This is a genomic window from Pseudomonadaceae bacterium SI-3, from assembly GCA_004010935.1.
Taxonomy (GTDB): Bacteria; Pseudomonadota; Gammaproteobacteria; order Pseudomonadales; family Pseudomonadaceae; genus Stutzerimonas.
Genome location: CP026511.1, coordinates 2,702,674 through 2,818,016, shown reverse-complemented (window position 1 = coordinate 2,818,016; position 115,343 = coordinate 2,702,674). Strand labels below are relative to the sequence as shown.

At 61.0% G+C, this 115,343-nt stretch carries 103 protein-coding genes, 1 pseudogene and 2 riboswitches (1 of these 106 running past the window's edge); of the genes and pseudogenes, 49 read left to right on the top strand and 55 right to left on the bottom strand.

Annotated elements, in window-relative coordinates; all coding sequences use genetic code 11:
* Entirely contained in the window at positions 1-273 is a 273-nt protein-coding gene (locus C1896_13125; GenBank protein AZZ45752.1) for a DUF1652 domain-containing protein, read from the top strand.
* Positions 274-414: 141 nt separating this feature from the next.
* On the opposite strand, the gene C1896_13120 is transcribed toward C1896_13125, so the two are convergent.
* From C1896_13120 to C1896_13095, 6 genes are all read right to left on the bottom strand, one after another.
* On the bottom strand, positions 415-1,428 hold the full coding sequence (locus tag C1896_13120; GenBank protein AZZ45751.1) for an ABC transporter ATP-binding protein: 1,014 nt from the start codon (positions 1,426-1,428) through the stop codon (positions 415-417).
* On the bottom strand, positions 1,418-2,446 hold the full coding sequence (gene dppD, locus C1896_13115; protein ID AZZ45750.1) for a dipeptide ABC transporter ATP-binding protein DppD: 1,029 nt from the start codon (positions 2,444-2,446) through the stop codon (positions 1,418-1,420). Before dppD ends, C1896_13120 begins: the two co-directional genes overlap by 11 nt.
* 52 nt (positions 2,447-2,498) lie before the next feature.
* Complete coding sequence (locus C1896_13110) at positions 2,499-3,410, bottom strand: dipeptide ABC transporter permease DppC (protein AZZ45749.1); 912 nt, start codon at positions 3,408-3,410, stop codon at positions 2,499-2,501.
* A 12-nt stretch (positions 3,411-3,422) separates the two neighbouring features.
* A complete protein-coding gene (locus C1896_13105) occupies positions 3,423-4,433 on the bottom strand; it encodes a peptide ABC transporter permease (protein ID AZZ45748.1) in 1,011 nt (336 codons plus the stop codon).
* 171 nt (positions 4,434-4,604) lie between these two features.
* Positions 4,605-6,206 carry an ABC transporter substrate-binding protein gene (locus C1896_13100; GenBank protein ID AZZ45747.1) on the bottom strand — a complete coding sequence of 534 codons (1,602 nt, stop codon included), beginning with the start codon at positions 6,204-6,206 and terminating at the stop codon, positions 4,605-4,607.
* A 250-nt stretch (positions 6,207-6,456) separates the two neighbouring features.
* On the bottom strand, positions 6,457-7,020 hold the full coding sequence (locus tag C1896_13095; protein AZZ45746.1) for a cupin domain-containing protein: 564 nt from the start codon (positions 7,018-7,020) through the stop codon (positions 6,457-6,459).
* A 161-nt stretch (positions 7,021-7,181) separates the two neighbouring features.
* Between C1896_13095 and C1896_13090 the strand changes: the two genes are divergently transcribed.
* The 3 genes from C1896_13090 (at position 7,182) to C1896_13080 (ending at position 10,799) form a co-directional block, all read left to right on the top strand.
* On the top strand, positions 7,182-8,414 hold the full coding sequence (locus C1896_13090) for an X-Pro dipeptidase (GenBank protein AZZ45745.1): 1,233 nt from the start codon (positions 7,182-7,184) through the stop codon (positions 8,412-8,414).
* A 114-nt stretch (positions 8,415-8,528) separates the two neighbouring features.
* Positions 8,529-9,434: a drug/metabolite exporter YedA gene (locus C1896_13085; protein ID AZZ45744.1), complete on the top strand. Its 906-nt coding sequence runs from the start codon at positions 8,529-8,531 to the stop codon at positions 9,432-9,434.
* Positions 9,435-9,614: 180 nt separating this feature from the next.
* Positions 9,615-10,799, top strand: coding sequence for an MFS transporter (locus tag C1896_13080; GenBank protein ID AZZ45743.1), 1,185 nt, complete (start codon positions 9,615-9,617; stop codon positions 10,797-10,799).
* 31 nt (positions 10,800-10,830) lie between these two features.
* Here C1896_13080 and C1896_13075 read toward each other — a convergent pair whose 3' ends face one another.
* Genes C1896_13075 through C1896_13055 form a run of 5 tightly spaced genes read right to left on the bottom strand, consistent with a single transcriptional unit; the run spans position 10,831 to position 15,817 of the window.
* Positions 10,831-11,328: a MarR family transcriptional regulator gene (locus tag C1896_13075; protein ID AZZ45742.1), complete on the bottom strand. Its 498-nt coding sequence runs from the start codon at positions 11,326-11,328 to the stop codon at positions 10,831-10,833.
* 26 nt (positions 11,329-11,354) lie between these two features.
* Entirely contained in the window at positions 11,355-12,494 is a 1,140-nt protein-coding gene (gene aliB, locus C1896_13070) for a cyclohexanecarboxyl-CoA dehydrogenase (protein AZZ45741.1), read from the bottom strand.
* A gap of 58 nt (positions 12,495-12,552) precedes the next feature.
* A complete protein-coding gene (locus C1896_13065) occupies positions 12,553-13,335 on the bottom strand; it encodes a 1,4-dihydroxy-2-naphthoyl-CoA synthase (GenBank protein AZZ45740.1) in 783 nt (260 codons plus the stop codon).
* 13 nt (positions 13,336-13,348) lie between these two features.
* On the bottom strand, positions 13,349-14,116 hold the full coding sequence (locus C1896_13060; GenBank protein AZZ45739.1) for a 2-hydroxycyclohexanecarboxyl-CoA dehydrogenase: 768 nt from the start codon (positions 14,114-14,116) through the stop codon (positions 13,349-13,351).
* A 33-nt stretch (positions 14,117-14,149) separates the two neighbouring features.
* The gene (locus C1896_13055) at positions 14,150-15,817 is read right to left on the bottom strand and encodes a cyclohexanecarboxylate-CoA ligase (protein AZZ45738.1); all 1,668 of its coding nucleotides are present in this window, start codon (positions 15,815-15,817) and stop codon (positions 14,150-14,152) included.
* 1,116 nt (positions 15,818-16,933) lie between these two features.
* Between C1896_13055 and C1896_13050 the strand changes: the two genes are divergently transcribed.
* Positions 16,934-17,245 (top strand): stress-induced acidophilic repeat motif-containing protein, encoded by a 312-nt coding sequence (locus tag C1896_13050; GenBank protein ID AZZ45737.1) that lies wholly within the window; start codon positions 16,934-16,936, stop codon positions 17,243-17,245.
* A gap of 282 nt (positions 17,246-17,527) precedes the next feature.
* The gene (locus C1896_13045) at positions 17,528-18,133 is read left to right on the top strand and encodes a hypothetical protein (GenBank protein AZZ45736.1); all 606 of its coding nucleotides are present in this window, start codon (positions 17,528-17,530) and stop codon (positions 18,131-18,133) included.
* A gap of 51 nt (positions 18,134-18,184) precedes the next feature.
* Here C1896_13045 and C1896_13040 read toward each other — a convergent pair whose 3' ends face one another.
* Both C1896_13040 and C1896_13035 read right to left on the bottom strand, forming a co-directional pair.
* A complete protein-coding gene (locus C1896_13040) occupies positions 18,185-19,438 on the bottom strand; it encodes a sodium:proton exchanger (protein AZZ45735.1) in 1,254 nt (417 codons plus the stop codon).
* Between the two features lie 59 nt (positions 19,439-19,497).
* A complete protein-coding gene (locus tag C1896_13035; GenBank protein ID AZZ47666.1) occupies positions 19,498-20,553 on the bottom strand; it encodes a DUF1615 domain-containing protein in 1,056 nt (351 codons plus the stop codon).
* Positions 20,554-20,839: 286 nt separating this feature from the next.
* On the opposite strand from C1896_13035, the gene C1896_13030 reads away from it, so the two are divergent.
* A complete protein-coding gene (locus C1896_13030; protein AZZ45734.1) occupies positions 20,840-21,802 on the top strand; it encodes a hypothetical protein in 963 nt (320 codons plus the stop codon).
* A gap of 118 nt (positions 21,803-21,920) precedes the next feature.
* Entirely contained in the window at positions 21,921-22,799 is an 879-nt protein-coding gene (locus C1896_13025; protein AZZ45733.1) for an AraC family transcriptional regulator, read from the top strand.
* On the opposite strand, the gene C1896_13020 is transcribed toward C1896_13025, so the two are convergent.
* The 3 genes from C1896_13020 to C1896_13010 all read right to left on the bottom strand — a co-directional run bounded on the left by C1896_13020 (position 22,781) and on the right by C1896_13010 (position 24,660).
* A complete protein-coding gene (locus C1896_13020) occupies positions 22,781-23,368 on the bottom strand; it encodes a LysE family translocator (protein ID AZZ45732.1) in 588 nt (195 codons plus the stop codon). The two genes, C1896_13025 and C1896_13020, sit on opposite strands and share 19 nt — an antisense overlap.
* Before the next feature lie 87 nt (positions 23,369-23,455).
* Positions 23,456-24,097: an anti-sigma F factor gene (locus C1896_13015; protein AZZ45731.1), complete on the bottom strand. Its 642-nt coding sequence runs from the start codon at positions 24,095-24,097 to the stop codon at positions 23,456-23,458.
* A complete protein-coding gene (locus tag C1896_13010; protein ID AZZ45730.1) occupies positions 24,094-24,660 on the bottom strand; it encodes an RNA polymerase subunit sigma in 567 nt (188 codons plus the stop codon). The genes C1896_13015 and C1896_13010 overlap by 4 nt, the downstream gene beginning before the upstream one ends.
* Positions 24,661-24,878: 218 nt before the next feature.
* Between C1896_13010 and C1896_13005 the strand changes: the two genes are divergently transcribed.
* The 10 genes from C1896_13005 (at position 24,879) to C1896_12960 (ending at position 36,798) form a co-directional block, all read left to right on the top strand.
* Positions 24,879-25,151: a DUF2282 domain-containing protein gene (locus C1896_13005; GenBank protein AZZ45729.1), complete on the top strand. Its 273-nt coding sequence runs from the start codon at positions 24,879-24,881 to the stop codon at positions 25,149-25,151.
* Positions 25,152-25,164: 13 nt separating this feature from the next.
* Positions 25,165-26,001 carry a DUF692 domain-containing protein gene (locus C1896_13000; GenBank protein ID AZZ45728.1) on the top strand — a complete coding sequence of 279 codons (837 nt, stop codon included), beginning with the start codon at positions 25,165-25,167 and terminating at the stop codon, positions 25,999-26,001.
* The gene (locus tag C1896_12995; GenBank protein AZZ45727.1) at positions 25,998-26,777 is read left to right on the top strand and encodes a DUF2063 domain-containing protein; all 780 of its coding nucleotides are present in this window, start codon (positions 25,998-26,000) and stop codon (positions 26,775-26,777) included. The genes C1896_13000 and C1896_12995 overlap by 4 nt, the downstream gene beginning before the upstream one ends.
* A gap of 21 nt (positions 26,778-26,798) precedes the next feature.
* A complete protein-coding gene (locus tag C1896_12990; protein AZZ45726.1) occupies positions 26,799-27,272 on the top strand; it encodes a DoxX family protein in 474 nt (157 codons plus the stop codon).
* A 124-nt stretch (positions 27,273-27,396) separates the two neighbouring features.
* Positions 27,397-28,065 carry an HAD family hydrolase gene (locus tag C1896_12985; GenBank protein AZZ45725.1) on the top strand — a complete coding sequence of 223 codons (669 nt, stop codon included), beginning with the start codon at positions 27,397-27,399 and terminating at the stop codon, positions 28,063-28,065.
* A 95-nt stretch (positions 28,066-28,160) separates the two neighbouring features.
* Positions 28,161-29,435: a DUF2254 domain-containing protein gene (locus C1896_12980; GenBank protein ID AZZ45724.1), complete on the top strand. Its 1,275-nt coding sequence runs from the start codon at positions 28,161-28,163 to the stop codon at positions 29,433-29,435.
* Positions 29,436-29,709: 274 nt separating this feature from the next.
* Positions 29,710-31,119, top strand: coding sequence for a DegQ family serine endoprotease (locus C1896_12975; GenBank protein ID AZZ45723.1), 1,410 nt, complete (start codon positions 29,710-29,712; stop codon positions 31,117-31,119).
* A 158-nt stretch (positions 31,120-31,277) separates the two neighbouring features.
* Complete coding sequence (locus tag C1896_12970) at positions 31,278-31,628, top strand: hypothetical protein (GenBank protein AZZ45722.1); 351 nt, start codon at positions 31,278-31,280, stop codon at positions 31,626-31,628.
* 208 nt (positions 31,629-31,836) lie between these two features.
* Positions 31,837-35,064: a hybrid sensor histidine kinase/response regulator gene (locus C1896_12965; GenBank protein AZZ45721.1), complete on the top strand. Its 3,228-nt coding sequence runs from the start codon at positions 31,837-31,839 to the stop codon at positions 35,062-35,064.
* Between the two features lie 214 nt (positions 35,065-35,278).
* Positions 35,279-35,376: riboswitch (glycine riboswitch) on the top strand.
* Between the two features lie 4 nt (positions 35,377-35,380).
* Positions 35,381-35,468: riboswitch (glycine riboswitch) on the top strand.
* Between the two features lie 61 nt (positions 35,469-35,529).
* Positions 35,530-36,798 (top strand): D-amino acid dehydrogenase, encoded by a 1,269-nt coding sequence (locus tag C1896_12960; GenBank protein AZZ45720.1) that lies wholly within the window; start codon positions 35,530-35,532, stop codon positions 36,796-36,798.
* A gap of 149 nt (positions 36,799-36,947) precedes the next feature.
* On the opposite strand, the gene C1896_12955 is transcribed toward C1896_12960, so the two are convergent.
* From C1896_12955 to C1896_12940, 4 genes are all read right to left on the bottom strand, one after another.
* The gene (locus tag C1896_12955; GenBank protein ID AZZ45719.1) at positions 36,948-37,289 is read right to left on the bottom strand and encodes a peptidylprolyl isomerase; all 342 of its coding nucleotides are present in this window, start codon (positions 37,287-37,289) and stop codon (positions 36,948-36,950) included.
* 34 nt (positions 37,290-37,323) lie between these two features.
* A complete protein-coding gene (locus tag C1896_12950; GenBank protein AZZ45718.1) occupies positions 37,324-37,677 on the bottom strand; it encodes a YkgJ family cysteine cluster protein in 354 nt (117 codons plus the stop codon).
* 71 nt (positions 37,678-37,748) lie between these two features.
* Positions 37,749-38,042, bottom strand: coding sequence for an N-acetyltransferase (locus tag C1896_12945; protein ID AZZ45717.1), 294 nt, complete (start codon positions 38,040-38,042; stop codon positions 37,749-37,751).
* 80 nt (positions 38,043-38,122) lie between these two features.
* A complete protein-coding gene (locus C1896_12940) occupies positions 38,123-38,434 on the bottom strand; it encodes a hypothetical protein (protein ID AZZ45716.1) in 312 nt (103 codons plus the stop codon).
* Between the two features lie 227 nt (positions 38,435-38,661).
* Between C1896_12940 and C1896_12935 the strand changes: the two genes are divergently transcribed.
* The 3 genes from C1896_12935 (at position 38,662) to C1896_12925 (ending at position 43,215) form a co-directional block, all read left to right on the top strand.
* Positions 38,662-40,782, top strand: a complete 2,121-nt coding sequence (locus C1896_12935) for a ferredoxin (protein AZZ45715.1) — start codon at positions 38,662-38,664, stop codon at positions 40,780-40,782.
* A 211-nt stretch (positions 40,783-40,993) separates the two neighbouring features.
* On the top strand, positions 40,994-42,181 hold the full coding sequence (locus tag C1896_12930) for an acetyl-CoA C-acyltransferase (GenBank protein AZZ45714.1): 1,188 nt from the start codon (positions 40,994-40,996) through the stop codon (positions 42,179-42,181).
* A gap of 125 nt (positions 42,182-42,306) precedes the next feature.
* Positions 42,307-43,215, top strand: a complete 909-nt coding sequence (locus C1896_12925; protein AZZ45713.1) for a chemotaxis protein CheV — start codon at positions 42,307-42,309, stop codon at positions 43,213-43,215.
* Between the two features lie 137 nt (positions 43,216-43,352).
* On the opposite strand, the gene C1896_12920 is transcribed toward C1896_12925, so the two are convergent.
* Positions 43,353-44,462, bottom strand: a complete 1,110-nt coding sequence (locus C1896_12920) for a gluconolactonase (GenBank protein ID AZZ45712.1) — start codon at positions 44,460-44,462, stop codon at positions 43,353-43,355.
* 383 nt (positions 44,463-44,845) lie between these two features.
* On the opposite strand from C1896_12920, the gene C1896_12915 reads away from it, so the two are divergent.
* A complete protein-coding gene (locus C1896_12915) occupies positions 44,846-47,209 on the top strand; it encodes a DNA polymerase II (GenBank protein ID AZZ47665.1) in 2,364 nt (787 codons plus the stop codon).
* A gap of 6 nt (positions 47,210-47,215) precedes the next feature.
* Here the strand turns inward: C1896_12915 and C1896_12910 are convergent, their stop codons facing one another.
* Complete coding sequence (locus C1896_12910; GenBank protein AZZ45711.1) at positions 47,216-48,241, bottom strand: cation transporter; 1,026 nt, start codon at positions 48,239-48,241, stop codon at positions 47,216-47,218.
* Positions 48,242-48,499: 258 nt separating this feature from the next.
* On the opposite strand from C1896_12910, the gene C1896_12905 reads away from it, so the two are divergent.
* Complete coding sequence (locus C1896_12905; protein ID AZZ45710.1) at positions 48,500-48,706, top strand: DUF3079 domain-containing protein; 207 nt, start codon at positions 48,500-48,502, stop codon at positions 48,704-48,706.
* A gap of 22 nt (positions 48,707-48,728) precedes the next feature.
* Here the strand turns inward: C1896_12905 and C1896_12900 are convergent, their stop codons facing one another.
* Genes C1896_12900 through C1896_12875 form a run of 6 tightly spaced genes read right to left on the bottom strand, consistent with a single transcriptional unit; the run spans position 48,729 to position 54,142 of the window.
* A complete protein-coding gene (locus C1896_12900; protein AZZ45709.1) occupies positions 48,729-50,687 on the bottom strand; it encodes a hybrid sensor histidine kinase/response regulator in 1,959 nt (652 codons plus the stop codon).
* Complete coding sequence (locus C1896_12895) at positions 50,677-51,534, bottom strand: histidine kinase (GenBank protein ID AZZ45708.1); 858 nt, start codon at positions 51,532-51,534, stop codon at positions 50,677-50,679. Before C1896_12895 ends, C1896_12900 begins: the two co-directional genes overlap by 11 nt.
* The gene (locus tag C1896_12890; protein ID AZZ47664.1) at positions 51,527-52,531 is read right to left on the bottom strand and encodes a transcriptional regulator; all 1,005 of its coding nucleotides are present in this window, start codon (positions 52,529-52,531) and stop codon (positions 51,527-51,529) included. Before C1896_12890 ends, C1896_12895 begins: the two co-directional genes overlap by 8 nt.
* Entirely contained in the window at positions 52,528-52,932 is a 405-nt protein-coding gene (locus tag C1896_12885) for an anti-sigma regulatory factor (GenBank protein ID AZZ45707.1), read from the bottom strand. Before C1896_12885 ends, C1896_12890 begins: the two co-directional genes overlap by 4 nt.
* Positions 52,929-53,291: an STAS domain-containing protein gene (locus C1896_12880; protein AZZ47663.1), complete on the bottom strand. Its 363-nt coding sequence runs from the start codon at positions 53,289-53,291 to the stop codon at positions 52,929-52,931. The genes C1896_12885 and C1896_12880 overlap by 4 nt, the downstream gene beginning before the upstream one ends.
* Positions 53,291-54,142: a polyvinylalcohol dehydrogenase gene (locus C1896_12875; protein AZZ45706.1), complete on the bottom strand. Its 852-nt coding sequence runs from the start codon at positions 54,140-54,142 to the stop codon at positions 53,291-53,293. The genes C1896_12880 and C1896_12875 overlap by 1 nt, the downstream gene beginning before the upstream one ends.
* A 501-nt stretch (positions 54,143-54,643) precedes the next feature.
* On the opposite strand from C1896_12875, the gene C1896_12870 reads away from it, so the two are divergent.
* Positions 54,644-56,758, top strand: a complete 2,115-nt coding sequence (locus C1896_12870; GenBank protein ID AZZ45705.1) for a hypothetical protein — start codon at positions 54,644-54,646, stop codon at positions 56,756-56,758.
* A gap of 18 nt (positions 56,759-56,776) precedes the next feature.
* Here the strand turns inward: C1896_12870 and C1896_12865 are convergent, their stop codons facing one another.
* Both C1896_12865 and C1896_12860 read right to left on the bottom strand, forming a co-directional pair.
* A complete protein-coding gene (locus C1896_12865; GenBank protein AZZ45704.1) occupies positions 56,777-57,454 on the bottom strand; it encodes a TIGR04211 family SH3 domain-containing protein in 678 nt (225 codons plus the stop codon).
* 353 nt (positions 57,455-57,807) lie between these two features.
* On the bottom strand, positions 57,808-58,116 hold the full coding sequence (locus tag C1896_12860; protein ID AZZ45703.1) for a hypothetical protein: 309 nt from the start codon (positions 58,114-58,116) through the stop codon (positions 57,808-57,810).
* Positions 58,117-58,258: 142 nt separating this feature from the next.
* Between C1896_12860 and C1896_12855 the strand changes: the two genes are divergently transcribed.
* Positions 58,259-58,900: an acetoacetate decarboxylase gene (locus tag C1896_12855; GenBank protein ID AZZ45702.1), complete on the top strand. Its 642-nt coding sequence runs from the start codon at positions 58,259-58,261 to the stop codon at positions 58,898-58,900.
* Here the strand turns inward: C1896_12855 and C1896_12850 are convergent.
* On the bottom strand, positions 58,897-60,597 hold the full coding sequence (locus C1896_12850) for an amine oxidase (GenBank protein ID AZZ45701.1): 1,701 nt from the start codon (positions 60,595-60,597) through the stop codon (positions 58,897-58,899). The two genes, C1896_12855 and C1896_12850, sit on opposite strands and share 4 nt — an antisense overlap.
* Here C1896_12850 and C1896_12845 point away from each other — a divergent pair.
* Positions 60,584-60,910 carry a hypothetical protein gene (locus tag C1896_12845; protein ID AZZ45700.1) on the top strand — a complete coding sequence of 109 codons (327 nt, stop codon included), beginning with the start codon at positions 60,584-60,586 and terminating at the stop codon, positions 60,908-60,910. The two genes, C1896_12850 and C1896_12845, sit on opposite strands and share 14 nt — an antisense overlap.
* Before the next feature lie 9 nt (positions 60,911-60,919).
* Here C1896_12845 and C1896_12840 read toward each other — a convergent pair whose 3' ends face one another.
* From C1896_12840 to C1896_12825, 4 genes are all read right to left on the bottom strand, one after another.
* Positions 60,920-62,641 carry a protein kinase gene (locus C1896_12840; GenBank protein ID AZZ45699.1) on the bottom strand — a complete coding sequence of 574 codons (1,722 nt, stop codon included), beginning with the start codon at positions 62,639-62,641 and terminating at the stop codon, positions 60,920-60,922.
* A gap of 40 nt (positions 62,642-62,681) precedes the next feature.
* Positions 62,682-63,497: a formate/nitrite transporter family protein gene (locus C1896_12835; GenBank protein AZZ45698.1), complete on the bottom strand. Its 816-nt coding sequence runs from the start codon at positions 63,495-63,497 to the stop codon at positions 62,682-62,684.
* Positions 63,498-63,577: 80 nt separating this feature from the next.
* Positions 63,578-63,955 carry a nitrite reductase (NAD(P)H) small subunit gene (gene nirD, locus C1896_12830; protein ID AZZ45697.1) on the bottom strand — a complete coding sequence of 126 codons (378 nt, stop codon included), beginning with the start codon at positions 63,953-63,955 and terminating at the stop codon, positions 63,578-63,580.
* Positions 63,955-66,513 carry a nitrite reductase (NAD(P)H) gene (locus C1896_12825; protein ID AZZ45696.1) on the bottom strand — a complete coding sequence of 853 codons (2,559 nt, stop codon included), beginning with the start codon at positions 66,511-66,513 and terminating at the stop codon, positions 63,955-63,957. Before C1896_12825 ends, nirD begins: the two co-directional genes overlap by 1 nt.
* A gap of 557 nt (positions 66,514-67,070) precedes the next feature.
* Here C1896_12825 and C1896_12820 point away from each other — a divergent pair.
* Together C1896_12820 and C1896_12815 are read left to right on the top strand one after the other, a co-directional pair.
* Complete coding sequence (locus tag C1896_12820) at positions 67,071-67,895, top strand: aldo/keto reductase (protein ID AZZ47662.1); 825 nt, start codon at positions 67,071-67,073, stop codon at positions 67,893-67,895.
* Between the two features lie 171 nt (positions 67,896-68,066).
* A complete protein-coding gene (locus C1896_12815) occupies positions 68,067-69,413 on the top strand; it encodes a PEP-CTERM sorting domain-containing protein (GenBank protein AZZ45695.1) in 1,347 nt (448 codons plus the stop codon).
* 256 nt (positions 69,414-69,669) lie between these two features.
* Here the strand turns inward: C1896_12815 and C1896_12810 are convergent, their stop codons facing one another.
* The 5 genes from C1896_12810 to C1896_12790 form a co-directional block, all read right to left on the bottom strand.
* Positions 69,670-70,704 (bottom strand): NADP-dependent oxidoreductase, encoded by a 1,035-nt coding sequence (locus C1896_12810; GenBank protein ID AZZ45694.1) that lies wholly within the window; start codon positions 70,702-70,704, stop codon positions 69,670-69,672.
* Positions 70,705-70,879: 175 nt separating this feature from the next.
* The gene (locus tag C1896_12805; GenBank protein AZZ45693.1) at positions 70,880-71,212 is read right to left on the bottom strand and encodes a hypothetical protein; all 333 of its coding nucleotides are present in this window, start codon (positions 71,210-71,212) and stop codon (positions 70,880-70,882) included.
* 132 nt (positions 71,213-71,344) lie between these two features.
* Positions 71,345-72,610 (bottom strand): hypothetical protein, encoded by a 1,266-nt coding sequence (locus tag C1896_12800; GenBank protein ID AZZ45692.1) that lies wholly within the window; start codon positions 72,608-72,610, stop codon positions 71,345-71,347.
* 130 nt (positions 72,611-72,740) lie between these two features.
* Positions 72,741-73,061 carry a hypothetical protein gene (locus C1896_12795; protein ID AZZ45691.1) on the bottom strand — a complete coding sequence of 107 codons (321 nt, stop codon included), beginning with the start codon at positions 73,059-73,061 and terminating at the stop codon, positions 72,741-72,743.
* Positions 73,062-73,140: 79 nt separating this feature from the next.
* A complete protein-coding gene (locus C1896_12790; protein ID AZZ45690.1) occupies positions 73,141-73,494 on the bottom strand; it encodes a hypothetical protein in 354 nt (117 codons plus the stop codon).
* 393 nt (positions 73,495-73,887) lie between these two features.
* Here C1896_12790 and rfbD point away from each other — a divergent pair, with 393 nt between their 5' ends.
* The 3 genes from rfbD to C1896_12775 all read left to right on the top strand — a co-directional run bounded on the left by rfbD (position 73,888) and on the right by C1896_12775 (position 77,425).
* Complete coding sequence (gene rfbD, locus C1896_12785) at positions 73,888-75,951, top strand: dTDP-4-dehydrorhamnose reductase (protein AZZ45689.1); 2,064 nt, start codon at positions 73,888-73,890, stop codon at positions 75,949-75,951.
* A gap of 119 nt (positions 75,952-76,070) precedes the next feature.
* Positions 76,071-77,234 carry an NAD(P)-dependent oxidoreductase gene (locus C1896_12780; protein AZZ45688.1) on the top strand — a complete coding sequence of 388 codons (1,164 nt, stop codon included), beginning with the start codon at positions 76,071-76,073 and terminating at the stop codon, positions 77,232-77,234.
* Positions 77,231-77,425, top strand: coding sequence for a hypothetical protein (locus C1896_12775; GenBank protein AZZ45687.1), 195 nt, complete (start codon positions 77,231-77,233; stop codon positions 77,423-77,425). The genes C1896_12780 and C1896_12775 overlap by 4 nt, the downstream gene beginning before the upstream one ends.
* Before the next feature lie 17 nt (positions 77,426-77,442).
* Here the strand turns inward: C1896_12775 and C1896_12770 are convergent, their stop codons facing one another.
* Together C1896_12770 and C1896_12765 are read right to left on the bottom strand one after the other, a co-directional pair.
* Positions 77,443-77,721 (bottom strand): hypothetical protein, encoded by a 279-nt coding sequence (locus C1896_12770; GenBank protein ID AZZ45686.1) that lies wholly within the window; start codon positions 77,719-77,721, stop codon positions 77,443-77,445.
* A gap of 148 nt (positions 77,722-77,869) precedes the next feature.
* Positions 77,870-78,235 carry a hypothetical protein gene (locus C1896_12765; GenBank protein ID AZZ45685.1) on the bottom strand — a complete coding sequence of 122 codons (366 nt, stop codon included), beginning with the start codon at positions 78,233-78,235 and terminating at the stop codon, positions 77,870-77,872.
* Between the two features lie 310 nt (positions 78,236-78,545).
* On the opposite strand from C1896_12765, the gene C1896_12760 reads away from it, so the two are divergent.
* The 7 genes from C1896_12760 to C1896_12730 all read left to right on the top strand — a co-directional run bounded on the left by C1896_12760 (position 78,546) and on the right by C1896_12730 (position 86,932).
* Positions 78,546-78,737, top strand: a complete 192-nt coding sequence (locus C1896_12760; protein AZZ45684.1) for a hypothetical protein — start codon at positions 78,546-78,548, stop codon at positions 78,735-78,737.
* A 137-nt stretch (positions 78,738-78,874) separates the two neighbouring features.
* Positions 78,875-79,954: a 4-hydroxyphenylpyruvate dioxygenase gene (hppD, locus tag C1896_12755; GenBank protein AZZ45683.1), complete on the top strand. Its 1,080-nt coding sequence runs from the start codon at positions 78,875-78,877 to the stop codon at positions 79,952-79,954.
* Between the two features lie 323 nt (positions 79,955-80,277).
* Complete coding sequence (locus tag C1896_12750; GenBank protein AZZ45682.1) at positions 80,278-80,625, top strand: hypothetical protein; 348 nt, start codon at positions 80,278-80,280, stop codon at positions 80,623-80,625.
* Between the two features lie 94 nt (positions 80,626-80,719).
* Positions 80,720-81,973 (top strand): hypothetical protein, encoded by a 1,254-nt coding sequence (locus C1896_12745; protein ID AZZ45681.1) that lies wholly within the window; start codon positions 80,720-80,722, stop codon positions 81,971-81,973.
* Positions 81,970-83,415, top strand: a complete 1,446-nt coding sequence (locus C1896_12740) for an efflux RND transporter periplasmic adaptor subunit (GenBank protein AZZ45680.1) — start codon at positions 81,970-81,972, stop codon at positions 83,413-83,415. The genes C1896_12745 and C1896_12740 overlap by 4 nt, the downstream gene beginning before the upstream one ends.
* The gene (locus C1896_12735; protein ID AZZ45679.1) at positions 83,412-86,576 is read left to right on the top strand and encodes a CusA/CzcA family heavy metal efflux RND transporter; all 3,165 of its coding nucleotides are present in this window, start codon (positions 83,412-83,414) and stop codon (positions 86,574-86,576) included. Before C1896_12740 ends, C1896_12735 begins: the two co-directional genes overlap by 4 nt.
* Positions 86,573-86,932: a hypothetical protein gene (locus tag C1896_12730; protein AZZ45678.1), complete on the top strand. Its 360-nt coding sequence runs from the start codon at positions 86,573-86,575 to the stop codon at positions 86,930-86,932. Before C1896_12735 ends, C1896_12730 begins: the two co-directional genes overlap by 4 nt.
* Before the next feature lie 104 nt (positions 86,933-87,036).
* Here C1896_12730 and C1896_12725 read toward each other — a convergent pair whose 3' ends face one another.
* Positions 87,037-87,441, bottom strand: coding sequence for a GFA family protein (locus C1896_12725; protein ID AZZ45677.1), 405 nt, complete (start codon positions 87,439-87,441; stop codon positions 87,037-87,039).
* Between the two features lie 318 nt (positions 87,442-87,759).
* Here C1896_12725 and C1896_12720 point away from each other — a divergent pair, with 318 nt between their 5' ends.
* A complete protein-coding gene (locus C1896_12720) occupies positions 87,760-88,632 on the top strand; it encodes an EamA family transporter (protein ID AZZ47661.1) in 873 nt (290 codons plus the stop codon).
* Here the strand turns inward: C1896_12720 and C1896_12715 are convergent.
* Positions 88,618-89,442, bottom strand: a complete 825-nt coding sequence (locus C1896_12715) for an alpha/beta hydrolase (protein AZZ45676.1) — start codon at positions 89,440-89,442, stop codon at positions 88,618-88,620. The two genes, C1896_12720 and C1896_12715, sit on opposite strands and share 15 nt — an antisense overlap.
* A 175-nt stretch (positions 89,443-89,617) precedes the next feature.
* Positions 89,618-91,252, bottom strand: coding sequence for an AMP-binding protein (locus C1896_12710; GenBank protein AZZ45675.1), 1,635 nt, complete (start codon positions 91,250-91,252; stop codon positions 89,618-89,620).
* An 857-nt stretch (positions 91,253-92,109) separates the two neighbouring features.
* On the opposite strand from C1896_12710, the gene C1896_12705 reads away from it, so the two are divergent.
* The 3 genes and pseudogenes from C1896_12705 to C1896_12695 all read left to right on the top strand — a co-directional run bounded on the left by C1896_12705 (position 92,110) and on the right by C1896_12695 (position 95,542).
* Positions 92,110-93,312, top strand: coding sequence for a histidine kinase (locus tag C1896_12705; GenBank protein AZZ45674.1), 1,203 nt, complete (start codon positions 92,110-92,112; stop codon positions 93,310-93,312).
* A 403-nt stretch (positions 93,313-93,715) separates the two neighbouring features.
* Entirely contained in the window at positions 93,716-95,131 is a 1,416-nt protein-coding gene (locus C1896_12700; protein AZZ47660.1) for a sensor domain-containing diguanylate cyclase, read from the top strand.
* Positions 95,125-95,542, top strand: a pseudogene (locus tag C1896_12695) (TonB-dependent receptor). Before C1896_12700 ends, C1896_12695 begins: the two are co-directional and overlap by 7 nt.
* Positions 95,543-95,616: 74 nt before the next feature.
* On the opposite strand, the gene C1896_12690 reads toward C1896_12695, so the two are convergent.
* Positions 95,617-95,811: a hypothetical protein gene (locus C1896_12690; GenBank protein AZZ45673.1), complete on the bottom strand. Its 195-nt coding sequence runs from the start codon at positions 95,809-95,811 to the stop codon at positions 95,617-95,619.
* Positions 95,812-95,922: 111 nt separating this feature from the next.
* Entirely contained in the window at positions 95,923-96,696 is a 774-nt protein-coding gene (locus tag C1896_12685) for an IclR family transcriptional regulator (protein AZZ45672.1), read from the bottom strand.
* Between the two features lie 116 nt (positions 96,697-96,812).
* On the opposite strand from C1896_12685, the gene C1896_12680 reads away from it, so the two are divergent.
* Positions 96,813-98,117, top strand: coding sequence for a homogentisate 1,2-dioxygenase (locus tag C1896_12680; protein ID AZZ45671.1), 1,305 nt, complete (start codon positions 96,813-96,815; stop codon positions 98,115-98,117).
* Position 98,118: 1 nt separating this feature from the next.
* A complete protein-coding gene (gene fahA, locus C1896_12675; protein ID AZZ45670.1) occupies positions 98,119-99,420 on the top strand; it encodes a fumarylacetoacetase in 1,302 nt (433 codons plus the stop codon).
* A gap of 71 nt (positions 99,421-99,491) precedes the next feature.
* Here fahA and C1896_12670 read toward each other — a convergent pair whose 3' ends face one another.
* The 4 genes from C1896_12670 to C1896_12655 form a co-directional block, all read right to left on the bottom strand.
* Complete coding sequence (locus C1896_12670; GenBank protein ID AZZ47659.1) at positions 99,492-100,490, bottom strand: hypothetical protein; 999 nt, start codon at positions 100,488-100,490, stop codon at positions 99,492-99,494.
* A gap of 72 nt (positions 100,491-100,562) precedes the next feature.
* Positions 100,563-100,811, bottom strand: a complete 249-nt coding sequence (locus tag C1896_12665) for an acyl carrier protein (protein ID AZZ45669.1) — start codon at positions 100,809-100,811, stop codon at positions 100,563-100,565.
* A complete protein-coding gene (locus C1896_12660) occupies positions 100,808-102,727 on the bottom strand; it encodes a methoxymalonyl-ACP biosynthesis protein (protein AZZ45668.1) in 1,920 nt (639 codons plus the stop codon). Before C1896_12660 ends, C1896_12665 begins: the two co-directional genes overlap by 4 nt.
* A 30-nt stretch (positions 102,728-102,757) precedes the next feature.
* A complete protein-coding gene (locus tag C1896_12655; GenBank protein AZZ45667.1) occupies positions 102,758-104,296 on the bottom strand; it encodes an MBOAT family protein in 1,539 nt (512 codons plus the stop codon).
* A 550-nt stretch (positions 104,297-104,846) separates the two neighbouring features.
* On the opposite strand from C1896_12655, the gene C1896_12650 reads away from it, so the two are divergent.
* On the top strand, positions 104,847-106,529 hold the full coding sequence (locus C1896_12650) for a chemotaxis protein (protein ID AZZ45666.1): 1,683 nt from the start codon (positions 104,847-104,849) through the stop codon (positions 106,527-106,529).
* 428 nt (positions 106,530-106,957) lie between these two features.
* On the opposite strand, the gene C1896_12645 is transcribed toward C1896_12650, so the two are convergent.
* From C1896_12645 to C1896_12630, 4 genes are all read right to left on the bottom strand, one after another.
* Positions 106,958-108,298 (bottom strand): short-chain fatty acid transporter, encoded by a 1,341-nt coding sequence (locus C1896_12645; protein ID AZZ45665.1) that lies wholly within the window; start codon positions 108,296-108,298, stop codon positions 106,958-106,960.
* A gap of 132 nt (positions 108,299-108,430) precedes the next feature.
* The gene (locus tag C1896_12640) at positions 108,431-109,612 is read right to left on the bottom strand and encodes an acetyl-CoA C-acyltransferase (protein AZZ45664.1); all 1,182 of its coding nucleotides are present in this window, start codon (positions 109,610-109,612) and stop codon (positions 108,431-108,433) included.
* 191 nt (positions 109,613-109,803) lie between these two features.
* Positions 109,804-110,460, bottom strand: a complete 657-nt coding sequence (locus C1896_12635) for a CoA transferase subunit B (protein ID AZZ45663.1) — start codon at positions 110,458-110,460, stop codon at positions 109,804-109,806.
* A gap of 24 nt (positions 110,461-110,484) precedes the next feature.
* Positions 110,485-111,183, bottom strand: coding sequence for a CoA transferase subunit A (locus C1896_12630; protein ID AZZ45662.1), 699 nt, complete (start codon positions 111,181-111,183; stop codon positions 110,485-110,487).
* 148 nt (positions 111,184-111,331) lie between these two features.
* Between C1896_12630 and C1896_12625 the strand changes: the two genes are divergently transcribed.
* From C1896_12625 to C1896_12610, 4 genes are all read left to right on the top strand, one after another.
* Positions 111,332-112,261, top strand: coding sequence for a LysR family transcriptional regulator (locus C1896_12625; GenBank protein AZZ45661.1), 930 nt, complete (start codon positions 111,332-111,334; stop codon positions 112,259-112,261).
* 156 nt (positions 112,262-112,417) lie between these two features.
* Positions 112,418-114,052, top strand: a complete 1,635-nt coding sequence (locus C1896_12620; protein ID AZZ45660.1) for a methyl-accepting chemotaxis protein — start codon at positions 112,418-112,420, stop codon at positions 114,050-114,052.
* Positions 114,053-114,313: 261 nt separating this feature from the next.
* Positions 114,314-115,156, top strand: coding sequence for an IclR family transcriptional regulator (locus tag C1896_12615; GenBank protein ID AZZ45659.1), 843 nt, complete (start codon positions 114,314-114,316; stop codon positions 115,154-115,156).
* 159 nt (positions 115,157-115,315) lie between these two features.
* A protein-coding gene (locus C1896_12610; protein AZZ45658.1) for a 3-oxoadipate--succinyl-CoA transferase subunit A crosses the window boundary here: on the top strand, positions 115,316-115,343 show its start. It continues 830 nt past the right edge of the window; 28 of the gene's 858 nt are visible here — the first part of the coding sequence; its start codon is at positions 115,316-115,318; its stop codon lies off the right edge, out of view.

Below are 115,343 nucleotides of genomic sequence, written 5' to 3'. Positions count from 1 at the left end.
ATGATCCGGATTAGGCTGCCCGAGGCTTTGGCGCTCGTGCAGGAACACTTCAGGCCGCTGTTGTTCACGGCCTCAATGGATTCTCCTCAGACCATCCAGGCGATGCTGCTGGATGAGTTGACAGGGGAGTCGTTGGTCTTGACCGGGCTCCCGTGTGGCGTATCGGTTACGCGAGCGCAATTAGCAGGGTTGATTAGCGTGATCGAACTCGACGTCATTGCACTACGGCCGGCTCTGCTCGAGCGCTTGAGAGAACGACAAATCGCCATTTAGCTGAACGTTTGTCTAAGGCGTCATCCAAGATAGGCGGCGGCGTCGAATCGCACTGACCCTGCCACTCTCAAGTAAAAAGGCCCCATGTTCTGGGGCCTTTTTCGTTTGAGTCCATGAAGCAACTCGCGGGCCTGACTCGCCTCAGGCTACCGAAGCGGTTTGGGGTACCGAGCCCACCTCCTCGGCGTAGTGGCAGGCCACCAGCCTGTCGTCCAAAGGGCGGAATGCCGGGACTTCTGAACTGCAGCGTTCGGTAGCGTGAGGGCAGCGGGTGTGGAAAACGCAGCCGGTAGGTGGGTCGAGCGGGTTGGGCAGTTCGCCGCTGACCTTGATTTTTGGCTTCGTCAAGTCAGGCCGAATGCTAGGCGTCGCGGCCAGCAGCACCTGAGTGTAGGGGTGTAGCGGGCGGGTGTAGATCAGCTCGGCTGGCCCCATTTCCATCGGGCTGCCGAAATACATCACCAGTACCTTATCGGCCACATGACGGACAACAGCCAAGTCATGGGAGATGAAGACATAGCCGGCGTTGAACTGCTCCTGCAGATCCATGAAGAGGTTCAGCACCTGCGCTTGAATCGACACATCCAGCGCCGAAGTCGGCTCGTCGGCAATCAGCACCTTCGGATTGAGCATCATGGCCCGCGCAAGGGCGATGCGCTGGCGCTGGCCGCCGGAGAACATATGCGGATAGCGCTGGTAGTGCTCGGGACGCAGCCCGACCTGCTGCATCATCGCCTGCACGCGCTCCCGGCGTTCGCTGCGTGACAGCCCGGTATTGATAACAAGCGGTTCAGCCAACTGGTCGCCGATCTTCTGCCTTGGGTTCAACGAGGCGTAGGGATTCTGGAACACCATCTGCACGTCGCGGCGTAGCTGTTTGCGTTGAGCCTTGTCTGCGCCTGCCACTTCCTGCCCGGCAATCTGCAGCGATCCGGACGTCGGCTCCTCGATGAGTGTCAAAGCCCGTGCAAGCGTGGACTTGCCGCAGCCGGATTCGCCCACCACCGCAAGCGTTTCGCCGGACGCCAGTTCGAAGGACACGCCGTTGAGCGCGCGTACGGTGGCGTGTGGTTTGAACAGCCCACGTGAGATTTGGTAGTGGCGGGTCAGCTCGCGTGCGGACAGCACGCTGCCTGTCGACGGCTCAGTAGGCATGGTGTTCTCCGGGTGGCTGAATAGGTCGTTGCGACTCCGGCAGCACTTCAGGTGCTTCGCCAGGTGTCATGTTGCGCGGGTAAAAGCAGCGCACCTCGCCGCGGTCGTAGGGTTCCAGTGCCGGTCGTTCTCCGCAGCGTGGTTGAGCGTAAGGGCAACGTGGCGAGAGCAGGCAGCCCGCCGGGCGGTCGTATCGACCTGGGACGATGCCCGGCAAGGTCGCAAGACGCCGGCTATTCGAATGTTCTGGTATGGAGGCGAGCAACGCTTCGGTGTACGGATGAGCGGGTGCGTCAAACAGCTCTGGTACGCGCCCGGTCTCGACCGCTTGGCCCGCATACATCACACAGACGCGTTGAGCGGTTTCGGCTACCACGGCCAGGTCGTGAGTGATTAGGATGAGTGCCATATTCTGGTCGCGCTGCAAGCTCAGCAGCAGATCCATGATCTGTGCCTGGATGGTCACGTCGAGTGCTGTGGTCGGCTCGTCGGCGATCAACAGCTGTGGCTCGCCTGCGATAGCCATGGCGATAGCCACCCGCTGGCTCATGCCGCCGGACAGCTGATGTGGGTAGGCGTCCAGACGACTGGCGGCGCCGGGGATCTCAACCCGCTCGAGCAGCTCGAGTGCTCGCTGCCGAGCGGCTTTGCCCTTGAGGCCCAGATGCTGTCGCAGCACCTCTTCAATCTGGAAACCCACGGTGTAGCTTGGATTGAGCGCGGTCATCGGGTCCTGAAAGACCATGGCCAAGTCCTTGCCGATCACTCGACGGCGCTGGCGCCCCTTGAGAGTCAACAAGTCCTGGCCAGCGAATTGGAGACGATCAGCCGCCACTTTGCCCGGCGCATCGACCAGTCCCATCAAGGCCATCATCGTGACTGACTTTCCAGAGCCGGATTCACCGACGATGGCCAGCACTTCACCTTTGTCGACGCTGAGGTCTAGCCCGCCCACCACAGGTGGCGCGCCGTCTTCTCCAAAGCGCACCGACAGATTTTGAATCTCGAGGAGGCTCATGGGCGGTTGTCCCTTGTGTCCGTAAGTTCTAAACGAAGCATCTATGGACTCCTCACGCGGCGTTCTTGAGCTTGGGATCAAGCGCATCGCGCAGCCCGTCACCGAAGAGGTTGATGGCCAGAACGCTGAGCAGGATCGCCAAGCCAGGGAGGGATACGACCCACCAGGCACGCTCGATGTAATCGCGCGCCGAGGCCAGCATGGTTCCCCATTCGGGCGTCGGCGGCTGCACGCCAAGGCCGAGAAAGCCCAGTGCAGCGGCATCGAGGATCGCCGAGGAAAAACTCAGCGTGGCCTGGACGATCAGCGGCGCCATGCAGTTCGGCAACACGCTGATAAACATCAAGCGCAAGGTGCCGGCGCCGGCCAGTTTCGAGGCTGTCACGTAGTCGCGGTTGAGTTCTGTCATCACCGCCGCCCGGGTCAGCCGCACGTAGGATGGCAGGGAGACGATGGCGATGGCGAAGATGGTATTGATCAAACCTGGGCCAAGGATCGCCACGATCGCTACCGCCAACAGCAGCGAGGGCAGGGCTAGCATGATGTCCATCAAGCGCATGATGAACGGCCCCAGCCGCGTTGGGGAAAAGCCTGCCAGCAGGCCGAGCAGGATGCCGGGCAGCAGCGAAAAGACGACCGAAGCGAGGCCGATCAGCAGCGACAGCCGCGCCCCGTGGATCAGCCGCGAAAGCATGTCCCGCCCGAGCTCGTCGGTGCCAAGTATGAATTGCGCCGTCCCGCCTTCCTGCCATGCCGGCGGGGTGAGCAAAAAGTCGCGAAATTGTTCGCTGGGGTTGTATGGCGCCAAAGCCGGTGCGAACAGGGCGCAGGCAACCAGCAACACCATATAGATCAGGCCACCCAGTGCACCCTTGTTGCGGCGAAAGGCACTCCAGAACTCCCGAAGGGGTGACGGGTAATAAGCAGTCGGTTCGGCGGCCGGCAGGGTTTCGATGCTGTTCATGCTTCGGCCTCCTTAGCGCTGGTGGCGAATACGGGGGTTGGCCAGGCCGTAGAGGATGTCCACGGTGAAATTGACCAGGATGACGAGGCAGGCGACCAGCAAGATGCCGTTCTGCACTACTGGGTAGTCGCGGGCGCCGATGGATTCGATCAGCCACTTGCCAATGCCCGGCCAGGAGAAGATGGTCTCGGTCAGTACGGCTCCGGCCAGCAGGGTGCCGATCTGCAAGCCGAACACGGTCAGGACGGGGATCAGCGCGTTGCGCAGCCCATGAACGAACACCACTCGGTTCGGCGATAAACCTTTCGCCCGAGCCGTGCGGACATAATCTTCGCGTAGCACTTCGAGCATCGCCGAGCGCGTCATCCGTGCGATGACCGCCAGGGGAATCGTTGCCAGCACCACAGCCGGAAGAATCATGTGGTGAAGAGCGTCCAGAAATGCGCCTTCTTCTTCGCTGAGCAGGGTGTCGATCAGCATGAAGCCGGTGACGGGCGGTACGTCGTAGAGCAGGTCGATTCGCCCCGAAACAGGCGTCCAGCCAAGGCCTACAGAGAAAAACATGATGAGAATCAGCCCCCACCAGAAGATAGGCATCGAGTAACCCACCAGCGAAACGCCCATGACGCCGTGGTCGAACAGCGAGCCGCGTTTAAGTGCTGCGACCACGCCAGCCAGCAGGCCCAGGGTGCCGGCGATGATCAGCGCCGCGAAGGCAAGCTCGAGGGTGGCGGGAAACAGGGTAGTGAACTCTTTCCAGACGCTGGTGCGCGTACGCAGCGACTCGCCGAGATCGCCTTGCGCCAGATTGCCGATGTAATCGAAATACTGCAGGTAAAGCGGCTTGTTCAGACCCAGCCGCTCCATCGCCTGGGCATGCATCTCCGGATCGACTTTTCGCTCTCCCATCATCACTTCCACCGGGTCCCCGGGGATCATGCGAATCAGGGCAAAGGTGAGTAGCGTGATCCCGAAAAAGGTGGGTATCAGCAGACCCACGCGGCGGGCTATGAAGCTGAACATTGCAGAACTCCTGGTAAAACTATGGCTACGCAACAGCACAGCCTCGATCGCCGTACTCAAGTTCGCGACTATCGTTGGGCTGATGACGCTTGGCTGTGCGGACCGGCAGTCAAAAAACGTGCAAAGGAGGTCAGCCAGGCAAGCCCGAGAGCAGGCCTGGCTTCGCTACTATCAACGCTTGTTTTCTACGCCATAGAAGGAGTTGCGCCCGAAGGGGCTGATCTCGAAGCCCTCCACGCTGTTGCGCATCGGTTGGTAGACGGTGGAGTGGGCGATAGGCGTGATGGGCACCTGCTCCTGAATGATCTGCTGCGCCTGTTCATACAGCTTTGTGCGTTCAGCCTGATCTGTAATGCGCTTGGCATCCTTGACCACTTTGTCGTATGTCGCGTCGCACCATCTGGACCAGTTGTTGCCATTTACCGCATCACAGCCGTACAGAGTGTTCATCCAGTTGTCTGGGTCACCATTGTCCCCAGTCCAGCCTATCAGCATGGCGTCATGTTCCCCCGCATGGCCGCGCTTGATGTATTCGCCCCATTCGTAGCTCACGATGCGTGCCTTGATCCCGATCTTGGCCCAGTCAGCCTGGATCATTTGCGCCATCAGCTTGGCGTTGGGGTTGTAGGGGCGCTGCACGGGCATTGCCCACAGGGTGATTTCGGTGCCTTCCTTGACGCCTGCCTGTTTAAGCAATTCGCGCGCTTTTTCCGGGTTGTATTCGGTGCCCTTGATGCTCTCGTCGTAAGACCACTGGGTGGGCGGAAGGGCGTTCACTGCTAATTGGCCGGCCCCCTGATAGACGGCCTCGATGATCGATTTCTTGTCGACGGCCATGTCCAACGCCTTGCGCACCTCAAGCTTGCCGAGTGGCTCGTGCTCAACGTTGTAGGCGATGTAACCGAGGTTAAAGCCGGGTTGGCTCGGCACCTCGATGTTGGGATCTTTCTGCAACGCTTCGATGTCCGCCGGGCGAGGGTTGAGCGTGACTTGGCATTCCCCGGCACGAAGCTTCTGCGCGCGGACCGAGGCGTCGGTCGTGATCGCGAAAATCAAGTTATCGATCTTCACTTCTTCGGGTTTCCAGTATTCCTTGTTGCCCTTGAAGCGGATCTGAGCGTCTTTCTGGTAGCGGCTGAACACGAACGGCCCAGTGCCAATCGGCTTCTGGTTGATCTGTTCACTGTTGCCGGCTTGGAGCAACTGATCGGCATATTCAGCTGAATGGATCGCGGCAAAGTTCATTGCGAGGTTCTGTATGAAGGCGGCATCTACTTTGTCGAGGGTAAAGCGGACCGTCATGTCGTCGAGCTTCTCGACCTTGGTGATGTTCTTGTCCATGCCCATGTCGACGAAATAGGGAAACTCGCTGGCGTACGCCTTGCGGAACGGATGCTCCTTGTCGAGCATGCGCTGGAAAGTGAAGAGGACGTCGTCGGCATTGAACTCGCGGCTGGGCTTGAAGTAGTCAGTGGTATGAAACTTGACCCCGGGCCGCAGATGGAAGGTATAGGTGAGGCCGTCATCGCTGACCTCCCATTTGGTCGCCAGCGCGGGGAGGGCGCGAGTGCCGCCTCGTTCGAATTGGGCGAGACGATTGAATACAGTTTCCGAGGCGGCGTCGAAGTCAGTACCGGTGGTGTACTGACCGGGATCGAAACCGGCGGGGCTGCCCTCGGAGCAGTACACCACGCTGCTGGCGGCGAAGCTGAGGGGCGAGCTGAGGATCAGTCCCGCGGCGAGCAATGCTCGGATGGAGAGAGTGTTTCGCATGCAAACCTCATTCTTTTTTATGTTCATCGAGGGTTGGTCTCGTGGACCGAACAGTGGCTCACTGCACGCCGGTGTCGCCGTGGGGGTTCGCCCGCTCGGCGCAGAACACTGTTGGCGGCTGCGTCCTAAAGATCACAGCCTAGCCTGCCTCGAAATTAAGTCATGCTGAAAACCCGGTCAACAGAAATTAAGCGCTGCTAAATTTCGTTGGCGAGCTTCAGGTATCGAGATCAAGCAATAGCGGTGCCAGCTAGCGGGTGGTCAAATCGTCGAACAGGCCCATGGTCGTTACGGTGAGCACTTCGGCCGGTTGATCGCCTACGTTGGCGAGGTGGTGAGGCTTGCCCGCATCGAAATGTATGGAGTCGCCGCTGGCCAACGGATAGTCGCGGCCATCGACCGTGTAGATGATCCGTCCGGAGAGGACATAGGCGAATTCGGCGCCTTCGTGGGCAATGAGTTCGGACTGGTAACCCACTGGCATGCTGACTTTGACGGCGTTCAGCAGATTGCCTGGAAAGCTTGTAGACAGGCGCTCGTACGCCAGCGGCTGGCCTTCGATGGTGTAACGAACTCGTTCGCCCTGGTGGGAATCTGGCTGCGGTTGGCTGGGCTGATCAAACAGCGAATTGAGCGGGACGCCGAGCGATTTTGCGATGTTCGCCAGCGACGAAATCGAGACACCCGTAAGGTTACGTTCGGCCTGGGACAGGAAGCTCGCCGTCAGCCCCGACTCCTTGGCTACCTGATTCAGGGTCTTGTTCGCGGCACGCCTGTGACGACGCAATCGCTCACCGATACGGTCGACTGTCATGAAATTCGCCTTGTGAAAGTGGCCAGTATACGGCCAGCGGGACAGACTCGCGCCAGCCTTGATTTTGGCTTTTTCACGGCACCGCAGAAAAAAGCTTTGCCAGAAAAATTAAGCTGTACTTAAATTCGGCGAACATTTTCGGCTGGTTTCGGAGAGCAGGCATGACCATCGGTGTCGGCGTCAGTACGCAGGAAGAAGCGCTTGGGCGCTTGCGCAACATGCTGGATGGCGTCGAGCCAATAGCGCAAGACGAGTACCTGGACCGTATCGACAAGGCGCAGCGTCGCATGAGGCAGCTTGGCCTCGACGCCGTTTTTCTCAGCGCGGGCGCCAACCTCGAGTACTTCACCGGCGTGCGCTGGAGCCCGAGCGAGCGCATGGTTGGTGCAATCCTGCCCGCCGATGGTGCGCTGGAGTACCTGGCACCGGCCTTCGAAGAGGGCACGATTCGCGACTTCATGGTGGTTGATGGTGCAGTCAACGGGTGGCAGGAGCATGAAAGTCCCTATCGTTTGTTGCTCGACTGTTTGCAGCGCATAGGCATCCAGCCGAACACCAGTCTCCGCCCGTGCATCGGTCTTTGTCCGTCTTTGCCGTTTTTCATGTTCGACGGCCTGCGCTTGCTGGATCCAGGCTACGCCTTCACCGATGCGAGCGCCGTGACAAGCTATTGCCGGCAGCGTAAATCGAGTGCTGAGATCGCCTTGATGCAACGGGCTAAGGACATGACGCTGGAAGTGCACAAAGCGGCGGCGAGCATCCTGCGTGAGGGCATCAGCACCACCGAAGTGGTTCGGTTTATCGAGCTGGCGCACCGGGCAGTCGGTGCGCCAGGGTCAACCTTCTGCATCGTGCTGTTCGGCGAGGCGAGTGCGTTTCCCCATGGTGTGAAGTACCCGCAGACGCTCAAGCGCGGTGACATGGTCCTGATCGACACGGGCTGTCGTGTGCACAGTTACCTGTCGGACATTACGCGCAGTTACGTCTTCGGCGAGCCGAGCGAACACCAGCGAGCATTGTGGACCTTCGAAAAGGACGCACAGTTGGCCGCCTTTGCTGCGGCCCGACTGGGTGCGCGCTGTGAAGAAGTGGACGAGGCGGCGCGAGGCGCGCTCGAAGCCTGCGGCCTCGGTCCCGATTATCAATTGCCGGGCCTTCCTCATCGCACCGGTCACGGGATCGGGCTGGAAATCCATGAAAGTCCCTATCTGGTCCGCGGCGACCGGACACCCATCGACGTCGGCATGTGTTTCAGCAATGAACCAATGATCTGCGTGCCCGGTGAGTTCGGCATTCGCCTGGAGGACCACTTCTACATGAGCGAGAGTGGGCCGCGCTGGTTCACCGAGCCGAGCCACAGCATTGATGATCCCTTCGGCCTCAATAATGGCTAAGCGGAGAGGCGGTGCGCCTAACTGCACCGCTAAACAAATGGCTGACTGTGCTTATTCTTGGCTAAGTGGGCTATCTAGAATGGTCGATCCCACCACCCGCTCGGGCCTCACGTCATGTCTTCGCGCCGCTTTCCGCTGCTGCTCGTGGGCGCTTTTGCCGCCCTGTATCTGATCTGGGGTTCGACCTATTTTGTAATTCGTATCGGCGTCCAGTCGTGGCCGCCAATGCTGTTGGCCGGGCTGCGTTTCGTCGTTGCCGGTAGCCTGATGTTTGCCTGGTTGCGCTGGCGCGGTGTCCCGATGCCGACCGCCAAGGAGTGGCGGTCATGTGCACTCCTCGGCTTCCTTCTGCTCAGTTGCGGCAATGGCGGCGTCACCATTGCCGAGCACCTTGGGGTAGCGTCGGCGGTTGCGGCGCTGGCGATTGCAACCGTGCCGCTGTTTGCCTTGCTGTTCGGCTTGATCTGGGGCCAGCGAACCACGGGTCTGGAGTGGGGCGGGATCCTGCTGGGGCTGATCGGCATCGGCTTGCTCAATCTTGGACACAACCTTCAGGCCAGCCCTCTGGGCGCGGTGATCGTGTTGCTCGCAGCGGCGAGCTGGGCGTTCGGTTCGATGTGGAGTCGCCACCTCAGCCTGCCGAACGGTGCAATGGCGAGTGCCGCACAGATGCTCGTCGGTGGTGCCGTGTTGTTGTTCGGCAGCCTGGTGAGTGGCGAACGCCTGCAGCAGATGCCAGACATGGGCGGCTGGCTTGCGTTGGTCTACTTGACGTTTCTCGGGTCCATCGTCGCGTTCAGCGCCTACCTGTATCTGCTCAAGCATGTGCGACCGGCAGCGGCGACCAGTTACGCCTATGTGAATCCGGTGGTGGCGGTCCTGCTGGGTATTACGTTTGCCGGTGAGCGCATCGGGCCTGAGGAGTGGTTGGCGATGACGGTTATCGTCAGCGCGGTAATCCTGATCGGTTTGCCCCAATGGCGCCGGCCGAAGGTCGCAGCTGTGGCGAGCGAGACCTGAATCGAGCGCGCCATCGGCCTGACGGTGGTTGTATGATGACTTCCGCTTGGGCAAGATCGGACCAATCACTTAGTGGTCCTAACCTCGGACGACCCGCGCGCTACCTCGGCGCTCCATAGGCGCCGGGGTCGGTTTGGCCGCCGTGTCATCTTCCTACCGCTCATCTCAACAGGCGATCCGATGCCCGCTGCGAAACCTCCTGCCAACGACACCTTCTTCATCCTGTCTCTGGTGGTGTTCAACTTCATCTCGTTCATTTCCATCGGCATTCCGTTGGCGTCGCTGCCGGGCTACATCCACGAAAATCTCGGATTCAGCACTGCTATCGCCGGCATCGTGATCGGTGCGCAGTACCTGACCACCTTGCTCTGCCGCCCGCTTGCCGGACGGTTGGCGGACGAGCGAGGGGCGAAGAAAACCGTGTTGATCGGCATGGCGTCCGGGTTGCTGAGTGGCCTGTTGCTGCTCGCGTCGGCGTTGCTGGAATCCTGGCCGATGGCAAGCATCGCCGTGATGGTCGGCAGCCGGTTGATTCTCGGGTTTGCGCAGAGCTTGATCGGCATATCGGCGATCAGCTGGGGCATCAGCCGACTGGGTGCGGAAAGCACAGCGCGAATGATCTCCTGGAATGGCGTGGCGGCTTACGGCGGCGTCGGGATCGGCGCACCGCTTGGTGTCTTTCTCACTCAATCCTTGGGCCTGTGGAGCCTGGGTGTCGTGACGATGGCGCTTGCCTCGACGGGCCTCGCATTGGCTTGGCGGCGTGGTGATGCACCGCTGAATCCGGGCAAGCGCTTGCCGTTCGGCAAAGTGCTGTGGAAGGTCGCACCGCCTGGTATCAGTCTGGCGTTGGCCACCATTGGCTACGGCACGCTGACCGCGTTCATCGCGTTGTATTACAACGCCCGCGGTTGGGATGGCGCGGCCTGGTGCCTCACCGCGTTCGCGTTTGCCTTTATCGGGACGCGATTGCTGTTTCCGAACCTTATCAACCGTGTCGGCGGATATTCGGTGGCGATGGTGTGCCTGGTGGTGGAAATTTTCGGCCTCCTGTTGCTGTGGCTCGCGGAGGCGCCCAGCTTTGCCCTGGCAGGCTCCGCGTTGACCGGCTGCGGGCTGTCCTTGCTCTATCCCGCGCTGGGGGTTGGCGTAGTGTCACGCGTGGGAACGGCAAACCGCAGCTCGGGCCTCAGCGTGTTCGCCATGTTCTTCGACCTGTCGCTGGGTCTGTCTGGCGCGATCATGGGCGTGCTAGCGGCTTACATCGGCATGCAGAGCATCTTTCTTGGCGCTGCGGTGGTGGCAGTAGGCGCGCTCGGAATCGTCTGGCTTTTGCTCCGTCAGGAGCGCGCCACTCAGGCGTGAGCGATGATCAAACCGCTGCAGAAGCCTCTGCTCACTCCTCGATCACAGGCTCGATTGACTCGCCGGTGGGCTCCGCCTGGTCCAGCGAAATGCCGCCCAAATCTGCCTGAAGCTTGCTCAGGTAGTGCAGGAAGTTGACGCTGTCATCGAAGCTGAAGCCCTTCAAGCCCTGCTCGTAGAACTCGGCGATACGCTGCTGCAGCGCCTCCCAGTACGTGCGTCCCGCCGCAGTCAGTCTGACCAGCCTCGCACGCCCATCGTCGGGATGCGGCACGCGCTCGACATGGTTTTCCCGCTCCATGCGTTTCAGGACGCCGTCGAGGCTCTGGCGACTAACCACCAGATAGTCCGTCAGCTGATTGAAGGAGATGCCCTGTTCATAGCCTGGACGGGACAAGGCGCCCAACACCGCCCACTGAACGGTGCTGATGCCCATCTCTTTCTGTACTTGCCTCTGCAACACGTTGCCGGTCTGAAACAACCGGAAGAAAAGCCGGTTGGGGATGCTCTTGGTTTCAATCTCGGTCATCAGAATTCCTAGCAGGTGGCGGCGGGCTACCTGGGTATGCATTCGCGGGCGATGATATTTTTCATGATCTGCGCCGTGCCGTCACCAATCTGCAGCCCCAACACGTCTCGCATGCGCTGCGAGAAGGGCAGATCTTCGCCCCAGCCGGTATGGCCGTGGGCAAGCATGCACTGCTTCACAACGTCGAAGGCGAGTTTTGGTCCCCACCATTTGTTCATCGCCGCTTCGGCGTTGTGGCGCTGCCCCGAATCCTTCAACCAGAGCGCGTAATAGCATTGCAGCCGCGCGGCCTGAACGTACGTCTGGTACTCGGCGAGCGGATGCGTAAGACCCTGAAAAGCCGCGAGCTTCTGCCCGAAGGCATCGCGCTCGGTCAGCCATTGCCAGGTTTCGTCCAGCGACTGCTGGGCCGTGGCCAGGCACTGTAGGCCGATCAGCGCGCGGCTGTAGTCGAACCCCTGCATGACCTGCTTGAAGCCCTGGCCCTCATCGCCCAGACGATGGCTGGCCGGCACCCGGACGTTGTCGAAGAAGATCGACCCACGACCGATGCAGCGTTGACCGGCGTCATCGAAACGAGTGGTGCTGATGCCGGGCGAGTCCATCGGGACGAGAAAGGCGCTGATGCCATTGGCGCGCGATTCGTGCGTGCCAGTGCGCGCAAACACCACCGCCACGTCCGCCTGGTCAGCCATGGAAATCGAAGTTTTTTCGCCGTTGAGGATGTAGCCGTCGCCGCTGTGTTCGGCCTTGAGTCGCAGGTTTGCCGCATCCGAGCCGCCGCTGGGTTCAGTCAGGGCAATGCACACAACCTTGCGGCCGGCGGTGATTTCGCCGAGCCATTCACGCGCCAGTTCGGGAGCGGCATGCTGCGCGATGATCTGGCCATTCAGCGACGCCAGTAACGGGATGTAGCCCACGTTGAAGTCGCCGCGTGAGATTTCTTCGATGATGATGCCGGCCGTGACGCAATCCAGACCGCTGCCGCCGAACATCTCTGGCAGTTCGCCACCGAGCAGGCCCATTCCCCCCATCTGCTCGATCAGCGACCGCTCGATGACTCCTTCACGCTCGCGACGTCGGTAGCCGGGCATGAGCACATCGACGCTGAAGCGTGCCACGCTGTCGCGAATGGCGGTCTGTTGCTCGTTGAAACCGAAATTCATGGTGTTCTCCAGCCATAAGCTTGTGACAGAGCCGGGCTCCGGCTCCGTGCGGGACGCGCTACTTGTAAAACTGACGGAAGTTCGGTTTGCGCTTTTCCTTGAACGCAGCGGTCCCTTCCTTGGCTTCGTCGGTGTCGTAGTACAGGCTCAGTGCCTGCATCCCGAGCCCGCCGATCCCGCCAATATTGGCGCTGTCGGCATTGAACGAGCGCTTGGCGATGGAGAGGGCGGTCGGGCTCTTTTCCAGAATTTCGTCGCACCACTTGCTCACTTCGGCATCGAGTTCATCGTGGGGCACCACGGCGTTGACCAGGCCCCAGTCATACGCTTGCTGCGCGCTGTACTTACGGCACAGGTACCAAATCTCCCTCGCGCGTTTCTCTCCGATCACCCGGCTGAGGTACGCGGTGCCGTACCCCGGATCGACCGAGCCGACCTTTGGACCGACTTGGCCGAAGATGGCGCCTTCCGAGGCGATGCTCAGGTCGCAGACCACGTGCAGTACGTGCCCGCCGCCAATGGCGAATCCGTTGACGCGCGCGATAACGGGCTTGGGCACTTCGCGAATCAGATTCTGCAACTCTTCGACGGGCAGTCCGATCAGGCCGCGACCGTCGTATTGGCCTTCATGCGCACCTTGGTCGCCGCCCGTGCAGAAGGCTTTGTCGCCGGCACCGGTGAATACGATGACGCCAATGGCCTTGTTCCAGCCGGCCCGGTTGAAGGCGTCGAGCAGCTCCATGCAGGTCTGGCCGCGAAACGCGTTGTAGCGCTCGGGGCGGTTGATGGTGATGGTCGCGACGCCGTCGGCTTCGCTGTAGAGGATGTCTTCGTAATTCATGTTGAGCTCCTGTTCAGCCAGCCATGGTCAGGCCGCCGGATACGCTGATGACTTGTCCAGTGATGAAGTCGGCATCGTCGCTAGCAAGTAAACAGACGATCCCGGGATAGTCTTCCGGTTGGCCAAGCCGACGCTTCGGAACGGCGTTCTTGAACGCTTCAAGCAGCTTCTCCGGATTATTCGAAGTGGCCGCCACGCTTTTCAGCAGCGCGGTATCGGTGGGGCCGGGGCAGACCACGTTGAAATTGATGTTCTTGCTGGCAAGCTCTCGCGCCAGGGTTTTCGACAGACCGATCAAGCCCGCTTTACAGGCCGCATAGACCGCTTCCCCGGACGAGCCGACGCGCGCGGCATCGGAGGCGATGTTGATCACCTTGCCGCCGCCGGCTTCGAGTATTTTCGGCAGCACCACGTGGTGCATGTTGAGCGCGCCGGTCAGGTTGATGTCGATCAGCTGCTGCCACATGCCCGGCTCGGTCTTGAGAAACGGCATGAAGCGGTCGAAGCCCGCGTTGTTGACGAGGATGGTCGGCACGCCCAGTTCGCGCTCAACTTTGTCTACCGTTTCGACGATGGTGGCGTAGTCGGTAATGTCCGCCGCGTAGGCCACTGCCTGGCCGCCGGCTTCGGTGACAAGCTCGGCTGTGCTCTGCGCAGCTGCCTCGTCACGATCGAGCACCGCGACTCGGCTGCCCTCGGCGGCAAAGCGCAGGCAGAGCGCGCGGCCAATGCCACCGCCACCGCCGGTGATGATGACGGTTTTTCCAGCTAGGCCTTTCATATCGGTTCTCCAGCGAATGCAGGGTTGTAGTGTTCAGGCGGGCTTGGCTGCCGGAAGGCTGATGCCCTTGGCTTGCTCACGCAGTTTGAATTTCTGGATTTTCCCGGACGGTGTGCGTGGCAATTCAGGCAGCACTTCGAGGTATTCCGGTAAGTAGTTGCGGGTTAGGCGCTGCTCCGTTAGGAAACGGACAGCCTCCTGCAGACTGAGCGACTGATGCCCGTCATGGAGGGTGACGTAGGCACAAAGCCGCTCGCCCAGACGGTCATCAGGGCATCCCACCAGCGCGACGGCGGAAATCGCCGGGTGTTTGTAGAGCAGGTTTTCGATTTCAACGACCGGTACGTTTTCGCCACCGCGGATCACCACGTCCTTCGTGCGTCCCGTGATCCGGATGTAGCCCTGAGCGTCCATCCGCGCCAGGTCGCCGGTGGGAAACCAGCCGTCCTCATCCACGTCGTAAAGGTCCGGGCGCTTCAGGTAACCCACAAACAGGCTGGCGCCCCGAACGAGCAGGTTGCCTTCGGTGCCGCGCGGTACGTCTTCGCCGTTCTCATCAACCACGCGTACTGCCATATGCGGCACTGCGACGCCGTCGCTGTTGATCGCGCGTTCCGGCTCGTCTTCGGGCCGGGTCATGGTTACGGCACCGTTTTCAGTCATCCCCCACGCGGAGACAATCTTGGCCTGGATGGCGGCGGCCGCGCGCTCCACGAGCGCCCCCGGTATTGGCGCACCGGCTGAGACGAAGATGCGCAGCGAGGACAGTTCTTCGGGGTGCTGCGGCGCGATCTCGATCAGGTCGGCCAGAAATGGCGTCGACGCCATGGTGAAGGTCGGTCGCTCGGCCTTGGCAACCTTGACGGCAAACGTCGGGTCCCATACGTCCTGCAGCACAGACGCGCTCTTCAAGTAGATGGGCATCATCAGACCGTAAAGAAAGCCGGTCTGATGAGCCAGCGGCGACGCCATGAACATGATGTCGTCGCTGCCCAGATGCAGGCGTTCGGCGTAGGGACGGATATTGCTGAATAGCGTATTGCTGGTGTGCAGGACGCCCTTGGGCTGGCCCGTAGTACCGGATGTGTAGAGCAGCTGGACGACGTCGTCGCCGTGCGGCTTCCGGTCGGCGAATAGCGCTTGGGTATCGGTTTCTTCTTCCCAGGCTCGATCCAGTAGTACTCGCTGGAACGAACGACTCTCGTCGTCGCTGTCGATCACCAGTACGTGCTCAAGCGCCGGCAGTTCGCCGCGCAACCCGTCCACCATTTCTGCGTAATCAAAGCCGCGGAACGACTGAGGGATCACCAATACACGGCTCTGCGCATAGCCCAGCATGAAGCGCAGTTCGTGCTCGCGAAAAATCGGCATTAACGGATTGAGCACCGCGCCGATGCGTACGCACGCCAGGTGCAGGGCAGTCATCTCCCACCAGTTGGGCAATTGACAGGACACCACTGCACCTTTGCTCACACCTAGCGCTGCCAGGCCGGCGGCGATGCGCCGAACCACATGATCAATCTCGGCATAGCTGAATGCGCACCTCACGTTCTGGTTTACACGGTATGCGATGAGGGCAGGGGCGTCAGCACTGCTTGATACAGCCTGATCCAAATAGTCTGTAATGATCATGTCATTCCAGGCGCCGGTCTCGATCATTGATGCGCGGCGTTCGGATGGCACCGTTGCGGTGATGTTCATGAATTTATTCACCTATACATTTCGAATATTTGTTCTTTTCTACGGGCGAAGGGAAATCGTTATCGCTGATATGCAGTTAAATCCTAGACGGTAAGTATGTCAAGACGTTGTCGTAATCGGTGCGGATGTGATGGCCGCCTTCAGCCGGCCGGGCTGATGGTCTGCTTAGCGATTTGCGGAAACGGCCGTCGGCTTGAGGGGGCGAAAGATGAACTGAAGAGCGCTCTGTGGTGCGAAGCCTTAGGCGGCAGAATCGTGCAGGCTGTGCCAAAGCCGATCGGCGGAAGAGATTGCGTCGACGCTGTTCAAGAGAGTGTCTTGTAGACAGTTCATACCAGCCCGTGAAAGAAGGCGGGCGTGGGCAGTGGAAAGCTTGCCACGGCAGACTGGTCTTAGGAGGGAATGGCGAACAGCTAAAAGCGCGCGCCTGCGGGCTCAACGCTGAGCCCGTTTCTGTTTGTTCTGTTGCGACGTAAGGGCGACGTACGGTGTATGCCGGCTAGACGATGCTTATCGGCCGGCCGCGCAGCACTCGAGGTCCATCGACGCACGCCTCGCCAGTGCCGCCGCGCTTGGGCGATAGTCAGTCTTACAGCGCCGCAGCTGCCTCCAGAACTCAAGCGGCTGCTTGGGGTTGAGGTCGGATCGCTTGACCAGGGTTTCTAGAGTTTTGCTGCTCATGTGGCCTCCAATGTCTCGGTCGAGTGGTTGGTGGTCCTGAAAAAAGTCGCATCCTTGCGCCAGCCGTCGTGGCTTTCCATGGCTCCGAGACTGCCCGGATTCGGTTACAGGTTGTTGACAAACTCAGCCCGTTTCGGCGCGCCGATGAACGGCGTTTTCGGATCGCATACCTTGATCGTTGGTGCTCGCCGAGTGTGGAAAAAGTATATATAGCGGTGTAACTGGCGCGGGTGGGGCATCTAGCGTTTCGTTGCTATCTAAATGCAATTATTTATTGTCCATGTGTTGCGCTTGTAATGGCAGTTTGAACTGTACGCCGTTCATCTAGATATACTTTTTTTTTAGAACTCTCGGGCCGCTCTTGTCCTCCGAGATAGTGAGGCGGCTGCAGAGCGGTCGCCATTTCAAGTACCACCAAGTAACTGGAGTAATCTCATGTCGAACGATAAGAGCGGAAATCCGGGTAACTTTGCAAACGATCGCGAAAAGGCCTCCGAAGCTGGGCAAAAAGGCGGTCACAACAGCGGCGGCAACTTTGCCAACGATCCGCAGCGCGCCTCCGAAGCCGGCCAGAAGGGCGGCCAGAACAGCGGCGGCAACTTCGCTAACGACCGCGAGAAAGCTTCTGAAGCCGGCCAGAAAGGCGGCCAGAACAGCGGTGGCAACTTTGCCAACGACCGCGAGAAGGCTTCTGAAGCTGGTAAGAAAGGCGGCGAAAACAGCCATGGTGGCGGCCGCAAATCGTAATACGTTAACGCATTAATGTTAACGTAAGCGAACATAAGCGGAACTTGCTAAGCAAGTTCCGTTTTTTTATGCCGTTTGATTAAGCGGCACGGCAATGATGGCAAGTCGCATGGTTGTAATTTGTACAAGTTTTGTGCAACAAAGCTGTGACTGTACTTTGCTGTTTCGATCGCAAATAACTTGCTGTAGCTCATCAGAGGATTATGTCAGCGGGACAGTGCTTTAAGTGTCGCAGCAGGCATCCTGCCGTATCTACAGCCCTACTGCGACGAGGAGGACCGCATGACTGAGACCAACAAGCGCGAACACGAACATGACTGTCTTGAACAAGTGATCGACGGTGTCGTCGAGTTAGGCGATAACCAAACTAAGGTATCGGTTGGTGACATTCAGAACACAATCGGTCAGCGCAGTTTCGGGCCGTTCCTGTTCGTTCCCGCAATCATCGAGATCAGCCCGGTCGGCGGTATCCCCGGCGTGCCGAGCATGCTCGCACTGATCGTCGCGTTGTTCGCCATCCAGATGTTGTTTGGTCGGCATCATTTCTGGATGCCCGGATTTCTCGCGCATCGCTCGGTCAGCGGTCAGAAGCTTGAGAAGGGCCTGAACAAAATCCGTCCGGTTGTGCGCTGGCTGGACAAAGTGAGCAACAAGCGTTTGGCCTGGGCCACCAGCAATAGCTTTCTACGAGTGATTGCGGTGCTCTGCGTAGTGCTTGCGACCTCGGTGCCTCCGCTTGAACTGTTGCCCTTCGCCAGCACCGCGCCGTTCTCGGCCATCTGCCTGTTCGGTCTGGGTATCACCACCCGAGACGGAGCAGCCATCGTTCTCGGGATAATCGTGGCGGTTGGCGCCTTCGTGCTTGCGGGGATGGGGCTGATTGGCTGATCGGCTCGTCCCAACGCGGTCCGCCCGTTTCGTTCTATTGGCTCAGCCAGATTACTCGTCCAGGTGAGCGCTACCTTGCGGCGCTGCGCCGGGATGGCGTGAATACAGATGCGACAGCGGTGCCGCAGACACGCCGTGAATCATGATCGATGCGAAGATCAACGCGCTCGCCGCATGCCAATAGAGCGGATCGTGCAGATGGCTATGTGCGAGCGCGGCGTAGTAGATCGCGGCGATACCCAGCGGGCCGAACCAGCCGAGGTAGAGCGAGTCGCGGGAATTGAGCGAATGGCTCCAGGTGCTGGACATCACCATCACCACCGGAGGCCTGCGCAACAACAGGACCAGCAACGCAAGCGCCACCAGCGGCCATCCCAGCGCTACCCACTCGTGCAAGGGAAGAGCGATGCCGAAGATCACAAACATCGGCAGCGTGAATAGCTTTGCCACTGCTTCCTGGATGTTTTCTTCTTCCTGCTCTTCGTGCTTCTCGCTGAAGAGGTTGAACGCCAGCCCCGCTGCGAATACCGCCAGCACCCCATCTGTCTGCAGCAGCTTGGCGAGTCCCAGCGTCAATAGTGAGAACGCCACGGTGTAGCCCAGCAGAGAGGAACTGGCTACCAGCTTCTTGTGCTCTGCAAAGGCCAGCAGCTTGGCTGCTGCAAAACCCACAATTGCGCCCATCAGCGCGGCACCACCGATGCCGATCAGTACCGACTCGATGAGCCAGCGCGACCAGGCCTGATTAGGCGAATGGCTGAGCATGAGAATTGGCAGCATGACGAAGGCGTAGGCCAGGCCGTCGTTGGCTCCGGATTCCGCCGACAGGGTGTCGCGCAGCCGCAAGGGGAGGTGCTGTTTTGCGAACTTGCCGGTCACGATCGAGCTGGCGACTACCGGGTCGGTGGGTGTGACCACTGCACCCAGCAGCAGGGCTGCCCACAGCGACAACCCCAGCAGCCAACCGGCCAACAAGGATGACACCAGCCACATACCGAGCATGACGAAGGTCAGCAAGAGCATGACGGGCTTGAGCATGGCCTTGAGCGCCGCACGCTGCAGGCGCAGGGCAACACCCATCAGCCCGATTGCCAGCGTCAGCCGCGCCGCTTGCTCGAGAATGCTGAAGGTGTCGCCCCAGCGCGCGAGATCGAGCCAACTCAAGCCATATGGGCCGACGGCAAGGCCGACCAGCACGGCGAGCGCCGGCTCGGATACAGGGCTACGCTTGATCAGCGCCGACAGCAACGCAATACAGACGGCAACGCCGCCCATGATGGCAAGTGCAATGTTCAGCTGGGACATAACGGCTCCGAGTTCGCAATACCAGTACTGCGAGGGGTTGCCGGTGACAAATGTTCCCGCTAATGGCCTGCGCGTTTCATGCACGCCAGATGTCGATCATTGACTCGATTGGCAAACCAGGCGGTCGTCAGGTTGCGTGTGATCTTCGGACTTTCCAGCCGAATGCCAGGCAGCACCGCGCGGGGCAGAGGCTTTCCTGCACGCTTATCAGCCAAAGCGAAGACGCGCTCATACAGCGTGGTTTTCTCGAATCCGTGCGTATCGCCGCGCTCCAGGGCGTTGCGAATCGCTGTCTCGCTCATGTCGAGCTTGCCCGCCAGCGAGCGAACCGCACGCTCGGTCTGGCCGGCTTTGCTGCTGCCATGAATGATCAGATCGCCATCGAGGGTCAGCTTGATCCCGCTCGCGCGGCTGACCGCGGCCTGAAACGCGGCGTTGCGGCTGGCATACCAGCCGGCATTGAAATCTGCGAAGCGGTACAGCGGCTGGGTGTAACTAGCGGGGTAGTCCAGCAGATGTGCAATGCCGAAGTACATACCGCCGCGGCGAGTGAACACCTCATCCCGGATAGAGCCTTCACGGCGGTAGGGATAGTCGCGTGCGCGGTCTTCGGCGAAGGCGATACTGACTTGCATGGGGCCACCGGTCTTGACCGGGTTGAGCGTGCCGAACAGCTGTTTGCCGAGCGGCATGATGCCGAGGAAGTCGTCGAAGATTGCGCTCAGCTGTTCTTCAGTGCGCACCGCCGCGAGGCGCTGGCTGTAGGTCTTGCCGTTGGGTGATTGGACGTCCAAGGCCGCATCTACGATGAAGCGTGGGACATGGAGTCGAGACGCGCGACGGTAGATCTCATCGCGGGCGATTTTCGCCAGGCCTGGAACCGGTGGGGTCGCCTGGAAAGTGGATTCCTGCACCGTAACGGCCAGGACGGCGCAGAGGTTCTCGTTAGTCGGCGGGATCGCCAGCGCATCGAAGGCGGCGTAGATGTCGGTGGCCCAGCCCTGTCGATTCGGGATGTTGCTGGGGATCAGCCGGACGATCTTGGCGCGTACTTCGTCCGGCCGGGGCGCAGGCACCTCCGGTTTTTGCGTGCCGCAGCCGGCCAGGCCGAGCATCAAGGCGCTGGTGAGCGTAACGGCGAGTCGGCGCGCAGCCTGGCTGGAGAGAGTCGGCGTTGGCGCGTGCGAGTCAACAGTCGAACGCTGTCGATTTGAGAACTGGAAAATCATGCGGTCCCATCTGGATACGTGGTTCAGGTTCCGACAGTAAAACAGACGCAGCCGTTCTGCAGCCGCTGAGGTGCTGATTATTGCCAGTGAACTTGCGAGGTCCCTGCTGTCCGAAACCTGACGAGCCACCGGGCGTGCCGGTGGCGTCAAACACCGACGAGCACCTGACCTCATGAGCGAATCGCACTTCGACGTTCGGCGACTCGAACGCTACGACAGCACCACCCGTGAATACCTGCTGGCCATCATCACAGATGAAGACCACGCGTCCCAGGTTGAACTGGATAGCGGCCAAATCGCCTGGCAATCGACCCTGCGCCATGATCGACTGCACCGTGACGTCGACCTGCAAACGGGCAAGCCAAACTACCGTTTCGAGGACATCCCTGAGCATGAGGGTGGCGAGTTCCAGCTGGTCAGCCTGATCGCCGAGGGTGGGCGCGGCGCTGAATTCTCCGAGCTGGCCATGTTCGGCAAGCGCTTGGTGACCTTTGACGACCGCACCGGATTGGTCTGTGAGATCCGCGACCAGAACCAGCTGGTGCCTCGAAACATTCTCATGACAGGTAGTGGTGACGAGGCCTTCAAGGGTTTCAAAGCGGAGTGGGCAACACTCTATAACGACCAATTGGTCGTCGGCAGCCACGGCAAAAGGGCCTCTGAGGAGTGGGTAAAGCTGCTCGACCGCCACTACGCCGTACAGAGCGTGGACTGGTCGGAGCGCTATCAACGCATCCGCGACGCGCTGGGCGTCGGGCCGGACGGCTATGTGATCCACGAGGCGGCCGAGTGGCACCCGTATCGCCGTGAATGGCTTTTCTTTCCGCGCAAGATCTCGACCGAGCCATTCGACGAAACGATCGATGAGCGGGAGCGTGGCGCCAACACCTTGATTATTGCCAACGAAGACTTCAGCCAGATCCGAACCCTTGAGGTCGGTCTGCGGGTTCCCGAGCGGGGTATTTCATCGTTCAAGATCCTGCCGGGCCATCCCAACGAGTGCGTTGGCCTGAAGAGCGTCGAGATCGGTGATCGAACCGAGAGCTACCTGTTCTGCTTCAACCTCGACGGCGAGGTGCTGCAGGACGATATCTTCATCGGTGATTACAAGTGCGAGGGGCTGGAAATCCTCTGACGGCCGTTCCCGTTGCCCCGAAGGCCATTGCTGGCCTTGCCGAAACACAGCAGTTTGCCAATCAATCGCCCCGTTTTCGGCTACGCTGAGGTTCCCAACTGCCGTTACAGATTCGACCATGCATCAGCACGTCCTCGCCCAGTCTCGTTCAGCGTCGGAGTCCAGTTTCTGGCGCGATGAGGCGCTGCCGTTCATCGAGTCGCGCACTGTGGAAGATGGCCGCCGCGTCTGTTATGCGCGGCACAGCCATGAAACCTTCTCCATCGGGTTGATCGACAGCGGTGCCAGTACCTACATCAACGGCGATCATCAGTGCCGCGTCGAAGCCGGCACGCTGGTGCTAATGAACCCCGGCGATGTACACGCCTGCAATCCAATCCAGCATCAGCCATGGGCGTATCGCATGCTTTATGTCGATGCTGGCTGGTTGAGCCAGTTGCAGGACGACCTGGGGATGGGGGGCGGCGGTTTCCGCTGCTTCGCCCCAATAATGACCCGCGATCCGCTGCTACAGTCGGGCTTTCGCCGCTTTCATACGGTGCTCATCGACGACAACGCCGACTTGCTGCAAAAGGAAACCGCCGCCGTATCTTTGTTCTCTCTGCTGCACGAGCGACTGGGGCTCGAAGTCGGCGTCCCGGAGAGTGACCTGAAACTGCAGCGCGCCGCCGAGTTCATTGCCGACAATTATCAGCGCTCCCTCAAGCTGGGCGAGATCAGCCTCATGGCAGGCGTCTCACCGTCGAGCCTCATTCGCGCTTTCAAAAAACAGTTCGGGATGACGCCACATGCCTATCTGACCAATCGGCGCGTGCAGTTTGCGCGCGCCGAGCTGCGGCGTGGCCGGCCTATTGCAGATGTGGCGCTGGATGCGGGGTTTGCTGACCAGGCGCACCTGCAGCGCGCCTTCAAGCAACTGCTGGCCGCCACGCCCGGGCACTATCGGACAGGAAGCCGAAACGTGCGCCACGACACCCGTCAGGTCAGCAGCAGGTAAGCCGCGCTGGCGACCAGCAGCGCTGCCATCACCCGATTGAACAGCCGTACCCGTGCGGGCTTGTCGAGATGTTGCCGCAGGAAGGTGCCCGCATACGCCCAACACGCCAGTGAGGCATAGCAGATCACGAAGTAGATCGCTGCGAAGCGCCAGACTGAGGGCGCGTCGCCCGCGGCAGCGAACAAGCCCATGCCCGCTACCGAGGCCAGCCAGGCTTTGGGATTGAGCCACTGCATCGCTGCGCCATACAGCAGCGTCGGCCGCATCGCAGGCTTGTCTGCATTCAGGCGACCGTTGTCTGCGGCCAGCCGAAACGCCATGTACAGCAGAAATGCCACGCCAGCCAGCTTGATCGATTCGGTCAGCCAGGGCCAATGATCGAGAAGTTCGTTCAGGCCCAGCCCGATCAGCAACAGTAGCAGCGTGAAGCCAATGGTTGCGCCGCTGACGTGACGCATGGCTGGCCGCAAACCGAACTGCGCGCCAGCGCTTAGCGCGACGATGTTGACCGGGCCGGGCGATATGGAAGAAGCCAGCGCGAAGGCGGCCATGGATAGCAAAAGACTCATCGAAAGCTCCTGAAAGTACGCATGAACATCAGCGCGACGATAGGAGCGGGAACTGCCGCGGTATTGAAGAAAATGCGCGTATGCGGCTTACCAACGCAACAGCCGTGGGCCGAGGAGGGCGCCGACGGCGGTGGGGATGAGCATGCCGAGCACATACCAGACGGCCCAGAAGGCGACACTCATCTCAGGACAATGCAGGCTGTAGGCTAGGGTTGCCATCGAACCGGCCAACAACCCCCCGGCTGCGCCGGCAAGACGCAACCGGGTCGGCGCAAAGCCGCGGATAGCCCAGAACACGCAGACGAACGCTGGAATCGACAGTAGCGCGATGTTCACCGGGCAGACTCGCCAGGTTTCCCCAAAAATCAGTGCCCAACGGTTATTGGCCGAAACGCTGAACAACAGGCCCAACGCCGCCAGCCAAACCGCTACCACCGGCGCTGCGACAGTGACCCAGCCGTTGCCCACAGGCGCTCCCGGTCTGGCCAGCCGCGTGGTTACCAGCAGAGCACCCGCAAGCAGGCTCGCCGGCAGCGCAAGCTTGGCCCAGAACAGCGGGGTCGCCGCGGCTTGCCCAATGTCCGGGCGAACGCCGAAGACCGTCAGTAACACCAGCAATGCCAGCGCCAGCCCGATGGCCAGGGCTGTACCAAAGCGGCGCGTGACGATCTGCCGATCCACGGGCGGTGCGTGGTTGGCGAGCATGTTGATCAGCTCGTCGGTCTTCATCGATGACCTCCAATCAGGGCGGCCAGCGCTTTCAGTCCGCGGTGAACGCCCACCTTGACTGCTGAAGCCGAAAGTCCGGTGCGTCGAGCGGTTTCTTCCACCGAAAGCCCCTGTAATTTGACGTGAAAAATAGGCAAGCGTTGCTTGTCCGGCAGTTGTTCGAGCAGCCGCGCCAGGTCCCGCTGCGCCTGTTGGGCCTGGTGATCTTCGTCGGCCAGCAGCTCTGCCTGGTCGCTAAGGGGATCATTCAAGGCGTCGTGCCTTGCATGGGCCCGGAAATGATCCATCAGTTTGTAGCGGGCAATCGCCTGTACCCAGGCTGTCACCGGTTGCTCGGACCGATAGGTATGCCGCGCGTTGTGCACCGCAAGCAACGCTTCCTGGAGTAGGTCTTCGACCTCGGGCGATTGCAGCCTGCGCCTGAGAAAACTGCGCAGATGTGCGCTGAGCAGCGTCAGGAATTGCCGGTACGCCGCCTCGTCGCCGTCCAGCCCCAGCAGTAGCAGCTGTTGCAGATGGGCTTCGCGTGCCTTCAACGCCTCGTGACTGGTAGTTCGTTGCATCGGTCGCTCTGGTTACACGCAAGGAAAAAATCGATGCTGCCCGTCCTTTGCCTCCAGCCAACGGCAGGGCGGGGCGCGCCGCTACGGTAGGTCGAGACGGAAGAATTCTCAAAAATATATTTCTTGCTCCTGCTGTAACCAATCGACCGTACCCGGCGAACTACTGGTCGAGCTGCCAGTAAAACCACTGGCAGCAACACCGCATGGAGAAACAACCGATGAACAATCTCGCCCTTGCTGCTGCAGCCGTTGCGCTTGCATCCATCGCCGCCGGTGCCACGGCTGCGGAAAAGACCGAAGGTGCCATGGAGAAATGCTACGGCGTCGCGCTCGCTGGTCAGAACGATTGCAAGGCTGGTGCGGGCACCAGCTGCGCCGGCAGTTCGAAGGTGGATTACCAGGGCAATGCCTGGAAGAACGTACCCGCAGGGACCTGCACCTCGATCAAGACGCCCGAAGGCATGGGTTCGCTGACGCCGATCGAATCCTGATAGGAGGTTCCGCATGAGCGTGTTGGCTCTGGGAGCAGGCCTGGGACTCAAGCCCGAGCACTATGAGGCGGCGCACGACTGTGCAGCGCCGGGGCTCTGGTTCGAAGTGCACCCGGAGAACTACATGCTCGGCGGCGGTCCTCGTCTGGCCTGGCTAGACGCTATCGGCGAGCGCCATCCGCTTTCACTGCATGGCGTATCGCTGTCGCTGGCGGCCGATTGCCTGCCGGACGAGGCCCATCTGCAACACCTCAGGACGCTGGTCGAGCGCGTTCAGCCGGTCCTGGTTTCCGAACACCTGGCCTGGTCCGCCTGGCGAGGTCAGTACAATCCCGATCTCCTGCCGTTTCCGCGTACCGGTGCGGCCTTGAACCGTATCGTCGACAACGTTCAGCGCACTCAGGAACGCCTCGGGCGACAGATTGTGGTGGAAAATCCCAGCCACTACCTGCACCTCGACGGGCATGAGTGGGATGAAATCGAGTTTCTCGCCGAGCTGTCGCGCCGCAGTGGCTGCGGCCTGTTGCTAGACGTCAACAACGTACACGTCAGCGCGCACAATCTCGGCTTCGATGCCGCTGCCTATATCGATGGTTTTCCCGCTGAAGCCTTACTGGAAGTGCATCTGGCCGGACATAGGCAGGACAGCTCGGAGCTCTCAGGGCTATTGATCGACTCCCACGATGCGCCGATAGCTGACGCCGTCTGGTCGCTTTATGAACGGTTGATCGAGCGCATCGGCTCGCGTCCAACACTGATCGAACGTGACGACCAGTTGCCAACCTTCGCCGAACTGTTGGTCGAGCGCGACCAGGCGCAGTGGCTGCTGGAAAGGAGGCGGGCGGTATGACGCGCTCGCTCGCCGAGTTTCAGGATGGCTTGACCGAAGCGCTATGGGCCAGCGAACCCATGGCGACTACCTCCACCGCTGCCGCCCCCTCCGTTGATTGGCTGGCGAGGCTTATCGCGCAGCCGGGGTTCGCGGTGTACCGCAACACCGTGATGAAAGGGTGTGTAGATGCCTTGCGCGCGAACTTTCCGACGGTCGAGCGGCTGGTAGGCGCCGAGTGGATGAGCGCAGCGGCCTGCGTTTTCGCGCAGCAGTGCCCTCCGACCCAGCCGCAGTTGATCAGCTATGGCGATGGCTTTGCAGACTTTCTGCAGCGTTTCGAACCTGCCCGCGATTTACCGTACCTCGCCGAGATTGCGCGCCTCGATCGCCTGTGGCTTGAGGCGTTTGCCGCGGCGGAAGAACCTCGGCTGGAACTGCATACGTTGAGCTCGATGACGCCGACCCAGCTGGCCGGATTGCATTTGCGACCCCATGCAGCGTCGCGCTGGCATTGGTCCGTTTTGCCGGCGTTCAGCCTATGGCGTTGCAACCGCGAAGGCATCGAACTGCCTGATCCGCTGCTCTGGCAGGGCGAGGGCACGTTGCTCTGCCGGCGAGAGAACCGTGTCGTCTGGCAGCCCTTGAGCGTCGGCGGCTGTACCTTTCTCGACGCCTGCGCCGATGGCCATACGCTTGCCAGCGCATCGGATCTCGCGCTCGAGGCCCAGCCCGCGCTGGATTTCAATGCGCTGCTGGCGGGCCTGTTTGCCGCTCGGGTCTTCGCCATCGATTGATCAGCAACTGGAGTGACCGACATGCACACCCTGCACAGGAACCCAGCCAGCCCGACATCGAGTCCGTTGCAGCACTGGAATCGACTCGCCGTATGGCTGCAACACCACATCAGCAACTCGATGTTGGGCCTGGTGGCGCGCTTGGCCATCGCCACGGTGTTCTTTTATTCCGGGCGGACCAAGGTCAGCGGCTTTCTTACAATCAAACCCAGCACCTTCGGCCTGTTCGAAACCGAATACGCGCTGCCGCTGTTGTCGCCTTACCTTGCCGCGCATCTGGCCACCTATGCCGAGCATCTGTTCCCACTGCTGCTGGTGCTCGGCCTGTTGGCGCGGCTATCGGCCTTGGCCCTGCTGGGCATGACGCTGGTTATTCAGCTCTTCGTTTACCCCGATGCCTGGCCTACGCACCTGACCTGGATCGGCCTGATGCTGGTCGTTATTGGCCGTGGCGCTGGGCGTTGGTCGGCTGACCGGATGTTGGGCATTCGCTGAGGCGGCGTGGTTGAGCGGTCGCTGTATGGTCGCAGGCTAAACTCAGCGCACCGTTTGCAGTCCAAGGCGCTGTCTCCAAACCGGAGTCGTCGCGCCGTTCTGCGCATTCACAACGGGAGATTCGATGGCCTCTATCGACTTGCTGATCAGCGACTGCGACGGTGTGATCGTCGACAGTGAAATCATCAGCCACCGCGTCCTGTTCGAGGCCCTGAGCCTGTATGTACCCGCCGAGCAGCTGCATGCCGCGCTGGAAGGTACCTTCGGTCTGACCGTTCCGAGCATCATCGATCTGATTGAAAAACGTTTCGACCTGACCATGCCGGAGACTTTCGATGCCGATCTACGCCGGCAGAGCGAGAAGGTCGTGGCGGAAGAAGTCCAGGCAATCCCGGGCGTGCGCGAAGCGCTGTTGGCCATCAAGCTGCCGCTGGCGGTGGCATCCAATAGCCGTTTGCACAACGTTCAAGCATCGCTGCAGCGTGCCGGCCTGACCGAACGGGTGGCTGGCAATATCTTCTGCGCCGAAATGGTCCGCTCACCGAAACCGGCGCCCGACGTGTACTTGCTGGCTGCCGAGCGCATGGGCGTCGCGCCGGGTCATTGTCTGGTCGTCGAAGACAGCCCGACTGGCGTGCTGGCGGCGCGTACGGCAGGCATGCAGGTGATCGGCTTTACTGGCGCCAGCCACATCCCGGCCGGGCATGACCAGGCATTGCGGGAGCTGGGTGTGGTCGCCGTGATCAATCACATGCATGACCTGCCCGCAACGGTCGAGGCGCTGGCCCGCTAAGCGCTGGCGACCGGGGCGGCAAGAAACCGCCAAGCCTACGCAACGGTCCCTCAGCGCGCTTGTCTGTAGTGAAACGGACGTATTGCGAGCAACAGATGATTGAGCGTTGGAAGTGGTTTGTCATCCGCATCAGTAAGCGGCCCTGGTTCCGGGCCAGCTTGTATTCGGTATTGGGAATTGCTACCGCGCTGGTGGCGCTGGTGGCAGCGCCTTATATTCCCGACGACGTGCCGACCAAGATCGGTTCCGATGCGGTCGACAACATTCTCGGCGTGTTGGCATCCAGCATGCTCGCCGTCACCACCTTCTCCCTGAGCATCATGGTGGCGGCCTACGGCTCGGCAACGAACAACGTCACGCCGCGCGCGATTTCCCTGTTGGTCGAAGACCCGACCACACAAAACACGCTCTCAACCTTTGTCGGCTCGTTCATTTTCAGCCTGGTTGGCATCATCGCGTTAAGCACCGGCCTTTACGGCGACAACGGGCGCGTAGTGCTGTTCGCGGCGACGATCTTCGTGGTCATCCTGGTGGTGTACGCGCTGTTGCGCTGGATTGATCAATTGTCCGGGCTGGGCCGCGTTGCCGAAACCACGGCCAGGGTCGAGAAGGCCGCCACCCAGGCGCTGTGCCAACGAATGGAGCAACCCTTTCTGGGCGGACGACCGCTGGAAGTCGATCCCAAAGCCCTGCCGGGCGCGCGCCCGTTGTATCCGCAAAAGATCGGCTTCGTGCAGCATGTCGACATGCCTGCGCTGGGCGAACTGACCCAGTCGGAGGATCGCGCGGTTTATATATGCGTACTTCCCGGGATATTTGTGGAGCCGTCGCAGCCGATCGCCTGGTCGGTGGGGATCGGTGAAGACTGCGACGACGCGCTGCGCGATGCTTTTGTCATCGGCGCGCAGCGGACCTTCGACCGAGACCCCCGGTACGGCATCATCGTCATGGCCGAGGTCGCCTCGCGTGCGCTGTCGCCCGCCATCAACGACCAAGGCACCGCAGTTGATGTGATTGGGCGGGGCGTTCGCGTGCTGTCGCACTTGTCCAGGCCGACGCCGCCAGAAGATCCAAAGTTCGACCGCGTATTCGCGCCGGGGCTGAGCGCAGCGGACATGCTCGACGATTTCTTTACACCCATCGCACGGGACGGCGCTGCGATCATCGAGGTGTGCATACGATTGCAGCAAGCGCTGGCGTCATTGGGTCGACTCGGCGATGCGGCGGTTGCTCTTGCAGCGAACCGACATGCCTCGACTGCACTCAGACGTGCAGAGGCGGCGCTGACAATGCCGGACGACTATCAGCGGGTGTGTCAGGCTGCAGACGCCGCCGGACTGTTGGACACCTCAAACCAGCAGGGGAAATAGAGCTTTGTGACGCTGAATGCGAGGGCGCTGCTGTTGAAACCTTACTTTTCCTTTACACCCGCTACACACGAAGCTGACTGTCTTCGGCGTAAAGTCTGGTTCAGGCTGACGGAACAGCCAGCTCCCTTGGGTGGGTTTGCCGCAAACCGGCTGTCAGCTTAGAGTCAGCCATTGTGCATGCGGCAACCCGCTGCTTTTTTTGACCAGGAATCGGCTGTGGCGCGAGACCGGTCGTTTTTAACCCCATTTTTTCATCGTGGAGAGACCAGTCCCTATGATTCTTCGTAGAAACTTCCTGGCTGCCGTGGCCGGTGTGGCGCTGTTTGGACAGACGCTCATTGCCCACGCTGACCTGCCGGACTTTACGCCTCTGGTGGAGGATGCTTCGCCCGCAGTGGTGAACATCAGCACCAAGCAGAAGCAGCCGATGCGCGGCCACGCGCAGGCACAAATGCCTGATCTAGAGGGCATTCCGCCCATGTTTCGTGAGTTTTTCGAGCGCGGAATGCCTCAGCAGCCCGAGCGTCGCCGCGAAGCTCAATCGCTAGGTTCGGGTTTCATCATTTCTGAGGACGGCTATGTCCTGACCAATAACCACGTCGTGGCCGACGCTGATGAGATCATGGTGCGCTTGCCGGATCGTAGCGAGATGCAGGCCAAGCTCGTAGGAGCCGACCCGCGCAGCGACGTGGCCTTGCTGAAAATCGAAGGGGACGGCCTGCCGACCGTGAAGATTGGCAGCTCCGAAGAGTTGAAAGCAGGCGAGTGGGTTGTCGCGATCGGTTCGCCGTTCGGTTTCGATCACACGGTGACAGCAGGCGTGGTCAGCGCCAAAGGTCGCAGCTTGCCGAACGAAAGCTACGTTCCGTTCATTCAGACCGACGTGGCGATCAATCCGGGTAACTCGGGCGGCCCGCTGTTCAATCTCGACGGCGAGGTTGTTGGCATCAACTCGCAGATCTTCACCCGTTCCGGTGGGTTCATGGGCCTGTCGTTCGCGATCCCGATCGACGTCGCAATGGACGTGGCCAATCAGCTGCGTGAAGACGGCAAGGTCAGCCGCGGTTGGCTTGGTGTCGTCATTCAGGAAGTGAACAAGGACCTCGCCGAATCCTTCGGCCTGGAACGTCCTGCTGGTGCGCTCGTCGCCCAGGTGATGGATGGCGGTCCGGCTGCCAAGGGCGGCCTGAAAGTTGGCGACGTGATCTTGAGCGTTGATGGCAAGTCGATCGATATGTCCGGTGATTTGCCGCATCTGGTTGGCGCGATGAAACCAGGCAGCAAGGCTAAGCTGGAAGTGGTGCGCGATGGCCAGCGCAAGACGCTGAACATCGACATCGGTGCGCTGCCTGAGGATGGCGACGTGCTGGCCTCTGCAGATGGTTCGAGCACCAAGAGCCAGAGCAATAACCGCCTGGGTGTATCGGTGACCGAACTCTCCGACGCGCAACGTCAGGCGCTGGAGATCTCCGGTGGCGTAGTGATCAACGACATCAGCCAGGGCCCGGCAGCGATGATCGGCCTGCGTCCGGGGGATGTCATCACGCACCTGAACAACGAAGCGATAGATTCCGTTAAGACGTTCAGCCAGGTGGTCAAGGACCTGCCGAAGAACCGTTCAGTATCGATGCGGGTACTGCGCGACGGCCGCGCCAGCTTCATCACCTTCAAACTGCCGAAGTAAGCAGTCGCAAGCAAGACCAGAAGGCCCGCCATGTGCGGGCCTTCTTGCATCTCCAGGGGCGATATTGGTTCGTAAGCGCCCGGCTCGGCGGCACAGCAGGCGAACTCCTCGGCCCGGCAGTGGCTCCATATGGTTTGAGTAAAGCTCTGGAGGTTTCTATGAACCCGTCTCTGACGCTGGGATTATTGCTGCTACCGGCGGTGGCCATGGCTGAGCCGCTGCACCTTGAACGTGAGCTGAATGAATTGCGTGTCGATGTCGAGGTCAGTGAGCTCGAAACCGACACCCAACCCGGTATCGAGTCCGGGCTGGTGCAGGTCCTGATTACCAATCACGAACGCTTCAAGGTGGCGTGCCAGCTCCATCCCGGCGAAACCGAAGCCTCGCCAGGCCTGGATACCACGCCCATCACCATCATCGCGCCGGAGGGTCGCCGTGCGCTCACCATGAGCGGTGAGTACGGTGACTCAACGCTGAATGCGCTGTTGACGTGCATTCGGGACGAGTGACGCCCGAACGGCCCGGTAAATGGCCTGGGGAAAGCGCCTTCCCCGATTCGGGAGGTAGATCAGCATTGCAACACTCAAAGCTTGGGCGAAGTTCAAGCATGGGGCTGGCTCCTGGCTGATTTTTGATGTTGATGCATTCCTGCTCGGGTGTGGCACGGCACCGTCCAAGGCAAATGGAACCTGTTTGGCACCCGAGTTTCCAAGTGCAATGCGCGCCGTTAAACGATCGCTTAAGCTAGCGCGCCGCGCACCACGCTGTACTCGTTTCGGCAGAATTTCGCGGCTGATCCGTCTGGGCGTCAAAGGAAGTCATATCTTGAATCACGCAACGGGAGCCAAATCAGGACGGTCGGTACCGTTGCGCAGCCGCCTGTTGACCATTGCATTGGCAGGGATTCTGCCGCTGGCCCTGGTGGCCGGGCTGGGCATGCTCTCGATCGTCTCTGAACAGACGGAGTTGGCCAAGCAGCGCAGCCTTGAAGCTACGCGCCTCGCCGCGACGGCTGTGGAGGTCGAGCTGAGCCGATCGCTCAACGTGCTCCAGGCACTGTCGCAGTCGCCCCTGCTGGATAACGGCGATATTGATGGCTTCGCCGATATGGTTCGCCGCGTGTTGCCCTCGGTCCCCAGCTGGTACGCCTTGCTGATCCTGAGTCCGGAAGGCGAGGTGCTAAGGCGGGTGTCGCTGCACAATCCTCCAGCTTCCAGAACCATGGCCGAGCTGCGCAGCTTTACCGAGCTGATTCGAACGGGCAAACCGCAGGTCGGGAGCATCAGCCGGGGACCTGGCGGTATCTGGGGTGTCCCTCTGCGTGTGCCGGTCCAGCAAGGCGACGTGGTTCAGTATGTATTGACCGCCGTGCTTAAGCCGCAAGCTGTGGCTGATGTGATTGCAAACCGGAGGCTGCCGACCGGTTGGGTCAACACCGTGCTGGATTCCAACGGAACGCGTATCGCGCGATCGCTGCACCACGAAGAGACGCTCGGGTTGCCAGCATCGTCCACACTGGCGGCCATCCTGCAGGAGAACGCCGGCGAAGAAGGGATTGGCCTGTCCACAACCATGGAAGGCAATTCGGTCTACACCTCTTTTGTGAGATTGCAACCGTCCGGCTGGGTCGTGGCGACCGGTGTGCCCACTGAAGTTGTCGAAGCCGGGGCGACGCGTGTCTATACGCATTACGGTGGCGGGTTGCTGCTGTCGCTGGTGTTTGCGGTGACGGCGGCCCTGTTCGCAACACGTCGGATCAATGTCCCGATGCGGCATCTGCGGCGAGCGGCTCAGGCGATTGGTCACGGGCAGGCGTTCAAGGCGCCTGAAAGCGAGATCGAAGAAATCCGTGAAGTTGGGCGAGCGCTCGAAAGCGCCGCGCAGGCGCGTCTGTCGAGTGAGGCCGAGCGTGACAACATGCTTTCGCGGCTGGAGCTGGCGCAGCAGGATCTGACCCAGCAGGTCAGCGATCTGGAGTTGGTCCAGGACCTGAGTAATCGCCTGCTACAGATGCCTGCATTGGGCGACCAGTTGCAAGCGATTATTGACGCCCTGTGCACGCTGCACGGCGCCGCACATGGGCTGCTGGCGCTCAGCGACGGTTCGGCCGCCTTGCGCATTCATGCCTCGAGGGGCTTCTCAGTTGCTTCGTTGGCGATCATGGATGAAGCGCAGCCCGGCCTGGGTGCCTGTGGTATAGCGGTGCAACGAGGGGAGCGAGTGGTGGTGACTGATACCGAAGCCGACCCCTGCTTCCGTGAGTTTGTCTCCGTTGCGCGCAGCGAGGGATTTCGTTCGGTTCACAGCACGCCCATTCGGCACAGCGACAACAGCGTACTCGGGACGCTTACGGTACAGCTCAAAGAGGCGCGATCCCCAACGGAACGAGAGATTCGGTTGTCCGATGTCGTAGCGGGCCTGGCCGCAGTATTCATCGACCGGGCGCGGGCGCAGACCAAGGCGGGCATGTTGGAGCAGCGCCTACAGGTAGCGCTGAACTCGTCCACCGTGCCCTTTGCAGTCCTGTCTCCCCATCGGAACCCGGCGGGCGAGGTGGACGACTTCCGCTTCGATTTCATCAACCTCACCGGCGCATCCAGCCTGCGCGGAACAGTCGACGAGCTGACTGGGCGGCGACTGCGCGAGGTGCTTGGCGAGGCCGCCAATCCGCAAGCATTGAAGACCTTGCTGGAGGTGGCCCGGTTTCAGCAACCGCGTGATCTGGAACTGCGCAGCACCGCGTTTGACAGCGAACGCTGGGTGCGTTTGATCGCGACGCCGTTCGATCAAAGCCTGGCCGTATGGTTCGCTGACGTATCCCAGGCCAAGCATCACGAACAGGAAATACGTGAATCTGCACGGCGCAAGGATGAGTTTCTCGCGACCCTGGCCCATGAGCTGCGCAACCCGCTGGCACCCATTCGCCTGGCTGCCGGCATTTTTGGTTCTGCGGCGGCAAGCGATGCGCAAAAGCTCCGTAGCCAACAAATCATCGAGCGGCAGGTGCGGCATATGGCGCTGCTGCTCGACGATCTGTTCGACATCTCCCGCATCACGCTTGGCAAGCTGGTTCTGCGCAAGGAGCAGGTGGATCTGCGAACCATCATCGAGGCGGCCATCGAGACCGCCCGAGAGAAAATCGAGGCAAAGCAACATGAGCTGGTCGTGGCGCTGCCGGCCAGTCCTATTGTGCTGGACGCCGATCCGCTTCGCCTCGAGCAGATTCTGACTAACCTGCTCAACAACGCCGCTAAATTCACCCCCAACGGTGGCTGCATTCGCATCACGGCGACACGGGATGGTGACACCGCCAAGGTGTCGGTCATCGATAACGGCCTGGGTATCGCGCGGGAACACCTCAGATTGATCTTCGAACGGTTTGCGCAGGTGCCCGTCGCCGGGACGCACATCAATTCCGGCCTGGGGATCGGCCTGGCACTGGCCAAAGGCCTGGCGAAGCTGCACGGAGCGGACCTTCGGGTACGCAGCGAAGGGCTAGGCCACGGCGCGGAGTTCAGCCTGACCCTGCCGGTTCTGCCTTCCAGCACCGCTGGCGCAAGCCGTGACGTCAGCGAAAGCGTCACGCTGAACAAGCGGCTCGTTCTGGTTGCCGACGATAACCGGGACATTGCCGAAACCATGGCCGAGATCCTTCGGCTGGAGGGCCACGAGGTGCACTTGGCGTTTGACGGCAGCGAAGCGTTCGAACGTTATCTGCAGCTCAAGCCAGAGGTTGTGGTGCTGGACATTGGCATGCCCGGCCAACGGGGTGACGAAGTGGCGCGGATGATCCGCGCCCATCCCACCGGCGCCAATGTGCGGTTGATCGCCATCACCGGCTGGGGCCAGCCGAGTGATCGAGAGCAGGCCTTGGCGGCAGGCTTCGATATTCATATGACCAAGCCGGTCGACCTGAGCCAGCTGATTGATATAGTCGGCGGCTGAGGCCAAGCAACGATGGGGCGGGGCTATCTTCTGTCCCGGAACTGCGGTAGAAACGCGCATGTAGCTGCAACGCGCGCTGATTGTCGCACCGTAGCTGTGCAATTTCAGGTTCGGTAGAGCGGCTGCAGCCAGCCGCGGCGAGCGAGTGTCGCTTGGCGCGCATTGTGCAAAAGCTGTAATGGTAGAACCGCCGTGAGCAGCAGCTCATGGCAAAGAAGTGATATCGGGAGAGACTGCAGCGGCTTGGTCGTGTGCAGCGCCGAAGGAGCAACCGCCCCGGAAACTCTCAGGCAAAAGGACCGTTATCACAGGTGAACTCTGAAGAGCCGCCGGGCCCGTCGTCGCCCGTCGCACCGAAGGAGCAAGCGAGCGCCGCTCGTGAAACTCTCAGGTCCAGAACAGAGGGGGCGCCTGATCCGCATGTCGCGGACGGGCTCTGACCCTTGACGTTCTGGAGCTGCACGCATGAAAAAGATAGCTGTCATTGGTGGCGGTATCACCGGTATCACCACTGCCTACGCGCTGGCCAAGCGTGGTTTCGCCGTCACTCTTTTGGAGAAGCATCGCTACGCAGCGATGGAAACCTCGTTTGCCAATGGCGGTCAGCTGTCCGCCTCCAACGCCGAAGTTTGGAATCACTGGTCGACCATTCTCAAGGGCATCAAGTGGATGCTCAAAAGCGATGCACCGCTGCTGGTCAATCCCAAGCCCAGCTGGCACAAGCTGTCCTGGTTCGCTGAGTTCATCGGCTCCATACCGCAATATCGCCAAAACACCATCGAAACGGCTCGCATGGCTATTGCCGCTCGGGAGCACCTGTTCGCCTGGGCCGAGGAAGAGGGCATTGATTTCGACCTGAAAAAGGCCGGCATCTTGCACATCTACCGCGACAAGGCCGGTTTCGAGCATGCCGGCAAAGTCTCGATATTGCTGGCTCAGGGCGGTTTACCCCGGCGCAGCGTGACACCAGACGAAATGCGTGCCATCGAGCCGACGCTGGCAGGGCAATACTATGGCGGCTACTACACGGAGTGCGATTCCACGGGCGACATCCACATGTTCACCAACGGCCTCGCGGCAGCCGCCATACGCTTAGGCGTCGACTGCCGTTACGACCAGAACGTGAAAGCCGTTGCCACCGATGGCAAGGGTGCCAGCGTGACCGTCGCGGCTTCGGGTGGCGAAGAGCGCCTGCAGTTCGATGGCATCGTTGTCTGCGCCGGAACCGCCAGCCGCGCGTTGGCCGCCCAACTTGGCGATCGGGTGAACATCTATCCGGTGAAGGGCTACTCGATCACGGTCAACCTCAACGACGAGACCAGCCGCGCAGCAGCGCCTACCGTCAGCTTGCTGGACGATGAAACCAAGCTGGTCACCAGCCGCCTGGGTGACAGCCGCCTTCGGGTAGCCGGCACCGCCGAGTTCAACGGCTATAACCGCGACATCCGCGCCGATCGGATCCGTCCGCTAGTGGATTGGGTGGCTGAATGTTTCCCCGGCGTCAGTACTCAGAGCGTGGTGCCTTGGGCTGGCCTGCGGCCGATGATGCCGAACATGATGCCCAAGGTCGGACGCGGCAGCTCACCCTGTGTGTTCTACAACACCGGCCACGGCCATCTCGGCTGGACGCTCTGCGCGATTACTGCCGACATGTTGGGTGACGTGGTGAGCGAGTCCATGGGCAGCGCCCGGTCGTCGACTCCTGCCGCTAGCGGTCAACCGGCCCACGCCTGACCTGCTTGACGGCTGCGCCTCGGGCTGCAGCCGTCATCGGTGCGAATACGTCTGTTTGTGTAGCGGCCGCTGAACGGGCCGCTCTCTTTGTTCTGCCGCAGATGGCCGCCGCAGGTTTTGGTTTTCCTGCTCAGACATCACTCTCATGTTCAGTCGTCACGGGTCAGCACTTCCAGCAGCTCGATCTCGAACAGCAGGTTCGAGTTCGGCGCGATGTGCTCACCTACCTGCCGGTCGCCATAGGCGAGGTGGGCGGGGACGAAAAGCTTGCGCTTGCCGCCAACCTTCATGCCCATGAGCCCCAGGTCCCAACCCTTGATAACGCGACCGGTGCCGATCACGCACTGAAACGGCTTACCGCGATCATAGGACGAATCAAAGGTACGGCCGTCTTCGAGTTGGCCACGGTATTGCGTGGTGATCAGGGCGCCTTTGACCACGGCCTTGCCGTCGCCGAGCTGGATGTCTTCAATCCGCAGTTCGTTGCCCATCGTGTCTCTCGTGATGTCTTTTCTGGCTACGCCTTTAAACCAGCAATTGACGGGTGCTGGCGATAAGTTGGTGCACCTGCTTTTCCACCTCAGGTGTCGTGGGGATTTCCGGACCGCGGCCGCGCGGGCAGGGCAGGCTGGCCGTGGTGCCGAACAGCCGACAGATCAATGGGCGCTGTTCGTAAGCCTCGCAGCCGTTTGGCCCGAGGTGTACGCAGTTCCAGTGCGCCATCGCCGCGTCATGCGCGGCAACGCTCCTGTGCGGCAAGCGGGCCATTTCTTCGGAGGAGGCAGTGACCGGGCCACAGCAATCGTGGCAGCCGGGTTCGCAGGCGAAACCCGGAATCTGCCGGCGAAGGTGATCGATCTTGCGGTTGGTACAGGTCATGCGAAGCGCTTCGGTTCAGGGGCCGGCATGGTACTCGCCTGAGAGGTAAATGCTTGCCCCTCCGCGTGCTTTTATTGCGCGGCGATGATGTCGTCCCAATCGTGATGCTTCTTCACATAGGCCGCAACGAACTCACACATCGGCACGATGCGCTTGCCGCGACGACGGGCGTCATCTAGCGCCTCGCGAACCAGTTTGCTGCCCATGCCCTGGCCCTCCAAACTCGGATCGACCTCCGTGTGGGTAAAGACCTGACGGTCGCTCTCGTCCTGATAACTGGCGACGCCCAGTTCCTTGCCGTCGACTTCAAGGACATAGCGCTGCTGCGACTCGTCGTGTCGTACGACCGCGTTGTTGTCGTTCATGGAATGGATTCTCCCGATGGTCTGGTTGATCTGGCCGCATGCTGCAGCCAGTGACTGTTCAGAGGTTTGGCGGACGCGGGTCAGAGCCCGTCGACCAGCCGCTTGCCCAGCGCCGTGCCATGCGCCAAGGCTTCGTCGTAGCTGCGGTAATGCTGCGTCTGGTCGACGCTCACCGGGACGACGATTTCCAATTCTTTGACCACCTCGGCACCCACGGCCCAGAGGGTCTCGCCGAAGGTCTCGTACTCGTAGCCGGTGAGGTGGACGATCACATCGTAGTCGCGGTACACGAGCCGGTGGCTGTGCGGAATCTGGTGATCGCTACCGCCAGGAATATGGGCAGGGGCGTCGAAGTAGGGTTGTTCGGCGTCCGGTTTGACTGCCTTGGTCATCGCTGGGCCTCCCGTTTGGGTTGTCTAGCTTGGGCCCGGTGACGGCGTGCATCGTTCCGTGCCGAAGGCGTTGCGCGACGGGCGCACATCGGACCGGGTGAAAACGATCGCTCACGGCTGACGATCAGAATCTAAGACTGAAGTACTGTCGTTCCAGCCAGCAAGTCGCATGGCGGGGGCGCGAGCGGCGGATAGCATGGCTGTATAACAACAGCCAAGGGGCATCCATGACTCGCTGCGCCAGCCTTCTTTTCCGCATGCTTGTGCTGCTGAGCGTGCTGGCTAGCCCGACGCTGCTCGCACAGGGGCTGGACGGGCAGATACAGCAGCTTTTTCCTAAAGCCACGCGAATCGAGCCGAAGCAGGACAATCCGCCTGTGCACAGCGTCTATCAGCTGGACGAATTGCTCGGCTATGCCTTCGAGTCCACCGATTATTCAAACCTGCAGGGATTTTCCGGCAAACCGATCCGTCTGCTGATCGGCATGGACACCCAGGGTGTGCTGGCCGGGGTGAAGGTTCTGGAACATCACGAGCCGGTTTTCCTGCACGGGCTCGGGGAACAGCCGCTGTTCGACTTCGTCGACCAGTACCAACAGAAATCGATTGGCATACCCATTGTGGTGGGCGGTGCACAGGGCGGGGCGAGCGGAAGTGAGTCGATTGCCCGCATCGATGGGGTGAGCAAGGCTACGGTGTCGGTAGTGATCCTCAACGAGACCGTGTTGCTGTCAGCCCTGAGCGTGGCCCGCAAGCTGCTCGAAGGATTTGCCAGCGGACCCTTGGCCACGGCAAAGCCCGACCTCTATGAACCGCTCGACTGGTCACAGTTGCTGCAGCGCGGCTATCTCCAGCATTGGACGATCAGCCGCGAGGAGGTCGAACGCGGCTTGGGTCATTCCATTGAGGGTTACCTGGGTATCGAGCCGGAGAGCGATACGCAGCCCTTCACCGACCTCTACTTCGCCTACCTGAACGCGCCAAGCATTGGCCGCAATCTGTTGGGCGACGCCGGCTTCGCCAAGCTCAACGAGGAATTGAAAGCCGGCGAGCAAGCGGTGCTGGTGCTCTCCTCGGGTATCTATCGCCATGTGCCGGACGACTTCGTGCCAGCCACATCGCCCAGCCGGTTGGTACTGATGCAGAACGGCCACGCCATTGACCTGTATGACATGAATTTCAACAACGGCGCGGTGATGGACCTGCTCGACGCGCCGCTCGATGAGGTCGAGGCGCAGATCTTCCGCATCAAGACACATAGCGCGTTCAACCCTGCCGAGCCTGCCGGGTTGCGATTGAACGTGAACCTGCAGCGCAACCATCTGGTGCAAAGCAGCACGCAGTTCACCCGTGACTTTCAGCTCGACCAGCAGCTGTTCAACATTGAAGAGGCGCAGATTGCTGCCGAGCCGGCGCCCATCTGGATGCGCATGTGGCAGGAGCGCATGTGGCAGATCGGCGTGCTTGTCGTATCGCTGATCCTGCTGAGCGCCGTGTTCATCTGGCAGCATCGCATCAGCCGGCACAGCCGTGGCTTCCATCTGTTCCGTGCCGGTTTTTTGTTGTTCACGCTGGTGTTCATAGGCCTGTATGCCCAGGGCCAGCTCTCAGTAGTGAACATCTTCACCTTGTTATTGGCGCTGGGGGAGAACTTCGATATCCGGGTGTTCCTGATGGATCCGGTGATCTTCATCCTCTGGAGCTTCACCTTTGTCAGCCTGTTCATCTGGGGTCGTGGCGTGTTCTGTGGCTGGCTCTGTCCGTTTGGTGCGCTGCAGGAAATGCTCGGCTGGCTGGCCAAGCGCCTGCGTATCCGCCAGTGGAAAATCTCTGATCGGCGCCATCAGCGCTTGCAGTGGTTGAAGTACCTGATTCTCATCGGTCTGGTGCCGACCGCCTTCTATTCGCTGACGCTGGCCGAGCGGCTCGCCGAAGTGGAGCCGTTCAAGACCAGCATCACACTATTCTTCGTCCGCTCCTGGCCGTTCGTGCTCTATGCCGTTGTTCTGCTCGGGCTGGGTCTGTTCGTGCACAAGTTCTATTGCCGCTACGTCTGTCCACTGGGCGCAGGGTTGGCGATGCTTGGCAAGTTCCACCTGTTCTCCTGGCTCAAGCGTATCGATGCGTGCGGTCAACCCTGCCAGCACTGCAAGAACCACTGCGAGATCGGCGCGATTAAGCGTGACGGGCGCATCGACTATGACGAGTGTATTCAGTGTCTGGAGTGCATCGTCATCCTCAACAACGATGACCAGTGCGTGGCCACCATCAGTGCGCGCAAACGGGCAGATAAGGCCGGGCGCCACGCCCATGGCGAGCTGATCGCCACCGATGCCATGGCGCCGTAACCGCTGCCGGCGCCATGAGCTGGTCACCCAGCCACGCCTTAGTCGCCTGACTTTTCAGATTAGCGAATCAGGCTGACCGCCCGGTTCTGCAATGCTGCACAGCAGTTCTGCGCCAATGGCTATTGTTCCGCAGCCGGACTTCGCTAGGATCGGGCGACTCCGCGCGCCGGTTCCTGGCGGCGCGCCTGATTCCTGCTTCGAAGAGGCCCCCATGGCTGAACGTGAAATCGTCGTTGTCGGTGCCGTGCGCACCCCGATTGGCTCCTTTGGCGGTGCGCTGAAGGATGTCGACCTGATCGCCCTTGCCACCACGGCCTGCCGCGGCGTGCTTGAACGCTCCGGTACGCCCGCTGACGCTGTGGGCCACGTGGTGATGGGCAACGTGATCCCCACTGAACCGCGCGATGGTTACCTGGCGCGCGTGGCAGCGGTGGATGCCGGTATTCCGCTGGAAACCCCGGCCTTCAACGTCAACCGCTTGTGCGGCTCGGGTTTGCAGGCGGTAATTTCGGCGGCGCAGTCGATCCTGCTGGGCGATACCGACGTAGCCATTGGTGGCGGCGCAGAAAGTATGAGCCGCGGTCCGTTCATCCTGCCGAACCTGCGCTGGGGTGCGCGCCTCGGCGACAGCCAGGCGATCGACTACATGAATACCCTGCTGCATGACCCCTGGGGCAAGTTCCACATGGGCGTGACCGCGGAAAATGTCGCCGAGCGCTATGGCATCAGCCGTGAACAGCAGGATGCGCTGGCACTGGAAAGCCAACGGCGGGCCGTTCGCGCGGTGGAGCAGGGCCGCTTCCGTGAGCAAATCGTCCCGGTCGCCGTTGCCACCCGCAAGGGGACCGTGCAATTCGAGGCCGACGAACATATCCGCGGGGACCTGACCGCCGAGCGCCTCGCGGCGCTGAAACCGGTGTTCAAGAAGGACAACGGCACCGTGACCGCGGGCAACGCCTCCGGGCTCAACGATGGTGCTGCGGCGCTGGTGCTGGCCGAGGCCGGGCGTGCGCAGGCGCTGGGGCTCAAGCCCATGGCGAGGCTGGTCGGGTATGCCCATGCGGGCGTGGACCCGGCCTACATGGGCATCGGCCCGGTGCCGGCCGTGCGCAAGGTGCTGGAGCGCACCGGGATCAGCCTCGACAAGATCGACGTGATCGAAGCCAACGAAGCCTTCGCCGCCCAGGCCTGTGCGGTGATACAAGAGCTGGGCATGGACCCGGCGCGGGTCAATCCCAACGGTTCAGGTATCTCCCTCGGTCATCCGGTGGGCGCGACCGGCGCAATCATTGCGGTCAAGGCGATCCACGAACTGCAGCGCATTCAGGGGCGCTACGCGCTGGTGACCATGTGCATTGGCGGTGGGCAGGGCATTGCGGCGGTTTTCGAGCGCTGTTGAGTCACGGGGAGCGGTTGCTATTCGTCGGGCCTGCGCCGATTCCACTGAAGATTTGCGCGCGGCTGCCGACAAGGCTGTAGCGAGGTTACATCTCGGCACGAGACCGGCTTTCCACAGGACCATTCATGAACAACGCATCCGCTACCGACGCCTTATCGCTTTTGCTGTTCACGCTGCGCAGCGGCAAGCAGATGGCGATCAACTTGTTGAAGGTCAGCGAAATCATTCCGACGCCGTCGCTCACTCGGTTGCCCGAATCGCATCCCCACGTCCGAGGCGTCGCGACGCTGCGGGGCCAGCCGTTGTCGGTGATCGACCTCAGCCTGGCAATCGGCATGGCGCCGTTGCAGGACCCCAAAGGCGGCTGCCTGATCGTTACCGAGATCAGCCGCTCCAAACAGGGCTTGCACGTCCAGGCGGTGGTCAAGATCGTGCATATCCAGACGTCGAAAATCCTGCCGCCGCCTTACGGCGCGCGCGCCAACTCGTTCATTACCGGGACGGCGGAAGTGGATGGCGAACTGATCCAGATCCTCGACGTGGAAAAGGTCATTCACAACATCGCCCCGGTTCCGGGAGAGGCCGACATTTCTCATCTGGACGACCAGGACGCGCAATTGCTCACTGAAACCCGCGCGCTGATCGTCGATGACAGCCAGGTGGCCATTCACATGTCGGTATCGGCGCTGACCAAGATGGGCATCACGTGCCATGCGGTGCGCAGCGCCCGCGAAGCCTTCGAGAAACTCGACAGCCTCAAGGATAGCTACGAGGCGATCAACTGCGTGGTCTCGGATATCGAGATGCCTGAAATGGACGGGTATTCCTTCACCCAGGCACTGCGCAAGCATCCCGACTACGCCTCTATCTATGTGCTTCTGCACACCTCGCTGGACAGCACCATCAGCACCGACAAGGCCAAGGCCGCCGGTGCCAATGACATCCTGACCAAGTTTTCACCGCCCGAAATGACCAAGTGCATGCTGCGCGCGGCGCGGGTGATCCATTTGGGCGAGGATGCGTCGGTCGCGTGAGCGAGTAGAACGTTCGGGTCGCAAGCCAACCTATAGGAGCGAGCGTGCTTATGAATGCGTTGAACCTGGTGGGGCAGCTCTTCGCATGCACGCTCGCTTCTACCTAAGCTAGGTCGGTTGAAAGGAACGGCGCCCGCTCAGCTGCCGTACTTGCCGAAGCTCGCGTCGCGCGTGTTGACGTAGAGCGCATACAGCGAATGGCTGCTGGCCATGAACAGGCGGTTGCCCTTGGCGCCCCCGAAGCACAGATTGGCGCAGCGTTCCGGCAGCCGGATCTTGCCGATGGCCTTGCCCGCTGGGTTGAAAATCATCACGCCATCGAGGTCGGCGGTCACCGCTTCCGGGGCGCCTGAGCTACCCCAACCGCACCACAAATTACCGTCTTCGTCGCACTTGATGCCATCCAGTGCGCCATACGCCGATGCCTCGATGTGCTTGCGGCGTTCGCCCAGCGTGCCATCCTCATTGACCGGGTAGGCCCAGATCAGCCGGTTCGGTTTGGCGCGCCCTTCAACTACATAGAGCGTGTTCTGGTCGGGTGAGAAGCACAGCCCGTTGGGACCGGAGATCGAGTCGATCACTCGGGTCACGGCGCCGCTTGCCCCGTCGATGCGGTAGACCGCGTCTGGCAGCTCGGTCTCGATCTTGTGCCCTTCATAATAGTTGCCGGTCTGAAAGGGTGGGTCGGTGAACCACACCGAGCCGTCCTGATGCACCGCCAGGTCATTGGGCGAATTGAAGCGTTTGCCCTCGAACCGATCGGCCAGCACCGTGATGCTGCCGTCGGGCTCGGTGCGGGTCACACGGCGACCGATATCGTTGGTCGTTGAGCCTTCGCACGTCAGCAGCCGACCCTGTAGGTCGCGCGCCAAGCCGTTGGAGTGATTCGAGGGCTGGCGATAGACATCGAACGAGCCAGTGATCTCATCCCAGCGCATGATGCGGTTTTCCGGGATATCGCTGACCAGCAGGTAGCGAGCATCGCCCACCCAGACCGGACCTTCAGCCCAGCGCATACCGCTGGCGATCTTCTCGACGCTGGCGTTGAACAGCCTGTACTTGGCGAAGCTCTCGTCGAGAATCTCCACCAGCTCGTCTGGATAGCGCTGGGTCAAGGGTTCGGCGACGGCGAGCCGGGACAGGCCCAGGCTGCCCATGGAGGCGACACCGGCCGACACCATCAAGGAAGACTTCAGAAAAGCGCGGCGTTCACCGTTGGTGGTGAAGTCGTTGTTACGTTCTGTCATGGCGGAATCCTTCAGGCTTATCAGGGGAGGCGTGATGTCGAGCGGATGCAGGCGCGACTGCCCGCAGAAAGGCGTTTGGGCTCGCGAATGGTGGGCTGTGAACAGAACAGGGCGACAGCGAGAGACAGGCCGGTGGCGGCGTACTGGCGTAAGGCATGGTGATTCCATTGTTATTATTAGGTCAGTCATCGTACAACCTCGTCGAGTATCGACAGTGATTTGCAGCCTGTCAAAGCGATAAGGCGATAAACACGCCATTGAGGAGGGCCAAGAAGAGCACCAGCCAGAAATGACATCGTATGAGTTGCCGCGTCGCGCTGCCGCCCTTGATGCGCTGATGCCACGTAGAATGGGCGGCTTCGAATGGGTGAGGTATGCGAACGGTGGATCTGCAGCAGGGCTTCGTGCTGACCCGGCATTGGCGAGATACGGCGGCCGGCACCGAAGTGGAGTTCTGGCTGGCGACTGATACCGGCCCACGTCGCTTGCGCGTGCCGTACCAGCCTTCGGTTGCCTTCATTCCGGCGACGCAGCAGCGCAAGGTCGAATTGCTGCTCAAAGGCGAGCGCGACGTCGAACTGCGGCCGCTGAACCTGATCGATTTCCGCCATCGCCCGGTGGTCGGCCTGTATTGCAAGCAGCACCGTCAGTTGATGAATCTCGAGAAGCGCCTGCGCGGTGCAGGACTGGATGTGTACGAGGGCGACATTCGCCCGCCGGAGCGCTACCTGATGGAGCGCTTCATCACCGCACCGGTGAGCTTTACCGGCCAGCCGGATGCCGACGGTGTGCTGTTGGAGGCGCAGATCAAACCGGCACCGGACTATCGCCCGCAGCTCCGGCTCGTCTCGCTGGATATCGAAACCACGATGCGCGGCGAGCTGTATTCCATTGCGTTGGAGGGCTGCGGCCAGCGGCAGGTCTACATGCTCGGCCCGGCCAACGGAGATGGCTCCGGCGTGGATTTCGAACTGGAATATTGCGACAGCCGCAAACAGCTGATCGAACGGTTGAACGGCTGGATGGCGCGGCATGACCCAGACGGCATCATCGGCTGGAACCTGGTGCAGTTCGATCTGCGGGTGCTGCGTGATCAGGCTCAGCGCTACCAGGTGCCGCTACGCTTGGGCCGCGGCGGGGAGGAAATGGCCTGGCGCGAGCACGGCAGCCGAGGCAACCACTTTTTCGCCGCAGCGGCGGGGCGGCTGATCATCGATGGCATCGAGGCCCTGCGTTCGGCCACCTGGAGCTTCCCCTCGTTCAGCCTGGAAAATGTCGCGCAGACCTTGCTCGGTGAGGGCAAGGCGATCGACACGCCGTACCAGCGCATGGACGAAATCAACCGCATGTTCGCCGAGGACAAGCCGGCTTTGGCGCGCTACAACCTCAAGGACTGCGAACTGGTCACGCGCATCTTCGCCAAGACCGAACTGCTGACGTTTTTGCTCGAACGGGCCACCGTCACCGGGTTGCCACCCGACCGTAGCGGCGGGTCGGTGGCTGCCTTCGAACACCTCTACATCCCGCTGATGCACCGTCAGGGCTTCGTCGCGCCGAATCTCGGCGAGCGGCCGCCCGAGGCCAGCCCTGGCGGCTTCGTCATGAATTCTCAGCCGGGCCTGTACGAATCGGTGCTGGTGTTGGACTACAAGAGCCTCTACCCCTCGATCATCCGTACCTTTCTCATCGATCCGGTGGGGCTGGTCGAAGGCATGCGCCAACCGGAAGACAGCGACTCGGTGCCGGGCTTCCGTGGTGCGCGCTTCTCGCGTACGCGCCATTGCCTGCCGGCCATCGTCGAGCGCGTCTGGGAAGGCCGCGAGTCGGCCAAGCGTGAAGGCAACAAGCCGCTGTCCCAGGCGCTGAAAATCATCATGAACGCCTTCTACGGCGTACTCGGCTCCAGCGGCTGCCGATTCTTCGATCCGCGGCTGGCGTCGTCGATTACCCTGCGCGGCCACGAGATCATGCGGCGCACCCGCGAGCTGATCGAAGCCGAGGGCTACAGCGTGATCTACGGCGATACCGATTCCACCTTCGTCTGGCTAAAGCGCGCCCACAGCGACGAGGACGCGGCGCGCATCGGCAAGGGGTTGGTGCAGCAGATCAACCAGTGGTGGCGCGAGCACTTGCAGCGCGAATTCGGTCTGCATAGCGCCTTGGAGTTGCAGTTCGAGAGCCACTTCAAGCGCTTTCTGATGCCGACCATTCGCGGCGCGGAGGAGGGTAGCAAGAAGCGCTATGCCGGGCTGGTCACCCGCGCCGATGGCAGTGATGGCCTGGTCTTCAAAGGGCTGGAAACGGTGCGCACCGACTGGTCGCCATTGGCCCAGCAGTTTCAGCAGGAACTGTATCGACTGATCTTCAATCGCGAGCCCTACCAAGACTACGTACGCAGCTACGTCCAGCGGACGTTGGCCGGCGAGCTGGACGAGCTGCTGATCTTCCGCAAGCGTCTGCGTCGGCGCCTGGATGACTACGAGCGCAACGTGCCGCCGCATGTGCGCGCCGCCCGTATCGCCGATGAATACAACCTGCAGCAGGGTCGCCAGCGGCAGTACCAGAATGGCGGCTGGATCAGCTACTTGATCACCGTGGCCGGCCCGGAACCACTGGAAGTGCGGCGCGCACCGATCGACTATGACCATTACGTCAGCCGCCAGCTGCAACCCATCGCCGATGCCATCCTGCCGTTCGTCAACGATAGTTTCAGCGCGTTGATCGACGAACAACTCGGGTTGTTTTGACCGCGCTCAGCCGAGCTGGCTTTTGCCGAGCACCATGGCCACGCCGGCGAAATACAAGCCGATCAAGGTGACGCTTTCGAACCCGATCTTGCCCAGCCCGTGCTTCTCTCGGCGCAGCAGGCCCATGAGCAACACGCCGGTCATCAATATCGACAGGGCCACCCAGAGCAGGACATTGCTGGAAATATGGTGGTAGATCGAACCGTCGCGATAGGCGACATCCGAGGCAGCGACGAACAGCGTGTCGAACGCGTTGCCACCGATGATGCCGCCGACGGCCAGCGTCAGGGCGCCACGCCTGACAGCCGCGACCGAAGTGACCAGTTCTGGCAGGGACGTCACCACGGCGGTCAATAGGACGCCCACTGCCGCTTCGCTAAGCCAGGTATGCAAAGCAATCTCGCTGGCCGACGCTTCCAGCAGCCAGCCGCTGATACCGAGTATCGCAGCCATGATCACGAAGCGAACCCAGAGCGAAGTCAGCGAGCGGTTCGTTGACTGTTCGTCCGGGGTGTCCTCACGGGTCTCGCGGGTCCGCGCTGGCAACCACATGGCTTCGTTTTGGCCCTTTGCTATTACGCGCAAGCCATAGAGGTAGCCGAGCAGCAGCAGCGGAGTGACCGGGTGGATCGCCCACACGGTGACATCTGGCGAAAAACTGCCGACGAGGATCAGAGACAGCAGACACAACACCAGCGTGCCTTGCATGAGGTTGCCGATGGAAGCAGCTGCGTGTTCGAGGTTGACTCGCCGCAAGGCAAGGTCGGCCACCGTCAGAAATAACGTTTGCACCGCGATGCCACCCAGTGCGTTGCTCATCGCCAATTCTGGCTGCCCTTGCCAGGCAGCTGTAACGGACAGGACAATTCCGGACAGGGACGTCGCCATTCCCAGCAGGATCGCGCCAGCCATCGCTTCGCCCATGCCGGTGCGGTCGGCGAGTTCATCGACTACCCGCGTCAGACGGGTACCTACGATGCCAATCACGACTGCGCAGACCAATAGCAGGCCCACGCTCATCGACAATCCCATTGCCTGAAGTTGTGGCAAAAACAGGCCCTCTGGTGCGGCCGCTTGATTGCGGCAATGACTAAGTAGAGCGGCTCGATTGGCCTGGGTTCAGCTCGCGAGGTCCGAAGAAGGGCAACTCGGATGGCCAAGGGATGCGATTGGGCGCGCTGCCAAGCCGCTACGAACTGGTCGGGAATGGCCGATCTTGAGCCTGGTCAAGTTCAGCCAGCAGAGGTCTGTTTAGCCTAAGGGCTTCTATCAAGCGAATCCCGAGGCCTGATGGCCAAGAAATTCCCACTCAACCCGCCGCATCCCGAGCGCATCTGCTGGGGTTGTGATCGCTATTGCCCCGCCGACTCCCTGGCCTGCGGCAATGGCGCCGGCAGGACTCAGCATCCGGCTGAAATGATGGGCGACGACTGGTACGAGTTCGGCGACTGGGGAGACCTGATCGCGGCTGACAAGGCTGGCAAGAACCAGAAATAGCGTCGCTGGTGCTTCTGCCCGATCAGTCCGCAGCGAGAGTTGCTGACTGATCGAGCAGCTGCCGCACTTTGCCGAGCAACTCGTCGATCTGGAATGGCTTGACCACCATGTCCATTCCGGCAGCGAGAAAGCGATCTCGGCGCACCGCGTTCTCGGCGTAACCCGTCATGAACAGCACAGGTAGAGCCGGGCGATAAGTTCGCGCTGCGTCAGCCAGGTCCCGCCCGGAAAGCTGTGGAAGCCCCACGTCCGTCAAAAGCAGATCGACGCTGGTGTCGTCCTGCAACACCGACAACGCAGTGGCGACATCGGCGGCTTGGCTGCATCGATAGCCAGCCTCGCTCAGCATCTCGGCTACCAACATGCGGATTGCCGGCATGTCCTCGACGATCAGTACGTGCTCGCCGTTGCCCAGCGGCGTGTCGCTGACCGAGGCAGCAGCCGGCTGGGTGGCAGTGGCGGCGGGCAGCACCAGCGAGACTTCCGTGCCTTCGCCGACAACACTGCTAAGCCTGGCTTCGCCACCGGATTGCCGGGCGAACCCGTAGATCGATGACAATCCCAGGCCTGTGCCCTGGCCAAGCGGCTTGGTGGTGAAGAAGGGGTCGAACACCTTGCCAAGCACTTCCGGTGCGATACCGGTGCCGTCATCCTCCACTGTCAGCACGACGTAGTTTCCATCTGCCAGGTCCGCATCGCCCTCTGACCGCAAGCTCGCGGTGCGGATGGTGATCTTGCCGCCACGGGGCAGGGCATCGCGTGCGTTGATAACCAGATTGAGGATGGCGCTTTCGAGCTGGTTGGCGTCAACCTGTGCCACCGCGCCTTGCTCGGACAGCTCCAGATTCAGCGATATATGCTCGCCAATGGTTCGCTGCAACAGCTCCTCGAGCGAGCGGATCTGGTCGTTGAGGTCCGCTGGCCGTGCATCCAAGGGTTGCTGGCGGGCAAAGGCCAGCAGACGATTGGTCATCGATGCGGCGCTGCGGGCCGAATTCAGCGCGGTGTCGGCAAAGCGCAGGACCGCATCGGTGCGGCCTTCGTGCACGCGTCTCTTCAGCAGCTCGATGCCGGTGATGATCCCAGTCAGCAGATTATTGAAATCATGCGCGATGCCGCCGGTCAGCTTGCCCAGCGCGTCCATTTTCTGCGCCTGCATCAGCTGCCCTTCGGTGCGGACGCGCTCGGCAACTTCTCGGGCAAGCTCGTTGGTGGCGTTGTCGAGTTGCTGCCGTTGCGAACGCTCACGTTGACGCTGCTCGGTAATGTCTTCGATAACGACCAGCCCGAGTTCAGAGGCCCGGTATGGCGAAACCTGCCACTTGGTCTCGCGACGCTCCCCAGCCACCTGAATGAACAACGTGTCATGCCAGCGAGCACCACTCGCGAGGCTTGCCCGCAGCGACAGCAGCTTGGCTTCCTGCCCCTCGGCAAGGCTTGCCGTAAGCGCAGAGGGTTCCGGCTGATTGCCCAACAGCAGGGACAGCGCACGGTTGCTTTCGTGGATTTGCAGCCGCGGGTCGATCACCGCGATGGGCGCCGCTACCTGGGAAAAGATTTCACGAAAGCGTGCCTCGCTTTCACGCAGGGCATGCTCGGTGTCCCGCACCCGCAACAGTGTGCGCAGCGTAGCCAGGAGCACGTCCGGATCGACAGGGTGAATGAGGTAGGCGTCGGCCCCCGCATCCAGGCCGGTGATGATATCGCCGGTCTGAATAGACGCTGCGGAAACGTGAATGACCGGCAGCAGCCGCGTGCGGTCATCGGTTCGCAGCTGCCGTACGATGTCGAAGCCGCTCATGTCCGGCAGATTCACATCGAGAATCAGCGCGTCGATCGCTTCGGTGGCAATCAGGTCCAGTCCTTCGGTGCCCGTTCCGGCTTCGAGCACGGCATAACCGTGGCGCTCAAGCACCCGGCGTATCGCGTAGCGCGTGGCCGCGTTGTCGTCGACGACCAGCAGCTGGCTCTTATGCTCCATCAGCGCGCTCCGCGGAGATCGCGACGGGAATGACTACATAGAACGTCGACCCCACCCCCGGCTTGCTGTCGACGCCAACGCGGCCACCCAGCAGTTCGGCGAAGCGCTTGCACAGCGACAGTCCCAGGCCGGTGCCGCGCAGACGCTTTTGCAATGGCGTATCGATCTGAACGAAGTCTTCGAACAGGTTGCCGTGCAAGTCTTCCGGAATGCCGATGCCTGTGTCCGTCACGGCGAAGCGAACCTCGCCGTCACCCTCGGCACAGGCGGAAATGCGTACTTCGCCGTTCTGGGTGAACTTGAGCGCATTGGAGATGAAGTTACGCAAAATTTGCGCGAGCTTCTTGTCGTCCGTGTACAGCCGCGGCATGTCGTGCGGCTCCTCGAAAATCAGATCCACCGCGTTGGCATCGACGATCGGGCGAAACATTCCGCGCAAGGCGGCGAACAAATCCAGCATGTCGAACCAGGCGGGCGATATGGTGATGCGGCCGGCTTCGATCTTGGCGAGATCGAGCAGGTCGTCGACCATGTCGCTGAGTTCCCCAGCAGCGCCATTGATGAACGACACCTGCTTGTGCTGTTCCGGGCTGAGCGGGCCGTCCAGCTCATCGCTGAGCAGACGGGTAATGCTGCGAATGGAACCCAAGGGCGTACGGAACTCGTGGCTCATGTAGGACAAGAAGCGGCTTTTCAGGTCCGACGCCTGTCTGAGCTGCTCGGCCTGGGTGTCGAGTTCGGCATAGAGCGCGAGGACGCCCTGGTTGGTTTCCTCGAGTTCGGCGCGCAGCAGATCGTTCTCGCTGCGCAGCTGTTCGATGAGGTCGTTCGTGTTCGAGTCAGTCACCGAGTTCCTCCAGCGCAATCACCATAACGGTCACGTCATCTCGACCACGGCAGAAGTCGCGGTGCAACAGCGCTGCAATAATCGCCGGGTGACGGTGCACCAGGCCGGGGTAGTCGCGCAGGTCCCAACGCGACTGCAAGCCGTCGCTGTACATGATCAATAATTGTTGACCGTCGACCGGATAATCGAAGGCTACAGCCTTGCGGAACTGCGAGCCGACGATACCGGGGTGCGAGGCCAGGCCGCGGCTTTTTTCAGGGGTCAGCAGGCAGGCACCGATGTTTCCGATTCCGGCGAAACGCACCTTGCCCACGTCATACAGGGCGATAGCTGCTGCGCCGCCCCGCGTGCCGGTCATCGCCCGGTGCATGTCGAGCATGCTGATCGTTGGGTCGGCAAACGGGTCCTCGGCGAACGCGGCGGCCCCAGCCAGGCCGGCCGCCTCGGCATCTTCGCCATGTCCGATACCGTCGATGACCAACGCGCTGAGACGCGAGCCATCGACAGCCAGATGCCAGACGTCGCCGCAGGCCGGATCGTTCTTCAGTGAATGCTGACTGACCCCGAACCGAAGGGGCAGGGCCGAGACGTGGCGAGGGTACAGCTGCGCCAGTACCACTGAGCCTCTGCTGTCGGAATGGATATCGAACAACTGTGCCTGACGCATCAACGCACCGAGCCCGGTCCCCTGAGTGCCGCCGGTGGAAAAACCATCGGCCAGGCATTCGTTGGGGTTGAAGCCGGGACCACGGTCGATCGCGATCAGCTCAATGCCCTGTCCGCTCTGCGCCGGGATTCTGCGCAGGTGCAAAGCCCCATGCTGCGCATGTTTGAGCAAGTTGGTTGCCAGCTCCGTAGCCACCAGAGCGACGCGTCCGGCATCGGTCTCATCGAATGCACACCCAACGGCCAGCGATTGCGCGACGCGTCGCGCATGGCCGACCTGGCTTTCGTCTTCGATCGGCAGGACGGTGGTCATTGACCCCTGAATGTTCATGACCATTTAGTGATGCTGATGCGTGTGCCGACGCCGGGCGTGCTGTCGAGCTCGAAGTCGTCCACTAAGCGCTTGGCACCAGTTAGCCCAAGCCCAAGGCCGCCGCCAGAGGTCCAGCCATCGGTCAAGGCCAGCTTAATGTCAGCAATGCCTGGACCCTCGTCACGGAAGGTCAGCCGAATGCCGGTTCGGGTGCCTTCGTCCAGGACCTCCCAGTCCATATCGCCGCCGCCGCCGTAAACCACGGTGTTACGGGCCAATTCGCTGACTGCGGTGACCAGCTTGGTTTGATCGATCAAGCGCATGCCGCAATCCTGAGCCAGCTTGCGGACTGCCTGCCGTGCCAGTACCACGTCCTGTTCGATCCGTACTGGAGTGCTGCCGCTACGGCGCACGGTCATTTATCGGCCATCCGCTTATGCAGCAACTGCATGCCTCTCTCGACATTGAGCGCTGTGCTGACGCCCTGCAATGTCAGGCCCAGTTCGACCAGGGTAATCGCAACGGCGGGTTGCATGCCGACCACTACTGTCTCCGCGTCCATAATGCTCGACAGGCCGGAGATCGAACTGATCATGCGGCCAATGAACGAGTCGACCATGTCCAGCGCGGAAATGTCGATCAGCACGGCCTTGGCAGAGGTGCTGCTGATGCGCTCGGCGAGATCATCCTGCAAGGTCATCGCCAGTTGGTCGTGCATGTCGACCTGAATGGTGACGAGGAGAAACTCGCCCATTCGCAATATCGGAATGCGTTCCATCATACCGCCTTCGTGACAGTCAGCCCGGAGCGACGCAGCGCAAGCGCCAGCGCGTCGGCGAGAGAAGCCTTAGTAACAATGCCCTGAAGGTCGAGACCCAGGTGCACGATAGTCTGCGCGATCTGCGGACGTACTCCGCTGATGATGCAGTCAGCGCCCATCAGGCGGATCGCAGTGACGGTTTTTAGGAGGTGCTGCGCCACCAGTGTGTCCACGGTTGGCACGCCGGTGATGTCGATGATGGCAATTTCCGAACCGGTATCGACGATGCGCTGCAGCAGCGACTCCATCACCACCTGGGTGCGTTGCGAGTCGAGGGTGCCGATCATCGGCAGCGCGAGGACGCCATCCCACAGCTTGACCACAGGTGTGGACAGCTCGAGCAGTTCTTCTTGCTGGCGCTTGATGACCGCTTCTCGGGATTTCTGGAAGGCGCGCACCGTGTGCAGGCCGAGTTGGTCGATTAGCTCGGACAGTGCCCAAAGTTGCTCGCCCAGCATCCCCGGCTCATCGGCGTATTCGGTCTGCAACAGCGGCAGCAATGGACGCTTGAACGAGAAGATGAAGCCAGCGGTTTGCTGCGAATCGAACCCCAGCAGGACGCGGCTGTGGGACAGCTGCTCGAGGAATAGGCGCATCTCTTCCCAGTTTCCCGCCCGCAGATCAGTGGATTCTGCCTGGCCAGCGCCTTCGATGAGCAAACGGAGGAAGTCGGTAGTCTGCTGGCGAAACTCTTCGATCTTGACGTTGCGGTACAAGCCGCTGGCTTCGAGTTCGCGGGTCCAGCTGTCGAGCAGCTCATGCTCTTTCTTGGCGATTACGTTGAATGTGCGTTGTTGTAATGCTGCCATTAGCGCTTTTCCTTATGGGAGTGCCGCAGTAGCCGAGTTTGATCCACATTTTCCGCAGGTGTTCCGGTAGCGCAAAACTACCGTCGCGCGCTGCACATCGTCGGTGCGGCAGTTGGATCGGGCTGGATGAAAAGCGGAGCAATGCCACGGTCTGTTTGGTGGCCGCAGCTATGAGTGTTGTCCGCTCGGTTTGGAGGGTGCTGTCCGCCAGGCTAGAAGCGCAGGGACCTGTGTATGACGAAGGTTTCGCATTTCGCCTCAAGTTGACGGTTCGGTCAAGCCGTAGGCGGACGCTTCACACCGAATGATGGGCAGAAAGCCAGCAGAACGCCGCTCGGTAGATACTGATCTGCGTCAGCTTGAAGAAACAGGGCATGAGCCGAAACAGCGTTGAATGTGATCGCGTACACGGTGTCGTCTTACGGTATCGGACTGATGGCACTTCGCCTTTATTGGCTTTTCGGTCAAGATTCGCGCTCTTCGCTTAAGGTAGTCAGGCCAATGCTGGTCGGTAGTTACAACAATATCCTCGTGTTCTTCTCGTTCGTTGTGGCGGTTCTGGCTTCCTATACCGCCCTCGACATGGCCGGCAGGGTGGCTACTTCGTCGGGTCGAGCGGCGCAGCTGTGGTGGATCGGCGGCGCGTTTGCCATGGGACTGGGTATCTGGTCCATGCATTTCATCGGCATGCTGGCCTTCAGTCTGCCGTTTGCTCTGGGCTACGACCCGCTGATTACTGCCGGCTCGCTGGTGCTCGCCATCGTCGCGTCGGCACTGGCCCTGTGGCTGGTGTGCCAGCGTGAGTTGCGCTGGACCCACCTGGTATATGGCTCGCTGTTGATTGGTGCCGGCATCGCGGCGATGCACTACAGCGGCATGGCCGCCATGCGCATTCAGCCAGGGATCGTATACGACCCCGGCTGGCTGATCGTTTCGGTCGCAATAGCGGTGATGGCTTCCGGCGCCGCGCTGTGGCTGGCCTTTCGGTTACGCGCCGACCTGCAGCATGTACGGGTCTGGCGCGGCGCCGCGGCGCTGGTCATGGGCTTGGCGATCGCGGGCATGCATTACACGGGGATGGCGGCGGCAAGCTTTCCGGAGGGCAGTTTCTGCGGCGCTGCGAACGGTGTGGATACCAACTGGCTGGCATTGCTGGTCATCGTCGTGACGCTTGCTGTCCTGGCGATCACGCTGATCGTTTCGGTGCTCGACGCGCGCCTGCAGGCGCGCACCTCGGTACTGGCCAATTCGCTGGAGAAGGCCAACGGCGAGCTCATGCAGCTGGCGCTGCATGACAATCTAACCCGTCTACCGAACCGTCTTCTGTTGGAGGATCGCCTGAGCCAGGCGCTCAAAATGGCGCAGCGTGAACAGACGTGCTTTGCCGTGATGTTCATGGATCTTGACGGCTTCAAGGCGGTGAACGATGCCTACGGGCACCACCTCGGCGATCAGCTGCTGATCGGTGTCACTGATCGTCTGCGCGCCTGCATAAGGGAGCAGGACACCCTGGCTCGTCTCGGTGGGGACGAATTCGTGCTACTTACGAGTATTTCCAGCCCGGACGATGCCGCGACCGTCGCCGCCAAGCTGGTGCATTGCATTGCCGAGCCCTTCGTGCTGTCGCGCCACCAGCTCAGCGTATCGCTGAGCGTCGGTATCGCGGTATTTCCGGGCGACGGGGAGGTCGAACGGGATCTGCTGCTGCACGCCGATGCGGCCATGTATCACACCAAGAGTGCAGGGCGGAACGGCTACAGCTTTTTTGAAGCATCGATGAACGCCAACGCGGTGGAGCATTTGCAATTGCTCAATGATCTGCGTCTGGCGGAGGCGCGCGGTGAGCTACGGCTGCATTACCAGCCCAAGTTCGAGGCGCCTGCCGGTCCGGTACGCGGCTTCGAGGCGCTGCTGCGCTGGCAGCATTCGCAGCGTGGCATGCTCTCGCCAGACGTTTTCCTACCGCTGGCGGAAAAAACCGGGCTGATCGTGCCGATCGGCAAATGGGTAGTAAACGAGGCCTGTCGGCAGCTGAGCGAGTGGCACGGCCAAGGTCTGACGCACTGGACGGTCGCGGTCAATCTGTCAGCCGTGCAGTTCGAACAGCCGGATCTGCTTGAGGTGGTGGTCGATGCCATCAGACGCCACGGCATCCCGCCTGCAATGCTCACAGTCGAAATTACTGAAAGCGTTGCCATGCGCAGCCCGGAAAGCACCATCGAGACGCTGCAGAAGCTCACCGATATGGGTGTAAAGGCCTCCATCGATGACTTCGGTACCGGCTATTCGAGCCTGCTTTATCTCAAGCGGCTGCCCGCCAGCGAGCTGAAGATTGACAGGGCTTTCGTCCGCGAAATGAGCGCCGGCAACGAGGACTCGGTGATCGTATCGGCGATCATCGCGCTGGCCAAGGCGCTGGGGCTTGAAGTCGTGGCCGAAGGCGTGGAGACCGCCGATCAGCAGATGTTCCTCACCCGCCTGGGCTGCGAGACCCTGCAAGGCTTCCTGCTCGACCGGCCGATGACACCGGGCCAAATCCGTGCGCGCATCGAGCATGCACTGCCCGGCGAGTCGGTCTTCGCCACGGGGCGTCAGTTGCTGACTGAGCCGGCCTGATTTGCCCGGGACTCAGGCTCAGAACCAGCGATCGTTGCGCTTTCGGCCACGGGTCATGGCTGGAAGGATCAGCCCGACCAGCAGCCCCGCGCCGGCGATACTGCCGCCGTAGACCATGTAGCGCATCAACACCTGATTGTTTTCGTCGCCTAACCGCGCCTGGGCGTCACGCAATTCAGATTCGGTGGCGGTGAGGGCTTCATCCAGGGCCAGGCGGCGTGCTTCCAGTTCATCGATCAGCGTCTTGCGCGAATCTAGGGTCTCTTGCATGCCCTGCACGCGCGTCTTCCAGGACTCATCGATGGTTTTCAGTTCTTCGCTTAGCTCGGCAACCTGTTGCTCGAGTTGCGGCAGGCGTTCGGCCTGGCCAGGGACTTCCTGCAGGTCGCTGCTGCGGATCCAGACACGGTCGCCGTTCTCACCGCGAACCTGGCTGTAGTCTCCGCTGGTATCCAGCAGCTCGACCTTCTGACCGGAGGTGAGGCTGCCAACGATGCGATAGCCGTCGGTGGGCCCGCTGCGGACATAGGTGCTCAAGGTGTCGCTGACCCAGCGGTCGTTGCCTGCTTCTTGAGCGTGGGCTGGCGTGATGACCGCCAACAGCGTACCCATCAGGCCGGCGCTGAAGGCGCGGCGTTGAGTAGCGGACCAGGAAATACGGGATAAAAGTGCAACGAGATGACGTGATAGGGACATGAATAGTGTTCGCGCTGGCAAAAATGGAGGCCCTGATGAACGGGCCGAACATAAGCGGAGTTCCGGGCTGGCGAGGTGCGCCAGCAGCGCGTTTCGACAAGTCGAACAGTAGGCGCCGGATGTGCCGATCGTAAGCGGGAGGATGCTTTCTCCCTGGGTTGGGCCAGTGACCCTGTAGTCCTGCAGACTGGACTGACAGCGCGCAGCCATCGGGGTTCATTAAATTTTCATGGTTTTGTGCAGGGCTGGGTAACGTGGAATGAGGCTCGAATCCAATCTCCGGCTGCGAAGGCAGTTGCGGACAGGCCGCCGTGCTTCTCACTGAGCGGATCAGAAAAGAAAGGAGCGCCGCTTTACAGCAGTTCGACCTGCTGGGCGCGGATCAAGATATGTTCCTGACGAAAGCGGGTCTCCAATGACGCGCGATAATCCGTCCACCAGGCACGGTCCAGCTCTGGCGTCATCACCTCATAAATAACCAGATCGTCGCGCACGGCATGGCTGCCGTCTTCTTGCCATAGTCCGTCGACAGGGGCGCGGCTGTGGGCGGTCAGGCCACCAAACTTATGGATGAGGCCGTCTCGGACCTCAGAGAACAGCGACTTCGGTAATGGCTGCTGGTCGTTGTCGTACAGCGGCAGAAAGAGATGGATCAGGTACATGCTTAGGGTCCGAGCAATAGCGTTCTTTCTGATATGACCACTGGGCGAGTGCGCGATGCGATGGCTCGGATCGACGGCATCTCAGCGCTGTCGACTGAGGACCAACCAATGCATGCCGTGAGTGAGGCCAATAGTGGACGCGATGAATTCCGAGCATGAGCAAGCGGCCTTTCCGTGCGCGCCATGGCAGCTTCGAGGTGCGGCGTGCTTGTCTATGTGGAAACTGCCGGAGACAGCGCTGGGCCAGCTCGCGCCAGATCCTGGTTTGCCTATCCTGAAGATCGCTGGCAACGCGTTTATTGCAACGATCTGGGCCCAATACAGCGGCGGCACACTGCGCTATGACGAGTTGGCGGTTGCGGTATTGGTTCGAGGAAAAGGGCTGCTGGTGCCGGCAGGCTCGGTGGCCGCGATCTGGGTAAACGACGCTATGTCGGCGGAGGGCGGCCGCCGCCTCTGGCATATCCCCAAAGTGTTGGCGCGTTTCGAAACGCTGGCCTCTGAGCGCGCGTTCACCGGGACGATGATGCTTGATGATCAATTCGTAGCCGCTTTGAGCTTCGAAGCAGATGCTGCCTTGCCAGTAAGGCCGCGAATGAGCGGTTTCGTCATCCAGCCTGGCATCGGCGGGCCGCTGCGCACCCGGTGCACGGTCAAGGGCGCGCTTTGTCTGGGGCGGGCACACTGGACAATCGATCCGGCCGGTCCGCTGGCCGCTCTCCATGGTCGTCGGCCACTGCTCAGCGTCGGGCTTAGGGCGATGGATGCTGCGTTTGGAGTCTAGAAGCCATCGGGGCCGTCACTGCGCCTGAGCCATTTGGTAAGGCCTCCGGGCACCGGTGTCGGTAACGCCAGCTTCGCTGTGATGCCGCGCTCTGCCAGCAGCTGTTCGGCCGCGAGCGCTCCCGCACGGGTAGCGCTTTCCATGCAGAACGGTAGGCCGGTGTCGACCCAGTCGCCCGCGATGAACAGGCCTTTTTCCTGATGTATTGCCGGTCGGCTGGTTTCGATTCCGGGGGCCGCGCAGGGAACCGACATCGGGATGTGGTGCACCGCTGCGCCTATCAGATTGGCCTGTCGTGCTGCGGGGGCGAAGTCGGCGATTTCCGCAAGCGTTGCGTCGATGATTTCCCGATCCGACAGCTCGGCGGCGCGGTGGCTCCAGATGATGTTGGTGGCGAGCATGGAGCCAGGCCCGGTGGTGCCGTCACGGATGTTCGACAGGTCGTAGAAGTCCGTGTTGAAGCAACCCGGCGACCAGGGGCGCGCCCAGAAGCGAGCGTCGCTGAGCATGCGGTCGAACCACAGGTAGCAACTGATGTAAGGGCTGGGCTCGAAGACTGCCGCGGTCATCGTTAGCGAGTGTTGCCGAGGCAGCACCGATTCGATAGCGGTGGGCGGCACGGCCAGCACCACCGCTGGCGCTTCGACGCCGGAACCATCGGCAAGCGTTACTCTGGTTACGTTCGAGCCGTGTCGAACCAGGCCATTTATAGCGCAGCCGAAGCGTACCTCGCTGCCGTTGCGCTGTAGCACTTGAATCGCTGGCCAGGCATAGAGGTCGCTGAGCCCGACCTTTGGAAAGCCGAAGGCCAGGTCGTTGTGCCCCAGGCCCTGCGCCAGCAGGCGCATCAGTGAGGCGGCCGAGCATTTCTCGACCGGCACATTCAGGGTTGCCATCGCCGCCGACGCCCAGAACCAGTCGATAAAGCCGGGGTTGACGCCGGCGCTCAGCAAGTAGTCGCGCCCGCTTTGGTCATCCAGCGCCATCAGTTCGCGCGGTGAGCTGCGCATGGTGCGCCAGCCCAAACGGATGTTGCTCAGCAGGTGACGCAGCGGGACGTTGCGCAGCACCTGCGGCAGGTTGCGTACATAGTGCAGCGGTGCGGGTAGACCGCCGACCTTGAATCGCAGGTGCTTGCCCCTGTCGAGTACCGTCAGCAATTCCTCCGTTTGCCAGCAAATCTGATGAGCCGTGCCCAGGCGTTCCAGCAATGCCTGCATGTTTGCGTATTTATTGAGCAGCACATGGGGGCCGATATCCACCTCGAAACCGGTGGCGGGGTCGGCCCAGCTGCGAGCGCGACCGCCCGGTACGTCACTGCTTTCCAGCACGACGACGCGCAGTCCAGCATCGGCCAGGTGCACTGCACAGGAAAGACCGGCGATGCCTGCGCCGACGATGACGACATCGGCCAGTTGGCCGGGAGGAGTGGGAGTCAAAGTCAGGCCTCGCCATAGGTGTGCTGAAAGATCAAAGCAACAACCAAAACAAGGCTGTTTCAGATCTGGCAGCTTATCTTCTGCAGACGTTCCGATCAGGGGCCGAACGGCAACCTGGCCAATCGCTAGGTCTTCTTCGGTTAGCGGCACCTGCAGCGATCGCGCGTCGGCTGATCGGCGGGGCGAATTTGCGATCGCGGCCGGACTCCAAGCAATACAAGCATTAGCTAGAGGTAACCCGAAAATGGAATCGTCCAACCCCTCGGTGACCGCGCTGCAGAAAGCTCAGGACATCACTTCACGCTGGGCCGATGGCGAGCTGGGCGCCGAAGAGGCACAACATGCGCTCAAATCGGTCTTCGATCAGTGGCAGCCCGCTGATGCCACGACCGAGGCCGAGCAGGTCGCCGAGTCCTCACTGGCGGCGGCGCGTATCGCCTTTCAGGATTGGCAACAGCGTGGCGAGAATTGCGAGGAGCTGGTGACCCAGCTGCGCTGGATTCTCGATCCGTCGAAGGACGGCGTCACCGATCCCGCGCTTAACGTGTACGCGCCACATCGTTCCGAGTGAGGCGGTTGCTTAACGAACCAGCAGCACGATCACGGTAATTGCCAGCACCAAAGACACACCTTTCCAGAACAGCACCGGGTTGCGCTCCAGAAGTGGCGGGCGCGCCTTGTTCAGAAAAGCCTGGTTCGGCTGGCGCAGCTCGAAGACGAACTCCGACAGGTCCTCATAGCGTTTGTAAGGGTCCGGATGCAGCGCTTTGCGCAGTACGTCATCAATCCACGCCGGCACGCCGCGATCGCGTTCGCGGATCGGTTGATAGCTGAGCTTGTTCTGCGCCGCACGGGTGCGGCAGCTGGCGACCTGAGTGCCGTAGGGCAGGGCACCGGTCAGCATCTGGTAAGTGATCACCGCCAGCGAAAACAGGTCGGATCGGGTGCTGCCACCTTCACCCAAAAAGTATTCCGGCGCCGTGTACTGGGCGGTGCCCAACAGCTCGTTGCGCTCGATGGGCGAAGCCACTTCCATAATGCCGGCAACGCGAGTGGAACCGAAGTCGATGATTTTCGCCGTTCCGGTGGCGTCGATCATGATGTTGGCCGGGCGCAGATCCTGATGCAGCATTTCCAGCCGGTGGAAGGCGCGAACGCCCTTGGCGACTTGCTCGACGATGCCGCGCACGATTTCCAGATCCGGGCGGGGATTGTCGATCATCCATTGCGCCAGCGTCTGGCCTTCAATGTATTCGCTGACGCTGTACAGGTAGTTGCGTTTGCGGGTCTGCAAGCATGGCTTGGCTACATGCGCGCTGTTGATGCGTCGCGCCACCCAGTCTTCCGTGAGAAACCGCTCCAGGTACTGCACGTCTCGTTGCAGGTCCATCGAGGGCGTCTTGATGATCACCGGCGTTTGGGTTTCATCATCGGTGGCGAGATACACATGGCTGCGGCTGCTGGCGTGCACCTCGCGCACGATGGTGTAGCCGTCGAATGCCGCGCGGGCTTCGAGAATGGGCGGGAAGGGCAGTTCGGTCAGTTGTTGCAGCAGCTCGTCCGGCTGCTGCAAGGGAAGCGTGTCGATACGCAGAATCTGCACGGTGAGGTTGTCGTCGCTGCCCTGTTCCAGTGCCTGCGCGACGATCGCCCGAGCGGCTGCATCGAGATCATCCATGTTGTGGGCGATAGCGCCGAGCATCGACGACGCGCTGATGTACTCATAGACGCCGTCGGTGGCCAGGATGAAGGTGTCGCCCACTTCTACAGGTTCGGCGCGGTAATCCAGGTCTAGCTGCGGGTGGATGCCCAATGCGCGGCTCAGGTAACTCTTGTCTTCCGAGACCCACATGCGGTGGTCATTGGTCAGTTGCTCCAGCGCAGCGCCCTGGACGCGGTAGATACGCGAGTCGCCCGCATGAAAGAGGTGCGCCGTGGTCGATTTGATGACCATCGCGCTGAAAGTGCAAACGTAGCCACGATCCGGATCGAAACGATAGGGGCTCTGTTGCCCCTGTGAGTGCAGCCAGGAATTGGTTGCCATTAGCACTCGTTGCGCCGAGGTTTTCACTGACCAGGCGTCGGACGTGCAGTAGTAGTCAGCGAAAAAGCCGCTGACGGCTGACTCGCTGGCAATGTGACTGACGGCGCTGCTGCTGATGCCATCCGCTAAGGCAATGGCGATGCCCTTGCTGCTCAGCTGTGGCTCTTTCGGAATGTAGACGCCGTGGAAATCCTGGTTGGTTTCCTTGGTGCCCTTGTCGGTGTATTGGCCCACCGAGACCTTGAGTTGACTGCTCATTAGATGCAGTGAACCCCGGTTGCCCGGGGTTCACCATCAATCAGCGTACCAACGCGCGCTTCGGTGCGGTCCGCACGTGGGTGGTGTAGAGCGTCAGGCCGGTGAAGGCCAGGCCGCCGACCAGGTTGCCCAGCGCCGTGGGAATTTCGTTCCAGACCATGTAATCCATGATCGAGAAGTTGCCGCCCATGATCATCGCCGAGGGGAACAGGAACATGTTCACCACCGAATGCTCGAAGCCCATGAAGAAGAACAGCATGATCGGCATCCACATGGCGATGACCTTGCCGCTGACCGAGGTGGAGATCATCGCGCCGACCACGCCCATCGAGACCATCCAATTGCACAGCATGCCGCGCAGGAAGATGGTGAACCAGCCAGCGGCGCCGAACTCGGCATAGCCCAGCGTCCGCGCTTCGCCGACGTGCGAGATCTTTTCGCCCACAGGACCCGGATCGGTGGAGAAGCCCATGGTGAAGACGAAGGCCATCATGAAGGCGACGGTGAGCGCACCGCCGAAGTTACCCAGAAACACCAGCCCCCAGTTGCGCAGCACGCCGTTGACGGTTACGCCCGGTCGCTTGTCCAGCAAGGCCAGCGGCGTGAGGACGAACACGCCGGTGAGCAGGTCGAACCCCATCAGGTAAAGCATGACGAAACCGACCGGGAACAACATTGCGCCCACCAGCGGCGAGCCGGTCTGCACGGTGATGGTCACGGCGAACACCGCAGCCAGTGCCAGGATGGCGCCCGCCATGAAGGCACGTATCAACGTGTCCCGCGTGGACATGAAAACCTTTGATTCACCGGCGTCGACCATTTTGGTGACGAATTCCGAGGGCACGATGTAGGACATTTTTCGGTTCTCTGGTTGTGTTGGCAAAGCAGGGGCATCCCTGCCGTAGGCGTATCGCTGCTCGTTGTGCCGGGCCGCGGTCAGGCCGCGGCGATCTCCACCGCATCGCCATTGAGGCGTACTGGCCAGACTTGCAATTGCTGTTCCGGGTATTCCAGACAGCTGCCGTCAGCCAAGCGGAAGTGCTGCTTGTACAGCGGTGAGGCGATCACCAGGTCGCCCTTGAGCTGCCCCAGAATGCCGCGGCCGATGACATTGGCGCCCGATTTCGGGTCCTTGTTGGCGATGGCGAAGACCTGTTCACCCGTCTCGGTTTCGGGCAGGTGAAACAGTGCGACCTGCTCGTCATCGAGCCAGGCGACCACGCCTGAATTGGCGACCAGATCGCGACGGCTGCAGAGCGCCCGCCAGCTGACGTTTTCACTCGGTTGCATGCGTACGGCGTTGGACTGGCTCATCAGAGCACCTCCTCGGTAACGGGAATCAGGTGAAGTTCGTGTGCATGTGCTGGGCGGCGCTGGCCGCGTTCCCTGACGAAGTGAACGTCCGGGTCGCCGCGCTGGTCGTTGACGAAGGTGCGGAAACGCTTGAGCTTCTCCGGATCCTTGATGGCGTTGGCCCACTCGCATTCGTAGCGGTCGACCACCAACTGGATCTGCGCTTCCAGCTCAGCGGCGAGATTCAGGCTGTCGTCGATGACGACTTCCTTGAGATAGTCGAGTCCGCCTTCGAGGGATTCGCGCCACACCGAGGTACGTTGCAGCTTGTCCGCGGTGCGGATGTAGAACATCAGGAAGCGGTCGATGTAGCGAATCAGCGTTTCATCATCGAGGTCGGTGGCGAACAGCTCGGCGTGACGTGGGCGCATGCCGCCGTTGCCGGCCACGTACAGGTTCCAGCCGTTTTCGGTAGCGATGACGCCGATGTCCTTGCTCTGTGCCTCGGCGCATTCGCGGGTGCAGCCGGAGACACCAAACTTGATTTTGTGCGGCGAGCGCAGGCCCTTGTAGCGATCCTCCAGGCGCAGCGCCATGCCGACGCTGTCTTGCACGCCGTAGCGGCACCAGGTGCTGCCGACACAGGATTTCACCGTGCGCAGGGATTTGCCGTAGGCGTGGCCGGTTTCGAAGCCGGCCTCGATCAGCTCACCCCAGATATCCGGCAGCTCGTGCAGCTGCGCGCCGAACAGGTCGATGCGCTGGCCACCGGTGATCTTGGTGTAGAGGTCATATTTCTTCGCGACTGCACCGAGGGCGATCAGCTTGTCCGGGGTGATCTCACCGCCGGCGATGCGCGGCACCACCGAATAGGTGCCGTTCTTCTGCATGTTCGCCATGAAGGTGTCGTTGGTGTCCTGTAGCGGGATCAGCCCCGGGTCGGTGATCGGCTGGTTCCAGCAAGACGCGAGGATCGAGCCCACCGCCGGCTTGCAGATGTCGCAGCCGGTATGACCTCGACCATGCTTGGCCAACAGCTCAGCGAAACTGATGATGCCTTCGACTCGCACGATGCCGTACAGCTCCTGGCGGGTATGGCCGAAGTGTTCGCAGAGGCTCTTGTCGACTTCGACGCCACGAGCGGTCAGCTCGTGCTCGAACACCTGCTTGAGCAGCGCGCTGCAACCCCCGCAGCCGGTGCCGGCCTTGGTCGCGGCTTTCAGTTCGCCGAGATCGGTGATGCCCGCGTCGACCTGGCAGCACACCGCGCCCTTGGTGACGTTGTGGCAGGAGCAGAGGGTTGCGGTGTCGGGCAGGGCATCGGCGCCCAAGGTCGGTGCGCCATCCGACAGCGGCAGGATCAGGCTGGACGGATCTGCCGGCAGCTTGATGCCGTTCTGCGCGTACTGCAGCAGGGTGTCGTAGTAACTGTTGTCGCCGATCAGCACGGCTCCGATGACGCGCTTGCCATCTTCGGACAGCACCAGGCGGCGGTAGCTGGCGTTGGCTTCGTCGATGAAGCGATAACTCTTGGCGCCGGGTGTGGCGGCGTGGGCATCGCCGATGGAGCCGACGTCGACGCCGAGCAGCTTGAGCTTGGTCGACATGTCCGCACCGCTGAAGGGCTGGTGCGGCTCGCCGCAGAGCAGGGCGGCCAGATTGCGCGCCATGGTGTACCCCGGCGCGACCAGCCCATAGACCATGGCGTTCCAGGAGGCGCATTCGCCGATGGCGAAGATTGACGGGTCGTTGGTGCGGTAGTCAGCGTCGATCACGATGCCACCGCGCGGTGCGACGTCGAGTTCGGCGCTGCGGGCCAGCGCGTCCTGCGGGCGGATACCAGCGGAGAAGACAATCAGATCGGTTTCCAGATGGTCGCCATCGTTGAAGTTCATCCGGTAGGCGTATTCCTCACCGATGACGATTTCCTGCGTGGCGCGGGACAGATGCACGCCGACGCCCAGCGCTTCGATGCGGGCCTTGAGCGCCTTGCCGGCTTCCTCGTCCAGCTGCACCGGCATCAGGCGTGGGGCGAACTCGACCACATGGGCTTCGAGGCCGAGCGATTTGAGCGCATTGGCCGCTTCCAGCCCGAGCAGTCCGCCACCAACGACCACGCCGCGCTTGGCGTTGCTGGCGGCGGCGCGGATGGCGTCCAGATCATCCAGGGTGCGGTAGACCAGTCGCGAATTGCCCTCGGCGCCCGGAATTGGCGGTACGAACGGGTAGGAACCAGTCGCCAGAACCAGCTTGTCGTAGGGCTGGCGGCCTTCGCGGGTGACCACTTCTTTGCGTTCACGGTCGATTTCCAACACCTGCACGCCAAGGTGCATATGCACGCCGTGGGCGGCGTAATAGTCGGCATCGCACATGGCCAGTGAGTCGGCATCACGGCCGCCGAAGTATTCGGACAGGTGCACCCGGTCGTAGGCGCGCTGACGCTCTTCACCGTAGACATGCAATTGGTACTGGCTCAGTGCGCCGCGCTCGATCAGTTGCTCGACGCAGTGGTGACCCACCATCCCGTTGCCGATGACGACCAGCGTTTCACTTTTGAGCGGGGTGACGATTGCGTTCATGACCGGTTCCTCCGTCGACACCGCGTGCGGTGTCGTCGTACAAAAACAAAAAAGGCGCCTGGAGCTGTCGTGCAGCTCCAGGCGCCTTTGCCTGGTATTAGGATTTGTGGGGTGCTGGCGAGCGACGTTGCCCGGTGCACCCGTCCCGTGCCACTCGTGGCTGATGGTCTTCGTTGACCGCGGGAGATGCTGCCGAATTGGTCGGCAGGCTTTGCATAGGCCATAGCAGGTTGCGTGCCAGCGACCTTAAAGCAGGGCGTGAGGGCGGAGCTGCACGGGGTTGGTGGGCTGAAGCCCACCCTACGGGGCAAGGCTTTTGTAGGGTGGGCTTCAGCCCACAGTCAAAGCTGAACCACAAAGGTGCGGTCTTCGCGAAAAGCTCCCTTTTTTGGGGCGATTCGCCAAGCGTTGCGATCAGGGAGCAGAACCTTGCGTCCTGGGACCGGTCAGTACACGACCTTCCGGTCGCGGCATCGTTATCCTTGCGGCTGGCCTCATCCCCTGACGAAACTGGAGATCACTTGAACAAGGTCGTCGAACAACCTCTTTTGCTGGGCATGATGCGCCTGATGCAATACCCCGAACTGGCGCAGCCGCAGGCGCTGCTGGGCTTCATCGAGCGCTGTGTGGAGCGCGGCCTGAGCGGTTTCGATCACGCCGATATCTATGGTGCTGGTGAGTGCGAGGCGCATTTTGGCGCAGCATTGCAACTGCGCCCGGCGTTGCGCGAGCAGGTCCAGCTGATCGGCAAGGCCGACATCGTGCCCGCTGCGCAGGACAGCTCGCGCTGGCAGGTCAAGCACTACAACACCCGGGCGGACTACCTCACCCAGGCGGTGGAGGGCTCGTTGAAGCGGTTGGGCGTGGAGCGCCTCGACGGCTTTCTGCTGCACCGCCCCGATCCCTTGCTGCGGGTCGATGAAGTCGCGCGGGCGCTGGATGATCTGGTCGGCAGCGGCAAGATCGGCTGGCTCGGGGTCTCCAATGCGGAGTTGTTGCACTGCCAGACGCTGGCGCGGGAGCTGCCGCTGCGTTGCAACCAGATCGAGCTGTCACTGCAGGCGCAGGACGCCGCGTGGGATGGTCGGTTGCACGCCATGGAGAGCGAAGGAGTGCATGTGCTGGCGTGGTCGCCGATGGGCGGTGGACGTTTCGGTCCTGAATTGCTGCGTGCGCTCGACGAGGTTGGCGCGGCGTTGAATGCCACAGCCAATCAGGTCGCCCTGGCCTGGCTGCGCAAGCTGCCCGGCAAGCCGGTCCCGATCCTCGGTAGCCTACGCTGGGAGCGAATCGAGGAAGCGCTACTGGGCGCCGAGCTGCAACTTGATACTCAGACCTGGTTCTATCTCGCTCAGGCGGCGCGAGGGCATGAGGTCGCCTGACGCGCTTTGGGGCTAGGCGTAAGGTGCTTTTCGCCGAACGGTGCCGGCGTAATGACGCTTATTCAGCTATAGCCATATTCCTGACACAGTGACTTTCTAAGGTGGTTCTCCGGTGCCAGAGTGCCGCGCATGTCGCACGGCGCAGGCTCCAAACGGATGGAGACACCCAACATGCGAATCCCGAAGCCGCTGGTCGTGGCGCTTGCCGCTGCGATCTCTGCCCCCGCCATGGCTGCCACCAATACCCTGGAGGGTTGGGCGATGATGCCTGCCGATACGTTCTCCGACGGCCCGACGTCGGGTCAGATGGCCAACGCGAACCCCTACGGCACCTTCGCGCCACCCTATGAAAACCGCCAGCCGGTACAGGGCTTTTCCGCCGTGCTGCCGGGCGCAGATGAAAACAGCTTTATATTCATGACCGACAACGGCTTCGGTGGGCAAACGAACTCTGCCGATGCGCTGTTGCGGCTCTACAGCGTGCGGCCGGATTTCCGTACCGCCAGCGGCGGCAGCGGCAAGGTCAGCGCCAGCGACTATCTCAGTGGTGCGCCGCTGGCTCGCTTCACTCATCCGTCGCGCCTGACGCTCAACGACATCAATCAAAAGCTGGAACTGCCGATTCAGGCCGACTACCGCTTCTATTACAACGACGGCTCCAAGCCGCGCGTAGACAGTGCCATCGATTTCGGTCGCCTGCTGACGGGCGCCGACCTGGACGTCGAGTCCGTGCGCCGCGACAAGAACTGCGCCATGTGGTTTGGTGATGAGTTCGGTCCGTACCTGGTGAAGACCGATGCCTCCGGCACCGTTACCCGTAGCGCCATCTCGCTACCGGGCGTTTACGCGCCGCAGCATGCGGACGTAGTGGCTGGGCGCGCAACCGCCAATCTGGGTGGGTCAGGTGGCTTCGAAGGCATGGCGATCAACCCGCGCGGCGATCGGCTGTACGCGCTGTTGGAAAAGTCCGTCAGCGGCGATCCGGCCGGCACACTGCGAATCAACGAGTTCGACATCGATCAGGAGCGCTATAGCGGCAAGGTGTTCTTCTATCGCCTGCAGGCGCCGGAGCACGCCATCGGTGACATGACCGCCATCGACGAGACACGCTTTCTTGTCATCGAGCGCAATGGCGCTACCGCAACCAACGGCACCCCGTTCAAGAAGATCTACCTGATCGACATCCGTGGTGTCGCCAGTGGTGGTGCCGTGCATAAAACCGAAGTGGTCGACCTCATGCAGCTGGCCGACCCCGACGACCTGAACGGCGACGGCCAGCGGTCGTTCACCTTTCCCTACGTGACCATCGAAAGCGTGCTGCCGCTGGATGCGCGCACCTTGCTAGTCACCAACGACAACAACTTTCCTTATGGAGGAGGGCGGGGCCTCAATGCGGACGTTACCGAGTTCCTGAAGATTCGCTTGGCCAAGCCGATCCCTGGCGTGCGGCCGCCGCATCTGCAACAGGCTAGGGATGCGCGCCGCTGCGAACTGTCTGCTGGGCTAGGTCAAGGCTGAGCAGGCCCGATTCGCTTGATGGTTGAGTACGGATCGCGAGCAAGCTCGCTCCTACAAAATCATGCGGTTTCGCTGGTGCAGCGTTAGGCGCGACGGGAACGCCGAGTCCTTGCTCGCGAAAATAATGAGGCGGCGGCTGCCCACGGATAGTTGGGCGCCGCCGACTCCTACTTCGGCCGTTGAGCGGGGCGGGTGACGTTCCGCTTCTATCCACCAAACGAGCCGTGCTTACCCGCGCCGAACGGCTAGAAAGGCGTTAGGCCTCGCAAACCTGCACCACCAGTTTCCCGAAATTCTTGCCTTCGAGCAGGCCGATAAACGCCTCGGGCGCATTTTCCAATCCCTGGACGACCTGCTCGCGATACTTGATCTTGCCCTCGGCGTACCACGCGCTCATGTCACGGGCGAATTCGTCGTAGCGGTGCCCGTAGTCGTTGAAGATGATGAAGCCCTGCATGCGCATGCGCTTCTTGAGGATGGTATCGAGCAGCAATGGCAAACGGTCCGGGCCGTCTGGCAGGTCGGTGCTGTTGTACTGCGCAACGACGCCACAGACCGGTACCCGTGCGCTGGTATTGAGAAGTGGCAGCACGGCATCGAATACTTTGCCGCCGACGTTCTCGAAATACACATCGATCCCGTCTGGGCAGTTGTCCGCCAATTGCTGCGCAAAACCTTCGGCGTGATGATCGATACAGGCGTCAAAGCCAAGCGTTTCGACCGCATGCCGACATTTATCAGCACCACCGGCGATGCCTACAACCCGGCAGCCTTTCAGCTTACCGATCTGTCCGACAGTAGCGCCAACGGGGCCGGTGGCTGCGGCCACCACCAGCGTTTCGCCGGCCTTGGGCTGGCCGATATCGAGCAAACCCATGTAGGCGGTGAAACCGGGCATGCCCAGCACACCGAGGGCATGGGAAGGGTGCTGCATGTCCTGGCTAAGTTTGAGCACGCCGGTCCCATCGGAAACAGCATAGTCCTGCCAGCCGTTGCCACTGAGCACCCAGTCGCCTTCCTTGTAGTCGGCATGGCGGGACTCTACGACCCGGCAAACCGTACCGCCGACCATCACATCGCCCACTTCCAAGGGTGGCGCGTAGGACGGCCCGGCACTCATGCGGCCGCGCATATAGGGGTCCAGCGAGAGATAAACGGTACGCAGCAACAGCTGCCCGTCGTTGGGGCTCGGCACCGGACCGGTTTCCAACCGAAAGTTATCGGCGGTGGGTGCACCGTGCGGGCGCGAGGCGAGGTGGATGCTGCGGTTGTGTTGCGATTGTTGTGTCATTGAGGTTCTCCCATTGATCGATCAGCAGACCAAAAATGGGAGCCTGTCTTGCGCGGGACGTTCCATCCATTGGCGCGATGACTGGCTTCGCGCTGGAGAAAGTCGAAGCCCGAAAACACGACCGCCCCCATGAGGGGGCGGCTGCTACATCACGATTGAAGCTAACGCGGCAACGTCAGACGTCGAGCCAGCCTTCATCGCCGGCGTCATCACGGAAGCGGTTGTACTCTTCCTCGTTCCAGTCGCCGCTCTTGTCGCGGTCATAGCTGTTGTAGACGCCTTGGCCATATTCCTCATCGGAGAGTGTGCCGTTTCGATCAGCATCCCAACGGGAAAACATCCCTTGATTGTCGAACCCGGTGTCCCACTCGTTGTAGTCCACGGAGCCGGACTTATCGGCATCCCAGGTGTTGTAGTCCATATCCGCCGCGTAAGTCATGGCCGAGCCGCCTGCAAGGGCCGCTGCCAGGGCGATACCACCAACTGCTTTTTGCCATTTCATGTTCATGCTGCTTCTCCTCTGCAAATTACTGGGTAGTCATCACCAGAGGATGGCGCTGACATAGTTTTCGTACCCCGTCAGCTCTGAGAGTTCTAAAAAAAATTCAGTTATCGACATGAGGTCATACAGCCGCAACGGTTACTGCCCAATCAGATTGATGGTGTTGTTGATGGGCATGTCCTCAACCGATTGGGCCTGTGCCAGCAATTGCGAAACCATCGAAAGGACGGCCCCGGACTGTCCGCCGTCTGCCCCCTTGGGGATCCAGTATTCGTCGCCCGCAAATTCGGCGCGGACCATCGCGTTCATCGTCATTCCTTGCTCCACGCGGATGATCGGCTGCTGCCCGGCGTGGGTTCTGACGGTTAGCAAGGTGCCGTTGGCTTCCTGCTCCCGCACGCACTCGCCCAGATAGTCGAACACTTCGGCGAGTGAGCGGGTGTGCAACTCGACCTTGCCGATGCCCTCGGCTTCGAAATACACACGGCCGCCACCGACGCTGCCGAAGAAGTCCGGGTCGCCCAGCTGGAACTCCTTTCGGCTTTCCAGTTTGCACCGGGCAAGCTGGAACAGGTTCTCCTGAGGACGGACGAAGCAGAACCGGGCGCTTTCAACCGATTCGGTGAGCTGGTAGCGATTATTGCCTCGCGTGCTGACGGCCAGGTTCTCTTTACGTGCGGAAATCAACTGGTCGATGGAGGGCGCTTGCTTGAGTTCAAGTTCTGGCCCGTAGCGGCTGACGAGAAAGGCGCTTTCCATGGTGATGCCTTGGTCGACAAGGCGGCTCACCACTTGCTGGAATCGTTTGAAATCGCTGATCTTCGACGGATTGTTGTAGAAGCGCTCCGTTCCGTTCGGACCTTGGAAATGCACGCTTTCAAGGAACAGGGACAGAATCAGCTCCGGTGCGTAGTCCTGGCGCAGCATGAAAGCAAGAGAGGTGGTGCTGATCGGCGCCACATAGCCGCGGTAAAACTCCTGGTTGTCCTGGGTCGACACGTCGAACCCTGGCCCTTGTTCGATCGCCATGTGGGGGTTGAAGCTGAAGTCTGATGGCGCGTCGCCCCCGAACGGCAGCGTCAGGTTGGCGCCAGCCGAAAGGCGGCTGCGGCCACGGATGGTCGTCACGGTAGTGAAGTGGGCGGGTAACGAAACGCTGCGGCGCACGATGTTGAGCAGCAAGGCTTCGTCCTGTAGGCGGCTGTAGTCCCGGTTGATTGTTGCCATTGCTGTGTCGAGACGTTCGGTCCCGGCGCAGCCAGCCAAGAGAAGGCTGATCGACAAAGCGGTGATCAGTCGTCCAGCCAGCATCGAGCGGCTCATTGAATGCTTTCCTGAATCGGCCATTGAGCCAAGTTTGTTGAGCGGAATTGGCCAGTTGGCCGAGCCATCGCCGAACGACATGAGGTCGGGCGGCGCTGGCGCTGCGTCTGGCTCTAGTGGTGGGCTGTGAGAGGCCCCAAGCGCCGTTTCAGTATCGTCGACACGTGGGGCTCACTGGCTAAGCAAACGCTTCCCATCATTTGCCGTTGGGCTACTCCAGCTCGCCAGGCGTCGCGGAGTAGTGCGATTCGTCCTCTGTCACTGTTTCCTGCTCGGTCTTGTGCAGGTTGCGGTTCGGGACGCTGTCGCGCTCCGGCATGCCTTGAACTAGCCGGCCGTCCTCGGTGACGATCTGTCCTCGCTCATTGCGGTGGGTTTCAAGCTTTTTCATGGGCGTAGGAACACCCATAGGGCTTGGGCGCGAACCGGTGTCTTCTCGCGGGGTGCCGGCTGGCCACTGGGCCAAGGCCGGTTGTGCGGCGGCGGCAAGCAACGTGGTCACTGCCAGTGACGTAAAAAAGGATTTGTTCATGACGGTCTCCTGATGAAGTGTGCCGACCAAGCGGCGTGTCGGGGTTGCCGTACCTGATTCCGATCATTGCCAACCGAAGCTATACGCCCTCCGGCTGGCACACCAACAAGGCAATCGGACCACCACTCGAATACTTGCCGGGCACCCTGGCCACGGCTTGCTCGTTTGGGCTAATCGACATTGCGGGCGCAGCGGTCATCACGGTTTCCTCGGGTAAGGCGTGGAACTGGCACGACGCAATTTCCTGGCTGTGGTTGGTAATCTTGACGGCGGGGACGCCGCGCAAATCGACTTTGTCCGAGGACGCTTGCGGTACTCCCAGTTCTTCCACTTCCAGGTTCATACCGTTCAAACGTTTGACGACCAGAGGCTCCTGAGCGAGGGCAGGCAGAGCGAACGCCAAGCTGATAAGCGCTATAAAAGGTCTCTTCATTCTGCTTCTCCGTTTTGGTGGCTTATTCATCTGAACAGGGCAGGCGCGTTGAGTTCGAGGATTGCTCGATGCTGCCATCAGATCCTCGGGCAGGCCGCTGCTGGTAGCGTCCCCACACGCTGCGAATAACCTGGGCCTGAGTTCAGCTTGATGCCCCAGGCGATAGGAAGCCGGTGCGTCAGCGGCCATTCGGCTTTCTCACAAGGATCGGCGTTGGTGCGATCTAGTCCGCCATATTTGGTTGCAATTCACTGAACCCCGTTGATCTTCCTAGGTCAGAGCTGAGCGTAGTGGCTCAAGCCCATCACGCACCGCAGCGCCCGCGACCGCCAAAGAGTCGGGTCGTCTGTCGGGTTTAGACCCAACCTCCTTATTCGGATGCCGAGCGCTCTAATGGATCAGATATACGCTGTCGTGCTGTCGTACAAACGCAAGGATTTGCTCAAGCGCTGTCTGGAAGGGATCAGTGCTCAGAGCCGTCCGTGTGACGCCATCATCGTGGTCGACAACGCCAGCAACGATGGGACCGAAGAGGTGTTGCTCGACTCAGAAGTTGCCAATCTCAAGGTGTACGTGCTGTCCCGCAATACCGGCGCCTCGGGTGGTTTCAGTGCCGGGTTTCGTATGGCCTATCAGCAGGGCGCTGATTTTGTCTGGATGATGGATGACGATGTCATCCCTGAACCGGATGCCTTGGAAAAACTGCTCGAGGCTGATCAGCGACTCGCTGAGCACAAACAGCCACGCTCCTTCTTGCTGTCGAGGGCGTTTACCGAGGCGGGTTTGCTCACCAACGTGCCGCGAATCGATGAGCGTACCAACGCCATTGATTACGAAAACTGGCCCGCGTTGCTGCACCTCGGTGTAGTGCCGGTGCGACCAGCCACCTATGTATCGATCCTGGTACCGCGAGAAACATTGGCCCGGCACGGCGTGCCGTTGGCCCCGATGTTCATGTGGGGAGACGACACTGAGTTTACTTTGCGTATCAGCCAGGACACGCCGGGTTACCTCGTGGTTGCTAGCAAGGTCCTGCACCTGCGGCGTGTCAGCGGTGCCATCGACATTCTGCGCGAGCCCGACCCCAGTCGGATTGCGCTGCATCGGCACCTGGTACGCAACGAGCTGTTCGTGGCGCGCCGGTATTTCCGTAAGCGACGGGTGCTAGGCCTGTTCACATCACGGTTAGGCCTGGTTGCTGCGATGCTGGTGCGAGGTCAGTTTGCCAAGGCACGCATCATCCTTACCGGGCTGATGGAGAGCTTCAGCTTCGCACCGGTTCCTGAGGCCGCTGACGCCCCGGTTGAGGCGCTGGGTGTGAGCGTGCGTGAGCTAATCCCAAAGCGGTCAGGCGAGGCAGCTGAGCAGACCATCCAACAGCCGCCAGATACCGCCCCAGTAGCGGTTACCCGCACCGATGCGTTGGCCGATACGCCTATCCGTACGGGGCACACCAACATGCGGGTTCTCGTCTGTGGCGCGGAAGGGCAGGTCGGCTATTGTCTGACCAATCAGGCTGCCAGCTTCGGGCTGGATGCCATCGGCTTGTCTCGCCAGGCATTGGACATTACCCGCGCGGAGCACATTCGCGAGGCCATCGAGCGTTATAAGCCTGCCCTTATCATCAACGCAGCGGCGTACACCAACCTGGATCACGCCGAAGCGGAAGTGGCACAGGCTCAGGCGGTCAACCGCGACGGCGCTGCCAACCTGGCTGCAGCCGCCCGACAGTTCGGTATTCCCTTGTTCCATCTGTCGAGTGAATACGTATTTTCCGGTGACGCTGACAAGCCCTACCGTGAAACCGACCAGGCGATGCCGAACAGCGTGTACGGCTCCACACGTCTCGCGGGCGAACAGGTCATCAGCCAGACGCTTGACCGCTACCTCATTCTGCGGACCAGCTGGATCTACGGTGAACGCGGAAACAACTTCGTCAAAACGATGCTCAATCTGGGCAACAAGACGGAGGAGATCTCCGTCGTCAGCGATCAGATCGGTTGCCCGACCCGAGCCCGCAGCGTTGCACGCGTACTGATCGAACTGGCTTTGCGCTATTGCCGTGACGGCGATCTCCAGTGGGGCCTGTATCACTATAGCGGCGCGTCTCCGTGCAGCTGGGCCGAGTTCGCCACTCAGGTGTTCCAGGAAGCCGAATCGGCGGGGTTGATCGATACGGCCCCCCGTGTGCAGTCGGTGCCTAGCTCGAGCCTGCCTCGGGCTGCGTTGCGGCCAGCCTGGTCCGTGCTCGATTGTTCGCTCATCGAGGAGGCATTTGGTATCCGGCCCAAGCACTGGCGAGATGAATTGCGGCATGTGATTCGGCGAATCAGCGATATGCCGGTCGTGCCGTTCGGGCCTTCGCCCAGCCGCGTTCCGTTCAAGGCGTATCCGTTTTGTATCCAAGAGCAGCCCGCGCAGCTGTCGGCGTCCAGGCGGTCCGCTACAGGCGAATAAACACTCGGACAAATCAAAAACTTTTTCTAAATATTACGGTCCGAGGCTCAGGACTTTTCCGAAGGGATTTCACCATGACAGATGCAATGATCAAGAGAGTAGGTGTTTCGGGTACAGGGATGATCTCGCACTGTTTCGTTCGTCTGATCATGCAGCACTACAAGGATCTTAGAATCAGCCGGGTCTTGACCCGTAGAAGCGTCGCCACGCTGAGTAGCTTTCCGCTGGCCGACGCGCTGACCAACTCCATTGACGATCTCATTGCTAACTCGGATGTGATCGTCGAGTGCACAGGTGACGTCTTTTTCGGTACCGAAGTGATCGAGCGCGCCTTCGAAGCCGGGGTGCCGGTGGTTACCATCAACGCCGAGCTACAGGTCACGACCGGGTCTTACCTGTCCGGCAAGGGATTCCTGACCGAAGCCGAAGGGGACCAGCCAGGATCGCTCGCCGCTTTGCGCGAAGAAGCCTTGCAGATGGGCTTTCAGCCGCTGGTCTACGGCAACATGAAGGGCTACCTGAACCACAACCCCAGTCCTGAAGACATGGCTTACTGGTCCAAGCGCCAGGGCATCAGCATTGAGCAGACCACATCCTTCACCGATGGCACCAAGGTGCAGATCGAGCAGGTCGTGGTAGGTAACGGGTTTGGTGCGACTATCACCAGGCGCGGTCTGGAAGGGCTGGCGTCGACCGATCTCAACGTCAGCGGCAACGTTCTAGGGCTGATCGCAGACGGCGTCGGACAGCCAATTGTCGACTACGTATTGCCCAATGGCTATTCGGCGGGCGGCGTGTTTCTAGTGTGCCGGCACGATGAAATGCAGGCGCCAGCAATCGAATACTTCAAGCTCGGGCCTGGGCCGTATTACGTGCTGACACGACCCTTTCACCTCTGCTCGCTCGAAGTCGGCAAGACCGTACGGCGGGTGCTTGCCGGTGGCGGGGTGCTGCTGAACAACTCTGTTTCACCCACCTTGGGTGTCGCAGCAATCGCCAAACGTGAGATGAAGGCGGGAGAGATGATCGGCCGCGGGATAGGTGGGTTCGACGTTCGCGGCGAAGCGGTCAAACTTGCCGACGAGCTCGATCACGTGCCGATCGGGCTGCTGCGCAACATGGTTCTCAAGAGAGCTGTCGAGCCGGGGCAGCTGATCACGTTCGACGACATCGAAGTTCAGCCCAGCCGCGTGCTGGACATCATCTTCCAGCAACAACAAAAAGTGCTGCAGCGGATCGAAACAGACGCTCAGCCAGCGCTGTTGCACCAGGCACTGCAGTGAGAGCCCAGGACGAGGCGGAGGTCTGGGCCGACGGATACGGTTTCGTGGAGTTTCAGCGGACCGGGATTGGCCTCGTCCCGTATCACCACGAATCTCGCACTGTGCAAGAGACTCTGCCAATCGCAGCGCCCATGCAGTTGACTGAAGAAGATTCAGCGGGTGACGGCACTGCCTTCACCCTGCTGGCATGATCGACCGACTTGCCAGCTCACGCGAGCTGAGATTGGTCCCCGATCATGCTGCCTTCAGCGGTCATATTTAGAGTGTTCCAGAGGCTGCAGGCAAGGCGCACCACGGCGCCGCCGAAGCCGCTGGCTTCTGTTTGAGCATCCAGCTCGTTGTCAAAAACCGCTAACACGCTACCGTAGGAATAAACGACTCCCCACCGATCCGGGTTTCCGCTATCTGCCTTGATGATATCCACGACCGTCTCCCAAAATGTCACGAGATGTGACAAAAATACGGCGCATAGATACCACGGCGTCATAAAGTCGACAACTGCCGTTCGGCGGGACTCTAATCAGCCCTGGCTAAAGGGCCATCAGTGCCGCTTTTTATGCCGGCACGGCCCCACCGCCTAGTTGCACTGGAGCAGCACAGTTGATTGGAGGGCGTTCGGCCGTCGCAGCATCTCACTACGTGCCACGGCGCTCCCCCGGATGCGTTTCATGCCCCATTGGCGTGGCATCAGGTAAGTTCACATCCGGCTCGGCGAAGTCTGGGCTGTGTACTTCAGAGTCCAATGGCATGTGACTGTAGCGCTGCTTGTCGGCGGTTACCTGGCGTGGCTGCGGCTCGCTAGCGGTCAGGATACGTTTGGCCTCGCAACGCCCACTGATGCCGCGCGCTAAGGCCATGCCACCTATCGCCAGCTGCAACAGGCCGCTCAGTCCGCCGCGACGCAATCCTCTGCCCAGCATAACCAGCCCGCCCGCAACGGAGGCGCTGCGTTCCCAGCCGTGCACGTTTTGCGGGGCGCTCTTGTCGAAAAGTCGATTCATGGTCGTTCCTTTTTGTTCAGCCGTTGAATATGACGCCCGCTTGAGGGCGTAGCGGGCGGGACAGGTGATGCTCGTCGGATAAACGCGATGTTCTGGCCACAGCAGAGCCTGTTTGCCTCGTTTCGTTAGCCATAGATTCGGCAGCGTCGCAGCGGTATTCGTTCGAGGCGGGAGATAAGCGGCACGCGACATGGGCTTGACAGTTGGACATGCGTCCCGCAGATTTCGCTAAACGTAATTCGATTACGCAAAAAAATAATAGAGCGCCGCGTAGAAACGGCGCGCCTTCTGTGCAGCCATGGCAGCGAATATGGGTTCATCCGCTTTTTTCCAGTTCACCGCGTCCGCTCGACTTCGGACCGTCCAGGGGGCCGCCAGGTCGTTGAGCTTGGCCGGTCCGGTGAAGCCGTTGCGCGCTGGCGGAGCTAGTCTGTCCAGCAGGCTAAAGCGCAGCCAGGAAGGCAGGCCGATGGCCGCGTCTGACGTTCGGATGAGCTGCTGAAATGAAGATCTTGGGCTTTCGATTGACCCTGGGCGACCATCTGGGTCGCAGCGTCCGTGGGATTTCCTGTGCGCCGCCGAGTTGACCTTCGCATAACGTCAATTTCGCTAACGTACCGTTATTCCAAGGAGCCAATCATGGCCGACCTGTTTGAAAATCCCATGGGCCTTATGGGCTTCGAGTTCATCGAATTTGCCTCGCCCACCCCGAACGTCATCGAGCCGGTACTGGAAAGCATGGGCTTTACCCATGTCGCCAACCACCGATCCAAAGATGTGGCGCTGTACCGTCAGGGTGAGATCAACGCCATCGTCAATCGCGAGGCGAAAGGCCTGCCAGCTTATTTCGCGGCTGAGCATGGGCCTTCAGTATGTGGCATGGCGTTCCGTGTAAAGGATGCGCAGAAGGCCTATACCCGCGCGCTGGAGCTGGGTGCTCAGGCTATCGAGCTGCCCACCGGTCCGATGGAGCTGCGCCTGCCGGCAATCAAGGGTATCGGCGGAGCGCCGTTGTATCTGATCGACCGTTTCGGTGAGGGCAGCTCGATTTATGACATCGATTTCGTGTTCCTGGAGGGCGTCGAGCGTCATCCGGTCGGCGCTGGCCTGAAGCTCATCGACCATCTGACCCACAACGTTTACCGCGGTCGCATGGCTTACTGGGCGGACTTCTACGAGAAGCTGTTCAACTTCCGTGAGATCCGTTACTTCGACATCAAGGGTGAGTACACCGGCCTGACATCCAAGGCCATGACCGCGCCGGACGGCATGATCCGCATCCCCCTCAACGAGGAGTCGTCGAAGGGCGCTGGGCAGATCGAGGAATTCCTCATGCAGTTCAACGGTGAGGGTATCCAGCACGTCGCCTTCCTCACCGACAACCTGATCGAGACCTGGGACAAGCTGAAGGCCAGCGGCACCGTCTTCATGACTGCGCCGCCGGAAACCTACTACGAGATGCTTGAGGGGCGGCTGCCCAACCACGGCGAGCCGGTAGAAGAGCTGAAATCCCGCGGCATTCTGCTGGACGGTGCAGTTGAGGACGGCGAGCAGCGCCTGCTGCTGCAAATCTTCTCCGGCACCGTGCTGGGTCCGGTGTTCTTCGAGTTCATTCAGCGCAAAGGTGATAGCGGCTTCGGCGAGGGCAACTTCAAGGCGCTGTTCGAATCCATCGAGCGTGATCAGATTAAGCGCGGCGTGCTCAGCACCACTGAGTAACCACCGAGACGGCAACCGACTCCGGTTGCCGTTCCAATCGATCCAGTTGTTTCACCGCGCTTTCAAGCGCACCGGCGACGGCACAAGGCCGCTGCCGGTGCGGCTTCGCCATGTGTGTAATTAGCGAAACGATCAGGCCAGATGATCCCGTCCTTGATCTGGCCGAAGCGAAGCGAGACACGTAATCACCGAACGGGGCTGTGATGAATAGCCGTCGCGGTCAATGCGTGCGTTTACAAGAACAGGGCCCAAGTGACTACGCAGATTGCAGAGCGACCAAATGTCTTATTGATTGCTTCTGCGTTGCCGCATAGGCTGAGCCCATGACCGTCAACATGCGTTCCTTCCTTATCCTGCTGCTGGTACTTACGCTTCCGATCAATGGGATGGCGCAACTACTCATGCCGGCAACATCGTCGGTGCATCACCAGATGGCTGATATGGAAGGCATGAACGGCATGGACGACGCTGATCAAGATTGTCGTGAAGGAAAGGATCAAGGCCCAACGACCGTCTGCAAGAACGGGCAAGAATGCAAAACCTCCAGCCTCGTTCAGATTGCAGCGGCCAAGGCGGACGTGATTTCTGCAGCCAAGCCCGTGACTACACCCTATAACGACCAGATCCCTTCCCGTCTTCTGGACGCCGTCTGGCACCCACCCCGCGTCTGATTCCGATCGAATTCTAGAAACCCGCCCGAATGTGAGCATTCGGGTCGGTTACCGCGCGCCCTTTGGCCCGCATGGAAGATCAGGAATCCTTTAAATGAAACCCCTTATTCGCTGGGCGCCCCATCAAGTGGCCGCCTTGATCATGGGCGCGCTCTCGTTTCCCGGGCTCGTGTCAGCTCTAACGTTGGAACAGGCCTTGAGCCTGGCCGAGCAGCAGGCACCTTCGTTAGCCGCGCAAACTGCCAACCTCCACGCTGCTCGTAGCGCTGCGATTCCGGCAGGCGAGCTCCCGGATCCGAAGCTCAGGCTTGGGCTGCAAAACGTACCCATCGAAGGCGACACACGCTGGCGGCTCGATGAAGAGGCCATGACCATGCAAATGGTCGGCGTCATGCAAGATGTACCGAATCGGGCGAAACGGCGCGCTCGGATCGAGGCTGCGCAGGCAGGTGTCGCGCTTGCAGGCGTGCAGCAGTCCATCGAGCGTCTCAGTGTTCGTCAAGCGACCGCCGAGGCCTGGATCGCTAGCTTCGCGGTCGAGCAGCAGCTGAGTCTTTTCAAACAGTTCTACGGCGAGAACAAGCTGTTTTCCCAGGCTGTGCAGGCGCGTATTGCTGGCGGGCGCGGCCAGACCGCCGACAGCGTGCTTCCCAAGCAGGAAGCTGCCTTGCTGGCAGAACAGGAAGATGAGTTGGTACGCAACCAGGCGGTTGCACGGGCCGAATTACGCCGGTGGATAGGCGAGCCGGCTGACCAGCCGCTGACAGGCGTCTGGCCGCAATGGCCCGCCGACGCTGTTCACTACCAGCACAACCTCGACCGCCATCCGGCACTGCTGGCATTCGGGCCGATGACGCGCGAGGCCGAGGCAAACGTCAGCCAGGCCATCGCCGAAAAAACTCCGGACTGGAGTTGGGGCGTCGACTACCTGCGTCGGGGTCGGGAGTACGGCGACATGGTGAACCTCAGCGTTAGCTTCGACCTGCCGATGTTCACCGGCTCGCGACAGGACCCGAAGATCGCTGCCGAGCGGGCACGGCTCGCGCAGATCGAGGCTCAGCGCCAGGCGACGTTACGTATGCATGACCAGGAGCTGACCGCCAACCTCGCTGAGCATCAGCGCTTGTCTCGGGTACTGACGCGCCTCGAACAAACCCTGCTGCCGCTCGCAGAACAGAAGGTTGATCTGGCCATGGCCGATTACCGCGCTGGGAAAGGCGAATTGATCGCTGTGATCGATGCGCGCCGCCAGCTCGTCGAAACCCGTCTGCGTCGCATCGACACGTCTCGTGACCTTTCGCTGAGCAACGCCCGCCTGCATTTCGCCTTTGGAGATACCCAACCATGAGCTTCCACACACAACAGCTGGCGCTCGTACTCAGCGTGATGATTGGTGCGACCGCAGCAGCCGTGATGCCCACCGCAGCCTTGGCACAAGCAGCTGATGATGAGGGCAGGGCCGTGCTCTATTGGTACGACCCTATGGTCCCGCAGCAGAAATTCGACAAACCGGGCAAGTCACCCTTCATGGATATGGAGCTCGTCCCGCGTTATGCCGATGAAGGCAGCGACGGGGCATCGATGAAGATCGACCCGAGCGTCACGCAGAATCTTGGCATTCGTCTGGCGACGGCTGTGCGTGAGTCGATCAGTCAGTCGCTTGAAGCCACCGGAGCATTGATGTTCGACGAGCGCGACGTGGCGGTGGTGCAGGCGCGCGCTGGAGGCTTCGTCGAGCGCGTTTACGATCGGGCACCTGAGGATGTGATCGACAAGGGGGCGCCGCTGGCCGATCTGCTCATACCGGAATGGGCCGCGGCACAGGAAGAGTACCTGGCGCTCCGAGACGTTGGTGAACCCCAGCTGTTGGCCGCGGCGCGGCAACGGTTACGCCTCGCCGGTATGCCGGCAGACGTCATTGCGCAACTGCAACGGAGCGGCAAGACACGCGCGGTCTGGACCGTAACCAGCCCGATTGCTGGCGTGTTGAGCAGTCTCGATGTTCGCGAGGGCATGACAGTACCTGCCGGCGCATCACTTGCACGCATCAATGGACTGAGCACCGTTTGGTTGGAGGTGGCGGTGCCTGAGGCCCAGGTCGGTCATCTGGCACAAGGGCAGAAAGTAACCGCGCGCTTGCCGGCCTTTGCCGGTGAATCCTTGGAAGGGACGACTCAGGCCGTGCTGCCGCAAGCCAACCTGGATAGCCGTACGGTGCGTGTCCGGGTCGAGCTGCCTAACCCACAACAGCGACTACGCCCCGGCATGACGGCGCAAGTGACCTTGAATCGCGACGTCGAGCAGGCTTTGGTCATTCCTTCCGAGGCGGTCATTCGGACCGGTCGCCGGGCATTGGTCATGCTGGCGGAGGATGAAGGCCGTTACCGTCCCGTCGAGGTGCGTATCGGTCGGGAATTCGATGACAGAACCGAGATACTTGAAGGGCTCGAAGCCGGCCAGAAGGTCGTTGCGTCCGGCCAGTTCCTGCTTGATTCCGAGGCGAGTCTGCGCGGACTGACCGCGCAAAGCCTGGAACAGCCGAAGTCCTCCTTCGAATCTGCATTGCACGAGGCTGAAGGCACGATTGTGGGGCTGGAAGACGGCATGGTTGGCCTGTCGCATGGCCCGTTCAAGACCTTGAACATGCCTGGGATGACCATGGCCTTTCCGGTTGCCGATCCATCGCTTACCTCAGGCTTGCAGTCGGGTGACCGTGTCCGCGTTGGCGTGCGTGAAACTGACGAGGGCCTGATCATCGAGCGCATCGTGAAGCTCGGGGGCCAGCCATGATTGCAGCCATGATTCGCTGGTCCGTCGCCAACCGATTTTTGGTTCTGCTGGCCACTGTTTTCGCGGTGGCCTGGGGCGTCTGGGCGGTCAAGAACACAGCGGTCGATGCCTTGCCTGACCTTTCCGATGTCCAGGTCATCATCCGCACCCCATACCCGGGCCAGGCGCCTCAGATCGTCGAAAACCAGGTCACCTATCCACTGACCACAACGATGTTGTCGGTGCCAGGCGCGAAGACGGTGCGCGGCTACTCGTTCTTTGGAGACAGCTACGTGTACGTCCTGTTCGAGGACGGCACTGACCTCTACTGGGCCCGCTCGCGGGTACTGGAATACCTGAGTCAGGTACAAAGCCGGCTGCCCGCCGCGGCCAAGCCCGCCTTAGGCCCAGATGCCACGGGTGTCGGCTGGATCTACCAATATGTGCTGGTGGATCGCACGGGCAGGCATGACCTCTCGCAGCTGCGCTCTCTGCAGGACTGGTTCCTGCGCTATGAACTCAAGACACTGCCCAACGTGGCGGAAGTCGCGCCCATCGGCGGGATGGTCAAGCAGTACCAGGTGGTACTCGACCCGGTACGCATGGCCAGCCGGGGCGTGACACAGCAGCAGATTGCAACGGCCATCGACGAGGCGAACCGTGAAACCGGCGGGAGTGTTCTGGAACTGGCAGAAACCGAGTTCATGGTTCGTGCGACCGGCTATTTGCAGACATTGAGCGATTTTCGAGCCATTCCGCTGCGTCTCGATGGTGGCGTGCCGGTAACCCTTGGAGACGTTGCGCACGTTCAGCTCGGCCCAGAGATGCGCCGCGGCATTGCCGAGCTTGATGGCGAGGGGGAAGTGGTCGGTGGAGTGGTCATTCTGCGCAGCGGCAAAAACGCGCGGGAAACCATCGCCGCGGTCCAGACCAAGCTCGACGAACTCAAAGCGAGCTTGCCTCCGGGTGTTGAAATCGTCACGACCTACGACCGCAGCAAATTGATCGACAGCGCCGTTGAAAACCTCACCCACAAGCTCATCGAGGAGTTCATCGTTGTTGCATTGGTTTGCGCGCTGTTTCTTTGGCATTTGCGCTCGTCTCTGGTGGCAATCGTTTCGTTGCCAATCGGCATCCTGATCGCGTTCGTGATCATGCAGCGGCAGGGTATCAACGCCAACATCATGTCCCTGGGCGGCATCGCCATTGCCATCGGAGCGATGGTCGACGCAGCTATCGTCATGATCGAAAACGCTCACAAGCACATTGAGGCGTGGCACAAGCGCTACCCAGATTCCACCCTTAAAGGCCAGGAGCATTGGAAGGTCATCACCGAGGCGGCCGTCGAGGTCGGACCGGCCCTGTTCTTCAGCCTGCTGATCATCACCCTGTCGTTCATTCCAGTGTTCACCCTTGAGGCGCAGGAAGGTCGGCTGTTCGGTCCGCTGGCCTTCACCAAAACCTATGCAATGGCGGCCGCTGCCGGGTTGTCCGTCACGCTGGTTCCGGTCCTCATGGGCTACTGGATACGGGGCAACATCCCGGATGAACACCGCAATCCGCTCAATCGAGGCCTCATCTGGATCTACAAGCCTGCCTTGGACGCGGTGCTGCGTTGGCCAAAGACAACGTTGCTGGTGGCGGTTCTGGTCTTTCTGACGGGCTTGTGGCCTGCCAGTCGCCTCGGTGGTGAGTTCTTGCCACCGTTGGACGAAGGTGACCTGCTCTATATGCCCACTGCACTTCCGGGCCTCTCGGCGCAGAAGGCATCCGAGCTGTTACAGCAGACCGACCGGCTAATCAAAACGGTTCCAGAGGTTGCCCGCGTGTTTGGCAAGGCGGGGCGAGCCGACACCGCAACCGATCCTGCGCCGCTGGAAATGTTCGAAACGACCATTCAGTTCAAGCCGAAGGATCAGTGGCGCGAAGGAATGACGTCCGAAAAACTGGTGGAGGAGCTGGACCGCACGGTGCAAGTGCCTGGGTTGGCCAACCTCTGGATCCCGCCCATTCGAAACCGCATCGACATGCTGGCGACCGGTATCAAGAGCCCGATCGGGGTGAAGGTGTATGGCACCGAGTTGGCGAAGATCGATAACGCCACCTTGGCCATCGAGAAAATCGCCAAAACCGTGCCCGGTGTCAGCTCGGCGTTGGCCGAGCGACTGACCGGCGGGCGCTATATCGATGTGGACATCGATCGTGTCGCGGCGGCACGTTACGGCTTGAACATAGCGGATGTGCAATCGATCGTGGCCGGTGCCATCGGAGGCCAGACCGTCGGTGAGACTGTCGAAGGGCTTGCGCGGTATCCGATCAACCTTCGCTACGGTCGAGAGTGGCGCGACTCGCTGACGGATCTGCGCGACCTGCCTATCTACACGCCGCAGGGCAGTCAGATCACCCTGGGCACGGTTGCCGAGGTCAAGGTGACCGACGGCCCACCGATGCTCAAAAGCGAAAACGCCAGGCTGTCGGGCTGGGTCTACGTCGATGTCCGTGGTCGTGACATGGCCGCTGTGGTGAGCGATCTGAGGCAAAGGGTCAGCGAAAGTGTTCAGCTCGAGTCCGGCATGAGCATCAGCTACTCCGGTCAATTCGAGTTCATGGAGCGCGCCAACGCCAAGTTGAAACTGGTGGTGCCGGCGACCTTGCTGATCATCTTTGTTCTGCTCTACCACACGTTTTCCCGCTTCGGCGAGGCGCTGTTGATCATGGCCACGCTGCCATTCGCCCTGACCGGAGGTGTCTGGTTTCTGTATCTACTGGGCTACAACCTCTCCGTCGCGACCGGTATTGGCTTCATCGCGCTCGCCGGGGTTTCCGCTGAGTTCGGCGTCATCATGTTGCTGTACCTGACGAACGCCTGGCGAGACCGCCTCAACGCCGGTGCGCGAGATGAAGCCGACCTGCTCGACGCGATCCGCGAGGGCGCCGTACAGCGCGTGCGCCCCAAGGCCATGACAGTGGCAGTCATCATCGCCGGTCTGTTGCCCATCCTTTTGGGGGGCGGAACCGGCAGCGAAATCATGAGCCGCATCGCCGCGCCCATGGTCGGCGGGATGATTACCGCGCCCTTGCTTTCCCTGTTCGTGCTGCCTGCGGCGTACTTGCTGATGCGCCGCCGTCAATTGCCGACCATCCCACACCACCCCATCAACTCCGCAGGAGCACACTCATGAACATTAAGCACATCTGTCTTGCGACGTTCTTCCTAGTACCTGTTGCCTATGCCGCCGACAAGCAGCCCATGAACGGCATGCCGATGGATCACAAAGGCATGAACATGCAAACGGACCAGCAGGTGGCCGGAGGACAGGCCGCTACCGCCACCGGTAGGGTCAAGAAGGTGAACCTGGAAAAGGGCTCGGTCATCATCGCTCACGGCCCGGTCGAAGCACTCGGCTGGCCATCCATGACCATGGGCTTCAAGGCAACGCCGGATCAACTCCGGACCTTGCATCAGGGTGACCAGGTTGAGTTCGACTTTGTTTCGAAAGGGATGAACGCCGTCGTCACTCGAATCGACAAACAGTAACAGGCTGGGTCACATCCCTCGGCACCGTGGATGCACCGCGCGGTGCCTTGGCTTCGAATATCGGCTGTGCTGCGGCGAGCGATCCGGATGGCCGAAGGGTCTCTTTAGGTCTGCAACTCGGGGGGCGGGTCGTCAGCGTTGGTATCACGGTCCCGTTCGTGCCGCGTGAGCGGAAACAACGGCAACCAGGCCTCGCGACGAACCGTCCAACTTTCGTAACTGGGCATCAGTTGATCAGGAGCGTCGAGGGAACCCAGATGCACTTCGATTTCGTCTGCTGTGCGTGCGAAAACGGACGAGCCACAGCGGGGGCAGAAATGTCGCCCGGCATAGTCCTGCGCTTCGCCGGTGATCGTCACGGCATCCTGCGCAAACACCGCGGCGGCGTAGAAGAGGGCACCGTGATGCTTTCGGCAGTCGAGGCAATGGCATAGGCCAACGCGCTTCGGGCGGCCCGTCGCCACAAACCGCAGGTTGCCGCACAGGCAACCACCGGTGAATCGCTCCATCTGGCTTCCTCTGGTCAATGGTCGGATCGAACCTGTCCCGACAGTCATAGCTGAAAAACAGATGACCGGCGTACTAAAGGTCGCTTCATTGGCTGCGACCGTGTTTGCCCGTACGGATGCAGGTCTCCGTCGGCTGCCGCAGGCAGACGACCTGCTTCTGCTGGTTGCCAAAAGCCGTACTGATCAAGCGACCTCGGTGCATAACCGGACGGTCTGGCTGCGTTGGGCATTCGAACGGCCTTGGCTTGCGAGCATCGAACAGAGGACAGGGTTAATCGAAGTGACAGGGCAGTCGCCACTCCGGAAGAGGCTATGGCAATGGCGCGTAAGGGCACGGCGCTTGTGGCGATGGCGGCGCTTTGCTGGGGAATATCGGGCGGGATCGCCGGTGTTCTCTTGAACGATGGCTGGGATGCGTTCGTCGTTTCGTTCTTTCGAGGCGCCATCGGGTTGTTGTTTGTTCTCCTCTGGCTAGCGTTGCGACCAGGTGCCAGCGGACTGGCAAACCGCAAACTCTGGTTCTGGTCGGTGATCGCAGGGCTCGGTGTAGCCGGCAACTTCGCTTTCTATTTCCTAAGCATCAGGCAAAGCAGCGTAGCCGTTGCAGCGACGCTGATGTATTGCGCGCCAGTGTTCGTTTACCTGGTGTCATTCGTTCTCAAACTGGAACGATCGACTCCACTGAAGTGGGTCGCGATCGGGATGGTGATGCTTGGCATCGTGCTGCTGACAGGCGTCTACGAGAATGGCGCGGGTGGCGTCACGTTGATCGGCGCGGGCGCCGGACTGCTTGCAGGGCTGTCCTACGCGGTATTCATTTTCGGCTTCAAATATGCGGCGCCGCACGGCACCCCACAGGCGATTCTTGTCATCGCTTTCGCCGCGCTTGTTACGGTATTTATCTGGCTTGTCGAGGCCAACCAGGTGATGGCTGTTTTCCGTTCGCCGAGCTGGCCGCTGTTCATGCTACTGGGCGTGCTTGGCGCGGGGTTGTCCTTCACGCTGTATATCATCGGCCTGCACCATACCGCGCCATCTGTCGCCTCGGTGGTGGCAATGGTTGAGCCGGTGAGTGCGACGCTGTTCGGCGTCGCAGTTTTGAACGAAAGCCTGGCGGGCCTGCAGATTGTCGGCATGGGGCTGATCCTGATCACGGCTACCGCGCTGGCCTTCTATTCAAGCGCGCGATAAACCGCCCACTCCCAGCAGCCCTACTTCCCCCTGCTCTTGGAGAAAGCGGGCAACCGTCTCGATTACTGCCTCAGGCCGCTCACGATGAGGAACGTGCTGACAGCCGTCGAGCGGAAGCTTCTGCACGCTGCCGCTCCCCAGCGCAGCGACACGGTGAAGATGATCCAGCGAACCGTATTCGTCTTCCCGGCCATGAATGGCCAGTAACGGGCAGGCGAAGCCCGGGGCGCTTTCTTCGATTGTCCAGTTGGCATAACTGTCCGAAAGCCAGGTGTCGATCCACGCCCAGAGAATCCACTCGGCCTTTGCGCCGTGGTATTTCCGTAGGCGGTCGACCTGGCCCGGTTCGGCAAATGCTGCCTGAGTGGCGCGGATGCCTTGCAAGGTTCGATCTTCGACAAAGGCAAGGGCGGCGATGGTGATTAGCGCGTGACAATTGTCAGGGTGATGGGCGGCTAGGCTGGCGGCCATGATGCCGCCTACGCTGTGGCCGAGCGCGATGAAATGCTCGATATCCAGCGCGTGCCGCACTGGCGGAAAGTACCGCTCGGCTTCGTCGCGAATGAAGCTGTTCGACCAGCCACCCGGATGCGCTGCGGAGCGACCAAAGCCGAGCCGGTCGTAGGCAATGACGTCGCGCTCGGTGGCCACAGCAAGGCGCTCGGGAAAGTCGCGCCACAGCTCGACGCAGCCGAGGGAATCGTGCATCAGGACGATGGGCGTTCTACGCGAATGACGGGTGCGCCAGCGCCGCGTGAATACGTCGCCGTGCTCGGTGGGCAGCATGCGGTCTTCGGTCGAAACGGTCATGAGAATCCTAATATCGCCGGCTCAGGTTGGTATCCCTCGGCGCGAGTGTGGGCAGCCGTCATGCCGGCTGCCAAAAAGAAGCGGCCACCTGGGCCGCCGAAGGCTTACGCCACGCTGATAGCATTTACTGGCGGGGCCTGACGCCGCCGGGTTGTAAGGTGCCGACCGTCTGGGTTCAGCTCGCCGCTGCTGTTGTGGTTTGCTGCGCTGTCTTTTCCCGGTCGCGCAGCAGGAATCGCTGAATTTTTCCGCTCGGGGTCTTCGGAAGTTCGCTGACGAACTCGATTTCGCGCGGGTAGGCGTGGGCGGAAAGGCGCTGACGCACGTGTTGTTGCAGCTCGTCGGCCAATGCTGGATCGGCATTGTGGCTCGCATGCAGCACAACGAAGGCCTTCACCAATTCGGTGCGCTCTGGATCGGGCTTGCCGATCACCGCCGCTTCGATCACGGCCGGGTGTTCCACCAGGGCGCTTTCCACGTCGAAAGGGCCGACCCGGTAGCCGGATGTGGTGATCACGTCATCGGCGCGGCCAACGAAGCTGATGCTGCCGTCGTCATTGAGCTCGACGGTGTCGCCGCTCAGGTAGTAATGCCCGACGAAGGCTTTGGTGCGGGTGCCCGCATAACCGTTGAACCACAGCAGGGGAGACTGGTTGCGGTCCAGCGCGAGCATTCCTGGTTTGCCGGGCTCCAGCTCGCGTTGTTGATCATCGATCACCACGACGCGGTGCCCGGGCATCGCGTAGCCCGCCGTGCCGATGCGTACGGTATGGCTCAGCGCATGGTGGTTGCACAGGACCATGCCGAGTTCGGTCTGTCCGTAATGGTCGTGGATCGTGCAGCCAAGGCCGCTGCTGAACCAGCGGATCACTTCGGGGGTGAGCGGCTCGCCTGCGCTGCTCACGGCGCGCAGGCGACCCTTGATCTTGCCCTCGACCTCGTCCTTGGCCGCCAACAGCAGGCGAAACGCGGTGGGTGAGCCTGCCATGTTGGTGATCTTGTATTCATTGACGACGCGACAAGTGCTGTCGACGGTGAAGCCGCCTTCATAAAACAAAGTGGAATGGCCCATGGCGAGCGGCCCGGTGACGGCGTAATACAGGCCGTACGCCCAACCCGGATCAGCGATGTTCCAGAAATTGTCCTCGGGTCGCAGGTCGACCGCATCGCGCATGTAGGTGACGAACGCGACAATGGCCTTGAGCGGCACATGCAGCTGCTTTGCCGGTCCGGTGGTGCCGGAGGTGAACATGGCGAGAAAGGGTGCGTCACCCGCCAGCAGCACCGGCTCGAATTCGCTCGATTGCTGGTTGACCTGGGTCCAGAAGTCGTCGGCGCCATCGCCTACGACCAGGCGGCGCGGGGCGCTTTCAATGGCGTCCAGCTTCTCGCTGTTGGCGGCATCGGTGACGACCAGCTTGGCGCCGGATTCCTTGACTCGATGCTCGACCGCTTTTGGGCCGAAGGCGGTAAACAGCGGCTGATAGATAGCGCCAGCGCGCCATGTGCCAACAATGGTGACGAGCAATTCGGGGGTGCGCGGCAACAGACCGGCTACGGTATCGCCCGGCTTGATGCCATAACTGTCCAACAGATTGGCGAAGCGCGCCGAGGCTTCCTTGAGCTGTGCGAAGGTCCAGGTGGCTCGCTGGCCGTCGCGGCCTTCCCAGATAAGTGCGACCTTGTCCGAATCGGCGTGACGGTCACAACACTCGACGCAGGCATTCATGGCGGAGAGATCACCGCTGAGGATGGCCGAGACCGTCTGCTGAAAGTCGAATTCGCTGGCCGCAGTGGCATGATCGCGCATGGCTGGCTCCTGGATCTTGTTGTTATTGGGTTGTCCGGATATTGGCGCTGCGTGGTGCCCGCAACAATGGCAAATGCCACCAAGGTGGATGAGCGGTTTGGACAAACTCTGCGGCACGACCTGTGGCTGGCACCAATCACCCGCAACTGCATCGAATCTTGGAACCACGTATGGTTAACGGGAGGTGTTCCATGAGTATCGATCCGCTTGACAGACCCCACAATCAACAACCGGTGCCGGGACAGGACCAGAACCCCAGCCATTCTCCTGAGCCTGATTTCATTACCGATAATCCAGATGTCCAACCCGGTTCTGGACATGACAAGGGCACCCAGCCCTCAGACCCGCCGAAAAGCACGCCCGATATCGACCCGAACGAGCCGGGGTTAGGTAACCCGTTGCCCTGACGCTATAAAAGGTTCATTGCGCCTGGCCGAGGGAGAGCAGCCGTGATCGTGAGGTCGCGTTCCGGGGCTGGGAGCCGTTTGCTCGCACGTATCGCTATCCTGGGCCGGGCTGCTCTTCCTGGCGCTGGATGAGTGTCCTGGTCGGTTAGGGCGCTCCTAGACGTTTCCGTTATTGCGGCGCTGCGCCTTGCGGTCGCGTCGCGCTGTTCGTTACGCGCCCTCGGCGAAGAGTGTTGGTCTATCGCCCGCGGCTCCTTAAAGCCGGCTATCTAGATCGGTGTTGCGCGCCGTCAATGACATTCTGATGCATGGCTTTATGCTGGCTTCGTAGGTGGCGGCGTTGCGACGCTGAGCGTATGTCTTGAGCAGTATTGCCAAAGCTGCGCCCGCCAACGGCCGCTCGGCTCGCGCTTCTGTGTGCCAACGGGTCATTGATAACGGAGCGGTAGCGTGAGCGTCTCAGCGAGCATGTCCTATGTATTGATTGCCTATAACGAGCCCTGGCGCGCTGACGAGCTTGCCCGCCTGGTCGTAGCACTTCGTCCAGGAATCCGGACTGTTCAGGTTAATGATGGCCAGTCGGCACTCAGGGTCTGTCGAAAGCAACCGCCGAGCTTCTTGATGGCTGACGGTGAGCTGGCGCAATTGGATGCTCGAAACCTACTGCACGAGCTGCGCAATCACCAAGCGACGCGGCTGTTGCCCGCCATAGTCATCAGCGACCGGGTGGACGGCGTCAGTGTGCGTGCCGTGCGTCCGTTGGCACCGAAAGCCTATTTGAAAAAGCCTTACAGCCTGGCCGACTTGCGAGTTCGCCTGAACTCGCTGTTGCCCGGTCCCCGCATAGTAAGCACACAGACCGCTAGCGCAACCGGGACGCTAAGCGGCTTTCTAGACCGAATGCGCTCCAACAACGCCGGTGCGCCGGTTTTGGAGTCGGTGCAGGTTGCGGTCGCGGCCTGCATGCAGACGGAAGACTGGGACCTCGCGATGCTGGAATCGAAGCTATCGTCAGATCCTCAGATTACGGCGCGCCTGGTGTCCATTGCCAACAGTGCTGGGCAGCACAACGGCGCTGTGTGCAAGACACTTGGCCAGGCTTTGCCGCGCCTTGGTGTGAAGCGAGCACTGAATCTAACCTTGCAGCTAGCGGTTCAGAACAATGCCACCTTGTCGGATCCCCGCTTAAAGCATCAGGCAGCTTCCAGCGCCGAGTATGCCCAGCGCGCCGCCGATCTTGCTCATTGGCTTGCAAGCAGACTCAAGCTCGACACGGAGCTCTCCTACACGGCCGGGCTGCTGCACAACATCGGCGAGCTTGCTCTGCTTAGAAGCTTGCAGGAGTGGCTGGATAGCGGTGGTGAGCTGACGGAGGACGAAATTCACTGCGCATTGCGCGAACGCTCCGCCAGCTTTGGATCAGCCCTTCGAGCGCAATGGAGATTACCGTTGGGGTTACGCCAGCTTATCGCCGCGTTCTATTCCCTGGGCGCGGAGGTTTTCACCCGTGAAGCGCTGGTGCTCAACGTGACCGGATCATTGCTGCGCTTACCACCTTCCAGCCCCATTGACGATTTGCTCCAAGACCGAGCAGTTCGACTGCTTCGACTCGATGAGGCGATTCTTGAGCGAGCGCCGCGCGAACGAGCCTGAGGACTAAAGTCTGATCCATCGCCACTACCAGTCCAGAGCGTGTGCAGCTCGACACGTGGGGAATGAGCCTGGAACAAGGCAGCAGCATTCGGGCCAACGTGAGGCCAGACGTGTCTGGATGCCTAGGCCCACGAATCCGTCTGTTTTTCGTTCCGCTAGCCATGCGGCACCATCTTTTTGGAAATTATTTTTGACGGTTTGATTAAGGGTGATAGCATTTTGACTCTACGGCTCTATAGCGCTGTCATTCGATAGCCCTACAGGTATTTCGCTGTCTTGGTGGACGCGTACTTGCCCAACTGTATAGACGCCGCTCTGGAGATTGAAATTGGTCCGACGTCGCTCTACCGAGGCTCAGGCCGGGCTCGTAGTTATCGCTGCGCTGTTGGCGACGCTGGTCCCTATGTGGGCCATTCTTAACGCTTGGCTAAAACATGAAAGTGAGCTGGTAGAACAAGCCGCGCGCAATGACGCGATGAATCTGGCGATAGCGTTCGAAGAGCATGTACGCAGTGTCGTCCGTTACGCCGACGCCTTGATACAGGACGTGCGTGAGGAGCTGGTAAAGGACCCTGACGCGTTTCAGATGATAGCCAAAACAAAACTTCCACGGTACGAGACTCTGGTCGGCCAGCTCGCACTGATAGATGCAGATGGATGGTTGGTTGGCTCGTCTCTGGACTCGCTGGCCAGAAAAGTCGACCTGAGCGATCGCGAACATTTTCGCGTGCACCGAGACAACCTTGGGCAAGACCAGCTGTTTGTGAGTAAACCGATACTCGGCCGCGTCTCGGAAATCTGGTCCATACAGTTAACCAGACCGGTTATTAAGGACGGAGAGTTTTCCGGGGTGGTCGTTCTTTCGATCCCGGTTGCGTTCTTCACCGATTTCTACAAACAGATCAACATCGGGAGCCATGGGCTAATCGCTCTGGTCGGTCTGGACCGGGTGCCACGCGCAGCGGCCTCTTCGATCAACCTTGATGCGCGCCTGGACGGAATGGTGGTGCCTGGGGATCGTCCCTATTTCGATAGCACGAAACCCGACAATGGCTTTTATCGAGGACCGAGCGCCATCGATCAGCTTGATCGCCTGACCGCGTATCGACGTCTGAAGGAAGCCGGCCTGGTCGTCATCGTTCAGCTTTCACCCGCCGAATACTTGGCAGCGTTTCGGGAACGAAGCCAATTCCTGATTTCCTGTGCTGCTGCAATCTCGATCTTACTGCTCGCTTTCGCTTCATTTCTCTACTTCGCTACGCAGCGGCACCTAAAAAGCACGGCGGCGCTAAAGCGTGCACATGACTCGCTGCGAGAAATCATCAGCATTGATCTGCTGACAGGGGCTCGGAGCCGGCGTGATTTTCTTGAGACTTTGGAAAGCGAACTAGGCCGTTCGCTGCGCCACGACGCACCGCTCAGCCTGGTGTTGCTTGACATCGACTTCTTCAAACAGGTGAACGATACGTACGGGCATCCGATTGGCGACGTCGTATTGAAAGAGTTGTCGTCGCTCTGCAGCGCCGTGCTCCGCACGCATGACGTATTCGGCAGACTTGGAGGAGAGGAGTTTGGCTTGATTCTCCCTCATACAGACGCAGAAGGCGCCGTGCTCGTTGCTGAAAAGCTGCGGGTGGCGGTTGAGAATGCCGTTATTCCTACTGACCGCGGCCCGGTGCGAATCACGGTAAGCGTAGGGGTTGCGTCCGCCATACCAGCAGTGGATGACTCCAGTAGCTTGATTGTCCGGGCTGACGATGCGCTATACACCGCCAAGCAAACTGGTCGAAACAGAGTTTGCTTCGCGTCTTCGGGCTGAGCTACCACCACAACGATGTCGAGCTGGACGGTGAGGAGCTCAATGTCTACGAGCACAGCGGGTTGGGCACGACCCTGGGCGACACCGGGATCGGTTTTGCCGAATATCGTGCAACTGACAGACTGAGCTACGGCTGGCAGGGCCGCTTCGTCACGGCTGTCGATTCGCTGCGGACCGGTGTGGGCACCCTCGACAAACCCGGTTACGGCGTGCACGACCTTTATGCCCAGTGGTCGGCGTTAAGCGATGACCGACTCGTAATCAACCTGGACGCTGAAGAACCTGTTCGACAAGCAGTACCTGGATCACACCAGCAACGAAGATTCCGAAAGCATTCCCGGCTATGAAGGCATTCACGGCAGTTACGAGCCTGGCCGCGAATTGCGACTGGGCGTTGCGCTGCGTATCTGAGGATGGTTTCGGCGGACGTTAGCCAAGGGAAGGCAGGGTGCTGGTACTGCTACATGCAACCCTGCCTGATGCGATCAGCCAGCTCGGCTGTGGAGTTGAAGGTCGGTGGCGACGTCGGGTAGTTGATGGGGCGCTGATAGGCGCGACTCGAGGAGCTGAACGAAAGCTCGGGCCTCGGACTCGCTGCGAAACGTGACCTTGTTTCGGTCCAAGCGAACCTCCCAGCTGCTGCCTTCGAATGACGTAAGCGGTCGGATTTGAATATCCATGATGCCTCCGGGTCTGGAAAAGACAGACGAACGCTAGACCTTTGCCGGCCACCGGTCAATTTGCGCCATTGACGCAGGAGCATTCGCTGCTGCCGTTCCTCCTGTTTGCCGTTAGGCACCCATCCGCGCGCTGATCTTGCGCGCGACTGCCAGCAGTCGCTTCGCCGCCGCGCCATCCGCTTCGGCCATGAAGCCGGGCTCGCCACCGACGATGGTGATCACGCCTGCCAACCGCTGGTCGCCACTGAACAGCGGCGCGGAGAGTGCGTTGACGCCAGCCATCAACAGGCCGTGGACGGGCTGGATGTGGGTGCGTTGCAGTTCGCTCATGGCGGCGAGCAGAGCTGCAGGGGTGGGCGCCGAGGGAAGCTTCAGTTCCTCTTCGCGCAATTGCGCGGTCTCGGCGTTGGGCATGAAGGCGTTGAACACTAGCCCGGTCGATGAGCCCAGCAAAGGCAGCACAGAGCCCACCTGCGTCACCAGCGTCACGGCGCGCACGGCTTGCTCCACGTGCACGACGGCGGGACCGCGGTTGCCCCAAACCGCAAGGAAGCAGGTTTCGTTGAGTTCATCACGCAGTTGCGCCAGATGCGGCGTTGCCAGTTTGACCACGTCCAGTCGGCCCAACGCGGCCAGCCCCACGAACAGCGCAGCGCGGCCCAGCCCGTAATGGTTCGTCAACGGATCCTGCTCGGCGAAGCCGCTGGCCATCAGGGCCTGCAAGTAGCGGTGGACCTTGCTGGCAGGCATCCCGACATGTTCGGCCAGGCGCGATAGGGAGGTCGCCGGGGCCAGTTCGGCCAGAGCAGTGAGAATGTCAGTACCTACCTCTGCGGCCTGTACCTTCTGCCGCCGTGGCGCTGTGTCCGCGTTGCTGTCTGCCATGAATTCAAATGCCTGTTCGTGCGGGCTCACTTATCGAGGCGCTGTTTATAGCTTGACGCCCTGGTGAGTTCAAATTACTTTTTGCGTAAACGCATTACGCGAAATGAGAGAAGGCTATGCAACCACAACAACAAATGGGCGAAACCTCTCGATACCTGTCCGGCTTCGGCAACGAGTTCAGCAGCGAGGCCCTGCTGGGTGCATTGCCGGTCGGGCAGAATTCGCCGCAAAAGGTGCCCTACGGCCTATATACCGAATTGCTCTCCGGCACCGCTTTTACGGTGGCGCGCAGCGAAGCACGGCGAACCTGGCTGTACCGTATTCGACCATCGGCCCATCACGGCCCTTATCAGCGTCTGGAGCGGCAACTCAGCGCAGAGCTGGGTCCCGTCACGCCCAATCGACTGCGTTGGAATCCGCAACCCTTTCCCGAGACCGCGACTGATTTCCTCGACGGCCTGACGTGCGTCGTGGCCAATGCTGAACCCAACCAGCCTGCGGGGGCGAGCATCTACCGGTACGCGGCGAATCAGTCGATGGAGCGGGTGTTCTTCAATGCCGATGGCGAGCTGTTGATCGTGCCGCAGCAGGGCGTGCTGAAGCTGGTCACGGAGTTGGGCGTGCTTGAGGTCGCGCCGCTGGAGATTGCAGTGATTCCGCGTGGTATGCGGTTTAGGGTCGAGCTGCTGGATTCGACGGCGCGCGGCTATGTCTGCGAGAACCATGGCTGTGCGCTGCGCCTGCCCGATCTGGGGCCGATCGGCAGTAATGGTCTGGCTAACCCGCGCGATTTCCTGACGCCGGTGGCGCATTACGAGGAGCGTGACGAGCCGGTACAGCTGGTGCAGAAGTTTCTCGGTGAACTCTGGGTAACCGAACTGGATCACTCCCCACTGGACGTGGTCGCCTGGCATGGCAACAACGTGCCGTACAAATACGACCTGCGCCGTTTCAACACCATCGGCACCGTCAGTTTCGATCATCCCGATCCGTCGATCTTCACTGTGCTCACGTCACCCAGTGCCATTCATGGCATGGCTAATATCGACTTCGTGATCTTTCCGCCGCGCTGGATGGTGGCGGAGAACACATTCCGCCCGCCATGGTTCCACCGCAACCTGATGAACGAGTTCATGGGACTGATCGATGGCGCCTACGACGCCAAGGCCGATGGCTTCTCGCCGGGCGGTGCCTCGTTGCACAACTGCATGAGTGCCCACGGCCCGGATCATGTGTCGACTGAACAGGCGATCAAGGCCGAACTCAAACCGCACAAGATCGAGAACACCATGGCCTTTATGTTCGAGACCGGCCAGGTGCTCCGTGCCACCCGTCAGGCGTTGGAAAGCCCGCAGCTGCAGAGCGATTACGACAGCTGCTGGGCCGGCCTGACCAAGACATTCGATAAAAACGGGAAATGACATGACCGCACAACAAGAGCAACGCAGCTGGGTCGAGTCGGCCAAGGGCCATTCGGATTTCCCCCTCGCCAATCTGCCCTTGGGCGTATTCAGCCGTGACGGCGACCAGCCACGCGGTGGCGTCGCCATTGGTAATTACATTCTCGACTTACGCGCCGCCTGCGAAGCCAGCTTGTTCGACGGCCAGGCCCTAGAAGCGGCGAAAGCGGCCAGCGACAGCAGCCTCAACACCTTCTTTGCGCTCGGTGCGCCTGCACGCAAGGCGCTGCGAGGTGCACTGCTGGATCTGCTCGGCGAGGGTAGCGCGCAGCGTGAAAGTCTTCAGGGCATGGGCGAGACGTTATTGCAGCCCATGGACCGTTGCCAGATGCATCTACCGGCCAAAGTGGGCGACTACACCGACTTCTATGTCGGCATCCATCACGCCAACAACGTCGGCAAGCTGTTCCGGCCGGACAATCCCTTGCTGCCCAACTACAAGTACGTGCCCATCGGTTATCACGGGCGTGCCTCGACGGTTGACGTGTCCGGCGTAACCGTCAAGCGGCCCAACGGCCAGACCCTGCCACCGGGCGCCAGCGAGCCGAGCTTTGGCCCGAGCAAGCGGCTCGACCATGAGCTTGAACTGGGCATCTGGATCGGTGCAGGCAATGCCCGTGGCGAATCGATCCCGATCGGTGAAGCCAGCAGTCACGTCGCCGGGTTCTGCCTGCTCAATGACTGGTCGGCGCGTGATCTTCAGGCTTGGGAATATCAGCCGCTTGGCCCGTTCCTCTCGAAGAGCTTCGCCACTAGCGTGTCGCCATGGGTGGTAACGCCGGAAGCACTCGAGCCGTTCCGTTGTGCACAACCGGCGCGGCCCGAAGGCGATCCGCAGCCGCTGCCGTACCTGTTTGATGAGCAGGACCAGCAGCAGGGCGCGCTGGATATCGAACTCGAAGTGCTGCTGCTGACCGAGGCCATGCGCGACAAGGGCCAGCCTGCACAGCGCATCGCACTGAGCAGCACGACGAACATGTACTGGACCGTGGCGCAGATGGTCGCGCACCACAGCGTCAACGGCTGCAGCCTGCAACCCGGCGATCTGTTCGGCTCCGGAACCTTGTCCGGTAGCAGCCCTGAAAGCCTCGGCAGCCTGTTGGAGATCACCCAGGGCGGCAAACAGCCATTGGAACTGCCCAGCGGCGAAACTCGCACCTTTCTGGAAGATGGTGACGAAATCATCCTCAAGGCACGTTGCCGTCAGGATGGACAGGCGTCCATCGGCTTTGGCGAATGTCGCGGTCGCGTGATGCCTGCTTAACGTAAATGTGTTTAGCAAAAAGCCCGGGCATGTGCAGACAGCCAGGGCTTTTTGATTTCGACGGCAGCCAGTCAGGGCAGCTTCGCGGTTTCCAGCGTCGAGGATGGGGCAGGCGCGATTGCGGCGTCGCGCATCTGCTCGGCCAGGGCTGCGGTGAATCCCTGGACGACTGACCAGCGCAGGTGTACCGCGTCGACAAAGGAGGACACCGGCGTATTCCAGTCTTTGTCGGCATTCCAGTAGGTGCCACCGGTGGCGTTTAGGGTTTCCATGATTTGCTTGTCGAAGTCGGCCAGGAACGTACCGTCTGGATCGTACTTTTCCTTCCACTGCGGGTGCAGCGGTGTGGAGACGACCATCAGCTCTCGGCCTTCCTGCGCCAGGCGCGCGCTCATCTTGCCCAGTGCCGCGAAGCAGCTGGCATCCAACGGCTCGGGTCGGCCATACAGCAGCTCACGGGTATTGCTGGTCACCAGCGGGCCATCACCGAACCGATTGAATACGAGCGGGTCCCACTCGATTTCTCCGGCGCGCTGAGCCTTGACCGTCAACGCGTTGCGCGCCAACGACTTCGGCGAGAAATAACGCATGTAGTGGCCCCAAGGTGAGGCGTTTTCATAAACGTAAGGGTCGACGTGCTCACGGTTGAGCACCGCTGTAGGTACACGCCAGCAACCGGCGAAATCCTGTGGGTCGGCAATCATCACCACACTGCGAATGCTGGGTTGGCGGTCTAGCAACCAATGCCCTACGTAGGTCGACTGGTTGGCGAACAATCCACAAAAGGCGCCGTTCATGGGGCGCACCCCGGGCAATGCCTCGGTCAGCACATGGCCGTCCACGTGGCGCCAGGCCACGGAAGACCCGATGATCAGCAGATTAGGCGACTGGATCGGGTTGTCGCGCAAGAAGCTGAGTTTTTCATCGACACAGGAAATATTGGAGAACGCCGGGGGTGGCAGGTTGCCGGTCCGGTTCAGCGCGAACAGCGTTAGGCAAAATATCGCCAGTGCGCCGAACAGCCCGGCAAACAACGACAGCAGATACCGCGAACGTACCCGGCCCGGCACGCTGGCCGCGCTGGTTGCTCCCTGTTCGGCATCGCTCCCGTCCCTGGGCACATCTGCTGTCTGGATCATGAATTATTTCCCCTCCAGCTTAGCGCTGATGACTTGGGCGAAATGGCCGACGTTGCGCAGCGACTCGAGCTCCGCCGTCCGAAACTTGATGCCGAAGCGTTGTTCGGCGGCGACCGTGAGCATCACGTGGGTCTGGCTGTCCCAGCCCTCGATGTCGTTGGCGGTCATTTCTGGCGACAGCACAATGCTGTCGTCATCGAACACATCATGGAAAACCGGGGTGAGTTGCTTGAGTACTTCTGCTTCGGTCATGCCGATACCTCGATGTAATGGTTGGGCGTGCGAGGGGAGGTGAATTCGTACCGCCAGAAGGTGGCGTCGCGGGTGCTGTCAGCGGGAGCGGGATGCTGGACGAAGCCCAGACGGGGGAAATGCTCCGCGACCATGCCGTTACGTTCGGTTGGCCGGTACTCACCGATCAGTGCGCGATAGCCGGCAGCGGTGGCGGCGTTAGTCAGCACATCGAGCACCGCGTCTTCGACCTGGCGACCCAGTACACGGCAGCTCATCAGCCAGCTGTCGATCAGCAGCGTGTCGCTAGCGACAGCTGCATCCGGGCGCGCCAGGACGACGCTGATCAGGCCGTTATCACCGAACTTGTCGGCCAGGCGGATTGCCAGTGCCACCGCCGCCGGGTCGCTGGCGATGCGCTCGACTTCCGCCTCGCTATAGCGGCGCGTGGTGAGGTTGAACTGGTTGGTCTTGTTGATCAGCTGCGTGCTGCGGGCCAGCTCGGCGGCGCCGATCGGGGTGGCGGTCAGCACCATCTCCAGGCCGCGCAAATAACCTTCCATGTCGGTGGCCTGGCTCATCGCGGCTTTGCGCTCAGCGTTCAAGGCATAGTTGCGCCCGCGTGTGGCGTCGTCCGAGGTGAAGGAGACGGCCTCGAAGTACCCGGCGGCGGCCACGCGTGCCGGGTAGTCGGCCACGTCATCCGGCAGTTCCGGCACCGCGACTTCCGGCAGCTCGCGACGCACGATGTCGCGCTCGGCGGGGTTGTCGTCGACGAACACCAGGCTGTCGAGCCCAATGTCGAGCATCGAGGCGATGCGCCGCAGGTTGCCAGCCTTGTCTTCCCAGTTGGCGACGAAGGCCGCGATGTCGCCGCGCTTGAGCGCCATCTCGGGATGATTGAACGCCGCTTCGGCCACGCTCAGATCATTCTTGCTGCACACCGCGAGGATGATGCCGCGGCGCGCCAGCTGTGCTGCGTAGCGCTGGAAGGCGAGGAAGGCTTCGCCGCTGGGCGAACCCTGGCCGAGATGGATGCCGTCTACACCATCGTCACCGACCACGCCGCCCCACAGGGTGTTGTCCAGGTCCAGCACCAGGCATTTGCGCGACAGACCGATGCTGGCGGCCGCGATGCGAGCCAGTTGGTCGCCATACAGCGGCGCCAGGTTCGGACTGACCAATTGCTTGGCCTGATGCCAGCGCACCGGTTCGGCCAGGCCGTCGCCATAACTGCCACGGGCGGCTTCCCAGGCAAGGTCCATCAGTAATACGCCGTCTTCTCGGGCTGCAGCACGGATGGCCGCATTGAGGCGATCGATGAGTGCGTAGGGTGAGGCCGGAACCAGCGCTTCGAATGAACCAAAAATCGGAGGGTCGGCGGGCACGATGGTTTGCTGGACGACCTGGGCGGCATAGCGCTCGCGTGCCCGGCGCCACAGCAGGCGCAACTCGTCGACCCGTTCGGCGACCGCGGCGTCGACGTCTGCCTGCGAGGCTTCGAGCGGCAACTGCAGGGGCGCGTCTCGCGCATCCAGCGCCAGGACGATCAGTTGCGGGGCAAAGTTGGCGAGCTCGGCGTCGTCCATCAGCAGCGCCTGACGGTACATGCCATAGGGCGCGACGTGCACCGAGAGCGCCAGGCGACGCTGCAGCCCCGCGACACGAATCGCTGGCACCAGATGATCCACGGTATGCGATGACAGCAGGGCGATGCGCAACGGTCGCAGCCCGCTGCTGGTCGTTTCGCCGTTCGCGAGCGCGCGCAAGCCTTCGCTTGCGAGCCGGTCCAGCCGGGTGGTGAGCGTGAAATCGCGGCGGTAGCCGGCCAGCTTCGCGGCCAGATCCAGACGCGTGAAGGGGTCGGCTTCGCGTTTGGCCTCGCCGATAGCGCTGCCAAGATCAGGGTGTTGCGCTAACCAGAGAAGCTGATCCATTAGCGTGTCACTCCTTACTTGTAGACGGTTTCAGAACTGGAAATAGAGGAATTCGGTAGGGGCCACGGAAAACGCCACGGCCAGGGCGAAGAAGCCCAGCACGCCCACGGCCAAGCCGATGACCGGCGTCGGGCTCCATACCGCGATCGGGAACCAGCGCAGCAGCCAGTTCTCGCGCGGTTGGGCGTCCAGGGCAGTGCGGAAGCCGGCCATCCATTGCTGCACGTTGGGCATGAACCAGACAAAGGCGAGCAGCACGGCGACGGTGAGGTAGTCGGACTTATCGAACTTGGTGCTCAGTTCGCTCAAGCCAGCCATGCCTGACAGCATCGCCATCGCCGCGGTCACGCTGTTGGCCCGGAAAAACACCATGGCCACGACGACGCAGAAGAAAGTCAACAGGACTGCGCCGGTGTGATGCCAGAGCTTGTCGCTGTCCAGCGGCAAACCACGGCGCGCCTTGTAGGCGCGGAAGCCGTGGACGACGACCAGATAGAAGCCGTGCAACAGACCGAACACCACGAACTGCCAGCCCGCACCGTGCCAGACGCCCGAGATGAACATGGTCAGCACGGTGGGGTAGGCGATCAGTACGACAAAGGTCCCAAGGCTCATCTTGCCTCGCCGTGGCAACGGCTTACCGGCGGCCATCCGTGCGCGGGTGATGCGCATCACGATGGGGTTATAGATGTAGGCCGTGAGGAAGCGCGTCAGCGTCATGTGCCAGCGCGACCAATAGTCGATGACGTTATGCGCCTTGAACGGGCTGTTGAAATTGACCGGCAGGCGAAGGCCGAACATCAATCCCAGGCCGATCGCCATGTCGCTGTAGCCCGAAAAGTCGAAGTAGATCTGCAACGTATAGCTGAGCGCGCCGTACCAGGCGTCGTATAGCGAAGGCACCGTTCCATCGGCGGCAATCGCGAAGATTGGCGAGGCGTTTTCCCCCAGCGGGTCGGCGAGGATCACCTTCTTGAACAGGCCGAGCACGAAGACAGTCAGGCCCAGCGAGATATTGTCGAGCCGCGGGCGGAAGGTGCTGCTGTCGTTGAACTGCTTGAGCATTTCGCCGTGATGGGTGATGGGACCAGCGATCAGCTGCGGGAAGAAACTGATGAAGAGGCAGTAATTGACGAAATCATGCTCGGCGACCTCACCGTCGTGCGCGTCGACCAGATAGGCGATCTGCTGGAACGTGAAGAACGAGATCGCCAGCGGCAGGATGATGTCGCCCACGGACCATCCGAGGTCGAAGGCGCTGTCGAGCGTGCCGAAGAGAAAGCCGGTGTACTTGTAGTAGCCCAGCAACGCGACATTGGCCGCCACACCGAGAACCAGCAGGCTCCGCGAGGGCCGCCGCATCAGGTAACCACCTATCAGGTAGTTGACCACCATGCTGCCCACCAGCAGCGGCACGTAAGCGGGGTTCCACCAGCCATAGAACACCAGTGATGCTAGCGTCAGCCAGATCGCGGCGTAACGTTGTCTGCCGGAGCCTGCGAGGAGAATGAAGCCCAGAAGCACCACCGGAAGGAACCCGGCGATGAACACCATCGAATTGAAGAGCATCGTTCTTTTTCCCTATCCCTGAACAATTAACAACCGTCCCTTAGAACGGTGAACGTCGACCCACTCCATATCGAACAAGAGCCGTTGGCGTACTACTGGAAGTCACTCGCGCCAGCTTCAACGCAGCTCTGTTGCGAACAGTTGCAACTACACAAAACCAGTGCATGGTCTGTTAACTGCGACACAGAGTTGTTAGAAGAAGTTGCGCCGTTTATCTGTTCGGATAACCAATCCGGACGGGCGGAAAAGCCTGTGAAATCAAGCGAAACGGCTGTTCTAGAGCACTTGCGGGATATTGGGGAAGCGGGTGGTAATTAGAGGCGTCAGGTTGCCGCACGCACAACAATCGCGCACCGATGGAGGGCGCTCGGTTTCGGCTGTCCGCGGCTCATGAAAAAAATCACGGCTATGAAGGAAAGCGTTGGCGAAGGCTATTTTCCGAAAAGTGCGCTGTTCGTCGCTTGATCGACCAGAGACGATTTTTCGGCGTCAAGTTCCCGCCTGGTCAGCCGATGACTCATCAGTACTCACACATCTTGGATGCCACTCCATGCGTCTCACCTTGAAAATTAAAGTCCTGCTTCTCGCACTGGTGCCCGTCACGCTGTTCGCGTTGGTTCTCAGCGGTGCGGCTGCCCAGATCCTTCATTCCCTGGCTGAAGAAGAGATCGAGACCGTCCGCGAGCGGATGATCGACGACGCTCGGACACGACTCGAGGATTACATGCGGATTGGTGTGAGCAGCGTGTCTCACCTCTACGAGCCGGCCGCGCAAGGGGATCTGGCCAGTCGTGCCGAGGCCATCGCCATCCTCCGGAAGATCAAGTTCGGCAAGGACGGTTACTTCTTCGGCCATGATTCCAATGTGGTTCGGCTGTTCCGCGGCGAGAGTCCGGTGGATGTAGGCTCCAACCTGAGCGACCGTCGCGACTCCAACGGCGTCTACATCAACCGTGAGTTGGTGGCCGTAGCGAAAAACAACACCTACTTCGTGAATTACTCATCGCCGTTGCCCGGTAACGACAAGGTATCGGTGCCGAAACTTGCCTACAGCTACTACCTGCCCAAGTGGGACCTGGCGCTGGGTACGGCGATCAACCTGGACAACATTGAATCGGCCTTGAGCGAGGTGAGGACGGAAATCGATGGCCGGGTCAACTCGATCCTTACCAGCATCCTGGTCATCGCTGGCGTGATGCTGGCAGCGCTGTGTATCGCTGGCGTGGTGATCAGCAACTCCATCGTCAAGCCGATCCAGGTCATTCGCGCCCAGCTTGATGACATCGCGGCTGGTGATGGTGACCTGACTCACCGCCTGCCGGAAGATCGCAGTGACGAACTTGGCCAGCTGGCCGGCTCGTTCAACCGCTTTGTCGGCAAGATCCACACCATGGTCAGCCAGGTCGCGGATTTGACCGGCCAACTGACCGGCATGGTCGCCGAGGTCGCTTCCCAGGCACAGCGCTCCGAGAAGGCCATGGAGACCCAGCGCCAGGAAACCGATCAGGTCGCCACGGCAATCAACGAGATGTCGGCCGCGGCGCAGGAAGTCGCCCATAGCGCCCAAGGCGCCGCTGAAGCTGCACAAAAAACCGATCAGGAAGGCCAACAGGCGAAAGCCGTGGTGGATTCCAGCATTCGCCAGATCCACTCGCTGGTTGAAGAGATCCGCAGCAGCGGCACTTCACTGGATGCGCTGCAGCAGGACGTGCATGCCATCGTGGGTGTGCTCGACGTGATCCGTTCGATCGCCGAGCAAACCAACCTGTTGGCGCTCAACGCTGCCATCGAGGCGGCGCGTGCCGGTGAGGCGGGGCGCGGCTTTGCGGTCGTAGCCGACGAGGTTCGTGCGCTGGCTAGCCGCACCCAACAGAGCACCCAGGAAATCCAGGGCATGATCGATCGCCTGCAGACCGGCGCCAAACAGGCCGTCGCCGCCATGGGTCGCTCCAGCGAAGCGGGTGATGCCAGCAGTGCCCAGGCCAACCAGGCAGGCGCTTCGTTGGATGCCATCGCTCACCTCATCGCCACCATCAACGGCATGAACGCGCAAATCGCCAGCGCGGCGGAAGAGCAGACCGCAGTGGCTGAAGAGATCAACCGCAGCGTCCATCAAATCGCCACAGCCGTTGAGAACGTTGCTGAAGAAACTCAGCAGGGCGCGCAGACCGCACGCAACCTGGCCAATGTGGGTGAACGTCTGGGTGGGTTGGTGCGCCAGTTCCGCATCTGACGCGGCCTGATCTCGCCAGATCAAATTGGACTCAAGGAAAACCCCGCATTTGCGGGGTTTTCCGTTAGCGCAGGCCAGCCCTCAAAGTGCCGGCCTTAGCCTATCAGCCGAAGACAATTCGGCAGCCCTTCAATAGCGCTACAGCCCCTGGCCCACCCATCCCCATGCTCACGTAGGGTGGATCACGCTTCACCGATCCACCGGATGGCGAAACACCAGGTGACGACCACCGGGTGACGATCCACCTAGCGATGTCACGGTGGATGTAAAAAGCGACATCCACCCTACCGAGCTGAAGAGAACGTTCCCATCTGCGCAGTCTCCTTGCTCACGTAGGGTGGATCACGCTTCACCGATCCACCGGGTGGCGATCCACCGAGCGGTCACGGTGGTTGTAAAAAGCGACATCCACCCTACCGGACTTCGCATCAGCCGAAGAAATACAGACAGCCTGAAATGACGATGCCCGAGTACACCAGCATCAGCAGGCAATAGCCCATGATGTCGCGTGCACCGAGCCCGACGATGCCGAGAATGGGCAGCGCCCAGAATGGCTGGATCATGTTGGTCCAGGCATCGCCCCAGGCAATCGCCATGGCCGTGACGGCGGGCGTCACACCCAGCGCCTGGCCGGCTGGCAGCATGATTGGCCCTTGCACCGCCCACTGACCGCCACCCGACGGTACGAACACGTTGACCAGACCGGCGCTGAGGAAAGCCAAGACTGGGAAGGTATCGGCCGATGACCAGGCGATGAAGGTGTCGGTGATCTGCCGACCCAGCGACAGCCCTTCGGCATTGGCGCCAATCATCATCCCCATGATCCCGGCGTAGAACGGGAACTGGATAACGATGCCGCTGATGCCGCCGATGCCGTCTTGCACCGCGCGCATGTAGCGCTCCGGCGAGCCGTGCAGTGCCAGACCGATGAACAGAAACAGGCCGATGACAATATTCAGCGTCAGGGCAAAGCCGTTCTCGGCGAAGTAGTAGCCGAAATAGACCACAGCCAGCGCAATGATGATCAGGTTGAGGATGCGGCTGTCGTCCATGCGCTGCGCAAGGGTGTTGCGCGGCAGGGCCTCATGGGCGGGATCGAGCAGTTTCGCCGGGTCCGCGACCTTCGGGTCTTTGGGATGCATGGCCCAGTTAAGGATCGGCAAACCGATCACCAGCAGCGCGATGATCGTCAGGTTCATGGCGGTGAACAGGGTGTCACCGACGCCGATGGCGGTCGTCACGACACCGCCAGACATGCGCTCCAGATCCGCGCCGCCGGTGGCCAGCGAAAGCGGGATTGAACCGGACAGGCCGCCGTGCCAGATCAGAAAGCCCGAATAAGCTGCGGCGACCAGCAGCGGGTAATCGACGCCTTTTACTTCACGGGCCAGCGCGCGGGCGAACACCGCGCCAATCACCAGACCGAAACCCCAGTTGATCCAGGAGCCGGCCAAGGCCACCAGCGTGACCAGCACCACGGCGCGGCCCGGTGTGCGTGCGGTCCGTGCCAGGCCTGCAAGCAGGCGATGGATGGCGGGCGCGCTGGCCAGGGCGTGGCCGGTCACCAAAATCAGCGCCATTTGCATGGCGAAGGTGAGCAGGTTCCAGAAGCCGGTGCCCCAGTGTTTCGCCATTGAAGGCAGGCCCTGGCCGGTGACGAGCATGCTTGCGGCAAGCACGATGAGGCTGAGGAGAATCGCAAAAACGAAGGGCGAGGGTAGGTATCGCTGAATGAGCTTGACGCTCAAGGCGGTAACGGTACTGAGCATGGTTGTTGATCCTGTGTTGTTGTTCTTTTTTATAGGCGGCGCACGTGCGTGGCGTGCGCCGATTTATTGCTAGGGTTTGGTGAGCCTGCACGGCGTGGTGTCGGTCCTCCTCTATAAGCCGGCGTTGTCCGTTTAGTGACGTTCGAGGGCCAGCGCGACGCCCTGACCGCCACCGATGCAGAGCGTGGCAAGGCCCTTCTTCGCGTCGCGGCGGATCATTTCGTGTAGGAGCGTGACCAGTACGCGGCAGCCCGATGCGCCGATGGGATGGCCCAGGGCTATGGCCCCGCCGTTGACGTTGACCTTGCTCGCATCCCAGCCCAGCTCCTGACCAACCGACAACGCCTGCGCGGCGAACGCCTCATTGGCCTCGATCAGGTCCAGCTGGTCCAGCGACCAACCCGCCTTGTCCAAACAGCGGCGGGTGGCCGAAACCGGCGCGATGCCCATGATCGCCGGGTCGACGCCAGCATTGGCGTAGGCCTTGATCGTGGCTAGCACCGGCAAACCGAGGGCTTTGGCCTTGTCCGCGCTCATCAGTAGCACCGCTGCGGCGCCATCGTTGAGGCTGGAGGCATTGCCGGCGGTAACCGAGCCATCCTTCTTGAACGCCGGCTTGAGTTTGGCCAGCGACTCGGCGGTCGTGCCGGCACGTGGCTGCTCATCGGTGTCGAAGCGCAGGGGGTCGCCTTTGCGCTGCGGAATCTCGATGGGCGTGATCTCGTCCTTGAAACGCCCGGCCTCGATGGCTGCGACAGCCTTCTGCTGCGATGACGCGGCGAAGGCATCCTGGGCTTCGCGGCTGATCCCGTACTTGTCGACCAGGTTCTCGGCGGTGATGCCCATGTGGAAATCATTGAAGGCATCCCAGAGGCCGTCGCTGATCATCGAGTCGACCAGCTCGGCGTGGCCCATGCGCAACCCGGTACGGGCCTTGGGCAGCACGTAGGGCGCCAGGCTCATGTTTTCCTGACCGCCGGCAATGATCACCTCGGCGTCGCCGCAGCGAATCGCCTGCGTCGCCAGGTGCAGCGCCTTGAGGCCCGAGCCGCAGACCTTGTTCAGGGTGAAGGAGGGTACTGCATGGGGCAGGCCCGCCTTGATCGACGCCTGACGGGCGGGGTTCTGTCCGGAACCGGCAGTGAGTACCTGGCCGAGAATGACTTCATCGACTTCGGCGGGATTCAGCCCGGTCTGTTCGAGTAGGCGTTTGATTACCGCTGCGCCCAGATCAGGCGCGGCGATGTTGGCCAGGCTGCCTTGAAAGGCGCCGATGGCGGTGCGGGTGGCGGCGACGATGACGACGTCTTGCATGTTCGGGCTCCAGTTTGAATTGGATGTTGTTGTGATGGCGGTGTGTCATTTTCTAAATCACGGGGCTGGTTAACGCATGCGTTGCCGAACTCGCACGCTGCCGTAGGAGCCAGCTTGCTGGCAATCACGAGCCGCTAACCCTCACAATCGCGATGGGTCTGGCTTGCGTTCCCAAAGGAATGCATGCGTATTTAGAACGTCATCTCCGGTACGTGATCCGGCACCACCAGTTCACCTGCGGTCTTGGCCACGATTTCCTCGACGCTCACACCAGGCGCGCGCTCCTTGAGGACAAAGGCACCGTTCTCGATTTCCAGGTAGGCCAGATCGGTCAGCACGCGCTTGATGCAGCCGGCGCCGGTCAGCGGCAGGGTGCACTTGGGCAGCAGCTTGGACTCGCCATCCTTGGAGGCGTGCGTCATCAGTACGATGATGTTCTCGGCGCCGGCGACCAGGTCCATGGCGCCGCCCATGCCTTTGACCAGCTTGCCGGGGATCATCCAGGACGCGATGTTGCCCTGGACGTCGACCTCGAAGGCGCCGAGCACGGTGAGGTCGATATGCCCGCCGCGGATCATCGCGAAGGATTCGGCGGAGTTGAAAATGGAGGCGCCGACGCGTGCGGTGACGGTCTGTTTGCCGGCGTTGATCATGTCGGCATCGAGTTCTTCTTCTGTGGGAAACGCGCCCATGCCGAGCAGGCCGTTCTCCGATTGCAGCATCACTTCCATGCCCTCGGGCACGTAATTGGCGACCAGGGTCGGGATGCCGATGCCGAGGTTCACGTAGAAGCCGTCCTGCAGCTCACGGGCGACGCGCTGGGCCATTTGTTCACGGGAAAGTGCCATCGTCGATTCCTCTTATTCTTTTGATTAAGTGCGGACGGTGCGCTTTTCGATGCGCTTCTCGAAGGTGCCGCAGATGATGCGGTCGACGTAGATGCCGGGCGTGTGGATCTGGGTGGGGTCGATCTCACCGGGCTCGACGATTTCCTCGACCTCGACGACCGTGACCTTGCCTGCGGCGGCAGCCAGCGGGTTGAAGTTCTGCGCGGTGTGGCGGTAGATGACGTTGCCGTAGCGGTCGGCCTTCCAGCCTTTGACGATGGCGAAGTCGCCGGTGATGGCGTGCTCGAGGATGTGCGGACGGCCGTTGAATTCACGCACGTCCTTGCCATCGGCGATGGGGGTGCCGTATCCGGTAGCGGTGTAGAAGGCGGGAATGCCGGCGCCGCCTGCGCGCATCTTTTCAGCCAGCGTGCCCTGAGGCGTCAGTTCGACCTCCAGCTCGCCATCCAGCAGCTGCTTTTCGAACAGCGCGTTTTCGCCCACGTAGGAGGCGATCATCTTGCGGATCTGCCGGTCCTCCAGCAGCACACCCAGGCCGAAGCCGTCGACGCCGCAGTTGTTGGAAACCACGGTAAGGTCGCGGGTGCCCTTGCGCTTGATCTCGGCGATCAGGTTCTCGGGAATGCCGCACAGACCGAAGCCACCGGCCAGAACGGTCATGCCGTCCTCGAGCCCGTCGAGCGCCTCGGCATAGGAATTCACGCGCTTGTCGAAACCAGCCATAAACATTTCCTTTTTGTTGTTGGGTTGTCTTTGGTGAGCTGCAATCGAGTGTTCCCTTGTGTGACTGATTTGTTAAGTTGATTTTTAAGCGCGATTGATTGATAAAACGAAACAAAGCGCCGTCATGCGCTCTCCCGGATCCGAGTCAATGACCGTCAAACAACTCCGTGCGTTTCTCGCTGTGGCCCACACCCTGAGCTTCGCTCAGGCCTGCGAACGGCTGCACCTGTCGCAATCGGCGCTGAGCCTGACCATCAAGGCGCTGGAGGACGGGCTCGGAGGTCGCCTGTTCAGTCGTACCACGCGGGCCGTCAGTCTGACGCCCGAAGGCGAGGCGCTGCTGCCCCTGGCGCGTCGGTTGCTCGCCGACTGGGACAACGCCGAGGACGAGCTGCGCCAGCGTTTCACCTTGAAACAGGGCAGGGTGACGCTGGCCTCGATGCCGTCCTTCGCCGGTAATCTGCTGCCAGCCGTACTGCGCACCTTTCGCGACCGCTACCCCTCGATCAGCGTCACCGTGCATGACGTGATCAACGAGCAGGTGATGGAAATGGTCCGTGACCGCCAGGTAGAAATCGGGATCGCCTTCGAGCCTGAACCCAGCACGCCTCTGACATTCACCCCGCTGTACACCGACCGTTTCGTGGCGGTGGTGCCGGCCGATTCGGTGCTGGCAAGCCAGGCCGAAGTGAGCTGGGACGCTTTGCTCGAGCATCCCTTCATTACCTTGCAGCGGCCATCGACGGTGCGCGTCATGCTCGAAGACCATCTGCGTCCGCGCGGTCGTCAGTTGCCGGTGCAGTTCGAGAGTCATCAATTGGCAACGGTCGGACGTATGGTCGCCAGCGGCCTGGGTGTCAGCGCCGTGCCGGCGTTATGTCGGGCGCAGATGCTCGAACTCGGCGCACGCTGTGTGGCGCTGAGCGATCCGGTGATCGAGAAGCCGGTGGGCATCCTGACCAAGCCCGGCCACGAGCTTTCTGTTGCAGCGCAGGCGATCGCCGATGCGTTACGTGCTGCCACGGGATATCCGGCAGGCTGCGAAAGGGTTGTTATTGATGGCCAGAACCACCACTAGCCATCAACTTGTTTTATTTCAATAAATAGATCAGCGGCAGTGAAGAACCGGCGAGTTCTACCGATAAGTGAGCATGGACCGGTGCGGCCGGTCCGCCAGCACCAAGGCGTCGACGCCTTCCGGTGCGCAGTTGGCTCATTCAAGGATAAGTGACTCATGTTTCTACGAAATATCGGTATTGCCGCCCGCGCTGCGCTTGGCTTCGGCTTGGTTGCGCTTCTGTTGTTCTGCATAGGCATGTTTTCACTGACGCAGATGGCGAAGATGGACAGTGCTGCGGATGACATCAATGACAATTGGATGCCTTCACTGTCGACGCTGAAAGACATAAACCAGTCGGTCCTGCGTCAACGGATTTTTATGCTTCGATTACTGGTGCTCACAGATCAGGCAGCGCTGACCAAAAACAAAGCAAACATAGCTGAGCTGAAACAACACGTGGGGCAGCTCACTGATACCTACAAGGGCTTTATTGTTGGGGCAGAGGAACAGCGTTTGTTCGAGACATTCACGCAGGCTTATTCCATCTATCAAAACGATCAACAGCAGATAATCGACTTTGTCGACCAAGGGCGTCTCGATAATGCACGTGACTACCTAAACACGACGTTGCTGACCAATGCCGATGCGTTGATGAAGACCCTCATTGCCCTTGGCGACTTCAACAACGCAGGTGTAAACACTGCGGCCAATATTACGGCCGAAGCCTACGACAGTTCGCGCATCGCCGTGATCGCTGCGATCATCGTCTCCATGTTGGTCACGGCGCTTCTGGCCTGGCTGCTGATTCGCAGCATCGTTCAGCCATTGGCTGAAGCTCTACGAGTAACAGAGATCGTAGCGTCCGGTGATCTGACCAAGACTATCAGGGTGGTCGGGAAGGACGAGCCAGCTCGCCTGCTGGAGTCGATGAAAGGCATGCAGGCCCGTCTGCGTGAAACCATCATGAGCATTTCAGACTCGTCCACACAGCTTGCGTCTGCCGCTGAAGAACTCAACGTGGTTACAGAGGATTCGAGCCGCGGCCTGGCCCAGCAGAACAGCGAAATTGAGCAGGCCGCTACGGCTGTAAACCAGATGACGGCCGCAGTCGATGAAGTCGCTCGCAACGCGGTGGCGACCGCCGAAGCATCCAAGCAGTCGGAGCAGTCGGAGCAGTCGGGTCGGGAGGGGCAGCAGCAAGTTAGCCGCACCGTTCAGTCCATCAACGAACTGGCGCAAGGCGTCACCAAAACAGCCGGGCAAGTCGGCGAGCTGGCAGATAAGGTGCGGGATATCACCAAGGTGCTGGACGTGATCCGCGCGATCGCAGAGCAAACTAACCTGCTGGCACTCAACGCCGCTATCGAAGCTGCCCGTGCCGGTGATGCCGGACGAGGCTTCGCTGTCGTTGCTGACGAGGTACGTGCCCTGGCGCACCGCACCCAACAGTCAACTCAGGAAATCGAAGCGATGATCGGGGGCATCCAGCACGGGACCGAAAGTGCGGTGCAGGCCATGCAGCAAAGCAATCAGCAAGCTCATTCCACCCTCGTTGTGGCCGAGGCGGCTGGACATGCACTGGATCAGATCGCCGCCGCGATCGCCACCATCAGCGAGCGCAACCTGGTGGTTGCAAGCGCGTCCGAGGAGCAGGCGCAGGTCTCTCGTGAAGTGGATCGGAATCTGATGAACATCCGCGACCTCTCCATGCAAACCTCCTCGGGTGCCAACCAGACCAGCGCTGCCAGCCGGGAACTGGCGCAGCTTGCCGTCGGGCTTCGGGCGCTGGTTGGCCGCTTCTCCGTTTAATAGCCGAAGCAGGCCTTGTGACAGGCTCGGACGCTTCGTACACCTCTTGGCGGGGCCGGCCTGTGGATGGCGGCCCTGATTCATCCTTTTCCGGCACCTCACGGGCATCGCTGCCAGTGAACTTCGGTGCTGCGCCGAGCGATACAGAAGCCAAACCGGAGTGATTCCGTAGTAGTTGTTGCGTTGTGGTGGATGTGCTTTTGTGACTATCGAGCTGTTGGTCGATAATCGCCCATCGCTTATCCGCCAAGGACGCCCGCCATGAACGACGAATCCCGCTCCAATCTCCCGTCCATGGCGCCGGCCATCGTGGCGTCGCCGGCCAAACGCATCGAGGCCCTGACTGGCGACCCGAACTTCATGACCTCCCTGGCGCGGGGGCTGGCCGTGATTCATGCGTTTCAGGAACGCAAGCGCCATCTGACCATTGCTCAGATCAGCCACCGCACAGAGATCCCCCGTGCGGCAGTGCGGCGTTGCCTGTACACGCTGATCAAGCTGGGCTACGCGACCACCGATGGACGCACCTATTCGCTGCTGCCCAAGGTTCTGACGCTCGGCCATGCGTACCTCTCATCAACACCCTTGGCCGTGACTGCCCAGCCGATTCTGGATCGGCTCAGCAACGAGCTGCACGAAGCTTGCTCCATGGCCACGCTGGAGGGCGATGAAGTGCTCTACGTGGCGCGTTCTGCCACGCCACAGCGGCTGATTTCAGTCGACCTCAGCGTGGGTAGCCGGCTGCCGGCTTATTGCACCTCCATGGGCCGCATCCTGCTGGCGGCGCTGGACGATGCCGCGCTGGACGACTATCTGGAACACGCCAACCTGCAGGTCAAGACCAGCCGCACACTGCATACGCCTGAAGCCATCCGTGCCTCGATCGCCGAGGTCAGGCAGCAGGGCTGGGTGATCATTGACCAGGAACTGGAGGTCGGCCTGCGTTCGCTGGCGGTGCCGTTGAAGGATTCCGCTGGCCAAGTGCTGGCCGCGCTGAACGTTGGTACCCACGCCAGCCGCATGACCAAGCAGGAGCTCGAAACGCGCTTCCTGCCGGTGTTGCTGGAGGCGAGCAAGGAACTGAGCACCCGTTTGTTCCACTGATACGCCGGTTGGCCAAGGGCAGGCCAGCCTTGGATGGTTAACGGTTTGTGTTCGCTAATCGCACAGCTAGTCGATCATCGGATTGTTCTGCTGGGGCTCGATGGCTAGTGTGGATCGCAAGCGCATCACGCGCATTCGCTATCTACACGAGACAGACCCATGGCCGAACTCCTGTCCCTTCGCGAAG

Coding starts and splice junctions, on each gene's coding strand:
- C1896_12945 (AZZ45717.1), bottom strand. CDS start 38,042: ATGAACGACAACAACGCGGTCGTACGACACGACGAGTCGCAGCAGCGC.
- C1896_12805 (AZZ45693.1), bottom strand. CDS start 71,212: ATGAACATGAAATGGCAAAAAGCAGTTGGTGGTATCGCCCTGGCAGCG.
- C1896_12790 (AZZ45690.1), bottom strand. CDS start 73,494: ATGAAGAGACCTTTTATAGCGCTTATCAGCTTGGCGTTCGCTCTGCCT.
- C1896_12985 (AZZ45725.1), top strand. CDS start 27,397: ATGGCCTCTATCGACTTGCTGATCAGCGACTGCGACGGTGTGATCGTC.
- C1896_13045 (AZZ45736.1), top strand. CDS start 17,528: ATGACTGAGACCAACAAGCGCGAACACGAACATGACTGTCTTGAACAA.
- C1896_13020 (AZZ45732.1), bottom strand. CDS start 23,368: ATGAGTCTTTTGCTATCCATGGCCGCCTTCGCGCTGGCTTCTTCCATA.
- C1896_12625 (AZZ45661.1), top strand. CDS start 111,332: ATGACCGTCAAACAACTCCGTGCGTTTCTCGCTGTGGCCCACACCCTG.
- C1896_12965 (AZZ45721.1), top strand. CDS start 31,837: ATGCGCGCCGTTAAACGATCGCTTAAGCTAGCGCGCCGCGCACCACGC.
- dppD (AZZ45750.1), bottom strand. CDS start 2,446: ATGAGCCTCCTCGAGATTCAAAATCTGTCGGTGCGCTTTGGAGAAGAC.
- C1896_12885 (AZZ45707.1), bottom strand. CDS start 52,932: ATGACCGTGCGCCGTAGCGGCAGCACTCCAGTACGGATCGAACAGGAC.
- C1896_12630 (AZZ45662.1), bottom strand. CDS start 111,183: ATGGCTGGTTTCGACAAGCGCGTGAATTCCTATGCCGAGGCGCTCGAC.
- C1896_12825 (AZZ45696.1), bottom strand. CDS start 66,513: ATGAACGCAATCGTCACCCCGCTCAAAAGTGAAACGCTGGTCGTCATC.
- aliB (AZZ45741.1), bottom strand. CDS start 12,494: ATGAATTTCGGTTTCAACGAGCAACAGACCGCCATTCGCGACAGCGTG.
- C1896_13055 (AZZ45738.1), bottom strand. CDS start 15,817: ATGAACATCACCGCAACGGTGCCATCCGAACGCCGCGCATCAATGATC.
- C1896_12760 (AZZ45684.1), top strand. CDS start 78,546: ATGGGTTCATCCGCTTTTTTCCAGTTCACCGCGTCCGCTCGACTTCGG.
- C1896_12960 (AZZ45720.1), top strand. CDS start 35,530: ATGAAAAAGATAGCTGTCATTGGTGGCGGTATCACCGGTATCACCACT.
- C1896_13025 (AZZ45733.1), top strand. CDS start 21,921: ATGCATCAGCACGTCCTCGCCCAGTCTCGTTCAGCGTCGGAGTCCAGT.
- C1896_12685 (AZZ45672.1), bottom strand. CDS start 96,696: ATGGCAGACAGCAACGCGGACACAGCGCCACGGCGGCAGAAGGTACAG.
- C1896_12615 (AZZ45659.1), top strand. CDS start 114,314: ATGAACGACGAATCCCGCTCCAATCTCCCGTCCATGGCGCCGGCCATC.
- C1896_13030 (AZZ45734.1), top strand. CDS start 20,840: ATGAGCGAATCGCACTTCGACGTTCGGCGACTCGAACGCTACGACAGC.
- nirD (AZZ45697.1), bottom strand. CDS start 63,955: ATGAGCCAGTCCAACGCCGTACGCATGCAACCGAGTGAAAACGTCAGC.
- C1896_13095 (AZZ45746.1), bottom strand. CDS start 7,020: ATGACAGTCGACCGTATCGGTGAGCGATTGCGTCGTCACAGGCGTGCC.
- C1896_12800 (AZZ45692.1), bottom strand. CDS start 72,610: ATGTCGTTCGGCGATGGCTCGGCCAACTGGCCAATTCCGCTCAACAAA.
- C1896_13040 (AZZ45735.1), bottom strand. CDS start 19,438: ATGTCCCAGCTGAACATTGCACTTGCCATCATGGGCGGCGTTGCCGTC.
- C1896_12840 (AZZ45699.1), bottom strand. CDS start 62,641: ATGAGCAGTCAACTCAAGGTCTCGGTGGGCCAATACACCGACAAGGGC.
- C1896_12940 (AZZ45716.1), bottom strand. CDS start 38,434: ATGACCAAGGCAGTCAAACCGGACGCCGAACAACCCTACTTCGACGCC.
- C1896_12865 (AZZ45704.1), bottom strand. CDS start 57,454: ATGTCCCTATCACGTCATCTCGTTGCACTTTTATCCCGTATTTCCTGG.
- C1896_12730 (AZZ45678.1), top strand. CDS start 86,573: ATGAACATTAAGCACATCTGTCTTGCGACGTTCTTCCTAGTACCTGTT.
- C1896_12910 (AZZ45711.1), bottom strand. CDS start 48,241: ATGGGATTGTCGATGAGCGTGGGCCTGCTATTGGTCTGCGCAGTCGTG.
- C1896_13005 (AZZ45729.1), top strand. CDS start 24,879: ATGAACAATCTCGCCCTTGCTGCTGCAGCCGTTGCGCTTGCATCCATC.
- C1896_12815 (AZZ45695.1), top strand. CDS start 68,067: ATGCGAATCCCGAAGCCGCTGGTCGTGGCGCTTGCCGCTGCGATCTCT.
- C1896_12975 (AZZ45723.1), top strand. CDS start 29,710: ATGATTCTTCGTAGAAACTTCCTGGCTGCCGTGGCCGGTGTGGCGCTG.
- C1896_12980 (AZZ45724.1), top strand. CDS start 28,161: ATGATTGAGCGTTGGAAGTGGTTTGTCATCCGCATCAGTAAGCGGCCC.
- C1896_13075 (AZZ45742.1), bottom strand. CDS start 11,328: ATGACCGAGATTGAAACCAAGAGCATCCCCAACCGGCTTTTCTTCCGG.
- C1896_12955 (AZZ45719.1), bottom strand. CDS start 37,289: ATGGGCAACGAACTGCGGATTGAAGACATCCAGCTCGGCGACGGCAAG.
- C1896_12720 (AZZ47661.1), top strand. CDS start 87,760: ATGGCGCGTAAGGGCACGGCGCTTGTGGCGATGGCGGCGCTTTGCTGG.
- C1896_12970 (AZZ45722.1), top strand. CDS start 31,278: ATGAACCCGTCTCTGACGCTGGGATTATTGCTGCTACCGGCGGTGGCC.
- C1896_13120 (AZZ45751.1), bottom strand. CDS start 1,428: ATGCCTACTGAGCCGTCGACAGGCAGCGTGCTGTCCGCACGCGAGCTG.
- C1896_12845 (AZZ45700.1), top strand. CDS start 60,584: ATGGAATCGTCCAACCCCTCGGTGACCGCGCTGCAGAAAGCTCAGGAC.
- C1896_12770 (AZZ45686.1), bottom strand. CDS start 77,721: ATGACGCCGTGGTATCTATGCGCCGTATTTTTGTCACATCTCGTGACA.
- C1896_13000 (AZZ45728.1), top strand. CDS start 25,165: ATGAGCGTGTTGGCTCTGGGAGCAGGCCTGGGACTCAAGCCCGAGCAC.
- C1896_13060 (AZZ45739.1), bottom strand. CDS start 14,116: ATGAAAGGCCTAGCTGGAAAAACCGTCATCATCACCGGCGGTGGCGGT.
- C1896_12880 (AZZ47663.1), bottom strand. CDS start 53,291: ATGGAACGCATTCCGATATTGCGAATGGGCGAGTTTCTCCTCGTCACC.
- C1896_12900 (AZZ45709.1), bottom strand. CDS start 50,687: ATGGAGCATAAGAGCCAGCTGCTGGTCGTCGACGACAACGCGGCCACG.
- C1896_13065 (AZZ45740.1), bottom strand. CDS start 13,335: ATGAATTACGAAGACATCCTCTACAGCGAAGCCGACGGCGTCGCGACC.
- C1896_12620 (AZZ45660.1), top strand. CDS start 112,418: ATGTTTCTACGAAATATCGGTATTGCCGCCCGCGCTGCGCTTGGCTTC.
- C1896_12925 (AZZ45713.1), top strand. CDS start 42,307: ATGAACAACGCATCCGCTACCGACGCCTTATCGCTTTTGCTGTTCACG.
- C1896_12835 (AZZ45698.1), bottom strand. CDS start 63,497: ATGTCCTACATCGTGCCCTCGGAATTCGTCACCAAAATGGTCGACGCC.
- C1896_12740 (AZZ45680.1), top strand. CDS start 81,970: ATGAGCTTCCACACACAACAGCTGGCGCTCGTACTCAGCGTGATGATT.
- C1896_12875 (AZZ45706.1), bottom strand. CDS start 54,142: ATGGCAGCATTACAACAACGCACATTCAACGTAATCGCCAAGAAAGAG.
- C1896_13015 (AZZ45731.1), bottom strand. CDS start 24,097: ATGAAGACCGACGAGCTGATCAACATGCTCGCCAACCACGCACCGCCC.
- C1896_13100 (AZZ45747.1), bottom strand. CDS start 6,206: ATGCGAAACACTCTCTCCATCCGAGCATTGCTCGCCGCGGGACTGATC.
- C1896_12780 (AZZ45688.1), top strand. CDS start 76,071: ATGATCTCGCACTGTTTCGTTCGTCTGATCATGCAGCACTACAAGGAT.
- C1896_12810 (AZZ45694.1), bottom strand. CDS start 70,704: ATGACACAACAATCGCAACACAACCGCAGCATCCACCTCGCCTCGCGC.
- C1896_12700 (AZZ47660.1), top strand. CDS start 93,716: ATGTGGGCCATTCTTAACGCTTGGCTAAAACATGAAAGTGAGCTGGTA.
- C1896_12645 (AZZ45665.1), bottom strand. CDS start 108,298: ATGCTCAGTACCGTTACCGCCTTGAGCGTCAAGCTCATTCAGCGATAC.
- C1896_12750 (AZZ45682.1), top strand. CDS start 80,278: ATGACCGTCAACATGCGTTCCTTCCTTATCCTGCTGCTGGTACTTACG.
- C1896_12655 (AZZ45667.1), bottom strand. CDS start 104,296: ATGCTCTTCAATTCGATGGTGTTCATCGCCGGGTTCCTTCCGGTGGTG.
- C1896_12870 (AZZ45705.1), top strand. CDS start 54,644: ATGCTGGTCGGTAGTTACAACAATATCCTCGTGTTCTTCTCGTTCGTT.
- C1896_12930 (AZZ45714.1), top strand. CDS start 40,994: ATGGCTGAACGTGAAATCGTCGTTGTCGGTGCCGTGCGCACCCCGATT.
- C1896_12660 (AZZ45668.1), bottom strand. CDS start 102,727: ATGGATCAGCTTCTCTGGTTAGCGCAACACCCTGATCTTGGCAGCGCT.
- C1896_12855 (AZZ45702.1), top strand. CDS start 58,259: ATGAATTCCGAGCATGAGCAAGCGGCCTTTCCGTGCGCGCCATGGCAG.
- C1896_12650 (AZZ45666.1), top strand. CDS start 104,847: ATGCGTCTCACCTTGAAAATTAAAGTCCTGCTTCTCGCACTGGTGCCC.
- C1896_12905 (AZZ45710.1), top strand. CDS start 48,500: ATGGCCAAGAAATTCCCACTCAACCCGCCGCATCCCGAGCGCATCTGC.
- C1896_13085 (AZZ45744.1), top strand. CDS start 8,529: ATGTCTTCGCGCCGCTTTCCGCTGCTGCTCGTGGGCGCTTTTGCCGCC.
- C1896_12950 (AZZ45718.1), bottom strand. CDS start 37,677: ATGACCTGTACCAACCGCAAGATCGATCACCTTCGCCGGCAGATTCCG.
- C1896_12725 (AZZ45677.1), bottom strand. CDS start 87,441: ATGGAGCGATTCACCGGTGGTTGCCTGTGCGGCAACCTGCGGTTTGTG.
- C1896_12690 (AZZ45673.1), bottom strand. CDS start 95,811: ATGGATATTCAAATCCGACCGCTTACGTCATTCGAAGGCAGCAGCTGG.
- C1896_13090 (AZZ45745.1), top strand. CDS start 7,182: ATGACCATCGGTGTCGGCGTCAGTACGCAGGAAGAAGCGCTTGGGCGC.
- C1896_12745 (AZZ45681.1), top strand. CDS start 80,720: ATGAAACCCCTTATTCGCTGGGCGCCCCATCAAGTGGCCGCCTTGATC.
- C1896_13125 (AZZ45752.1), top strand. CDS start 1: ATGATCCGGATTAGGCTGCCCGAGGCTTTGGCGCTCGTGCAGGAACAC.
- C1896_13080 (AZZ45743.1), top strand. CDS start 9,615: ATGCCCGCTGCGAAACCTCCTGCCAACGACACCTTCTTCATCCTGTCT.
- C1896_13010 (AZZ45730.1), bottom strand. CDS start 24,660: ATGCAACGAACTACCAGTCACGAGGCGTTGAAGGCACGCGAAGCCCAT.
- C1896_12890 (AZZ47664.1), bottom strand. CDS start 52,531: ATGAACATTCAGGGGTCAATGACCACCGTCCTGCCGATCGAAGACGAA.
- C1896_12935 (AZZ45715.1), top strand. CDS start 38,662: ATGACTCGCTGCGCCAGCCTTCTTTTCCGCATGCTTGTGCTGCTGAGC.
- C1896_13035 (AZZ47666.1), bottom strand. CDS start 20,553: ATGCTCGGCCTGGCCGGCTGCGGCACGCAAAAACCGGAGGTGCCTGCG.
- C1896_12820 (AZZ47662.1), top strand. CDS start 67,071: ATGATGCGCCTGATGCAATACCCCGAACTGGCGCAGCCGCAGGCGCTG.
- hppD (AZZ45683.1), top strand. CDS start 78,875: ATGGCCGACCTGTTTGAAAATCCCATGGGCCTTATGGGCTTCGAGTTC.
- C1896_12920 (AZZ45712.1), bottom strand. CDS start 44,462: ATGACAGAACGTAACAACGACTTCACCACCAACGGTGAACGCCGCGCT.
- C1896_13110 (AZZ45749.1), bottom strand. CDS start 3,410: ATGAACAGCATCGAAACCCTGCCGGCCGCCGAACCGACTGCTTATTAC.
- C1896_12680 (AZZ45671.1), top strand. CDS start 96,813: ATGCAACCACAACAACAAATGGGCGAAACCTCTCGATACCTGTCCGGC.
- C1896_12995 (AZZ45727.1), top strand. CDS start 25,998: ATGACGCGCTCGCTCGCCGAGTTTCAGGATGGCTTGACCGAAGCGCTA.
- rfbD (AZZ45689.1), top strand. CDS start 73,888: ATGGATCAGATATACGCTGTCGTGCTGTCGTACAAACGCAAGGATTTG.
- C1896_13050 (AZZ45737.1), top strand. CDS start 16,934: ATGTCGAACGATAAGAGCGGAAATCCGGGTAACTTTGCAAACGATCGC.
- C1896_13105 (AZZ45748.1), bottom strand. CDS start 4,433: ATGTTCAGCTTCATAGCCCGCCGCGTGGGTCTGCTGATACCCACCTTT.
- C1896_12990 (AZZ45726.1), top strand. CDS start 26,799: ATGCACACCCTGCACAGGAACCCAGCCAGCCCGACATCGAGTCCGTTG.
- C1896_12635 (AZZ45663.1), bottom strand. CDS start 110,460: ATGGCACTTTCCCGTGAACAAATGGCCCAGCGCGTCGCCCGTGAGCTG.
- C1896_12710 (AZZ45675.1), bottom strand. CDS start 91,252: ATGCGCGATCATGCCACTGCGGCCAGCGAATTCGACTTTCAGCAGACG.
- C1896_12795 (AZZ45691.1), bottom strand. CDS start 73,061: ATGAACAAATCCTTTTTTACGTCACTGGCAGTGACCACGTTGCTTGCC.
- fahA (AZZ45670.1), top strand. CDS start 98,119: ATGACCGCACAACAAGAGCAACGCAGCTGGGTCGAGTCGGCCAAGGGC.
- C1896_12665 (AZZ45669.1), bottom strand. CDS start 100,811: ATGACCGAAGCAGAAGTACTCAAGCAACTCACCCCGGTTTTCCATGAT.
- C1896_12735 (AZZ45679.1), top strand. CDS start 83,412: ATGATTGCAGCCATGATTCGCTGGTCCGTCGCCAACCGATTTTTGGTT.
- C1896_12715 (AZZ45676.1), bottom strand. CDS start 89,442: ATGACCGTTTCGACCGAAGACCGCATGCTGCCCACCGAGCACGGCGAC.
- C1896_12640 (AZZ45664.1), bottom strand. CDS start 109,612: ATGCAAGACGTCGTCATCGTCGCCGCCACCCGCACCGCCATCGGCGCC.
- C1896_12765 (AZZ45685.1), bottom strand. CDS start 78,235: ATGAATCGACTTTTCGACAAGAGCGCCCCGCAAAACGTGCACGGCTGG.
- C1896_12860 (AZZ45703.1), bottom strand. CDS start 58,116: ATGTACCTGATCCATCTCTTTCTGCCGCTGTACGACAACGACCAGCAG.